This window comes from Gordonia alkaliphila, from assembly GCF_039542465.1.
Classification (GTDB): domain Bacteria; phylum Actinomycetota; class Actinomycetes; order Mycobacteriales; family Mycobacteriaceae; genus Gordonia; species Gordonia alkaliphila.
In genome coordinates this window covers 1-114,344 of the sequence record NZ_BAABIE010000004.1, presented here as the reverse complement: position 1 = coordinate 114,344, position 114,344 = coordinate 1, and the positions used below count along the sequence as shown (strand labels likewise).

Annotated in this window: 109 protein-coding genes and 4 tRNA genes (1 of these 113 running past the window's edge); 86 read left to right on the top strand and 27 right to left on the bottom strand. The window is 69.2% G+C overall.

Annotated elements, in window-relative coordinates; all coding sequences use genetic code 11:
• On the top strand, window positions 1-245 hold the end of the coding sequence (locus ABD989_RS06065) for a response regulator (RefSeq protein WP_345312784.1). The gene continues 445 nt to the left of window position 1, outside the view; the window shows 245 of its 690 coding nt (coding positions 446-690); its start codon lies off the left edge, out of view; the stop codon is at window positions 243-245.
• Between the two features lie 19 nt (window positions 246-264).
• Here ABD989_RS06065 and ABD989_RS06060 read toward each other — a convergent pair whose 3' ends face one another.
• A complete protein-coding gene (locus tag ABD989_RS06060; protein WP_345312783.1) occupies window positions 265-1,137 on the bottom strand; it encodes a DUF3109 family protein in 873 nt (290 codons plus the stop codon).
• 30 nt (window positions 1,138-1,167) lie between these two features.
• Between ABD989_RS06060 and ABD989_RS06055 the strand changes: the two genes are divergently transcribed.
• From ABD989_RS06055 to ABD989_RS06015, 9 genes are all read left to right on the top strand, one after another.
• Window positions 1,168-2,118 (top strand): Ppx/GppA family phosphatase, encoded by a 951-nt coding sequence (locus ABD989_RS06055; RefSeq protein ID WP_345312782.1) that lies wholly within the window; start codon window positions 1,168-1,170, stop codon window positions 2,116-2,118.
• Window positions 2,119-2,157: 39 nt separating this feature from the next.
• Window positions 2,158-3,051: a hypothetical protein gene (locus tag ABD989_RS06050; RefSeq protein ID WP_345312781.1), complete on the top strand. Its 894-nt coding sequence runs from the start codon at window positions 2,158-2,160 to the stop codon at window positions 3,049-3,051.
• Window positions 3,052-3,053: 2 nt separating this feature from the next.
• On the top strand, window positions 3,054-3,950 hold the full coding sequence (locus ABD989_RS06045; protein ID WP_246992315.1) for a sugar phosphate isomerase/epimerase family protein: 897 nt from the start codon (window positions 3,054-3,056) through the stop codon (window positions 3,948-3,950).
• The gene (locus tag ABD989_RS06040; protein ID WP_345312780.1) at window positions 3,931-4,800 is read left to right on the top strand and encodes a thioesterase family protein; all 870 of its coding nucleotides are present in this window, start codon (window positions 3,931-3,933) and stop codon (window positions 4,798-4,800) included. The genes ABD989_RS06045 and ABD989_RS06040 overlap by 20 nt, the downstream gene beginning before the upstream one ends.
• Window positions 4,801-4,848: 48 nt before the next feature.
• The gene (gene proC, locus ABD989_RS06035; RefSeq protein ID WP_345312779.1) at window positions 4,849-5,727 is read left to right on the top strand and encodes a pyrroline-5-carboxylate reductase; all 879 of its coding nucleotides are present in this window, start codon (window positions 4,849-4,851) and stop codon (window positions 5,725-5,727) included.
• A gap of 183 nt (window positions 5,728-5,910) precedes the next feature.
• The gene (locus ABD989_RS06030) at window positions 5,911-6,114 is read left to right on the top strand and encodes a helix-turn-helix domain-containing protein (RefSeq protein WP_246992309.1); all 204 of its coding nucleotides are present in this window, start codon (window positions 5,911-5,913) and stop codon (window positions 6,112-6,114) included.
• Between the two features lie 152 nt (window positions 6,115-6,266).
• Entirely contained in the window at window positions 6,267-6,368 is a 102-nt protein-coding gene (locus ABD989_RS06025) for a 30S ribosomal protein bS22 (protein WP_003402602.1), read from the top strand.
• A 71-nt stretch (window positions 6,369-6,439) separates the two neighbouring features.
• The gene (locus ABD989_RS06020; protein WP_345312778.1) at window positions 6,440-7,495 is read left to right on the top strand and encodes an NAD-dependent epimerase/dehydratase family protein; all 1,056 of its coding nucleotides are present in this window, start codon (window positions 6,440-6,442) and stop codon (window positions 7,493-7,495) included.
• A 66-nt stretch (window positions 7,496-7,561) separates the two neighbouring features.
• Window positions 7,562-8,626: a lysophospholipid acyltransferase family protein gene (locus tag ABD989_RS06015; protein ID WP_246992305.1), complete on the top strand. Its 1,065-nt coding sequence runs from the start codon at window positions 7,562-7,564 to the stop codon at window positions 8,624-8,626.
• On the opposite strand, the gene ABD989_RS06010 is transcribed toward ABD989_RS06015, so the two are convergent.
• On the bottom strand, window positions 8,614-9,798 hold the full coding sequence (locus ABD989_RS06010) for an HAD family hydrolase (protein WP_425556486.1): 1,185 nt from the start codon (window positions 9,796-9,798) through the stop codon (window positions 8,614-8,616). The two genes, ABD989_RS06015 and ABD989_RS06010, sit on opposite strands and share 13 nt — an antisense overlap.
• Window positions 9,799-9,897: 99 nt before the next feature.
• Here ABD989_RS06010 and ABD989_RS06005 point away from each other — a divergent pair, with 99 nt between their 5' ends.
• From ABD989_RS06005 to ABD989_RS05930, 16 genes are all read left to right on the top strand, one after another.
• Entirely contained in the window at window positions 9,898-10,203 is a 306-nt protein-coding gene (locus tag ABD989_RS06005) for a glutaredoxin family protein (RefSeq protein ID WP_345312777.1), read from the top strand.
• A 4-nt stretch (window positions 10,204-10,207) separates the two neighbouring features.
• Window positions 10,208-11,533 (top strand): glutamyl-tRNA reductase, encoded by a 1,326-nt coding sequence (locus ABD989_RS06000; protein ID WP_246992301.1) that lies wholly within the window; start codon window positions 10,208-10,210, stop codon window positions 11,531-11,533.
• A 44-nt stretch (window positions 11,534-11,577) separates the two neighbouring features.
• The gene (gene hemC, locus ABD989_RS05995) at window positions 11,578-12,531 is read left to right on the top strand and encodes a hydroxymethylbilane synthase (protein WP_345312776.1); all 954 of its coding nucleotides are present in this window, start codon (window positions 11,578-11,580) and stop codon (window positions 12,529-12,531) included.
• A 55-nt stretch (window positions 12,532-12,586) separates the two neighbouring features.
• Window positions 12,587-14,209, top strand: coding sequence for a bifunctional uroporphyrinogen-III C-methyltransferase/uroporphyrinogen-III synthase (locus tag ABD989_RS05990; RefSeq protein ID WP_345312775.1), 1,623 nt, complete (start codon window positions 12,587-12,589; stop codon window positions 14,207-14,209).
• Between the two features lie 10 nt (window positions 14,210-14,219).
• Entirely contained in the window at window positions 14,220-15,209 is a 990-nt protein-coding gene (gene hemB / locus ABD989_RS05985) for a porphobilinogen synthase (protein ID WP_345312774.1), read from the top strand.
• Window positions 15,206-15,760 carry a hypothetical protein gene (locus ABD989_RS05980; protein ID WP_246992293.1) on the top strand — a complete coding sequence of 185 codons (555 nt, stop codon included), beginning with the start codon at window positions 15,206-15,208 and terminating at the stop codon, window positions 15,758-15,760. The genes hemB and ABD989_RS05980 overlap by 4 nt, the downstream gene beginning before the upstream one ends.
• Window positions 15,757-16,221 (top strand): hypothetical protein, encoded by a 465-nt coding sequence (locus tag ABD989_RS05975; RefSeq protein WP_246992291.1) that lies wholly within the window; start codon window positions 15,757-15,759, stop codon window positions 16,219-16,221. The genes ABD989_RS05980 and ABD989_RS05975 overlap by 4 nt, the downstream gene beginning before the upstream one ends.
• Window positions 16,218-16,754 (top strand): hypothetical protein, encoded by a 537-nt coding sequence (locus tag ABD989_RS05970; RefSeq protein WP_246992290.1) that lies wholly within the window; start codon window positions 16,218-16,220, stop codon window positions 16,752-16,754. Before ABD989_RS05975 ends, ABD989_RS05970 begins: the two co-directional genes overlap by 4 nt.
• Entirely contained in the window at window positions 16,751-17,593 is an 843-nt protein-coding gene (locus ABD989_RS05965) for an SGNH/GDSL hydrolase family protein (RefSeq protein ID WP_345312773.1), read from the top strand. Before ABD989_RS05970 ends, ABD989_RS05965 begins: the two co-directional genes overlap by 4 nt.
• A 109-nt stretch (window positions 17,594-17,702) precedes the next feature.
• Window positions 17,703-19,040: a glutamate-1-semialdehyde 2,1-aminomutase gene (hemL, locus tag ABD989_RS05960; RefSeq protein ID WP_246992286.1), complete on the top strand. Its 1,338-nt coding sequence runs from the start codon at window positions 17,703-17,705 to the stop codon at window positions 19,038-19,040.
• A 1-nt stretch (window position 19,041) separates the two neighbouring features.
• Complete coding sequence (locus ABD989_RS05955) at window positions 19,042-19,668, top strand: histidine phosphatase family protein (protein WP_246992284.1); 627 nt, start codon at window positions 19,042-19,044, stop codon at window positions 19,666-19,668.
• An 11-nt stretch (window positions 19,669-19,679) separates the two neighbouring features.
• Window positions 19,680-20,267, top strand: a complete 588-nt coding sequence (locus tag ABD989_RS05950; RefSeq protein WP_345312772.1) for a TlpA family protein disulfide reductase — start codon at window positions 19,680-19,682, stop codon at window positions 20,265-20,267.
• Window positions 20,264-21,067: a cytochrome c biogenesis CcdA family protein gene (locus ABD989_RS05945; protein ID WP_246992282.1), complete on the top strand. Its 804-nt coding sequence runs from the start codon at window positions 20,264-20,266 to the stop codon at window positions 21,065-21,067. Before ABD989_RS05950 ends, ABD989_RS05945 begins: the two co-directional genes overlap by 4 nt.
• Window positions 21,064-22,695, top strand: a complete 1,632-nt coding sequence (gene resB, locus ABD989_RS05940) for a cytochrome c biogenesis protein ResB (RefSeq protein WP_345312771.1) — start codon at window positions 21,064-21,066, stop codon at window positions 22,693-22,695. Before ABD989_RS05945 ends, resB begins: the two co-directional genes overlap by 4 nt.
• A 33-nt stretch (window positions 22,696-22,728) precedes the next feature.
• Window positions 22,729-23,742 (top strand): c-type cytochrome biogenesis protein CcsB, encoded by a 1,014-nt coding sequence (gene ccsB, locus ABD989_RS05935; protein ID WP_246992279.1) that lies wholly within the window; start codon window positions 22,729-22,731, stop codon window positions 23,740-23,742.
• 47 nt (window positions 23,743-23,789) lie between these two features.
• Window positions 23,790-24,638 (top strand): 3-hydroxybutyryl-CoA dehydrogenase, encoded by an 849-nt coding sequence (locus ABD989_RS05930; protein WP_345312770.1) that lies wholly within the window; start codon window positions 23,790-23,792, stop codon window positions 24,636-24,638.
• 43 nt (window positions 24,639-24,681) lie between these two features.
• On the opposite strand, the gene ABD989_RS05925 is transcribed toward ABD989_RS05930, so the two are convergent.
• Together ABD989_RS05925 and ABD989_RS05920 are read right to left on the bottom strand one after the other, a co-directional pair.
• A complete protein-coding gene (locus ABD989_RS05925) occupies window positions 24,682-24,834 on the bottom strand; it encodes a hypothetical protein (protein WP_246992277.1) in 153 nt (50 codons plus the stop codon).
• A gap of 28 nt (window positions 24,835-24,862) precedes the next feature.
• Complete coding sequence (locus tag ABD989_RS05920; RefSeq protein WP_246992275.1) at window positions 24,863-25,066, bottom strand: BldC family transcriptional regulator; 204 nt, start codon at window positions 25,064-25,066, stop codon at window positions 24,863-24,865.
• Between the two features lie 176 nt (window positions 25,067-25,242).
• Between ABD989_RS05920 and ABD989_RS05915 the strand changes: the two genes are divergently transcribed.
• Genes ABD989_RS05915 through ABD989_RS05905 form a run of 3 tightly spaced genes read left to right on the top strand, consistent with a single transcriptional unit; the run spans window position 25,243 to window position 28,779 of the window.
• Window positions 25,243-25,581: a DUF4229 domain-containing protein gene (locus tag ABD989_RS05915; protein ID WP_246992273.1), complete on the top strand. Its 339-nt coding sequence runs from the start codon at window positions 25,243-25,245 to the stop codon at window positions 25,579-25,581.
• Window positions 25,582-25,627: 46 nt separating this feature from the next.
• Window positions 25,628-26,257, top strand: coding sequence for an ABC transporter ATP-binding protein (locus ABD989_RS05910; protein WP_345312865.1), 630 nt, complete (start codon window positions 25,628-25,630; stop codon window positions 26,255-26,257).
• Window positions 26,254-28,779: an ABC transporter permease gene (locus ABD989_RS05905; RefSeq protein WP_345312769.1), complete on the top strand. Its 2,526-nt coding sequence runs from the start codon at window positions 26,254-26,256 to the stop codon at window positions 28,777-28,779. Before ABD989_RS05910 ends, ABD989_RS05905 begins: the two co-directional genes overlap by 4 nt.
• Before the next feature lie 133 nt (window positions 28,780-28,912).
• Here the strand turns inward: ABD989_RS05905 and ABD989_RS05900 are convergent, their stop codons facing one another.
• Window positions 28,913-29,752: a hypothetical protein gene (locus ABD989_RS05900; protein ID WP_345312768.1), complete on the bottom strand. Its 840-nt coding sequence runs from the start codon at window positions 29,750-29,752 to the stop codon at window positions 28,913-28,915.
• A gap of 135 nt (window positions 29,753-29,887) precedes the next feature.
• Window positions 29,888-30,760, bottom strand: coding sequence for a 1,4-dihydroxy-2-naphthoate polyprenyltransferase (locus ABD989_RS05895; RefSeq protein WP_345312767.1), 873 nt, complete (start codon window positions 30,758-30,760; stop codon window positions 29,888-29,890).
• Window positions 30,761-30,880: 120 nt separating this feature from the next.
• Here ABD989_RS05895 and ABD989_RS05890 point away from each other — a divergent pair, with 120 nt between their 5' ends.
• Both ABD989_RS05890 and ABD989_RS05885 read left to right on the top strand, forming a co-directional pair.
• Window positions 30,881-32,161 (top strand): PE-PPE domain-containing protein, encoded by a 1,281-nt coding sequence (locus tag ABD989_RS05890; RefSeq protein WP_345312766.1) that lies wholly within the window; start codon window positions 30,881-30,883, stop codon window positions 32,159-32,161.
• Between the two features lie 34 nt (window positions 32,162-32,195).
• A complete protein-coding gene (locus tag ABD989_RS05885; protein ID WP_345312765.1) occupies window positions 32,196-32,546 on the top strand; it encodes a Fe-S protein in 351 nt (116 codons plus the stop codon).
• Between the two features lie 84 nt (window positions 32,547-32,630).
• On the opposite strand, the gene ABD989_RS05880 is transcribed toward ABD989_RS05885, so the two are convergent.
• The 4 genes from ABD989_RS05880 to ABD989_RS05865 are packed head-to-tail and all read right to left on the bottom strand — an operon-like array spanning window position 32,631 to window position 36,617.
• Window positions 32,631-33,818, bottom strand: coding sequence for an ATP-grasp domain-containing protein (locus tag ABD989_RS05880; RefSeq protein ID WP_345312764.1), 1,188 nt, complete (start codon window positions 33,816-33,818; stop codon window positions 32,631-32,633).
• Between the two features lie 31 nt (window positions 33,819-33,849).
• Window positions 33,850-35,061, bottom strand: a complete 1,212-nt coding sequence (menE, locus tag ABD989_RS05875) for an o-succinylbenzoate--CoA ligase (protein WP_345312763.1) — start codon at window positions 35,059-35,061, stop codon at window positions 33,850-33,852.
• Window positions 35,062-35,065: 4 nt separating this feature from the next.
• On the bottom strand, window positions 35,066-35,350 hold the full coding sequence (locus ABD989_RS05870) for a hypothetical protein (protein WP_246992255.1): 285 nt from the start codon (window positions 35,348-35,350) through the stop codon (window positions 35,066-35,068).
• Between the two features lie 28 nt (window positions 35,351-35,378).
• Window positions 35,379-36,617 carry an inorganic phosphate transporter gene (locus tag ABD989_RS05865; RefSeq protein WP_345312762.1) on the bottom strand — a complete coding sequence of 413 codons (1,239 nt, stop codon included), beginning with the start codon at window positions 36,615-36,617 and terminating at the stop codon, window positions 35,379-35,381.
• A 256-nt stretch (window positions 36,618-36,873) separates the two neighbouring features.
• Here ABD989_RS05865 and ABD989_RS05860 point away from each other — a divergent pair, with 256 nt between their 5' ends.
• Window positions 36,874-37,926, top strand: coding sequence for an LLM class F420-dependent oxidoreductase (locus tag ABD989_RS05860; RefSeq protein WP_372493278.1), 1,053 nt, complete (start codon window positions 36,874-36,876; stop codon window positions 37,924-37,926).
• Window positions 37,927-38,000: 74 nt separating this feature from the next.
• On the opposite strand, the gene ABD989_RS05855 is transcribed toward ABD989_RS05860, so the two are convergent.
• Window positions 38,001-38,492, bottom strand: a complete 492-nt coding sequence (locus ABD989_RS05855; RefSeq protein ID WP_345312761.1) for an SRPBCC family protein — start codon at window positions 38,490-38,492, stop codon at window positions 38,001-38,003.
• 19 nt (window positions 38,493-38,511) lie between these two features.
• Entirely contained in the window at window positions 38,512-39,456 is a 945-nt protein-coding gene (locus tag ABD989_RS05850) for a 1,4-dihydroxy-2-naphthoyl-CoA synthase (protein WP_345312760.1), read from the bottom strand.
• Between the two features lie 64 nt (window positions 39,457-39,520).
• Here ABD989_RS05850 and ABD989_RS05845 point away from each other — a divergent pair, with 64 nt between their 5' ends.
• Window positions 39,521-40,180 carry a PaaI family thioesterase gene (locus tag ABD989_RS05845; RefSeq protein ID WP_345312759.1) on the top strand — a complete coding sequence of 220 codons (660 nt, stop codon included), beginning with the start codon at window positions 39,521-39,523 and terminating at the stop codon, window positions 40,178-40,180.
• 335 nt (window positions 40,181-40,515) lie between these two features.
• On the opposite strand, the gene ABD989_RS05840 is transcribed toward ABD989_RS05845, so the two are convergent.
• The 4 genes from ABD989_RS05840 to ABD989_RS05825 form a co-directional block, all read right to left on the bottom strand.
• A complete protein-coding gene (locus ABD989_RS05840) occupies window positions 40,516-41,664 on the bottom strand; it encodes an HNH endonuclease signature motif containing protein (protein WP_345312758.1) in 1,149 nt (382 codons plus the stop codon).
• A 207-nt stretch (window positions 41,665-41,871) separates the two neighbouring features.
• The gene (locus tag ABD989_RS05835) at window positions 41,872-42,459 is read right to left on the bottom strand and encodes a sugar O-acetyltransferase (RefSeq protein ID WP_345312757.1); all 588 of its coding nucleotides are present in this window, start codon (window positions 42,457-42,459) and stop codon (window positions 41,872-41,874) included.
• 7 nt (window positions 42,460-42,466) lie between these two features.
• Window positions 42,467-43,717, bottom strand: coding sequence for a saccharopine dehydrogenase family protein (locus ABD989_RS05830; protein ID WP_345312756.1), 1,251 nt, complete (start codon window positions 43,715-43,717; stop codon window positions 42,467-42,469).
• A gap of 27 nt (window positions 43,718-43,744) precedes the next feature.
• The gene (locus tag ABD989_RS05825; protein WP_345312755.1) at window positions 43,745-44,365 is read right to left on the bottom strand and encodes a class I SAM-dependent methyltransferase; all 621 of its coding nucleotides are present in this window, start codon (window positions 44,363-44,365) and stop codon (window positions 43,745-43,747) included.
• A gap of 56 nt (window positions 44,366-44,421) precedes the next feature.
• On the opposite strand from ABD989_RS05825, the gene menD reads away from it, so the two are divergent.
• Genes menD through ABD989_RS05810 form a run of 3 tightly spaced genes read left to right on the top strand, consistent with a single transcriptional unit; the run spans window position 44,422 to window position 47,379 of the window.
• Window positions 44,422-46,098, top strand: coding sequence for a 2-succinyl-5-enolpyruvyl-6-hydroxy-3-cyclohexene-1-carboxylic-acid synthase (gene menD, locus ABD989_RS05820; protein WP_246992239.1), 1,677 nt, complete (start codon window positions 44,422-44,424; stop codon window positions 46,096-46,098).
• A 25-nt stretch (window positions 46,099-46,123) separates the two neighbouring features.
• Window positions 46,124-46,678, top strand: a complete 555-nt coding sequence (locus ABD989_RS05815; RefSeq protein WP_345312754.1) for a DUF3592 domain-containing protein — start codon at window positions 46,124-46,126, stop codon at window positions 46,676-46,678.
• Window positions 46,675-47,379, top strand: a complete 705-nt coding sequence (locus ABD989_RS05810; RefSeq protein ID WP_246992235.1) for a demethylmenaquinone methyltransferase — start codon at window positions 46,675-46,677, stop codon at window positions 47,377-47,379. The genes ABD989_RS05815 and ABD989_RS05810 overlap by 4 nt, the downstream gene beginning before the upstream one ends.
• A 35-nt stretch (window positions 47,380-47,414) precedes the next feature.
• Here the strand turns inward: ABD989_RS05810 and ABD989_RS05805 are convergent, their stop codons facing one another.
• Window positions 47,415-48,671: a geranylgeranyl reductase family protein gene (locus ABD989_RS05805; RefSeq protein ID WP_345312753.1), complete on the bottom strand. Its 1,257-nt coding sequence runs from the start codon at window positions 48,669-48,671 to the stop codon at window positions 47,415-47,417.
• 121 nt (window positions 48,672-48,792) lie between these two features.
• On the opposite strand from ABD989_RS05805, the gene ABD989_RS05800 reads away from it, so the two are divergent.
• Both ABD989_RS05800 and htpX read left to right on the top strand, forming a co-directional pair.
• On the top strand, window positions 48,793-49,809 hold the full coding sequence (locus tag ABD989_RS05800) for a polyprenyl synthetase family protein (RefSeq protein ID WP_345312864.1): 1,017 nt from the start codon (window positions 48,793-48,795) through the stop codon (window positions 49,807-49,809).
• 118 nt (window positions 49,810-49,927) lie between these two features.
• Complete coding sequence (gene htpX, locus ABD989_RS05795) at window positions 49,928-50,800, top strand: zinc metalloprotease HtpX (RefSeq protein WP_246992231.1); 873 nt, start codon at window positions 49,928-49,930, stop codon at window positions 50,798-50,800.
• On the opposite strand, the gene ABD989_RS05790 is transcribed toward htpX, so the two are convergent.
• On the bottom strand, window positions 50,788-51,705 hold the full coding sequence (locus tag ABD989_RS05790) for a winged helix-turn-helix transcriptional regulator (RefSeq protein WP_246992229.1): 918 nt from the start codon (window positions 51,703-51,705) through the stop codon (window positions 50,788-50,790). The genes htpX and ABD989_RS05790 overlap by 13 nt on opposite strands.
• Window positions 51,706-51,867: 162 nt before the next feature.
• On the opposite strand from ABD989_RS05790, the gene ABD989_RS05785 reads away from it, so the two are divergent.
• Genes ABD989_RS05785 through ABD989_RS05770 form a run of 4 tightly spaced genes read left to right on the top strand, consistent with a single transcriptional unit; the run spans window position 51,868 to window position 57,350 of the window.
• Window positions 51,868-53,094: an acetyl-CoA acetyltransferase gene (locus ABD989_RS05785; protein ID WP_246992227.1), complete on the top strand. Its 1,227-nt coding sequence runs from the start codon at window positions 51,868-51,870 to the stop codon at window positions 53,092-53,094.
• A gap of 50 nt (window positions 53,095-53,144) precedes the next feature.
• The gene (locus ABD989_RS05780; protein ID WP_246992225.1) at window positions 53,145-54,674 is read left to right on the top strand and encodes a carotenoid oxygenase family protein; all 1,530 of its coding nucleotides are present in this window, start codon (window positions 53,145-53,147) and stop codon (window positions 54,672-54,674) included.
• Window positions 54,674-55,636 carry an NAD(P)H-dependent flavin oxidoreductase gene (locus ABD989_RS05775; protein WP_246992223.1) on the top strand — a complete coding sequence of 321 codons (963 nt, stop codon included), beginning with the start codon at window positions 54,674-54,676 and terminating at the stop codon, window positions 55,634-55,636. The genes ABD989_RS05780 and ABD989_RS05775 overlap by 1 nt, the downstream gene beginning before the upstream one ends.
• Window positions 55,629-57,350: a class I adenylate-forming enzyme family protein gene (locus tag ABD989_RS05770; RefSeq protein ID WP_345312752.1), complete on the top strand. Its 1,722-nt coding sequence runs from the start codon at window positions 55,629-55,631 to the stop codon at window positions 57,348-57,350. The genes ABD989_RS05775 and ABD989_RS05770 overlap by 8 nt, the downstream gene beginning before the upstream one ends.
• Window positions 57,351-57,484: 134 nt before the next feature.
• Here ABD989_RS05770 and ABD989_RS05765 read toward each other — a convergent pair whose 3' ends face one another.
• Window positions 57,485-57,976: a YajQ family cyclic di-GMP-binding protein gene (locus tag ABD989_RS05765; protein ID WP_246992219.1), complete on the bottom strand. Its 492-nt coding sequence runs from the start codon at window positions 57,974-57,976 to the stop codon at window positions 57,485-57,487.
• Window positions 57,977-58,083: 107 nt separating this feature from the next.
• On the opposite strand from ABD989_RS05765, the gene ABD989_RS05760 reads away from it, so the two are divergent.
• From ABD989_RS05760 to ABD989_RS05690, 15 genes are all read left to right on the top strand, one after another.
• Window positions 58,084-58,164: transfer RNA gene (locus tag ABD989_RS05760), tRNA-Tyr, on the top strand.
• 120 nt (window positions 58,165-58,284) lie between these two features.
• A tRNA-Thr gene (locus ABD989_RS05755) sits at window positions 58,285-58,357 on the top strand.
• A 42-nt stretch (window positions 58,358-58,399) separates the two neighbouring features.
• Window positions 58,400-58,473 (top strand) — tRNA-Met (locus ABD989_RS05750).
• 89 nt (window positions 58,474-58,562) lie between these two features.
• On the top strand, window positions 58,563-58,730 hold the full coding sequence (rpmG, locus tag ABD989_RS05745; RefSeq protein ID WP_246992217.1) for a 50S ribosomal protein L33: 168 nt from the start codon (window positions 58,563-58,565) through the stop codon (window positions 58,728-58,730).
• A 128-nt stretch (window positions 58,731-58,858) separates the two neighbouring features.
• Entirely contained in the window at window positions 58,859-59,920 is a 1,062-nt protein-coding gene (locus tag ABD989_RS05740) for a fused (3R)-hydroxyacyl-ACP dehydratase subunits HadA/HadB (RefSeq protein WP_246992214.1), read from the top strand.
• 171 nt (window positions 59,921-60,091) lie between these two features.
• Window positions 60,092-60,164, top strand: a tRNA-Trp gene (locus ABD989_RS05735).
• 80 nt (window positions 60,165-60,244) lie between these two features.
• Window positions 60,245-60,655: a preprotein translocase subunit SecE gene (secE, locus tag ABD989_RS05730; protein WP_246992212.1), complete on the top strand. Its 411-nt coding sequence runs from the start codon at window positions 60,245-60,247 to the stop codon at window positions 60,653-60,655.
• 70 nt (window positions 60,656-60,725) lie between these two features.
• Window positions 60,726-61,535: a transcription termination/antitermination protein NusG gene (gene nusG, locus ABD989_RS05725; RefSeq protein ID WP_246992210.1), complete on the top strand. Its 810-nt coding sequence runs from the start codon at window positions 60,726-60,728 to the stop codon at window positions 61,533-61,535.
• Window positions 61,536-61,613: 78 nt separating this feature from the next.
• The gene (rplK, locus tag ABD989_RS05720) at window positions 61,614-62,048 is read left to right on the top strand and encodes a 50S ribosomal protein L11 (protein WP_246992208.1); all 435 of its coding nucleotides are present in this window, start codon (window positions 61,614-61,616) and stop codon (window positions 62,046-62,048) included.
• Window positions 62,049-62,174: 126 nt separating this feature from the next.
• Window positions 62,175-62,891: a 50S ribosomal protein L1 gene (rplA, locus tag ABD989_RS05715; protein ID WP_246992206.1), complete on the top strand. Its 717-nt coding sequence runs from the start codon at window positions 62,175-62,177 to the stop codon at window positions 62,889-62,891.
• 225 nt (window positions 62,892-63,116) lie between these two features.
• The gene (locus ABD989_RS05710) at window positions 63,117-63,833 is read left to right on the top strand and encodes an AzlC family ABC transporter permease (RefSeq protein ID WP_345312751.1); all 717 of its coding nucleotides are present in this window, start codon (window positions 63,117-63,119) and stop codon (window positions 63,831-63,833) included.
• Window positions 63,833-64,162 carry a branched-chain amino acid transporter permease gene (locus tag ABD989_RS05705; RefSeq protein WP_281499777.1) on the top strand — a complete coding sequence of 110 codons (330 nt, stop codon included), beginning with the start codon at window positions 63,833-63,835 and terminating at the stop codon, window positions 64,160-64,162. The genes ABD989_RS05710 and ABD989_RS05705 overlap by 1 nt, the downstream gene beginning before the upstream one ends.
• A gap of 46 nt (window positions 64,163-64,208) precedes the next feature.
• Window positions 64,209-65,165 carry an L-lactate dehydrogenase gene (locus ABD989_RS05700; RefSeq protein WP_345312750.1) on the top strand — a complete coding sequence of 319 codons (957 nt, stop codon included), beginning with the start codon at window positions 64,209-64,211 and terminating at the stop codon, window positions 65,163-65,165.
• Window positions 65,166-65,253: 88 nt separating this feature from the next.
• Complete coding sequence (locus ABD989_RS05695; RefSeq protein ID WP_345312749.1) at window positions 65,254-66,093, top strand: DUF2786 domain-containing protein; 840 nt, start codon at window positions 65,254-65,256, stop codon at window positions 66,091-66,093.
• On the top strand, window positions 66,090-66,581 hold the full coding sequence (locus ABD989_RS05690; RefSeq protein ID WP_345312748.1) for a TIGR04338 family metallohydrolase: 492 nt from the start codon (window positions 66,090-66,092) through the stop codon (window positions 66,579-66,581). Before ABD989_RS05695 ends, ABD989_RS05690 begins: the two co-directional genes overlap by 4 nt.
• Before the next feature lie 10 nt (window positions 66,582-66,591).
• On the opposite strand, the gene ABD989_RS05685 is transcribed toward ABD989_RS05690, so the two are convergent.
• Window positions 66,592-68,622, bottom strand: a complete 2,031-nt coding sequence (locus ABD989_RS05685; RefSeq protein WP_425556485.1) for a CocE/NonD family hydrolase — start codon at window positions 68,620-68,622, stop codon at window positions 66,592-66,594.
• A 102-nt stretch (window positions 68,623-68,724) separates the two neighbouring features.
• Window positions 68,725-69,948, bottom strand: a complete 1,224-nt coding sequence (locus ABD989_RS05680) for a glycoside hydrolase family 76 protein (protein ID WP_345312747.1) — start codon at window positions 69,946-69,948, stop codon at window positions 68,725-68,727.
• A gap of 295 nt (window positions 69,949-70,243) precedes the next feature.
• Here ABD989_RS05680 and rplJ point away from each other — a divergent pair, with 295 nt between their 5' ends.
• The 16 genes from rplJ to ABD989_RS05600 all read left to right on the top strand — a co-directional run bounded on the left by rplJ (window position 70,244) and on the right by ABD989_RS05600 (window position 92,573).
• Window positions 70,244-70,768, top strand: a complete 525-nt coding sequence (rplJ, locus tag ABD989_RS05675) for a 50S ribosomal protein L10 (RefSeq protein WP_246992194.1) — start codon at window positions 70,244-70,246, stop codon at window positions 70,766-70,768.
• A 99-nt stretch (window positions 70,769-70,867) separates the two neighbouring features.
• The gene (rplL, locus tag ABD989_RS05670) at window positions 70,868-71,257 is read left to right on the top strand and encodes a 50S ribosomal protein L7/L12 (RefSeq protein WP_246992193.1); all 390 of its coding nucleotides are present in this window, start codon (window positions 70,868-70,870) and stop codon (window positions 71,255-71,257) included.
• 433 nt (window positions 71,258-71,690) lie between these two features.
• Window positions 71,691-72,923, top strand: coding sequence for an ABC transporter ATP-binding protein (locus ABD989_RS05665; protein WP_345312746.1), 1,233 nt, complete (start codon window positions 71,691-71,693; stop codon window positions 72,921-72,923).
• Window positions 72,920-73,726, top strand: coding sequence for an MlaE family ABC transporter permease (locus ABD989_RS05660; RefSeq protein WP_345312745.1), 807 nt, complete (start codon window positions 72,920-72,922; stop codon window positions 73,724-73,726). Before ABD989_RS05665 ends, ABD989_RS05660 begins: the two co-directional genes overlap by 4 nt.
• Window positions 73,727-73,728: 2 nt before the next feature.
• Window positions 73,729-74,601 carry an MlaE family ABC transporter permease gene (locus ABD989_RS05655; RefSeq protein WP_246992190.1) on the top strand — a complete coding sequence of 291 codons (873 nt, stop codon included), beginning with the start codon at window positions 73,729-73,731 and terminating at the stop codon, window positions 74,599-74,601.
• Between the two features lie 7 nt (window positions 74,602-74,608).
• Window positions 74,609-75,928 carry an MCE family protein gene (locus ABD989_RS05650; protein ID WP_345312744.1) on the top strand — a complete coding sequence of 440 codons (1,320 nt, stop codon included), beginning with the start codon at window positions 74,609-74,611 and terminating at the stop codon, window positions 75,926-75,928.
• On the top strand, window positions 75,925-77,028 hold the full coding sequence (locus tag ABD989_RS05645; RefSeq protein WP_246992189.1) for an MCE family protein: 1,104 nt from the start codon (window positions 75,925-75,927) through the stop codon (window positions 77,026-77,028). Before ABD989_RS05650 ends, ABD989_RS05645 begins: the two co-directional genes overlap by 4 nt.
• A 2-nt stretch (window positions 77,029-77,030) precedes the next feature.
• Complete coding sequence (locus tag ABD989_RS05640) at window positions 77,031-78,107, top strand: MlaD family protein (RefSeq protein ID WP_246992187.1); 1,077 nt, start codon at window positions 77,031-77,033, stop codon at window positions 78,105-78,107.
• The gene (locus ABD989_RS05635) at window positions 78,107-79,363 is read left to right on the top strand and encodes an MCE family protein (RefSeq protein ID WP_246992178.1); all 1,257 of its coding nucleotides are present in this window, start codon (window positions 78,107-78,109) and stop codon (window positions 79,361-79,363) included. The genes ABD989_RS05640 and ABD989_RS05635 overlap by 1 nt, the downstream gene beginning before the upstream one ends.
• Window positions 79,363-80,712, top strand: a complete 1,350-nt coding sequence (locus tag ABD989_RS05630; protein ID WP_345312743.1) for an MCE family protein — start codon at window positions 79,363-79,365, stop codon at window positions 80,710-80,712. The genes ABD989_RS05635 and ABD989_RS05630 overlap by 1 nt, the downstream gene beginning before the upstream one ends.
• On the top strand, window positions 80,702-81,958 hold the full coding sequence (locus tag ABD989_RS05625; protein ID WP_345312742.1) for an MlaD family protein: 1,257 nt from the start codon (window positions 80,702-80,704) through the stop codon (window positions 81,956-81,958). The genes ABD989_RS05630 and ABD989_RS05625 overlap by 11 nt, the downstream gene beginning before the upstream one ends.
• 61 nt (window positions 81,959-82,019) lie before the next feature.
• Window positions 82,020-82,781, top strand: coding sequence for a hypothetical protein (locus ABD989_RS05620; RefSeq protein WP_246992173.1), 762 nt, complete (start codon window positions 82,020-82,022; stop codon window positions 82,779-82,781).
• Window positions 82,778-83,527, top strand: coding sequence for a hypothetical protein (locus ABD989_RS05615; RefSeq protein ID WP_345312741.1), 750 nt, complete (start codon window positions 82,778-82,780; stop codon window positions 83,525-83,527). The genes ABD989_RS05620 and ABD989_RS05615 overlap by 4 nt, the downstream gene beginning before the upstream one ends.
• Window positions 83,528-83,872: 345 nt before the next feature.
• Window positions 83,873-87,382 (top strand): DNA-directed RNA polymerase subunit beta, encoded by a 3,510-nt coding sequence (gene rpoB / locus ABD989_RS05610; RefSeq protein WP_345312740.1) that lies wholly within the window; start codon window positions 83,873-83,875, stop codon window positions 87,380-87,382.
• 46 nt (window positions 87,383-87,428) lie between these two features.
• On the top strand, window positions 87,429-91,400 hold the full coding sequence (locus tag ABD989_RS05605; protein ID WP_345312739.1) for a DNA-directed RNA polymerase subunit beta': 3,972 nt from the start codon (window positions 87,429-87,431) through the stop codon (window positions 91,398-91,400).
• 237 nt (window positions 91,401-91,637) lie between these two features.
• A complete protein-coding gene (locus ABD989_RS05600; RefSeq protein WP_345312738.1) occupies window positions 91,638-92,573 on the top strand; it encodes a hypothetical protein in 936 nt (311 codons plus the stop codon).
• A 162-nt stretch (window positions 92,574-92,735) separates the two neighbouring features.
• Here the strand turns inward: ABD989_RS05600 and ABD989_RS05595 are convergent, their stop codons facing one another.
• The gene (locus tag ABD989_RS05595) at window positions 92,736-92,996 is read right to left on the bottom strand and encodes a hypothetical protein (protein ID WP_345312737.1); all 261 of its coding nucleotides are present in this window, start codon (window positions 92,994-92,996) and stop codon (window positions 92,736-92,738) included.
• Here ABD989_RS05595 and ABD989_RS05590 point away from each other — a divergent pair.
• Window positions 92,977-98,328, top strand: coding sequence for a PE family protein (locus ABD989_RS05590; protein WP_345312736.1), 5,352 nt, complete (start codon window positions 92,977-92,979; stop codon window positions 98,326-98,328). The genes ABD989_RS05595 and ABD989_RS05590 overlap by 20 nt on opposite strands.
• Before the next feature lie 180 nt (window positions 98,329-98,508).
• On the opposite strand, the gene ABD989_RS05585 is transcribed toward ABD989_RS05590, so the two are convergent.
• From ABD989_RS05585 to ABD989_RS05575, 3 genes are read right to left on the bottom strand one after another with little or no spacing between them, the layout of a single operon-like run.
• Window positions 98,509-99,003: a SixA phosphatase family protein gene (locus tag ABD989_RS05585; protein ID WP_345312735.1), complete on the bottom strand. Its 495-nt coding sequence runs from the start codon at window positions 99,001-99,003 to the stop codon at window positions 98,509-98,511.
• A complete protein-coding gene (locus ABD989_RS05580; protein WP_246992153.1) occupies window positions 99,000-99,275 on the bottom strand; it encodes a hypothetical protein in 276 nt (91 codons plus the stop codon). Before ABD989_RS05580 ends, ABD989_RS05585 begins: the two co-directional genes overlap by 4 nt.
• A gap of 45 nt (window positions 99,276-99,320) precedes the next feature.
• Complete coding sequence (locus ABD989_RS05575; protein ID WP_345312734.1) at window positions 99,321-99,830, bottom strand: nucleoside deaminase; 510 nt, start codon at window positions 99,828-99,830, stop codon at window positions 99,321-99,323.
• Between the two features lie 71 nt (window positions 99,831-99,901).
• On the opposite strand from ABD989_RS05575, the gene ABD989_RS05570 reads away from it, so the two are divergent.
• Window positions 99,902-100,807 carry a DMT family transporter gene (locus ABD989_RS05570; RefSeq protein ID WP_345312733.1) on the top strand — a complete coding sequence of 302 codons (906 nt, stop codon included), beginning with the start codon at window positions 99,902-99,904 and terminating at the stop codon, window positions 100,805-100,807.
• Here the strand turns inward: ABD989_RS05570 and ABD989_RS05565 are convergent.
• Window positions 100,774-101,226, bottom strand: coding sequence for a flavodoxin domain-containing protein (locus tag ABD989_RS05565; protein WP_345312732.1), 453 nt, complete (start codon window positions 101,224-101,226; stop codon window positions 100,774-100,776). The genes ABD989_RS05570 and ABD989_RS05565 overlap by 34 nt on opposite strands.
• 245 nt (window positions 101,227-101,471) lie before the next feature.
• On the opposite strand from ABD989_RS05565, the gene ABD989_RS05560 reads away from it, so the two are divergent.
• The 3 genes from ABD989_RS05560 to ABD989_RS05550 all read left to right on the top strand — a co-directional run bounded on the left by ABD989_RS05560 (window position 101,472) and on the right by ABD989_RS05550 (window position 103,392).
• Complete coding sequence (locus ABD989_RS05560; RefSeq protein WP_345312731.1) at window positions 101,472-101,858, top strand: SHOCT domain-containing protein; 387 nt, start codon at window positions 101,472-101,474, stop codon at window positions 101,856-101,858.
• Between the two features lie 107 nt (window positions 101,859-101,965).
• Entirely contained in the window at window positions 101,966-102,841 is an 876-nt protein-coding gene (locus ABD989_RS05555; RefSeq protein ID WP_345312730.1) for a DUF3558 family protein, read from the top strand.
• Window positions 102,838-103,392: a DUF3558 domain-containing protein gene (locus tag ABD989_RS05550; RefSeq protein WP_345312729.1), complete on the top strand. Its 555-nt coding sequence runs from the start codon at window positions 102,838-102,840 to the stop codon at window positions 103,390-103,392. Before ABD989_RS05555 ends, ABD989_RS05550 begins: the two co-directional genes overlap by 4 nt.
• A 30-nt stretch (window positions 103,393-103,422) precedes the next feature.
• On the opposite strand, the gene ABD989_RS05545 is transcribed toward ABD989_RS05550, so the two are convergent.
• A complete protein-coding gene (locus ABD989_RS05545; protein WP_345312728.1) occupies window positions 103,423-104,262 on the bottom strand; it encodes an acyl-[acyl-carrier-protein] thioesterase in 840 nt (279 codons plus the stop codon).
• 98 nt (window positions 104,263-104,360) lie between these two features.
• On the opposite strand from ABD989_RS05545, the gene ABD989_RS05540 reads away from it, so the two are divergent.
• From ABD989_RS05540 to ABD989_RS05505, 8 genes are all read left to right on the top strand, one after another.
• Window positions 104,361-106,040, top strand: coding sequence for an FAD-dependent oxidoreductase (locus tag ABD989_RS05540; protein ID WP_246992137.1), 1,680 nt, complete (start codon window positions 104,361-104,363; stop codon window positions 106,038-106,040).
• A gap of 14 nt (window positions 106,041-106,054) precedes the next feature.
• Complete coding sequence (locus ABD989_RS05535) at window positions 106,055-107,368, top strand: glycosyltransferase family 4 protein (protein ID WP_345312862.1); 1,314 nt, start codon at window positions 106,055-106,057, stop codon at window positions 107,366-107,368.
• Window positions 107,362-108,075 (top strand): class I SAM-dependent methyltransferase, encoded by a 714-nt coding sequence (locus ABD989_RS05530; RefSeq protein ID WP_345312727.1) that lies wholly within the window; start codon window positions 107,362-107,364, stop codon window positions 108,073-108,075. Before ABD989_RS05535 ends, ABD989_RS05530 begins: the two co-directional genes overlap by 7 nt.
• Complete coding sequence (locus ABD989_RS05525) at window positions 108,076-109,143, top strand: prenyltransferase (protein ID WP_345312726.1); 1,068 nt, start codon at window positions 108,076-108,078, stop codon at window positions 109,141-109,143.
• Between the two features lie 90 nt (window positions 109,144-109,233).
• Entirely contained in the window at window positions 109,234-110,079 is an 846-nt protein-coding gene (locus ABD989_RS05520; RefSeq protein ID WP_345312725.1) for an LLM class F420-dependent oxidoreductase, read from the top strand.
• Window positions 110,076-111,428, top strand: coding sequence for a flavin-containing monooxygenase (locus ABD989_RS05515; RefSeq protein ID WP_345312724.1), 1,353 nt, complete (start codon window positions 110,076-110,078; stop codon window positions 111,426-111,428). The genes ABD989_RS05520 and ABD989_RS05515 overlap by 4 nt, the downstream gene beginning before the upstream one ends.
• On the top strand, window positions 111,425-112,333 hold the full coding sequence (locus ABD989_RS05510) for an alpha/beta hydrolase (RefSeq protein ID WP_345312723.1): 909 nt from the start codon (window positions 111,425-111,427) through the stop codon (window positions 112,331-112,333). Before ABD989_RS05515 ends, ABD989_RS05510 begins: the two co-directional genes overlap by 4 nt.
• 436 nt (window positions 112,334-112,769) lie before the next feature.
• Window positions 112,770-113,288 (top strand): MspA family porin, encoded by a 519-nt coding sequence (locus tag ABD989_RS05505; protein WP_345312722.1) that lies wholly within the window; start codon window positions 112,770-112,772, stop codon window positions 113,286-113,288.
• Window positions 113,289-114,344 lie beyond the last annotated feature (1,056 nt).

Here is a 114,344-nt window from a genome sequence, read left to right as displayed (position 1 = left end):
CGGCCGGCGCCGACGTGACCCTGCCGCTCAAGGAGTTCGACCTCCTCGAATACCTGCTGCGCAACGCGGGGCGCGTGCTGACCCGCAGCCAGCTGATCGACCGGGTGTGGGGCGCGGACTACGTCGGCGACACCAAGACGCTCGACGTCCACGTGAAGCGTCTGCGCTCGAAGATCGAACCGGACCCCAGCCAGCCCCGCCACCTGATCACGCTGCGCGGACTCGGTTACAAGTTCGAGCCCTAGAAGGGCCGGCTCAGCTCGCTCAGAGCTGCTCGTACTTCAGGTCCGTGGTGCGGCGGGTGGTCGCGGCCGCGGTGGCCGGGTGCACGGCGACGATGCCCAGATCGGCCCGCAGTCGGCAGGCCTTGGCCAGTGCCTCGTAGGCCGGGGCGCCGATCAGCTCGGTGAGCTCGGGCGCGTACGAGACGTACACCGGCTCGGCGCCCACGTGGGCGTCGGGGGAGCCGGAGCAGTACCAGTCCAGGTCGTGCCCGCCCTCGCCCCAGCCGCGGCGGTCGTATTCGCCGATGATGGTCTTGAGGATCTCGGTGCCGTCCGGCCGGGTGACCCACTCGTTCTCCCGCCGCACCGGCAGCTGCCAGCACACGTCCGGCTTCACCGTCAGCGGCTCCAGTCCGCGGGCCAGTGCCGCCGCGTGCAGCGCGCAGCCCTGCCCGGCACCGAAGCCGGGCCGGTTCAAGAAGATGCACGCGCCCTTGTGCACGCGCGTCTTCAGCGCGGGCTCGCCGTCGAGGTCGTTCTCCTCCAGGTAGCCGCGCGCGCCGAGCGGATCCTTGCCGGTGCCCTTCTTGTAGAACTCCCAGTTGTCCTCGGTCAGCAGCTCCATGCCCTTGACCAGGCGGGCGCGATCGTCGTCGTCGGTCAGATAGGCGCCGTGCGTGCAGCACCCGTCGTCCGGCCGACTGGCGATGATGCCCTGGCACGCGGGCGTGCCGAAGACGCACGACCACCGCGACAGCAACCAGGTCAGATCGACGCTGATCAAATGCTCGGGGTCGGCGGGGTCGAAGAACTCGTACCACTCGCGCGGGAAGTCGAGCGGCACCTCGGGCGCGGGCTGCGCGCCGCTGCGATCGGTGGCCACAGCGCTCCACGGTAGTCCCAAAGGTCGCATTGATGCCCCCCGCGCAGTAATTTGATGACGGTGAGACTCGGAGTGCTCGATGTGGGCAGCAATACGGTGCACATGCTCGTGGTGGATGCGCAGGCCGGCGGCGCGCCGACGGCGATGAGCTCCACCAAGGCGGTGTTGCGCCTGGCCGAACAGATCGACGACGGCGGCCGGATGACCGATTACGGCGCCGACCTGCTGGTGTCCACCATCGAGGAGTTCACCAAGATCGCCACCGCGTCCGGTTGCGGCGAGATCATGGCCTTCGCCACCTCCGCGGTGCGCGACGCCACCAACACCGACGAGGTGCTCTCCCGGATCAAGAAGACCTCGGAGCTGGACGTGACCGTGCTGTCCGGGGTCGACGAGGCCCGCCTCACCTGCCTGGCGGTGCGCCGCTGGTATGGGTGGCAGGCCGGGCGGATCCTGGCGCTCGACATCGGCGGCGGCTCGCTGGAGATGTCCAACGGCGTCGACGAGGAGCCGGAGATCGCGATCTCGCTGCCGCTGGGCGCGGGCCGTCTGACGCGCGAGTGGATTCAGGACGACCCGCCGGATCGACGACGCATCGCCGTGCTCCGCGACTGGCTCGACGCCGAACTCCGCGCGCCCGCCAAGGAACTGCGCTCGGCGGGCAAACCGCACCTGGCGGTGGGCTCGTCGAAGACCTTCCGCATGCTGGCCCGTCTCACCGGCGCCGCGCCGTCGAGCGCGGGCCCGCACGTGCAGCGCACCGTGACCCAGGACGGCATCCGGCAGCTCATCGCGTTCATCTCGCGGATGACCACCGCCGACCGGGCCGAACTGGAAGGCGTCAGCGCCGACCGGGCCCCGCAGGTGGTGGCCGGCGCCCTCGTGGCCGAGGCGACCATGCGCGCGCTGGGTGTCGATAGACTGGAAATCTGTCCGTGGGCACTGCGGGAAGGCGTCATTCTGCGCCGTCTCGACAGCGAGCCTGCCGGACCGATGACCATCGCCCCCTAGGATTGGGCGCAACCACGACCAGGATGGAGTTGGCCGCCGATGGCACATGAGCCGGATCCGGTTCCGATCACCGTCGAAGAATTGATCGCCCGCACCGCCGAGGACACCGCGTTCCCGCGCGCCGACTCGCTGTCGGTGCGTCGTGCCGAGGCCGAACCGTCGACCACGACCCCCGCGCCGGAGCCGACCGCCACGGCTTCCGGCATGCCCGCGTACACGCCGCCCGAAGCAGCCGCTCCGGCCCCGCCGAAGGCGCGCGTGGTGGGCGCCAGCGGCATGCCTGCGTACACGCCCGCCGCGGTAAAGCCCGGGTCGGTCGCTAAACCCGAATCGGCCAACGTGGTGACCGGCATCATCCCGGTGGTCACCGACACCGGTTCGCTGCGCCGGGTGGAGAGCGACGACCTGATCGGCGAGGACCTGCCGACCGGTGCGAACGCCGCGCTGGTGGTGCGGCCGGCCGCCGAGATCGACCCCACCGTGGTCACCGCGCCGCAGACACCCGTGGCGGACGACGCCGCCGCCGAGGTGGCGACGAAGGCTGCGCCGGAGCCCGACCCGGCCGCCGACGAGGCCAAGGTCGACAAGGCGGACAAGAAGGCCGAGAAGGCGGCGAAGAAGGCCGAGCAGAAGGCCGCGAAGGCGGCGAAGGCCGACGCCGATGCCGCGGAGCACCCGCGTTCGGCGGCTCTGGGCTGGCTCGGTCTGGTCGGCGAGGTGCTGCTGGGCGTGCTGATCGGCGGCGGCCTGTTCTGGGGCTTCACCGTGCTGTGGAAGCAGTACGTGTACTTCGCGCTGATCCTAGCCGTGCTGGTGATCTTCGCGATCGTCACCTTCGCCTACGTGCTGCGTAAGCGGGACCTGCCCACCACGCTGCTGGCGCTGGCGGTGGGGCTGATCGTGACGATCGGCCCGCTGGTGATGCTGGTCTGACGTTGCACCCTCCTGCCCTCCGACCGGAGATTCCGATCGGTCTGTCCACGGCGTCGGTCTACCCGCAGAACACCGAGGCGGCCTTCGCGTACGCCGCCGAGATCGGCTACGACGGCATCGAGCTGATGGTGTGGTCGGATCCGGTGAGCCAGGACGTGGCCCACGTCGCGCACCTGTCGCAGAAGTACCAGGTGCCCGTGCTGTCCGTGCACGCCCCGTGCCTGCTGATCTCCCAGCGCGTCTGGGGCCGCGACCCGTCGGCCAAACTGGTGCGGTCGGTGCAGGCCGCCGAGGATCTGGGCGCGGACACCGTGGTGGTGCACCCGCCGTTCCGCTGGCAGCGCGAATACGTGCGCGGCTTCGACAAGCTGGTCCGGCGTCTCGAAGCCGACAGCGACGTGAAGGTGGCCGTGGAGAACATGTTCCCGATGCGCGCCGACCGCCTCTTCGGCGCGGGCGCCCGGTCCGCCCATCGGATGGCCGAGCGCGGCGGAGCGCCGGGCCTGCACGCGTCGGCCTTCGGCAAATCGATCGACCCCACCGACCACGGCTACGACAACTACACGCTCGACCTGTCGCATGCGGCGACCGCCGGCGTGGACGCGCTGGAGCTGGTCGACCGGATGGGCGCCGGACTGGCGCACCTGCACCTGACCGACGGCACCGGTGCGGCCACCGACGAGCACCTGATCCCCGGCGACGGCTCCCAGCCGTGCGTGGCCGTCTGCAACCACCTCGCCGACGGCGACTTCGCCGGTTCGGTGGTGCTCGAAGTGCACACCGGGTCGGCCAAGAACAAGGCCGAGCGCAGCGCCATGCTGACCCGCTCGCTGGAATTCGCCCAGACCCATCTGGCCCGCAACCCACGACAGGACGAACATGTCGACCGTGCTTGGTGACCTGCTGACCTTCGACGTGATCGGCGACGACGCCGACTCCGTCACCTACCGGGGCTCGGTCTCGCCCGCCTTCACCATCGGACCCAAGGTGCACGGCGGCAGCCTGCAGATGATGGCGGCCTCCGCGGCCCGTGCCGCTCTGTACCGCCTGGGCGGCCCGGATCAGCCCGCGGGCACCACGGCCATCGCGGTGGCCAGCGACTTCCTGGCCGCGCCCGACCCGGCCGAGGTGACCCTCGCCGTCCGCCTGCTCAAGCGGGGCCGCACCGTCTCGCTGGCGCACGTCGACGTGCTGCAGGCCGACCGGGTGATGGTCTCGTCGTCGGTGACGCTGGGCCGGCCCGACGTCGGCGACCCGCACCACAGCGGCGGCACCGTGCTCGACGACCTGCCGCCGGTCCCGACCGCCGATGCGGTGCCGATCGACGACTCGCCGCTCGGCGAGGTGATGCACCTGGCGCCCGCGATGGATCTGGCGCTGGATCCGCACTGGTTCCCGGTGCTGCGCGGTGAGCAGGGCGAGCCGCAGATCCGCGGCTGGACGCGCCCCAAGGACCCGGCGGCACAGCCGGCGAGCATGGCGGCGGACTTCCCGGTGCTGGTGTGCGACGTCTCGCCGCCGGTGGTGATGAACCTCGGCCTGTTCGGCTGGGCGCCCACCGTGCAGCTGACCACGTACCTGCGGCGGGTGCCCGAGACCGGGCCGGACGGTGCCGGGTGGCTGCGGTTCGCCGCGACCAGCACCGAGGTGGGACAGGGCATGTTCGCCGAGGACCATACGGTGGTTGACGAGACCGGCGCCCTGGTGGCGCAGTCGCGGCAGTTGGCGCTCATCCCGAGCGCGCGCTGACCCGGATCGACCAGAGAACGACACGAGCGAGAAGACGAGAGAGACGACATGAGCGAGCGGGTAGCGATCATCGGCGGCGGCAAGATCGGTGAGGCCCTGCTGGCCGGCCTGATCAAGGCGGGCAAGCCCAGCCGCGACCTGGTGGTGGTGGAGAAGCTGCCGGCGCGGGCGACCGAGCTCGCCGAGGACTACGGCGTCCGCGTGACGCAGGACGTGCGGGACGCGGCCGAGAGCGCGCAGGTGGTCTTCCTCGCGGTGAAGCCGGACGCCGTCGAGTCGGTCCTGCGAGAATTGGCGCGGGCCGACGACAGCGGCGAGACCGAGCGCATCACGGTGTCGCTGGTGGCCGGCATCCCGACGGTGCGCTACGAGGCCGCGCTGCCCGCCGGCACCCCGGTGATCCGGGTTATGCCCAATACCCCGATGCTCGTCAACGAGGGCATGAGTGCGGTCTGCGCCGGTCGGCACGCCGACGAGGAGCAGGTCGCGGTCGCGGTCCGGCTGATGGAGACCGTCGGCAAGGTGATGGTGGTCCCGGAGAAGCAGATGGATGCGGTCACCGCGATCTCCGGCTCCGGTCCGGCCTACTTCTTCCTGATGGTGGAGGCGCTCGCCGATGCCGGGGTCGGACTCGGGTTGACGCGCGTGCAGGCCCTCGAACTGGCCGGGCAGACCCTCAAGGGGGCCGGCGAGGTGCTGGTCGAATCCGGGGTCTCCCCGGTGGATCTGCGTGCCGCGGTCACCTCGCCCGGCGGGACCACCGCCGCGGCGCTGCGCGAGTTCGAGCGATACGGGCTGCGGCACGCCACCAGCGAGGCCGCGCGGGCCGCCGCCGAGTACAGCAAGATGGCCGCACGTCGAGCCGACGTTGAGGGTTCGCGCGGCGGCGGCGCAGTGGCCGCCGAATTCGTCGACGACGAGGGCTGAGTCCGCGACCTGCGGTTATGGGACGATTCGGCAAATAACAGCCGAGTAATACATCGCCAACTTGGCCACTCACGTCGCAGATTTCACATCTGCCACGTTAAGCTTCTATCAGCACGTACGTGTCTATGTCCGCCGGAGGGGAAGCCGGTGGCCACGATGCGTGCACCGGAGGTTTGATTATTCATGGCTGCAGTAGATGAGCCCGGTGCAGGGACCCAGTTTCTGACCGTTGCCGAGGTCGCCGCGCTGATGCGCGTTTCGAAGATGACCGTGTACCGCCTGGTGCACAGTGGAGAGCTGCCGGCCGTGCGCGTCGGTCGTTCGTTCCGCGTGCACGCCAAGGCCGTGCACGACTACCTGGAGACCTCGTACTTCGACGCCGGATAGTTCCGCGCGCAGCCCGATTTCGTCTCCGGTTCATCGAATCGGTAAGATGGAGCCTCGGGTCCCGGTCGCGCTGAGCGGGACTGGAGCGCCGTAATCGTCCCAGCTGTCGACCGCGGCCTACGGACCATCAGCAAGATCGTGAGGAGAGCCCCATGGGTTCAGTGATCAAGAAGCGCCGCAAGCGCATGTCGAAGAAGAAGCACCGCAAGCTGCTTCGCCGTACTCGCGTGCAGCGTCGTAAACTCGGCAAGTGAGTCGAGAGACGTAACACCCACGAAACCCGCTCAATCTTGGGCGGGTTTCGTCGTTCGTTAGCCTGGAGAACATGACAGATCTGCCCGCAGGGACCGCGCCGCGTTCGGTGCTGGTCACCGGCGCCTCCACCTTCCTCGGCGGCTACCTGGTGTCGCGCCTCGCGGAGAACCCGGACATCGAGCGGATCGTGGCCGTGGATTCGCGGGTCCCCAGCAAGACGCTGATGCGCCGCATGGGCCGCGCCGACTTCCTGCGCCTGGACATCCGACGACCGGCCATCGCCCGCGCGCTGGCCGGCTACGACGTCGATACGGTGGTGCACGCGGCGCCGTCGATCATGGATGCCGCAGGCCACTCGGCCGCCATCAAAGAGCTCAACGTGGTCGGCTCCATGCAGGTCTACGCCGCCTGCCAGCGCACCCCCAGCGTGAAGCGGGTGATCCTGCGGTCCACCGCGATGATCTACGGCGCCAGCTCCGCCGACCCCGCCTACTTCCGCGAGGGCACCCCCGCGCGCCGCGAACCCAAGCGCGGCTACGGCCGGGACATGCTCGACGTGGAGGGCTACGCCCGCGGACTGGCCCGTCGTCGGCAGGACATCGACGTGACCATCCTGCGCCCGCAGGCCATCCTCGGTCCGCGCATCGCCACCCGGATGAGCAGCTACCTGTCCATGCCGATGGTGCCGGTGGTATTCGGTCACCAGGCACGACTGCAGTTCCTGCACGAGGAGGACGCCCTCGGCGCGCTGGAGTGGGCCACCACCCGCGGCACGCCGGGCACCTTCAACCTCGCCGGCGACGGCGTGGTGACCCTCGCGCAAGCGGTCCACCGAGCCGGACACGTTCAGCTGCCGGTGCCCCCGCAGCTGCTGTCGCCGTTGGTCGGCGTGCTGCGCGACGGTCGGCTGCCGTCGATCCGCGCCGAGCAGGAGGGCTTCCTGTCGTTCGGTCGGGTCCTCGACACCACGCGCATGCGCGAAGAGCTCGGTTTCCACCCGCGGTACACGACGCGGGAGACGCTCGACGACTTCATCGAGCGGGGCAACACCTCGCCGGTGGTCAGCGAGGACGCCTGGCGGCGCCTGCAGCAGCGAGCGGTGTCCGCCGCCACAGCGATCCAATGACCGGCCGGACTACGATGAACGCCGGGCGACGTGACAACGAAGGGGGTGGGTTCACTCGTGCCACCGATGGATAAGCGCAGCGACGCGCGCACCGCGAAGGTGATCTCGCTGTACACCTCCGACCAGCGGGCGCCGTCCGCGCCGCTGGGACATCCGAACACCGACGGTTTCGGGACCGACGGCGCCGAGATCGTCCCGATCAACACCGACATCGTGCTGCCCGACGAACCCGGCCCCCAGCTCGACCAGGTGCGGCAGTCGCCGCTGTTCAGCCTCGGCGGCCTCCGCAACGCGGTCGCCGACTCGCTGATCGCCACGTCCGGCTTCATCCGGGAGCGGATGACCGGCGAATACGCCGTCGACGACTTCGGCTTCGACCCGCACTTCACCGAATCGGTCTGGTTCCCGGCCGTCCGGCAGCTCTACCAGAAGTGGTTCCGGGTGGAAGTGACCGGCATCGAGAACCTGCCGTCCGAAGGCGCCGCGCTGCTGGTGGCCAACCACGCCGGCACCATCCCGATCGACGCCGTGATCTGCTCGCTGGCCGTGCGCGACAACCACCCGGCCGGCCGCTACCTGCGTCCGCTGGCCGCCGACATGGCCTTCGACACCCCCGTGGTCAGCGAGTTCGCCCGCCGCATCGGCGCCACCCTGGCCTGCCACGAGGACGCCGAGGCGCTGCTGCGCCAGGGCGAGCTCACCGCGGTGTGGCCGGAGGGCTTCAAGGGCATCGGCAAGATGTACAAGGACCGGTACAAGCTGCAGCGCTTCGGCCGCGGCGGCTTCGTGACCACGGCGATCCGCACGGGCGCGCCGATCATCCCGGTCTCGATCGTCGGCTCCGAGGAGATCTACCCGATGATCGCCGACCTCAAGCCGCTCGCGCGGGCCCTGGGTCTGCCGTACTTCCCGATCACCCCGCTGTTCCCGTGGCTCGGTCCGCTCGGCATGGTGCCGCTGCCGTCCAAGTGGCACATCCACTTCGGTCGGCCCATCGACACCAGCGGCTACGACACGGCGTCGGCCGACGACCCGATGGTGGTCTTCGACCTCACCGACCACGTGCGCGAGGAGATCCAGCAGACGCTGTTCCGCATGCTGAGTCGTCGCGCCAGCGTCTATTTGGGCTGACGGTCTGCGAACGCGCGCAGCATACGGCCGGTGACGAACGCCCCGCCGGTGGCGGCCCCGAGGACCATCGCCGAACCCGCGCCGTACTTGGCGGCCTTGCGGGCGGTCCGGAAGTCGTACGACTCCCAGCCGCGCACCTTCGCGACGTCGCGCAGATCCGCGTCCGGGTTGATCGCCACGGCCGTGCCGACCAGCGACAGCATCGGCACGTCGTTGTACGAGTCGGAGTAGGCGGTGCAGCGCTTGAGGTTCAGACCCTCCCGCACCGCCAGCGCACGGATGGCGTGCGCCTTGCCGGGGCCGTGCAGGATGTCGCCCACCAGGCGGCCGGTGAACACGCCGTCCTCGCTCTCTGCCACGGTGCCCAGGGCGCCGGTCAGGCCGAGGCGGTGGGCGATGGTCTGCGCCAGCTCCACCGGTGTCGCGGTGACCAGCCACACCTGCTGGCCCGCGGCCAGGTGGCGCTGCGCGAGCGCCTCGGTGCCCGGCCAGATGCGGTCGGCGATGTACTCGTCGTAGATCTCCTCGCCGAGCGCCACCAGTTCCTCGGTGGAGCGTCCGGCGATGAAGCTGAGCGCCTTGTCGCGGCCCTGCGCGACGTCGTCCATGTTCTCGCGGCCGGTCAGCCGGAACTTGGCCTGCTGCCACGCGAACTTCGCGATGTCGTTGTAGGAGAAGTACTTTCGGGCGGCCAGGCCGCGCGCGAACAGTACGATCGACGCGCCGTGCACCAGCGTGTTGTCGACGTCGAAGAAGGCGGCCGCCGTCAGGTCGGTCACCTCGGGCGTCTCCGAATCGGTGACCGACGGCGTACGACGACGCAACGATTCGACGGCGGCGGTGGCCGCCGCCTCACCGGCGAGCACCTGGCGCAGTTCGCCCGCGCTCTGCCGGAAGCGGCCGGCCCGATCGGCCAGCCAGGCCGCGACACGACGGTTCTCCTCTTCCTCGCGCAGCGCGGCCGCGTCGGCCTCGCTCAGCTCGGCGTCCTCGGCGTAGTCGTCGTCGTGCGGGTCCGCGTCGAACTGCTCGGCCGCCAGCTCCTGGCTCTCGTGGACGTGCGAGAGAATCGCCTCGTCCTCCAGCGCCTCGTCCACGAGCGCATCGTCGGCGGTCGCGTCGCCTGCGGCCTCGTCGAAGTCGGTGTCGCGGTCGGGGGAGTTGCGGCTCACGGGCTACCTCCTGGGCATCGGGTGAAGCGTGCGGTTCGGTGCGGTTTCAGCCTAGCGTGAGGGGTGGGGAAGCGCCGTCTGTGATTAGACTCGCCGCTTGTGAGTGCTGAGCAGAAGTCCCTTCCGGTGGTGACCTTGCTGACCCGGGCCGGCTGCCACCTGTGTACGACCGCCCGCGCCCAGCTCGAGACGATCCTGGCCGACTACGCGCTGACGCCGCAGGTAGCCGACGTGGACGAGCTCGCCGCCGCGGGCGATCCGGATCCGCGGGCGGAGTACGGCGACCGGGTGCCGGTGGTCCTGCTCGACGGCGTCGAACACTCCTACTGGGAGGTCGACGAACCGCGGCTGCGCGCCGACCTCGTCGGGGCGATGGAACTCCCACCGGGAAGTGAACTACCCTGACCGGGTGAGTCTTTTGTTGTTCGGGGTCTCCCATCGGAGCGCTCCAGTACCGGTCCTCGAACGACTTGCCGTGTCCGAACACGACCGGCCCAAGCTCGTCTCGTCGGTGTTGCAGTCCCACGCGGTCAGCGAGGCCATGCTGGTCTCCACCTGCAATCGCATCGAGTTGTACGCCGTGGTCGACGCCTTCCACCCGGCGCTGGAGACCGTGGGGCAGGTGTTCGGCGAGCACTCCGGCATGAGCTACGCCGACATGACCGACCACGCCTACGTGCGCTACTCCGAGGCCGCGGTGGAGCACCTGTTCACCGTCGCCGCCGGACTGGACTCGATGGTGGTGGGCGAGCAGCAGATCCTCGGCCAGATCCGCACCGCGTACTCGGTGGCCGACGAGCACAAGACCGCGGGCAGCACCCTGCACGAACTGGCGCAGCAGGCGCTGCGGGTCGGCAAGCGGGTGCACAGCGAAACCGGTATCGACCGCGCCGGCGCCTCCGTGGTGTCGGTGGCGGTGGCCCGCGCCGACGCCGTGCGCGGCACCGGCCAGCCGCCGATGCGGCGCGCCGTGGTGATCGGCGCCGGGGCGATGGGGTCGCTGGCCACCAGCGAACTCGCGCGCCTGGGCATCACCGAGATGTTCGTGGTCAACCGCACCACCGAACGCGCCAACGAACTCGCCGCCCGCGTCACCGAGCGCTACGGCATCCCCACGCGCGGGGCCGGGATCGACGACGTGGCCGAGGTGATGGCCGACGCCGACATCGTGGTGACCGCGACCGGCTCGGTGACGCCGGTGCTGCAGGTGGGCGACGTGCACCAGGCGCTGCTGCGGCGCGCGTCGATGATCCCGCTGATGATCTGCGACCTGGGGCTGCCCCGCAACGTCGACCCGGCCGCGGCCCGCCTGCCCGGCGTGCACGTGATCGACATCGAGAGCCTGCGTGGCGACAGCGGCGCCCGCGCCGCCGCCGACGACACCGCCGCGGCCACCGCCATCGTGGCCGGTGAACTGGCCGGTTACCTGTCGGCGCAGCGGCAGGCCGAGGTGACCCCGACGGTCGCCGCGCTGCGCCAGCGCGCCGCCGACCTGGTCGACGCCGAGATCCTGCGGCTGGAGAGCCGCCTGCCCGACCTCGATGCCGCCCAGCGCGACGAGGTGGCCAAGACCGTGCGCCGCGTCGCCGACAAACTTCTGCACGCGCCGACGGTGCGGGTCAAGCAGCTCGCCTCGTCGGGCAGCACCCACTATGCCGAGGCGCTGCGCGAACTGTTCGAACTCAAGCCGGGGACCGCCGAACAGGTCGCGGCCCCGGATCCGGGCTCGCGCTGAGCCGGTCCCGTAATCGCATCACGGGCACAACGAAAGGACCCGGCGTGTCTGTCGCCCCCATCCGTATCGGTACCCGCGGCTCGCTGCTCGCCACCACGCAGGCGCAGGGCATCGCCGACCGGCTGACCGCCGCCGGCCACCCCGCGGAACTGGTGATCATCAGCACCGACGGCGACACCTCCACCGCCCCGGTCGCGCAGATCGGTGTCGGCGTGTTCACCACCGCGATTCGCATCGCACTGCGCAACGGTGAGTGTGACGCCGCGATTCACTCATACAAGGACCTGCCGACGGCGCCCGAACCGGACCTCGCCATGGCGGCCGTGCCGACCCGCGTGGATCCCCGAGATGCGCTGGTCAGCCGGGATGGACTGGTCCTCGGCCAGCTGCCCCCGGGGTCGCTGGTGGGCACCTCTTCGCCGCGGCGTGCGGCGCAGCTTAGAGCACTGGGTCTCGGTTTGGAAATTCGCCCCCTACGGGGCAACCTTGATTCTCGGTTGGGCAAAGTCGCGAACGGGGAACTGGACGCGGTGGTCGTCGCCCGAGCCGGACTGGTTCGCATCGGTCGTACCGAAGCGGTCACCGAGGCACTCGATCCTGTGGTCATGTTGCCCGCGCCGGCACAGGGGGCTCTCGCCGTCGAATGCCGTGCCGACGATGCCGAACTGGTGAGAATCCTCGCCGAGTTGGACGACCCGTCCACCCGTGCGGCGGTCGACGCCGAACGCGCAGTGCTCGCGACCCTGGAGGCCGGGTGCACCGCGCCGGTCGGCGCCATCGCCGAGGTGGTCGAATCGATCGATGAGGACGGGCGCATCTTTGCCGAACTGTCGCTCCGCGCGGCAGCTGCGGCCGAAGACGGATCCGAAGTGATCCGCGCTTCGACGGTGGGCCCGGTGGAACGGGCCGCTGAACTGGGCAAGGATCTCGCCGCCGAACTGCTGGAGCTCGGTGCTGCCGCACTCGTCAACCCGGATCGCAACCGCGACACCGACTGACGGCTCCCGCAGAGAACGAACTGCAGCCCGCTCGCGGGCAGGAGAGTGCGAACGCATGAGCCGTACCAAGAATGCTAGTCCCGGCCGAATTCTGTTCGTCGGGTCGGGTCCCGGTAATCCGGATCTGCTGACCGTACGTGCCCTCAACGTGCTGGCCGAGGCGACTGTCGCCTTCGTCGACCCCGATGTGGCACCGGCCATCGTCGACCTGATCGGCTCGGCGCACGCCGTCCCCGAGGTCGCGCCGGTGCGCAGTGGACGCAAGGCCGCCGAGGAGGCTCCCGCCCCCGAGCCGGTCGACGACGCCGAACCGGTGGTCCGTCCCGCGCTCGGCGATCCGTCGCAGGTCGCCAAGATCCTGGTGACGCAGGCCCGCACCGGCACCGACGTGGTGCGCGTGGTGGCTGGCGATCCGATGACCACCGACGCGGTGCTCGCCGAGATCACCGCCGTGGCCCGCACCACCGTCGTCTTCGAGGTGCTGCCCGGTCTGCCGCACGCGGCCGCCGTCCCCGGCTTCGCCGGACTGCCACTCGGCTCCGGCCACACCGTCGCCGACGTCCGCGGCGACGTGGACTGGGCCGCCCTGGCCGCCGCCCCCGGCCCGCTGGTGCTGCACGCCACCGACGGCCACCTCGGCGAGGTCGCCAGCGCGCTCACCGAGCAGGGCCTCGCGCCGCAGACGCCCGTCGCCATCACCGTGCACGGCACCACCTGCCAGCAGCGCACCATCGACACCACCCTCGCCTCGCTCACCGAGCACGCCGCCGCCGTCGCCGGCTCGCTGATCCTCACCGTCGGCAAGCTCGTCGGTTCGCGCACCAAGTTCTCCTGGTGGGAGTCGCGCGCCCTGTACGGCTGGACCGTGCTGGTGCCCCGCACCAAGGATCAGGCCGCCGAGATGAGCGACCGCCTGGTGACCCACGGCGCCATCCCGCAGGAAGTCCCGACCATCGCCGTCGAGCCGCCGCGCAGCCCCGCCCAGATGGAGCGCGCGGTCAAGGGTCTGGTCGACGGCCGCTACCAGTGGCTGGTGTTCACCTCCACCAACGCGGTCCGCGCGGTGTGGGAGAAGTTCGCCGAGTTCGGTCTGGACGCCCGCGCTTTCTCCGGCGTCAAGATCGCCTGCGTCGGCGAAGGCACCGCCAACGCCGTGCGCTCGTTCGGTGTGGAACCCGAGCTGGTGCCCAGCGGCGAACAGTCGTCGCTCGGCCTGCTCGACGACTTCCCGCCGTACGACGAGATCTTCGACCCGGTGGACCGCATCCTGCTGCCCCGCGCCGACATCGCCACCGAAACCCTCTCCGAGGGCCTCAGTGCGCGCGGCTGGGAGATCGACGACGTGACCGCCTACCGCACCGTCCGCGCGGCGCCGCCGCCCGCGGCCACCCGCGAGATGATCAAGACCGGCGGTTTCGACGCGGTCTGCTTCACCTCGAGCTCCACGGTGCGCAACCTGGTCGGTATCGCGGGCAAGCCGCACGCCCGCACCATCGTCGCGTGCATCGGCCCGAAGACCGCGGAGACGGCCCTCGAATTCGGTCTGCGCGTGGACGTGCGGCCGGAGGATGCCTCCATCTCGTCGCTGGTCGACGCGCTCGCCGCACACGCCGCCGAACTGCGCGCCGAGGGCACCCTGCCCCCGCCGCGCAAGAAGTCGCGCCGCGCCCGCTCGTAGACTTGCTGCCATGAGCCTGCACCGTCCGCGCCGCCTGCGCACCACGGCCGCCATGCGCGGCCTCGTCGCCGAGACCCGGATGGATCCGGCGCAGCTGGTGCTGCCGATGTTCGTCGCCGACGGCATCGACGCCACGCGGCCGATCAGCTCCATGCCGGGCGTGGTGAACCACACCCTGGAGTCGCTGCGCGTGGCCGCCCGCGAGGCGGTGGACGCCGGGGTCGGGGGCCTGATGCTGTTCGGCGTCCCGCGCCCGGAGGACAAGGACGCGACCGGCTCGTGCGGGCAGCAGCCCGACGGCATCCTCAATCGCGCTCTGCGCCTGCTGGCCGAGGACCTCGGTGACACCACCGTGCTGATGGCCGACACCTGCCTGGACGAGTTCACCGATCACGGGCACTGCGGGGTGCTCGACGACGCCGGGCGCGTCGACAACGACGCCACCCTGGAGCACTACCGGGAACTGGCGCTCGCGCAGGCGCGGGCCGGCGCGCACGTCGTCGCACCGAGCGGCATGATGGACGGCCAGGTGGCCGCCATCCGCGAGGCGCTCGACGCCGAGGGCTTCACCGACGTCGCCGTCCTGGCCTACACCGCCAAGTACGCGTCCGCCTTCTACGGACCCTTCCGGGAGGCCGTCGGCTCGTCGCTCGACGGGGATCGTCGCACCTACCAGCAGGATCCGGCCAACCGGACCGAGTCGGTGCGCGAACTGCTCGCCGACCTCGACGAGGGGGCCGACATGGTGATGGTCAAGCCCGCGATGAGCTACCTGGACATCGTGCGGGAGGTGGCCGACCGGTCCGACCGCCCGGTCGCGGCGTACCAGATCAGCGGCGAGTACGCGATGATCTGCGCCGCCGCCGAACGTGGATGGATCGACCGGGAAGCCGCGCTCGACGAGGCCGTGCTGTCCATCGTGCGCGCCGGTGCGTCGATCGTGCTGACCTACGCGGCCGTCGAGATCGCCCATCGCCTGCGACTCCGGGCCGGCTCGTGACGGTCCCGCTCGCGACGCGCCCGACCGCACCCGAGTCCGTCCGGACCGCCGGGCAGCTGGTGGCGATCGCGCTGGTCTTCGAACTGATCGCGTTCGCCGGCAGCTACTCGACGATCCGCGCGGATGCCTTCACCTACGCGAAGAAGATGGCGGAGGGGCCGAACGGCCCGCAGAACGTGGACCAGATGGCGACGATCGTCGCGGTGCTGTCCATCGTGATCGCGTCGGTGGTCGCGTTGGTGTTCACCGCCGGACTGCTGTGGCTGGTCTGGCGCGGCATCGGGTGGGCGCGGTTCCTGCTGGCCTGGGTCGCGGCGGTGATCGCGGTGATGCTGGTGATCGACGTCCTCGGCCTGCTGCTGGGCTTCTCGCCCGGCGACGGTGCCGCCGACCTACCCACCTGGGCGATGATCCCGCGTATCCTCGGCGGCGTCGCCGCCATGGGGGCAGCAGCGGCCCTGCTGCACCCGGACACCAAGAAGTTCCTCGACGCGAGCGCGGCGTACCGTCGAGAAGGACATGGTCCGCACCAACGAGGGGACAGCAGATGACCGAGCAGGCGGTGGCGTATCACCCTGATCCGGCGACACGACCGACGCAGGTGCGCTGGGCGTTCCGGCTCTGGCTCGGCTCCGGCGTCCTGTTGGTGGCCCTCGGCGTGTACCTGTTGATCGCGTCGCTGTTCGAGACCGCCTGGCACCTGGACCGCCTCGCCGTCGAGGTGCTCGTGATCATCCTCGGCCTGGCCTACATCTCGTTGGCCCGCAAGGCGTGCATGGGCGCCCAGTGGCGCGGCTCGCTTGCCGCGCTGACCAGCGTGGTGGCCGTGATGCTGCTGGTGCTGACCGTCGGCTTCCAGTCCGGGCTGCTGGCGGCCGTGTTCGCCGCCTCGGTGGTCGGGCTGGCCGCCACCATCCTCGCGTACCGTCCGGCCGCCGACGCCTGGTTCACCGGCAAGGCGAAGGACTGCGGGAACGCCGGGGGGAAGACGAAGGGCCGGAACGCCCAGTGAGCGAAGACCCCGTCGCCGACGAGCCCGCAGAGATCGCGGAGGGCGAGATCCTCTTCGACGAAGCCGGCGGCAGCTGGTGGGTGGTGGCGATCGGGCCGGTGATGATCGCGGCCGTGCTGATCATGGAGATCGTCGGCGGCGGAGCGATCCACTGGCCGGTGCTCACCATCTTCGGCGTGATCCTGGTGGGCTTCGCCCTGCTGCAGGTGGCCGCGGCACGACAGCACGTCTCGGTGCGGCTCACCGAGACCACGCTGCGCCAGGGCGCGCAGACCATCGCGCTCGACGAGATCGCCGAGGTGTACCCGGAGAACCGGTCGTCCGAGCACCAGAAGTGGGAGAGCGCCCGCGCGCTCGGCGAACTCCCCGCCGTCCCGCGCCGCCGCAAGGGCGTCGGCGTGAAGCTGACGAACGGCAAACTCGCCCAGGCCTGGGCGCGCGACGTGGACCTGTTCCGCACCGAACTCACGCAGGCCCACCTCGCCGTGAAGCTGGGGTTGGGACCCAAGAAGTCGGGACCGCAGCAGTCGTGACCCGGGCGGTCACGGCACTGGTGGCGACCCTGCTGGCGGCGACCCTGCTGGTGCTGTTCGCCGGCTGCGCAACGCCTGCCGACGAGACCCCCGTGAAACAGGCGCATCTCGGCGACAGCTTCGCCGCCGGTACCGGGGTGCGTCCACTGGTGGCCGACTCGTCGTTCCTGTGCCAGCGCGCGGAGGGCAACTTCGGGCGGCTCGTGGCCGCCGACCGCGGCACCGACCTGACCGACGTCTCCTGCGCGGGCGCCACCACCGCGGACCTGACCGCCGCGCAGTACGAGGGCGTCGGCCCGCAGCTGGACGCCCTCGACGCCGACACCGATCTGGTGACCCTGGCCCTGGGCGGCAACGACGCCGACGTCTTCGCCACCGCCGTGTCCGAGTGCGCGCGGCTGGGTCGCGCCGATCCGGAGGGTGCGCCGTGCCGAGCGGCCCTGGGCAACCGGCTGTTCGCCGCGCTGGACACCGTCACCCGGCCCGCGCTCACCGCGGGACTGCGGGCGATCGCCGAGCGCGCGCCGCACGCGCGGGTGATGATCGTCGGCTATCCGTGGCTGCTGCCGCCCACCGACGGCTGCTTCGCGCAGGTGCCGATCGCCGCGGGCGACGTCGTCTACCTGCATCGCCTGCAGCAGCGACTCAATCAGGTGGTGGCCGACGCCGCTGCCGCGGCCGGTGCGGTCTACGTGGACATGGCGCAGGCGTCGGTCGGACACTCCGCCTGCGCCGACCCGCAGCAGCGGTGGATCGCGCCGCTGGGCGGCGTCGGCTCGCTGCACCCCACGGAACTCGGTCAGCGCACGATGGCCGAGAGCGTGCTCGCACGCCTCTGAGCGCCTGCTTCATGACCTGGATCACCGAATCCGGGGCGAACCTGTGAGGGGCCTGAAATACGGCTACCGCGATTGGGTCCACACGCCAACATTTGGAACACTGGAGTTCATGGTCCCCTCCGTCGACATGTCCGCCGCCACGCCCGTGAGTGCGGAACTGTTCGCACGGGCCGCACGATCCATTCCGGGCGGTGTCAACTCCCCGGTCCGGGCCTTCTCCGCGGTCGGCGGCACCCCGCGGTTCATCGCCGAGGCCGCCGGCTCGCAGCTGGTCGACGTCGACGGCAACCGCTACGTGGACCTCGTCTGCTCGTGGGGCCCGATGATCCTGGGCCACGCCCACCCGGAAGTGGTCGACGCAGTGCGCTCGGCCGCCCTCCACGGCCTCAGCTTCGGCGCCCCGACCGAGGCGGAGATCGCGCTGGCCGAGGCCATCGCCGCGCGCGTCGACCCGGTGCAGCGCGTGCGCCTGGTGAACTCGGGCACCGAGGCCACCATGTCGGCGGTCCGCCTGGCCCGCGGCTTCACCGGCCGCAGCAAGATCATCAAGTTCTCCGGCTGCTACCACGGCCACGTCGACGCGCTGCTCGCCGACGCCGGCTCCGGCGTCGCCACCCTGGGCCTGCCCACCTCGCCCGGCGTCACCGGCGCCGCCGCGCACGACACCCTGGTGCTGCCCTACAACGACCTCGACGCCGTCGCGGCCGCCTTCGAGGCGCACCCCGGCGCGATCGCCGCGGTGATCACCGAGGCCGCCGCGGGCAACATGGGCGCCGTCGCGCCCGTCCCCGGCTTCAACGCCGGGCTGCGCGCGCTGGCCGATCGCCACGGCGCCCTGCTGATCATGGACGAGGTGATGACCGGCTTCCGCGTCAGCGGCTCCGGCTACTACGGGATCGACGGCGTGGCCGGCGACCTGTACACCTTCGGCAAGGTGATGAGCGGCGGCCTGCCCGCCGCGGCGTTCGGCGGTCGCGCCGACGTGATGGATCACCTCGCCCCGGTCGGGCCCGTCTACCAGGCCGGCACCCTCTCCGGGAATCCGGTGGCCGTCGCCGCCGGGCTCGCGACGCTGTCGCTGGCCACCGACGAGGTGTACGCGCAGCTCGACGCCAACGCCGCGCGCGTTCAGCAGCTGCTCACCGAAGCGCTCAGCGCCGCCGGCGTGGCCCACCGCGTGCAGGCCGCGGGCAACCTGTTCAGCGTCTTCTTCACCGACAGCGACCAGCCGATCGTCGACTACGCCGGGGTCAAGGCCACCGACACCTGGCGGTTCGCCCCGTTCTTCCACGCCCTCCTCGCCGGCGGCATCTACCCGCCGCCCAGCGCCTTCGAGGCGTGGTTCGTTTCCACCGCACTGAGCGACGACGACTTCGCGCGCCTCGCCGATGCCCTTCCGGCTGCCGCCGCCGCGGCCGCCGCCGCCGTCGCACCCGGACAGGACTGACATGAAGACGATCGTGCACATGATGCGCCACGGTGAGGTGCACAACCCGGACCAGATCCTGTACGGGCGCCTCCCCGGCTTCCGGCTCGCCGAGAACGGCCAGGCGCAGGCCCGGACCGTGGCCGACGCCCTCGCCGGCCACGACATCGCCGCCGTCTTCGCCTCGCCGCTGCAGCGTGCGCAGGAGACGGCCACGCCGATCGCCGCCGCGCACGGCCTGGAGATCATCACCAACGACGACCTCATCGAGGCCGACAACCAGTTCGAGGGCCTGCGCGTCTCGGTGGGCGACGGCGCGCTGAGCAAGCCGCGGCACTGGAGCAAGCTGCGCGACCCGTTCACCCCGTCGTGGGGCGAGCCGTACCTGCAGATCGCGCACCGCATGCTGTCGGCGGCCGCCCTGGCCCGCAAGACCGCGGCCGGCCACGAAGTGGTGTGCGTGAGCCACCAGCTGCCGGTGTACACGCTGCGCCGCTTCCTGGAGGGTCGTCGCCTCTGGCACGACCCGCGCATCCGCCAGTGCTCGCTCGCCTCGCTGACCAGTCTCGTATACGACGGCGACGAGCTCGTCGACATCGTCTACTCCGAACCGGCCGGCGCCTCGGATCCGCGGATCACCGGAGCGTGACGTTGCGAAGTGTGCGTTCCCTCTCGGTCCTGGCCGCGGCCGTGGTGCTGCTGCTCGCGGTGACCGGCTGCGCCACCGGCGACGACGCCGTGGTCCAGGGCGGCGCCAATCAGATCGTCGCACCGGGCGGCAAGACCGTGATCACCTACGACCCGGCCGACCGCAAGCCGATCGGCGACGTCTCCGGGCCGAACCTGCTCGGCGACGGCACCGTGAACCTGGACTCGTACAAGGGCGAGGTCGTGGTGGTCAACGTGTGGGCGTCGTGGTGCCCGCCGTGCCGCAAGGAGGCCCCGGAGCTGGAGAAGGTGTACCAGCGCGTCAAGGATCAGGGCGCCGCGGTGGTCGGCATCAACTTCCGCGACAACCGCGGTTCGGCGCAGGACTTCGCGCGCGACCGCGGCCTCACCTACCCGTCGATCTACGACTACGGCGGGCAGACGCTGTCCGCGCTGGGCGTGCCGGTCGGCGCCGTGCCGACCACGGTGGTCCTCGACCGTGAGCTGCGCCCGGTGATCGTCTACCTCAAGGCGGTCAGCGAGCAGGAGATCTACGACGAAGTGCAGCGCGTCCTGGCCGAGGACGTCGACCCACGATGACCACACTGCACGTGGCGGGGGTCGCCGAGACCTTCGCCGACACCGTCTCGTCCGGGCCGCTGCTGCTCGGCCTCGGCGTGTGCGTGCTGGTGGGTCTGATCTCGTTCGCGTCGCCGTGCATCGTGCCGCTCGTGCCCGGCTACCTGTCGTACCTGGCGGGCCTGGTCGGCGCCGAGGCGCCGGCCGTGGTGCCCGGGGAGCCGCCCAAGAAGGGCCGCCTGCGGGTGGTGGGCGCGGCCTTCCTCTTCGTCCTCGGCTTCACCGTGGTGTACGTGCTGGCCACGTCGGCCCTGTTCGGCGCCACCACCGCGTTCTACGACCAGTCGCGCATGCTGCTGCTGCAACGCATCGGCGGCGTGGTGACCATCGCGATGGGCCTGGTCTTCATCGGCACCATCAAGATGCAGGACTACCGGATGAACCCCATCCGGGTCTCGCACTGGGTGGGCGCACCGCTGCTCGGCGGCGTCTTCGCGGTCGGCTGGATCCCCTGCAGCAGCGCCACCCTGGGCGCGGTGCTGGTGGTGGCCGCCAACACCGAGGGCATGACGGCCTGGCGCGGCGTCGCCCTGGTCATCGCCTACTGCATCGGCCTGGGCCTGCCGTTCCTGCTGCTGGCCTTCTCTTCGGCGTGGGCGGTGCGCAGCCTCGGCTTCCTGCGCCGCAACGCCCGAACCATCCAGGTGATGGGTGGAGTCCTGATGATCGGCGTCGGTCTGCTGCTGCTGTTCGGCTGGTGGAACGACATCGTCGACTGGATTCGGATCACCATGATCTCTGACGTGGAGCTGCCGATATGACCACCAAGACCTACCGTCCGTCGCCGGTGCAGCGGTTCGTGGTGACCCCGTTGCGCAAGGTGTGGCGCGAGCTCACCGCAATGCGCACCGCGCTGGTGCTGCTGTTCCTGCTGGCGCTGGCCGCGGTGCCGGGCGCCCTGCTGCCGCAGCGCGACCTCAACGAGGGCAAGACCGCGCAGTACATCGCCGACCGCGGCACCCTCGGCGTCTGGATGGACAAGGTCGGCCTGTTCGACGTCTTCGGCTCCGGCTGGTTCACCGCGATCTACCTGCTGCTGTTCATCTCGCTGGTCGGCTGCCTCACGCCGCGGATCTGGGAGCACTTCCAGGCGCTGCGCACCCAGCCGGTGCCCGCCCCGCGCAACCTCACGCGGTTGCCGCGGCATATCACCGAGACGGTCGACGGCGCCCCCGCCGAACTGGCCGAGCGGGTCACCGCCAACCTGCGCGGCTGGCGTCGCACCACGCGGGAGCTGCCGGCGAGCAAGGCCTACCCGGACGGCGCCGTGGAGGTGTCCGCGGAGAAGGGCTACCTGCGTGAGTTCGGCAACCTGACCTTCCACTTCGCGCTGCTCGCGCTGCTGGTGACCATCGCCGCGGGCAAGATGTTCGGCTACGAGGGCACCCGCATCCTGGTGGCCGGCGACGACCAGATGCTGTGCAACACCTCCACCGCGGTGTACGACTCCTTCCGGGCCGGCGCCATGGTCGACGGCACCGACCTCAGCGAGTTCTGCGTGAAGGTGGAGAACTTCGAGGCCAAGTTCCTCGATACCGGCCAGCCCGACATGTACACCTCGCAGGTCCGCTACACCACCGACATCCGGTCGCCGCAGGACACCTGGGAGCAGGGCACCATTCGCGTCAACGAGCCGCTGCGCGTCGCCGGCGACCGTGTCTACGTGCTCGGCAACGGCTACGCGCCCACCTTCACGGTGACCTTCCCGAACGGGGAGACCCGGACCCAGACGGCGCCGTTCCTGCCGCAGGACACGCAGACCATGCTGTCCGAAGGGGCCATGCGCTTCGAGACCCCGGCCGGCATGTTTCCGGACGAGGACGAGCGCCGGAAGAACCAGATCGCCGTCGACGGCCTGTTCGCCCCGGACCCCGCGTTCCACTCCACCCTGCTGCTGTCGCAGTCACCGATCGTCAACGATCCGCAGGTGGCTGTGCGCGTCTACCAGGGCGACGCCGGCCTCGACACCGGTCAGGCGCAGAGCGTCTACGAGCTCGACCGTCGACTGATCGATCAGGGTCGCCTGGTGCGCAAGGCGTCGGTGAACCTGAAGCAGGGGGAGAGCGCCACCCTGCCCGACGGCACCAAGGTCACCTACGACGGCTACCGCCGCTGGGTGTCCATGCAGGTGTCCCACGACCCCGGTCAGACCTCCGTGCTGGTCTCCGCCATCGTGATGATCGCGGGTCTGCTGGTGTCCATGCTGGTGCGGCGTCGTCGCATCTGGATTCGCCTGGTTCCGGCGGTGACCGAGGGTGATCAACGACGTACTGTAGTTGAGGTGGCCGGATTGGCTCGTACCGATCAAGCCGGCTGGGGAGAGGGCTTCGACGAGCAAGCTCGAGCCCTACTGGTCGAAGGCGGACGCCTCCGACCGGGCGGACTGTAGTCCGCACGAGGAAGAAATCGAGGAATCGATCACGTGAACACTGATACGGGCATGTACGTCAACGAGACGCTCGGTCGCCTCTCCGACGAGTTCTACACCGTCGCCCTGGTCGTCTACTTCTTGGCCATGGTGCTGTTCCTGGTCTCGCTGGCCATGGCGGCCAAGACGAAGACCGCGGCGGGCGAGGCCCTCGCCCCGGCCGAGGCCCCCGCCGAGCTGGCCTACGCCGGTGGCGGCGGCGCGGATCGGCCCGCGGGGCCCATCGCCGGCGACCGCACGCCCGGCCGCATCGACGAGGGCCCGAAGAAGCCGCGGCGCAGCCGCTCGGCCACGCTCAGCGCCGCCACCTATCCGGTGGTGTTCGTCGGCCTGATCGCGCACATCGCGTCGATCGTGCTGCGCGGTGTGGCCACCGAGCGCATGCCGTGGGGCAACATGTACGAGTTCATCTCGGTGACCTGCGCCGCAGCCGTCGTCGGCGGCCTGGTGGCGCTGCGCAGCGTCAAGTACCGCCCGATGATGAGCTTCGTGATGCTGCCGATCGTCGTGATGATGTTCTTCGGCGGCACCGCGCTCTACGCCGACGCGGCACCGGTGGTGCCCGCCCTCAAGTCGTACTGGCTGGCCATTCACGTCTCGGTGATCTCGATCGCCTCGGGCATCATGGTGGTCTCCGGTGTGCTGAGCATCCTCTTCCTGGTCAAGGACCGCTGGCCGGCGGCCACCGAGGTGCTGCCGTCCAAGGAAACCCTCGACCGGATGGCCTACAAGTGCGTCGTCGTCGGCTTCCCGCTGCTGGGCATCGGCATCATCCTCGGCGCCATCTGGGCCGAATCCGCGTGGGGCCGGTACTGGGGCTGGGACCCCAAGGAGACCGTCAGCTTCATCTCCTGGGTGATCTACGCCGCGTACCTGCACGCCCGCGCCACCGCCGGCTGGCGCACCGGCGCCGCCTGGATCAACGTCGCCGGCTTCGCGTCGGTGCTGTTCAACCTGTTCGCCATCAACCTGGTGGTCTCGGGTCTGCATTCGTACGCCGGGCTGTGAATCAGCCCGCGCGTCACTATCGATAAGACGATAAAAGAGGAGTAAGTGTGAAGAACGTCGGAGTCATCGGCGGCGGCACCATGGGTGCCGGCATCGCCGAGGTGGTCGCCCGCGCCGGATCGACCGTGCGGGTGCTCGAGCGTGCGGAGGCCGTCGACGCCGCCCGCGAGCGCATCGCCAAGAGCCTGGCCCGCGCCGTCAAGGCCGGCAAGCTGGCCGAGGACGAGTCCACCGCGACCCTCGATCGCATCACCGTCACCACCGACCTGGAGTCGTTCGCCGACTGCGAGCTGGTGGTCGAGGCCATGCCGGAGATCGAGTCGCTGAAGCTGGAGTACTTTCACAAGCTCGACGACATCGTGAGCAAGGACGCGATCCTCGCCACCAACACGTCGTCGATCCCGGTGATCCGGCTGGCCAACGCCACCCGTCACCCGGAGCGTGTCCTGGGCATGCACTTCTTCAACCCGGTGCCGGTGATGGCGCTGGTGGAGATCGTGACCACCCTCAAGGTGGATCCGGCCGTGGTGACCAAGGTGGCCGACTTCGCGCGCGACGGTCTGGGCAAGCGGACCATCGAGTCCAAGGACCAGTCCGGCTTCATCGTGAACGCGCTGCTGGTGCCGTACCTGACCAACGCGATCCGGATGTACGAGAGCGGCTTCGCCAGCGCCGAGGACATCGACGAGGGCATGGTCAGCGGCTGCGGCCACCCGATGGGTCCGCTGCGTCTGAGCGACACCGTCGGTCTGGACATCTGCCTGGCCGTCGCCGAATCGCTGTACGCCGAGTTCGGCCAGGCGCACTACGCGCCGCCGGTGCTGCTGCGCCGCATGGTCGACGCCGGCTACCTCGGCCGCAAGACCGGGCGCGGCTTCTACGATTACTCGAAGTAGTCGACCCTCGAAGTAGTCAGACCCTCGATGATCTGACGACGATTCAGAGCTTCCGCAGGAACTCCGGGTCGTCGTCCGGGCCTCGAGGGGCCTCGCGCCGGGACGCTGTTCCGGCCGGGCCCTTCGGGGCCTGCGACATTTTCCACAGCACGTAGCCGACCGCGGCGACGACGATCAGTAGGTACATGTAGAGCATGCCCCCGAGGGTACCTGTCCCGGCGGGGTCAGCGGTTGAGCAACTCCACCACGTCGGCTTCGCGGAAGCGGCGGTGACCGCCGGGCGTCCGAATGGACGGCAGCAGGCCGGTGCTGGCCCAGCGGGCCACGGTCTTCGGATTCACATTGAACATCTCGGCCACTTGACCCGGAGTCAAGGTGTGCTGGCGGGCCATGCTCGGCGTGATGATGGGATGTTCCGCGATACTCATCTCGATCCTCCCCTTTTCGTTCTCGGTGCGAGTGATTTCGTCCGGTAGGGACACCTCCAGAAGTACACCCATAAGTGCCAGGTGCTCGAATGGTCAGGAAACAGTAAAGAGTCGGTAATGTCCGACTGGCCGGGTTCCGGTTCGGCCTCGGCGGCGGCACCACGTACGCTGGGGTCATGACGAACGACCAGGCACGATCGACCACCGGAGCGGATACGACGGCACCGGAGGCCAGCATCGGATCCCTGGTCGGCTGGGTGGCTCTGTACACGCTGGTGCGCTTCGGTCTGGTGGCCGTGGTCGCGGCGATCGTCTGGGGGATCGGCTGGCTCGTGGGTATCACGGTGCCGGTGCTGGTGGCGGCCGTGTTCGGCGTCCTGATCGCCCTGCCGATCGGCATGGTCGCGTTCAAGACGATCCGGCTGAAGGTCAATGCGCAGATCGCGGCGGTCGACGCCGACCGTGCGGCGCGGCGTTCCGACCTGCACGCCCAGCTGCGCGGCGACAACGACTGACCCGGTGGCACTCGTCGAAGCCACCGATCTGGTGCGCGAGTACCGGATGGGCGACGAACGGGTGCGCGCCCTCGACGGCGCCAGCCTGAGCCTGGACGGCGGTCAGTTCGTCTCGGTGATCGGTCCGTCCGGTGCGGGCAAGTCGACGCTGCTGCACATCCTCGGCGCCCTCGACACTCCCACCTCGGGTTCCATCGTCGTCGACGGCGTCGATCTCGCCACGCTCGACGACGACGCCGCCTCCGCCTTCCGCCGCCATCGCGTCGGCTTCATCTTCCAGTTCTTCAACCTGGTGCCCACACTGTCGGCGTGGGAGAACGTGGCCCTGCCCAAGCTGCTCGACTCCACGTCGTTGGCGTCGGCCAAGCCGCGCGCCGTGGAACTGATGGAACGCGTCGGGTTGGGCGATCGGATCAACCACCGGCCGGCGGAGCTGTCCGGCGGCCAGATGCAGCGCGTGGCCATCGCGCGGTCGCTGATCATGGATCCGACCATCCTGCTGGCCGACGAGCCCACCGGCAACCTCGACTCCAAGACCGGCGCCGACGTGCTGGCGCTCCTGGCGGAAGTGGCGCACGACGACCCGAATCGGCTGGTCCTGATGGTGACGCACGCCGACAACGCCGCCGAGTTCAGCGACCGAGTGATCACCGTCCGCGACGGCAAGGTGACGTGAGCGCATTCGGGGCGGCACTCACCCGCGTGCGAGTGCTGAACCTGCGCGAACTGGCCGGGCACCGACTGCGGGTGTTCACCTCGATGATCGTCGTGGTGGTGGCCTCCGGGCTGCTCATCGCCGTCCTCGGCGCCTACGGCTCGATGACCGACAGCGTCCGCAAGTTCAACGCCGCCCTCGCCGGCGCGGCCACCGTGGAGGTCGCGGCGATCGCCGACACCGGCGTCGACGCCGCGCTGGCCGGGCAGATCCGCAGCGCGGTGCCCGACGCCAAGTCGGTGGTGCCGCTGATCCGCGGGACGGTGCTGATCGACGGCGTTCCCACCACTCTGCTCGGCTCGGACCTGCGCGTCACCGCGCTGTCGCCGCAGCTGCGCTCGGCCTTCGCCGACTCCGGTCAGTCCGTCGACACCGCCGAACTCGCCGACGGCGTGGTGGTCGGATCGGGCACCGGGCTGCGGCAGGGCCAGACCGTCGACATCGGCGACACCGCGGTGCGGGTGTTGCAGGTGGTCGACGACCCGCAGACCAAGGTCCTCAACGGCGGCCGGTTCGTGTTCGCGTACCTCCCGCTGGCGCAGCGCCTGGCCGGACTGGACGGGGCCGTCGACTCGATCATGATCGTGCCGAAGGACGGCGTCGACCAGTCGTCCCTGACAAGGCAGGTCGACGCGGTGGTCGACGGCCGGGCCAGCGTCGTCGATCCGGATTTCCGGGTCAAGCAGTCCGAGGTGGCCAGCGCCGTGACCCGCGACTCGACGCTGCTGGTGTCGCTCGTGTCGCTGATCATCGCCGGGTTCCTGGTGTTCAACACGATGAACATGGCGGTGGCCTCGCGGCGGCAGTCGCTTGCGATGATTCGGGCGCTCGGCGCGCGTCGTCGCCACCTGGTGACCGACCTGCTCGCCGAGTCGGCGATCTTCGGCCTGGTCGGTGGCCTGCTCGGCGTTCCGGTCGGCTGGTTGGCCGGCCGCTGGGCGGTGGGGCGGCTGCCCAGTTCGGTGGGCTCGGCCTCGCTGGAAGTGTCCTACTCGCTGCCCGGCTACGCGGTCCCGCTCACCGTGGCCGCCTGCGTGCTGGCCTGCGTGGCGGCCACCGCGCTGGCCGCGCGGTCGGTGTTCGCGGTGGCCCCGGTGGAGGCCATGGTGCCGGGTGCGGCCGCCGACGCGACCCCACCCGCCCGGAAACTGCTGTGGGCCACCGGGCTGCTCGGTGCGGCGCTGGTGGCCGGTGCCTTCGTGATGACGCTGACCGTGGAGGGTCGGCCCGCGCTGCTGGCCGGCGCGGTGTACGCGGTGGGCGCGCTGCTGATCTTCTTCGGTCTCACCGAGCCGCTGGTGCGCGCCGTGGTCGCCGTCTCCCAGCGCTTCTCCGGACCCGGTCGACTGGCGGCGATCAACAGTGAACGCGCGCCCCGACGGGTGTGGGCCACGGTGATGACCGTCGGCGTCGCCATCGCCGTGGGTGTGGGCATCTCCGGGGCGCTCAGCAACATGGTCGGGTCCATCGGCAACTCGCTGCAGGGCTTGAGCGACCCGGACCTCTACGTCTCCTCCCGCGCGTCCAGCGACATCCCGGTGGGCCCGGTACTGAACCCGGCGATCGCCGAGCAGGCCGCGCAACTGCCCGGCGTGGAGCGCATCGCCGGCGGCCAGTGGGCCGCGGTCAACATCGGCTCGGCGCGGGCCATGCTGCAGGGCCTGGAGCCGGGTGCGGCCGCACCGTTCCTACACAAGGCCACCCCCGAAGCAGTGCAACAGACGCTCGACGGCGACGGCATCCTGATCTCCCGCGTGCTGGCCCGCACCCTCGACGTGCAGGTGGGCGACACGCTGCGGCTCGCCACCCCCACCGGCTACCACGAGCTGGTGGTGCGGGACACGGTGAACTACGTGACCATCGACTCCGGCACCGCGGGTATCTCGCAGACGCTGCTGGCCCAGTGGTTCCAGCGGCCCGGCGACACCTACCTGCAGATCTTCACCGAACCGGGCGCCGACCGCGCGCAGCTCCAACGGGAGCTGACGCGCATCGTCGCCGACTATCCCGGTGCCGGGAATCGGCCGGTGCACGTCTACACCGGCGCCGAAGCGCTACAGGCCACCCAGGCCACCGTGGAGCAGGCGGGTGCGTTCACCGTCGCGATCCAGTGGATCGTCGCCGCCGCGGCCGCCATCGCCCTGCTCAACACCCTGCTGCTGTCGGTGCTGGAACGACGCCGCGAGATCGGCGTGCTGCGCGCGATGGGCGCCTCCCGGCGGTTCGTGATCCGCATGGTGCTGGCCGAAGCCGGGTCGGTGGCGATCGTCGGCGCGGCCGTCGGCCTGGTGATGGGCTCGGGGCTGCACGTGGTGGCCGACCGGATTCTCACCGAGACCACGTCGATCGACATCGTCTACCAGCCGCTGTGGTCCACGGTGGGTTATGTTGCAGCTGCGGCCGCGCTCTGTCTGCTCGGAGCCGTCGTGCCCGCGGCCCGTGCGTCGCGCATGAACATCACCGAATCGATCCTCTCCGAGTAGCTCGGCGCCCCAGGTGGGAGCTCCGCCATGCCGCACACCGAGCTCGCCGGCATGCGTGGGTGAAGGAGGAGTGCTCGAAGCGGACGGCGATCGGGACGAACTCGGGGTCGACGAGGAACCGCAGCAGGTACGTCTACTTCGCTGCTCGCTGATAGGTGGAGCGGAGTCGATCCAGGAGGCTGGACCGGGTCGCCTGGATGGCGAACATCTCGTTGAGATCGGCGAGGTTGTCGGCGACGCACCGACCGGCTTCGGGGCTGGTCAGCGGGCCGGCGATCTGTGCCTCGGCGGCTTCGGCGGTGGTGACCACGGAGACGGTGCCGATCTCCTTGCGTTGATCGTCGTCGTGCACCAGCACCAGTTTCACCGCCATCACCATCGGCGCGGTGGCGTAGGCGGGCTGCAGGTCGGGGCCGAGGGTGAGGACCATGCGGTCGGCGGCGTCGGGCTTCACTTCGAAACGGATCTCAGTGGTGATCGACTTCTCGGCGAGCGTGGTGTCGTGCAGTGGGACCTTCAGCTGATAGTCGGCGGCGGCCCGGCCGGGTGCGGGCGTGGTACCGGTGCAGTCCTGCAGCTGTCGGAAGTAGACGACGGTGGCGTCGATCCGGGTGATCAGCGACGGTTCGCCGCCCTTGTTCTGCAGCGTGATATCGATCGGCGTCACCTCCACGGAGGTCTGCACGGGATCCGGGCCGCCGGACTCGGTCACCTCGGCGCCCACGCTCTGTCGGCCGTCCAGCGTGACGGACGCGACCTCCAACTCGACGGGCGGGGTCTTGAGCGCCTCGTAGATCTGGAAACCCGAGATCACCAGGCCCACGATGCCCACGATCGCGCCGAGCGTGGTCCACAGCGGATTCTCGATCGCGGCGCGGGTCGCCCGACCCCACCCACCGGTGCGCTTGCCCTTCCCAGCGGGCTCCGGCGGAGGTGCGTCGTCGGGCACCAACCACTGCCAGCCCGGCGGCATGGGCCCCACTCTGCCGGGGGTTGCCAGCCGGGCGGAGGCATCCAGCCCGGCGGCACCGGCGGCCAGTCGGGCGGGGGATTCAGGCGCATGCCGCGAATCGTAGCCGGGGCGATTCGCGCGGATCCGGAAGTGGGGTCAGCTCAGGCCGAGAGCCACGCCGGTGGCGACGGCCCACACCAGCATGGCCATGCCGGTGACGGCCAGGGCCGGGATCAGGGCGCGGCCCTGGGCGCCGGCGGTGATCGGGCGCAGCGCCACCACCGCGAGCGGTAGGGCGAGCAGACCGAACAGGGCCCACCAGTCGGTGAACGCGCCCGCCCACATGGTGATGAGGAACGGCACGAAGATCAAGATCACGAACAGCGTGCGGGTGCGTTGATCCCCGAGCCGGACGGCCAGGGTCACCTTGCCGGACTCGGTGTCGGTGGGGATATCGCGCAGGTTGTTGGCCACCAGCACCGCGCTGGAGAAGCAGCCGATGGCGATCGCGCACATCAGGCCGGCCACGTCCACCTCTCCGGCTACCACGAACTGGGTGCCGAGGACCGCGACGAGACCGAAGAAGACGAAGACCGCCACCTCGCCGAACCCGGCGTAGCCGTACGGGCGGCTGCCGCCGGTGTAGTACCAGGCGCCCAGGATGCATATCGCGCCCACGGCCAGCAGCCACCAGGCGGTGGTCACCGCCACCGCGATACCGGCGACGGCGGCGATGCCGAAACAGGTGAACGCGGCCGCCTTCACCGCGCCCGGACTGGCGAGGCCGGAGCCCACCAGCCGCAGCGGGCCGACTCGGTCGTCGTCGGTGCCGCGGATGCCGTCGGAGTAGTCGTTGGCGAAGTTCACGCCGATGATCAGCGCCAAGGCGACCACCAGCGCCAGCGCCGCCTTCCACCAGCTCACCTCGCCGACGTAGGCGGCCGCGCCGGTGCCGACCACCACCGGGGCGATCGCGTTGGGAAGGGTGCGGGGCCGGGCGCCCTCGATCCACTGAGTCACTGTTGCCACCCGTCGATCTTCCCATCGACCCGACAGCCTCCGGATCGTCGGGTCCGCCGGTGCGACGGTCTGTGAAATTCATCCGAATGGGCGCTATTCCTCCCACGCAAAGACTGTTGAGATGGTTAAATGTCGCATTCCTCCCGTACTGCCGTCCGCCGCCGCTCCGCCGTGGCGGCGGTGTCGTGCGCACTCTGCCTGGGCGTCGCTGCGCCGATGGCCCTGGCCACGACCCCCGCGCCGACCGCTGCGCAGTCGAGCCTGGAAACGTTGATCGCCGACGGGACCGTCACCTGGGAGCCGGGCGGAACCGACACCGCTCCGTCGGCCAAGCTGGAGAACTTGATCAAGGCCGGTTCCGCGCCCACCGTGGTCGTCGTGACGCCGGGTACCGACGACACCGGCCTGCATCCGCGGGTCGACGGCCTCGTCGGGCCGAACGACGCCGCCTACGTGAACTACCCGGAGTCCTTCGGGCCGATCATCACTGGTAAGGCCGACACCGCGCTGGGTCTGCCGCTGCTGGCACCCGGCTACCAGTCGTCGGCCGACGTCGCGACCGCGGGCAACCTCGCCGTGATGGCGGCGCTGCAGAACTACGGCGGGACCGTGGTCTACACCGGCTACTCGCAGGGCTCGGAAGCGCTCGGCAACGCCGCCGAGCAGGCCGCTGAGCAGGGGAAGCTCGGGGAGAACTCGGTGATCGTGCTGGTCTCCGACCCGCGCGGCCCGTGGGGCCTCAAGGGCTGGGCCGGCGACCTGCCGCTCGGCAACGTGTGGCTCACGCCGATCCTCGGCGTCCTCGACATCGACAACAACGGCGCCCGCGACCCGGGCAAGACCGGCGACGCCCAGGTGGTCGCGGTGATCGTCGCCGGCGACCCGGTCGCCGACTGGCAGTTCCGGTGGTACCGCCCCGCGTCGTCGCTGCTGGTCAACGCGGCGGGCTTCCTCGCCATCCACTCGCAGGCGGACGGTCAGTACGCCAACCTCGACGAGCTCGGCGAACCGACGGTGATGTACAGCGCCGACGGCAACACCACCTACCTCGTGTACGACACCGAGCATCCGCTGGCCCTGGTCAACGCGCAGCTCTACGACGCGCTCGGCATCGACTACGACGCCGACGACCTCGCGCGCTGGGATCGTCAGGCGGAGCTGTTCTACAAGCTGGACACCCCGGGCACCGAGAACACGCGCGGCGGCGTGCAGGTGACGCAGGACGACCCGAGGCCGGCGGAGCCGGTACCGGTCGCCGAGATTTCCACGGAGCTCTACCACGGCAAGCATCGCCTCGAGGATCAGTCGCCGGAGACTCCGCCGGAGACTCCGGAGACTCCGGCTGCCCCGGTGTTGTCCGAATCGGCGAATTCCCAGGTCGTCGAGCAGCCGGGGGCCGAGCTCGAATAGGCGTCCGCCCCCGACCTGGCACTATGCTGTGGGCATGGATGTACTACGCCACGTAATCGTTGTTATTCACCTGATCGGTTTCGCGATGACGCTCGGTGCGCTGCTGGAGGCCGCCTACCGCAAGCGCTTCGAGTTCAACGTCCCGATGAACATCGGTCTGGCGGTGTCGCTGGTCACCGGCGTGATCCTGTCGGCGCCGTTCGGTGACTTCGAGCCGAACTACCCGAAGATCGTCACCAAGGTGGTCCTGCTGGTGGTGCTCGGCGCCATCCTCGGCATGGGCATGGCCAAGCAGCGCAAGTCCGGCGAGCCGGTCGGCCCGCCGCTGTTCTGGACCGCAGTGCTAGTCTCGGTGGCGGCGACGTCGGTCGCAGTCCTCTGGTGACTCGCTGACACAGTCGGCAACTGATTCGGCTCCCGCTCCGGTGCGAACACCGGGGCGGGAGCCGAATTCTTCAGTACCGAAGGCTTAGCTCAGGGGCGAACCGTCGTACAGGATGTCGAAGAACTGCGCGGCCACCAACTGCTCCTTGTTGCGCTCGATACCCAGCGCCTTGCGGTAGGCGAGCACGTGGCGCAGGCTCAGCGCCGAATAGATCAGCGGCATGTGGTCCTTGCGCTGGTCGTACACGCCCTTGGCGCCCTTGGCGGCGGCGAAGTCGCCCTTGGCGCGGGACGGGTGCAGCAGTGCGTCCCGGAGGACGGCGGCCTTGATCATCTTCTTGCGGCCGGCCGGCACCACGACGAGTCCGTCCGGCCGGAACAGTGCGGTGTCGAGCTCTTCGGCGGTCGCGATGGTGCAGCCGGCGGTGGGGCGCGGGTTGCATTCGACCATGTAGTGCGTGCCGTCCTCGGTCACCAGGTAGTCCATGCTGATCTGCCCGGTCCAGTTGAGCTCCTTGGCGATCTTCTGGGTGGCCGCCAACGACTCCGGGGAATCGACGGACGCGAAGACGATGCCGCCGCGGTCGTCGATCGCCAGCGGATGCTCGTAGGTCGCGTGCAGCACCACTTCGCCTTCGTGGACGATGCTCCAGCTACAGCGGTCGGTGCCGACCAGGAACTCCTGCACCAGCCACGGATCCTGCTCGGTGGGCTTGATGTCCTCGACGGCGGTCTCACCGGCCAGCGGACCGGTGTTGGTGATCACGTCCAGGCCGCCGCGGCCGAAGGTGGCGCGGCCGAACCAGTGCTCCCAGCGCTGCGTCGCGGCGACGAACTCCTCCGGCGTGGTGCAGACGATGGTCTCGGCCAGCGGCAGCTCCAGGCGCTTGCACAGCTCGGCGAACGTGGACTTGTCGTTCACCTCGAGCAGGGCGTCGAGCTCGGGGTAGAACAGGGTCACGTCGCGGTCGCCCTGGACCTTCGTGCGATTGGCGGCGAGGTAGAAGACCTCTTCGAACATCGGGAGGACCCAGTCCACCTTGTGCTCGTCGATGATCGCGATGACGTCCTCGACGAAGCCGTCCGGATCCTGGGTCGGCGGCCGGGTCACGATGGCCTGGTCGGCGCCCTTGGAGTGCATGCCGGGGGACTGCTTGAAGGTGTCGGTGGCGATGACCGAGTGGCCGATCTCCTCGCCGAGCTTGTGGATCTCGTCGACCGCGAAAGGCATGCGAGCGCTGGTCACCAGGATTCGGGGGGTGTCTGCTGCCATGGCACCAACCTAACAGTCAGGGTCGGCCTACTTAACGTCGGAGATCGATTACGCGGCCGGTGTGGCGCAAGCCCGTGGCGGTCACGTCACGATATCGGCGCTGCAGGTCGCGACGATCCAGCTTTCCGGGACCGCGCACGGGGAGTTCGTCGACCAGCAGCACGTGTCGGGGCGCCGCGTATCGGTCGAGGCGTTCGGCCACCGCCGCGGTCAGTGCGTCGACGTCCGGCCCGTCGCCGTCGGGCACTACGGCGACGGCCACCGCCTGACCCAGGCGTTCGTCGGGCACCCCGAAGACCGCGCACGCGGCGACGCCGTCGAGGGTTTCGATCACCGCTTCGACCACCTGGGGGACCACGGTGAGCGCGCCGGTGGAGACGGCCTCGTCGGCGCGGCCGACGAGGGCGAGCACACCGTCGGTGAGCGTCCCCAGGTCGTCGGTGCGGAACCAGCCGGGTGCGGCGAAGGCCGGGTGGTCGGGTAGGTCGCGGTAGCCGAGGGCCACCGTCGGGCCGCCCAGCTCGACGCGGCCGATCGCGGTGTGCGGATCGACGTCGCGCAGGCGCACCTGCACACCGGGCAGCGGAATCCCGTCGTACACGCAGCCGCCCGCGGTCTCGCTCATCCCGTAGGTGGTGGTGATCGCCAAGCCTGCGTCGCGGGCGGCGGCGGCCAGCGCGGGCGGGGTGCCGGCGCCGCCGACCAGAATCGCGTCCAGCTCGGCGAGCGCGCGGATGGCGGCGGGGTCGGCGAGGGCCTTGCGCAGCTGCAGCGGCACCAGGGACGTGTAGCGGCGCGGACCGGTCATCGCGGCGACGGCCGCCGGGAGCGTCGACGGATCGAAGCCGTCGGAGACGTCGAGCACCACGGGGTCGTACCCGGCTGCCAACGACCGCAGCAGCACCTGCAGGCCCGCGATGTGGTGCGGCGGCAGCGCCAGCAGCCAGCCGCCCGGTCCGCCGAGCGCCTGCGCGGTGGCCTCCGCCGAGGCCCGCAGGGTGGCGGCGGAGTGCAGCGCGCCCTTGGGGGTGCCGGTGGTGCCCGACGTCGACACCACCAGGGCGCAGCGTTCGTCGATCGGCCTACCGACGCGCAGGCTGGTCGCCAACGCGTCGGCGGCGTCGGGTGCGTCGGCGGGCAGCGGCAGGAACGCGGCCGCGCCGTCGAGCAGCGCGAGCAGTTCCGGGCGGGCGTCGAGGACGGCCGGTCCGGCCGGCAGCGGCAGGGGTTGCAGCAGTCGCATACCGCTACTTGTACGCGAAGGCCGGGAAGATCTTGATGTCGAAGTAGTAGAGGAGCGTCTGGCGCGCGATCCACAGGATGCTCACCAGAATGATCGCGCCGACCACGGCGTAGATCAGGTAGCCGAGGTAACGCAGGGCGGCGTTGCCGCCGGTCAGGGTGCCGTCGGGGGCGGGGTCGGCGCTGCCCATGCCGACCAGACGCATGCCGACGCCGAAGAGGGCGGGCAGTCCGGCGCCGAGCAGCAGGCCCACCGCGAGGACGCGGAGGATGGAGGTCACGAAGTCCATGTCAGGTTTCCTTGTCGCGTCGGCCGGTTCATGCCTGCGCCGCCGGGGCGGTCGGGGAGGTGGCGGGCTCGTCGCCCAGTTCGAGGTCGATGGGTGTCTCGGCGATCTCGTCGTCCCACTCGGTGTTGACGTTGTTGGCGTCGATCTTCTCGTGCTGCGCGCGCCAGTACATGAACGCCGAGAGCACCACGAGGATCGCGAAGATGGTGATGGCGCCGGCGACATCGCCGATACCGTGGGCCAGCCAGAAGCAGAGCGCGCCGACGAGTCCGGCGGCGGGCAGGGTGGTGACCCAGGCCAGGACCATGCGGCCGGCCACCGACCAGCGGACGTTGGAGCCCTTGCGGCCCAATCCGGCGCCGATGATCGAACCGGTCGCCACGTGCGTGGTCGACAGGGCCATACCGGCCACCGACGAGGTGAGGATGATGGCGGCCGACGACGACTGCGCGGCCATGCCCTGCGGCGGGCTGATGTCGATCAGGCCCTTGCCGAGTGCGCGGATGATGCGCCAGCCGCCGAGGTAGGTGCCCAGGGCGATGGCGGCGGCGCAGCTGAAGACCACCCAGAACGGTAGGCCGTGCTGCACGGAATCGGCGTCGAGGTGGTTGGTGGCGATCAGCGCCATGGCGATCACGCCCATCGTCTTCTGCGCGTCGCCGGTGCCGTGCGCCAGCGAGACCAGGGAGGCGGTGGTGATCTGGCCGATCTTGAAGCCCTGCTCCTGGTGGCGGGCGGAGATGGCCTTGGTGATGCCGTAGATGAGCACGGTGCCGACGGTGGCGACCAGCGCGGCGATGACCGGGGCGAAGAGCGCGGGCAGGATGATCTTGGCGAAGACGCCGGACCAGTTGACGCCCGCGGTGCCGAGGGCGGCGAGGCCGGCGCCGACGAGGCCGCCGAAGAGTGCGTGCGAGGAACTCGACGGCAGGCCGAACAGCCAGGTCGCGAGATTCCACAGGATGGCGCCGATGAGGCCGGCGAAGATGATGATGAGGGCGGCGTTCACGTCGAGCCCGGAGACGAACTGGCCGTCGGGCTGCTGAATCTTCAGCACGTCCTTGGTGATGGTCGCCGCCACCTGCACCGACAGGAAGGCGCCGATCAGGTTCAGGATCGCCGAGATCGACACCGCCGTCTTGGGCTTCAGGGCGCCGGTCGCGATCGACGTCGCCATGGCGTTGCCGGTGTCGTGAAAGCCGTTGGTGAAGTCGAATCCGAGTGCTGTCACGATCAACAGCACAAGAATCAGCATCTCTCCGCTCATGGAGACCACTATGGGGCCTGCGCCGACGATTTCGGTAATTACCGAGAAACTCGGGACTATGGTCTTGACCAGCGCGTTTGCTTTCAATTCGCACTAATTTACCGAGTGTTAACCCTGCCGTGGCCGAGCCTTCGCCGAGTTCGTGGGGATTGTCTCCCCGCCGCCTGAACTGACGGTGAACACGCGGTGTATCCCAGGTCGCGGGGAGCGCGCGAAACGGGGTCGACGGCGCGGTGGCACAATGCCAGCCATGACGATGACACTCGGGATGCCCATCAATTACGCGGGAGACTTCCGCGAGACGATCGAGAACCTCGCCGACTTCGAGGGCGTCGGAGTGCAGCGCGTGATGGTGCCCGAAGCGTACAGCTTCGACGCCGTGTCGCAGCTCGGCTACATCGCCGCGCGCACCACCACCATGGAGCTGCAGACCGGCATCCTGCCGATGTATTCGCGCACGCCCACCAACCTGGCGATGACCGCGGCCGGCCTGGATTATGTCAGCGGTGGCCGCTTCATCCTCGGCATCGGCGCGTCCGGCCCCCAGGTGATCGAGGGCTTCCACGGCGTCAAGTACGACTACCCGCTCGGCCGCGCCCGCGAGACCGCGGAGATCTGCCGCATGGTGTGGCGTCGCGACCGCCTCGAGTACGACGGCAAGCACTACCACCTGCCGCTCACGCCCGAGCACGGCGGCAGCGGGCTGGGCAAGGCGCTCAAGATCATCAATCACCCGGTGCGGGAGCGCATCCCGATGCTGCTGGCCGCGATCGGCCCGAAGAACGTCGAACTGGCCGCCGAGCTCTACGACGAACTGCAGCCGTTCCTGGTGCATCCCGACTTCGTCGACGCCGCGTTCGGTCCGGCGCTGGCGGCAGGCAACGCCAAGCGTGATCCGTCCCTGGCGCCCCTGAAGCTGGTGGTGCAGAGCGCCGCCCTCGTCACCGACGACGTCGAGCTGGCCGAGCAGGCGCTGATGGGCGTGCGGCACCACATGGCGCTGTACATCGGCGGCATGGGTGCGCGCGGCAAGAACTTCTACAACTCGCTGGTGCAGCGGTACGGCTACGTCGACGAGGCCAAGCTGATTCAGGACCTGTACCTCGACGGCCGCAAGCAGGAGGCCGCCGCGGCCGTGCCCGACGAGTTGGTGCGCGCGATGAGCCTGATCGGCCCCAAGAGTCACGTCGCTGAGCGCGTGGAGGCCTTCCGCAGCGCCGGGGTGGGCGTGATGCTGGGCTCGCCGGTGGCCCACACCCACGCCGAGCGGGTCGAGACGATGGCCGCGCTCGCGGAGATGATGGCCTGACCGACCCGACCGACGACGACGCCGCTCCCTCGATCGGGGGAGCGGCGTCGTCGTTTTCGCTGAGACGGTTCGGGTCAGTCCAGGGCGGCGGCCAGGGCCGCCAGGTTGGCTTCCATGCCGGCCTGCCACACGGCCATCCGGCCGGCGATGATGCGGGCCTCCTTCTCCGGCTGCGCCGCGATCATGCCGCGCAGCGGCGAGTCGCCGGGACCGAAGCGGCCCCACTGGCGCACCACGACGCCCTCGCGCGCCGGGTCCACCTCGAATCCCCAGAGGGCCCAGGGCTCGGCGTCGTCGGTGCCCACCGACCACACCCAGCGTCGGCCGTCCTCCACCTCGGTGACCACCGACGTGGTGGTCCATTCGCCGAGGACCTCGTTGCGGTTGTGGCCGGCGAAGCGGGCGCCCACCGCCACGGCGTCGGCGTCGTCGAGCCATTCGACGCCCACCAGTTCGCCGTCGGCCCGGGTGGGCAGGGCGATGTCGGTGACCAGGGCCCACGCCTGCTCCGGCGTGCAGTCGAGCTTGCGGCTCACTTCGATGATCGGGTTGTCGCGCAGTCGCACGGTGATGGTTTTCCTTCGGTCAGTAGTAGTACGGGTGGTCGGACCAGTCGGGGTCGCGCTTCTCGAGGAAGGAGTCGCGGCCCTCGACGGCCTCGTCGGTCATGTAGGCCAGGCGGGTGGCCTCGCCGGCGAAGACCTGCTGGCCCATCAGGCCGTCGTCGGTCAGGTTGAAGGCGAACTTGAGCATGCGCTGCGCGGTGGGCGACTTGCCATTGATGGTGCGGCCCCACTCGATGGCGGTCTTCTCCAGGTCGGCGTGGTCGACGACGCGGTTCACCGCGCCCATCCGGTGCATGGTCTCGGCGTCGTAGGCCTCGCCGAGGAAGAAGATCTCGCGGGCGAACTTCTGCCCCACCTGCTTGGCGAGGTAGGCGCTGCCGTAGCCGCCGTCGAACGAGCCCACGTCGGCGTCGGTCTGCTTGAACCGGGCGTGCTCGCGCGAGGCCAGGGTCAGGTCGCAGACCGAGTGCAGCGAGTGGCCGCCGCCGGCCGCCCAGCCGTTGACCACGGCGATGACCACCTTGGGCATGGTGCGGATCAGGCGCTGCACCTCGAGGATGTGCAGGCGGCCGCCCTCGGCCTTGACGCGGTTGGCATCCACCGAGTCGACGGTGGCCGCGGCGACGTCGGAGTCGTGCGAGGTGGCGTACTGGTAGCCGCTGCGTCCGCGGATGCGCTGGTCGCCGCCGCTGCAGAAGGCCCAGCCGCCGTCCTTGGGGCTGGGGCCGTTGCCGGTCAGCAGCACGGTGCCGACGTCGGGGGAGCGGCGCGCGTGATCGAGTGCGCGGTAGAGCTCGTCGACGGTGTGCGGGCGGAAGGCGTTGCGGACCTCCGGGCGGTCGAAGGCGATACGGACGATGCCGTTGGCCCGGCCCTCGCCGACGTGGCGGTGGTAGGTGATGTCGGTCAGGTCGGAGAAGCCGTCGACGGCCTTCCACTGGGTGGGATCGAATGGCGAAGTCATGCGCCCGAGCCTATCGCCACCACCCCGAGCGGGCGCTCGGCGCGTCAGCGGATACCTTGAGACGATGAAGGGTGCACCGGTGGACCAGAAGTGGAACGTTCCCGCGACGCAGGAGTCTCCGCTCGAGGGCGGCTTCCGGGCGGAGTTCGAGGTGACCACCGAGCGCGGCGGCCCGCGGTACGGCGAGCTGATCGAGCAGGTGCGCACCTTCATGGACAAGATGCGCTACGCCAGCCCCACCCCGGACCTGACCGACGAGATCATCGACGACCTCAAGGCGTTCAACGCCAAGCTCGACACCCTGCTGGTGGACGAGTGGCACAGCCCGTCCGGCACCCGCGTCGATCTGCCCTCGCGCGGCAACATCACGCTGCCCCCGTACGAGGTGATCGACGGCGGTGAAGACGGCGTCGAGGCCAAGGTCGAGTTCCGTCGCTTCCACCTCGGCGGTAACGGCGTGGCGCACGGCGGGCACGTCGCGGTGGTGTTCGACGACCTCGGCGGCATGGCCGCAGCGCTGCACATCCACGGGATCGCGCGCACCGGCTACCTGACGGTGAACTACCGGTCGCTGACGCCGCTGGAGACGCCGCTGACTCTGAAGACCTGGGTGGACCGCCTCGAGGGCCGCAAGGTCTTCGTCAAGGGCACCCTGCACGACGGCGACCGCCTCTGCGCCGACATGGAAGCACTGTTCATCCAGCTCCGCCCCGGCCAGGCGTAGCTCACCTCGGCGCGGGCGCGCCGTCGCCGCACAGAGTATGAGGTTGTGGTCATCAGAGCACCACAACCTCACACTCTGCGGGCAGCGGGACCGCAATCAGGGTCGGCATCGCACGGCGGAGCCCGGGCGGGCCTCCGTGGTAGATACGGCCACGGAGGCTCGCCCTTGAGCCCGACTCAGTATGGAATTCTCAAACAACACATCGCGCCGGGAACCGCTCCCGGCACTGTATTCAGATACGTTCTAGATCTCGTTTGAGGCGAGAGTTGTTGGTGGACAGCGCTTATGCGGCGGCTGGGACTTCAGATCGTGAAACACGCGTCGCCGGTTCAGCGTCAGGCTGCGCCGGGTAACAAGGTCAGCGTGCGCCGGGCGTTGGATGGGACCGGTTCGCGGAAGCGCTGCGGGTGGTCCGGATCGGCCGGTGGCACGAACCAGGGGTGGCGGTCGTGCCCGATGAACACTTTCCATCCACTCTGGTGGATCAGCATGTGGTGGCGTCGGCAGAGCAGAACACCGTTGTCGAGGCAGGTCTCGCCGCCGTGCTCCCAGTGGTCGACGTGGTGGCCGTCGCACCAGGACGGCGGCGCACCGCAGCCGGGGAACGCACATCCGCGGTCGCGGAGCACGAGCGCTTTGCGGATGGCGGGCGTGAACAGGCGCTTCTCGCGGCCGACGTTGAGCGGGACACCGTTGTCGTCGAGCAGCGCGATCGCGACCGACGCCTCGCACATCGCGTCCGCGCGGCGACGCTTGGCGGAGCGCTTGTCGTGCGAGCCGTCCGGCTCCGGAACGGGACGCGTCAACGGATCCAGGGCCGCGAACAACTCCTCTGCCGCAACCGTGTCCAGGTCGATGGTGACCGCGACGCGGCCATCGTCGGTCCGATCCATCGTCATTTCGTTCAGATCGTCACGCTCGGCCACCGGCACCTGTCCGTCCGCGGGCTCGGCCGGTGCGAGTTTGATCGCCCACGCGCGGGCCTTCTCCTTCACCCGCGCCGGGGTGGTCTGCACCATCAGCGAGTGCACGACTCGGGCACTCTCCTCCTCGGAGAGATCCACGACGCGGCCGTCCACGTGGCCGATGCCGGTCACGACGGCGTCGCCCTTCTCCGCCGACACCGCACCGTCACGAATCCCGCTGGTCACCGGCCGGAGGCCCTCATCCGCGATCGCCCAACCTATGCGGACCGCGCGGTGCGCCACCGCCGGTGCTGCACCGAGTTCGGTCACGATCGCCGCCGCGGACCGCACATGCTTGCGGGCAGGCAGGCCGCTCCGCTCGATCGCCGCACACGCGGCGGAGAGGGAGTAGTCGACCACGTTGCGCAGCCGCAGCAGCGCCGCGCTCACGGCGAGGAGTTCGCGGTCGGCGTCCACCGCGCGAACACGCGCGAGGAAGCGTGCGAGATTGTCGACGGCGTCGTCGTTGACGTCGTCGGCCAGGAAATCGGCGAGTTCAGTCAGGCCTGCTGCGTCCACGAGGGGCACCTCCGGTGGGAGAAGAGCTACAGCGGCGAACCGGTCGAGCTGTCCGACGGTCGGCCAGACAGCCACTCGATTCGGTAGACGAGCAGAGGTATCCGCATCGTCTAACTCCAAGCTACGCCTCATACTCAGTTAGCACAACAGTTCGAGATAACTTTTTCGAAAAACTTTCTCAGGGCTGCTACCTGAGGAAATGGCGCGTCAGGCTGGAGCTTCTTCGAGCGGCAGGTGCCGAATCACCTTCGCGGGGCTCCCGACGGCCACCACGTGGTCGGGAAGGTCGCGGACCACCACGCTGCCCGCGCCGACCACGGTGTTGCGGCCGATGGCGACCCCGGCACCGACGGTGACGTTCGACCCGAGCCAGCAGTTGTCGCCGATGACGATCGGGGCGGTCCGTTCGGCGCCCGCGCGACGCAGTCCGTGATCGTCGATCGGGTGCAATGCGGTGGCCAGGACCGCGCCCGGGCCGATCCGGACGTCGTCGCCGAGGGTGATCGGGCCGTCGTCCATCAGGAACGCGTCGGCGTTGACATAGACGTTGCGGCCCACGGTGATGTTGAAGCCGTAGGAGCAGCGGAACCGCGGGACCACCTCCACCGAAGCGCCGCACGAGCCGAACAGACTGTGCAGCAAAGCCTCGCGCTCGGCGAGCGCCTCGGCGGGGAGGGCGGTGAACTCGTCCAGCAGTCGGCCGGCGGCCACCCGCAGCGCACGGAGCTCGGCGGTGTCGAAGTACCAGTCGCCGCTGAGGAGTCCCTCGGTGCCGGGCGGCGGCTGCGGGGTCATCGGCGGGTCAGGAGGCGGGGAGTTCGTGGACCTCGATGACGAAGCCGGCGCGGCGGAGGCGCTCGATCAGGGCATCGCCCATGGCGGCGGCCGGAGTGAGGGCGCCGAAGCGGCGGGGGAGGGCGTCGCGGTCCAGGGCCAGCGCCAGGGCGCTCTCGCCGAGCATCACGGCGGTGGCCTTGTATCCGGGGTCGCCGTGGGCCCGCATCTGCGAGCGGAAACGGCGGCCGGAGCTGGTGGTGGTGTAGGTCTGCGTCACGAAATGCCCTGCCTCGCGCGACTTCTCGCTCGGGCCCTCGCCCGGCTTGGGTAGCACCCGGTCGAGCAGGCTGCGGGTGGGACGGAAGCTCATCGCGGCCAGGCCGAGACCGGTGCCCACCGAGACCGCGCCGGCCAGCAGCGTCGACAGCACCGGAACGCCGCCGACGGACATCGTCTCCTGGTAGCGGAAGTCGGGGCCGTAGCCGTCGAGCAGCGCGCTCGACCGGCGCACCACGCGCGTGTTGTACGACGCCATGAAGAACGGCGCCAGCGTGCCGGACAGCGACGGGTCCACCTTCTTGGCATCCACCGGGGAGATGTCGCTGGGCTCGTCGCTCGGTCCGGCGTGCTCCACGTCGCCCGGTCCACCGGACAGCGCGCGCGGGTTCAGCAGCAGTCGCCGCATCTCCGGATCCTTGGCCTGCTCGGCGATCACCCGCATCGAGTCGACGGTGCCGCCGGACGCGCCGCCGCGCATCGACGCCAGCACCAGCGTGGTCTCGCCGAGCGTGCCCGCCTGCTCCTCGGTCGCCTTGCGGTGCAACAGATATGCGCCCAGATCGGAGGGGATGGAGTCGAAGCCGCACGAGTTCACGATGCGCGCGCCGGTGCCCTGCGCGATGTCGTCGGCCTTGTCGATGGTGAACCGGGTGAACGGCACCTCGCCGGTGAGGTCGACGTAGTCGGTGCCGGCGCTGGCCGCGGCGATCACCAGGTTCTCGCCGTACCGCAGGTACGGGCCGACGGTGGTGCAGACCACCTGGGTGCGCGCGCACATGGCGTCGAGCGCGGCGGGGGAGTCGGCGTCGGCCACCACCAGCGGCCACGACGCGGCGCGCTCGCCGAGGCGCCGTCGGACCGCCGCGAGCTTGGTCTCGCTGCGCCCGCCGAGGGCGATCTTGGTGCCCTCGGGGGCGTGGTCGGCCAGGTAGCGAGCGGTCAGCTCACCGACGAAACCCGTGGCACCGTAAACGACGACGTCGAATTCGCGACTCATGCGCTCGACTGTATGGCATCCGCAGCGCTAGGCGGGGTTCACCGCACAGCCCAGCGAGAAGGCACCCCACGGCTTGGGCGTCACCCGCGCGTAGAACTGGTCGAGCTCGTCGATCTCGAAGCCCGCGGCGCGCAGATCCTCCGGGATCGTTCGGGTGAGTCCGCAGCCGCCGGCCACGGCGCGTTCGATCGGATCGAGCAGACGCTGGAAGCGCTGCACGCCGCGGTCGGGAGCCAGTCCGTGTTCGAGGAACGCGAGGCGGGCGCCGGGCTTGAGCACGCGCCGCAACTCAGCGAGCGCGGCGGCCGCGTCGGGGATGGTGCACAGGGTGAACGTCGACAGCGCGCCGTCGAAAGTGTTGTCCGGGAAGGGAAGTCGTTGCCCGTCGAGGCCACCGCGGGTGATCGGGATCGGGCTCCGCGCCACCCGTTCCTGCGCCCGTTCCCACCCCAGGTCGGCGGGTTCGACGGCGGTCACCGCGGTCACCGCGGGCGGATACAGTCCCACGTTCAGGCCGGAACCGAAGCCCACCTCGATGATCGCGCCGGACAGCGGGGCGGCCGCGCGCCGTCGCAGCTTGTCCAGTCCGGGCATGCTGCAGGCGCTCTCCACCAGGCGCCGCAGGATCTTGTCGTCGTAGAAGCCCACCCGCCCACCGTACGTCCGCGAACTCGCGGCGCGGGCCGACCACTAGTGTTTCGAGCATGAATCCGTCCACCCTGCAGGCCCGCGTGATCGTCGACGAACTGATTCGCGGCGGGGTACGTGAAGCGGTGCTCTGCCCGGGCTCGCGGAACGCGCCGCTGGCCTTCGCGCTGCACGCCGCCGACCGCGCGGGACGGCTGCGCCTGCACGTGCGGATCGACGAGCGGTCCGCCGGCTACCTGGCGCTCGGTCTCGCGGTGGCCTCGCGCACGCCCGTCCCCATCGTGATGACCTCCGGCACCGCGGTGGCCAACATGAGCCCGGCGGTCTTCGAAGCCAACTACGCGCGCGTGCCGCTGGTGGTGATCAGTGCCAACCGCCCCTACGAACTGCTCGGCTCCGGTGCCAACCAGACCATCGAGCAGTTCGGCATCTTCGGCACCCAGGTCCGCGCCGCCATCAGCCTCGGCCTGGCCGAGGAGGACCTGGACACCAACTCGCAGTGGCGCTCGGCGGTGGGCCGCGTGCTGGCCGCCGCGCGCGGGGCCCGCACCGGCAACGCGGGTCCGGTCCAGTTCGACATCCCGCTGCGCGAACCGCTGGTGCCCGGGGCCGACGACACCCCCGACGCCGACCTCGACCACGTGCACGACGGCAGGTTCGCCGGACGCCCGGACGGTCTCGCCTGGACACAGGCCGCGGTGGGCCACCTGGACGTGCCCATCGAGATCGACCTGTCGGCGCCCACCGTCGTGGTGTCCGGGCACGGCGCCGGGGAGCACCCGGAACTGGCCGGCATCCCGACGGTCGCCGAACCCACCGCGCCGCTGCCGGCGACACCGCTGCACCCGCTGGCGCTCGGCGCGCTGGCGCCCACGCAGGCGATCATCTGCGGTCGGCCGACGCTGCACCGCTCGGTGGCCCGCCTGCTGGCCGACCCGCGGGTCCGTGTTTACGCCCTCACCACCGGCCCCCGTTGGCCGGACGTGTCCGGCAACGTCTACGCCACCGGCACCCGCGCGGTCGGTGTCGGCGCGCCCGCCGCGGACTGGCTCGCGGAGGCCGCCGCGGCCGACGCCGCGGTGCGCGCCGCCGTCGCCGCCGAACTCGCCGACGGCCCGGACACCACCGGACTGCACGTGGCACGCACGGTGGCGGCGGCGATGACCGCCGGCGATCAACTGGTGGTGGGACCGTCGAACCCGATCCGCGACATCGCCCTGGCCGGGACCCTGGTCCCGGGCGTGCGGGTGCTGTCGAACCGGGGCGTCGCCGGCATCGACGGCATCAATTCCACCGCCATCGGCGCGGCGCTGGCCGCGGACCGGGACACCTCGACCGGCCAGACCGTCGCTCTCCTCGGCGACCTCACCTTCATCCACGACGCCACCGGCCTGCTCATCGGACCGCAGGAGCCGCGGCCGCGCGCCCTGCGCATCGTGGTGGCCAACGACGACGGCGGCGGCATCTTCGGGCTCCTGGAACAGGGGGATCGACGATTCACCGACGCCGCCTACGACGGCGCCTACGAACGCATCTTCGGCACCCCGCACCGCACCGACCTGGCCGCGCTGTGCGCCGGGTTCCACGTGCCGCTGCGCCGCGTGACGCTCGAGGACCTGCCCGCCGCGCTGGCCGCGCCGGTGCCCGACGGCGGCATCGAGGTCCTCGAAGTGGCCACCGTCCGCGAACCGCTGCGGGCCCTGCACGAGCGCATCGCCGCGCGGCTGCGCTGAGCCGCACCGGTTATCCTGACCTCTTATGAACCCGGTGATTCAGCGGCGCGTGCAGCTCGGCTTCCTTGCGGTCGGCGTCCTCGCGACCCTGATCGGCGCCGTGATCATCCTGGGGGCCTACCGCAACGACGCCAAGATCGACTCCAATCGAGCGACCGCCGTGGCCGAGGTGATCTCCGCCGACCGCCTGCACGCGGCGGTGAACTTCGTGACGCCCGACGGTGTGCTGCGCAACCCGAAGTTCGGCCTGCTGTACCCGACCGAACTGGAGGCCGGGCAGCGCATCCTCGTCGACTACGACGCCACCGACCCGGACAACCTCGCCCGACCGGCCGGGCGCAACGCCCAGCTGGCGGTGATCCCGGGGGTGTCGATCATCGTGGCGGGCTGGGTGGTCGCGATCGCCGCGATGCTGATCGTCGCCGAAGTGAGTCGCCGGATGCGGCGGCGCACGGAGGTCGAGGCGGACGCGGTCGAGGGTGATGCGGCCGAGGGTGATGCGGCCGCGAGCGCGGCGCCCGAGGATCGGAGCCCGGAGGACAAGGCCGCGGAAGGCGAACCCCTAGACTCGAGCGCATGACTCCGCCCGCTGATTCCGGTTCCCGCGCCAGCCTGGACAAGGAGCCGTCCGAAGTCGCTGAGATGTTCGACGGTGTCGCCAAGCGCTATGACGTGACCAACACGGTGCTGTCGTTCGCGCAGGACCGCCGCTGGCGCACCGCCACCCGCAAGGCCCTGGCCCTGCGTCCGCGCGACGTGGTGCTGGACCTGGCCGCGGGCACCGCGGTCTCCACCGACGAGCTGGCCACCTCCGGCGCCACCGTGATCGCGGCCGACTTCTCCCGCGGCATGCTCCGGGCCGGTGCCAAGCGCAACGTGCCGAAGGTCGCCGCCGACGCGCTGCACCTGCCGTTCGCCGACGACAGCTTCGACGCCGCCACCATCTCGTTCGGCCTGCGCAACGTGAACGACGTGCCGCTGGCGCTGCGCGAACTGCGCCGCGTGCTCAAGCCGGGCGGCCGCCTCGCGATCTGCGAGTTCTCCACCCCGACGCTCGCGCCGTTCCGCACCGTCTACATGGAGTACCTGATGAAGGCGCTGCCCGCGGTGGCCTCGCGCGTCTCCAGCAACCCGGACGCCTACGTCTACCTCGCCGAATCGATCCGCGCGTGGCCCGATCAGGCCGGGCTGGCCGCGCAGATCCGCGAGGCCGGGTTCGACGACGTGGCCTGGCAGAACCTCACCGGCGGCATCGCGGCCATCCACACCGGCCGCGCCTGACCGGCAGACCCCGCAGGCCGGCAGCACCTCCCCGATCAGGTGAAGGGCGGCCGGTCCTCGAACCGGCTGAACGCCGCCCCGGACCCGCGCCAGGCGCGCGCGATCAGGTCGGTGTCCTCGGGCGTCAGCAGATTGCCCATCACCCGGACCACCGTGCTCATCAGCGCGGCCGACCGGATTCCCGGCCGGCCCAGCACCGGCACGGTCTTGGGCATGGTGAGCAGACCGGCGGCACGACGGGCCGCGGCGAACGCCGTCCCGTACTCGGCCCGCAGCAGCGCCGGCCACGCCTGCGTGTGATCGCGGCTGTCGGCCAGCAGTTCGACGGCCATCCGGCCGGTCTCCAGTGCGTAGTCGATGCCCTCGCCGTTGAGCGGATTCACGCAGGCCGCGGCGTCGCCGATCAGCATCCAGTTGCGTCCGGCCACCCCGGACACCGCACCGCCCATCGGCAGCAGCGCCGACGCGATGCGTTCGGGCCCGGAGGTGAAGCGCCAGTCGTCGCCGACCATGCGGACGTAGTGCTCCAGCACCGGTCGCAGTTGCACGGCCGCCGGTCGTTTCGCGGTGGCCAGGGCGCCGACGCCCACGTTCACCGTGCCGTCGCCCAGCGGGAACACCCAGCCGTAGCCGGGCAGCAGCCCGCCGTCGGGGTCGCGCAGTTCCAGGTGCGAGCCCATCCACTCGTCGTCGGCACGCTCGGAGGCCACATAGCTGCGGCCGGCCACGCCGTAGGCGGTGTCCCGGTGCCACTGCCGACCGAGCACCTTCCCGAGCGTGGACCGCACGCCGTCGGCGACGATCACCTGGTTCACCCGCACCGCGGTGCGCTCGGCGCCGTGGGCGACGATCACCGACGCGATGCGGTCGCCGTCGCGCTCGGTGTCGACGGCCTTGCCGGTGGCCATGCGGGCCCCGCGGTCGACCGCGAAGCGGCGGACGTCGTCGTCAAACTCGGTACGGGCCACGGCGCTGCCGAACGGACCGAACCGCGACGCCGGCCACGGCACCCGCTGCTGAGCACCCCAGCCGTTCAGTTCCAGGCCGCGGATCCGCGGCCGACCGGCGAGGTAGTCGGTCATGCCCAGGTTCTCCAGGGCCCGTACCGCGCGCGGGGTGAGGCCGTCGCCGCACGTCTTGTCGCGCGGGAAGGTCGCGGCGTCGAGCAGCAGTACGTCGGCCCCGCCCGCGGCGGCATGAGCGGCCGCGGCGGCACCCGCCGGACCTGCGCCGACGACGAGAATGTCGGCGGATGTCGCGATTGCGGCGGCGTCGTCGGTTGCACTGGTCACCCGTCGATTATGTCGCCGACCGATTCCGGTTAGGCTTCTGGTGTCGTCCGAGCGCGCCAACGCCGCGCTGACGGCAGCCGGACGCCGGTGGGCGGACGGCGCAGACGAGGGGACCCGACACGTGAAGTCGACATTCGCCGGACTCGACCTTGGCACGGGGGAATTCGCCGAGGGAGTAGCGCAGGCGCTGGTCCGCGTGGAGGACCTGCTGCTCGCCGAACTGTCGTCCGGCGACGAGATCCTCACCGAGGCGGCCACGCACCTGGCGAAGGCCGGGGGCAAGCGGTTCCGTCCGATGTTCGCCGTGCTCGCCTCGCACTTCGGCCCCGAGCCCGAGGGCCACGACGTCATCACCGCCGCCACCGTGGTGGAGATGATCCACCTGGCCACGCTGTACCACGACGATGTGATGGACGACGCCCCGCTGCGCCGCGGTGCGATGAGCGCCAACGCGCGGTGGAACAACTCGATCGCGATCCTGGCCGGCGACTTCCTGTTCGCCCGCGCCTCCCGCCTGGTGTCGACGCTGGGCCCGAACTCGGTGCGCATCATCGCCGAGACCTTCGCCGAACTGGTCACCGGCCAGATGCGCGAGACCGTCGGCGCCCGCGGCGGTGACCCGGTGGAGCACTACCTCAAGGTGGTGTGGGAGAAGACCGGCTCGCTGATCGCCGCCTCCGGCCGCTTCGGCGCGATGACCTCCGGGGCCGACGCCGACCGCGTCGAGGCGCTCTCGCGCATCGGCGACATCGTCGGTGTGGCCTTCCAGGTCTCCGACGACATCATCGACATCGCCTCGGTGACCGACGACAGCGGCAAGACCCCGGGCACCGACCTGCGCGAAGGCGTGCACACCCTGCCCGTGCTGTACGCGCTCGACGGCGACGGGGCCGACTCGGTGCGCCTGCGCGAACTGCTCATCGACGCGACCACCGGCGAGGCCCGCCCGCTGACCGACGACGCCGAGGTCGACGAGGCGCTGGCGCTGCTGGTGGCCTCCGAGGGCATGGACCGCGCCCGCCGCCGCCTCGCGCAGATGGCCGACGACGCCCACGCCGAACTCGCGCAGCTGCCCGCGGGCCCGGCGCGCGATGCCTTCACGTCGCTGGTGAACTACACCGTCGACCGCGTCGGCTGAGGTGTAGCCGAGGTCGCCGCGCCGTGCCACGTGGTGGCGAACACTCCTGCTTGCGGGAACTTTTCGTCGTCGCACGTGCGTTGACCGAGTAGTCACAGATTTCGTCCCGAGGGGTCACATGCACTCGTTCAACGGTCTTAAGACCGCCGCCCTGATGGGCTTGATGTCGGCGATCATCGTCGGCATCGGCGCGGCCTTCCAGAACACCACTATCCTCATCATCTCGGTGTTCCTCGCGATCGCGACCAACGCGTACGCCTACTTCAACAGCGCCAAGCTGTCGCTGAAGGCCATGCACGCGCAGCCGGTCACCGAGGTGCAGGCGCCGCAGCTGTACGCGATGGTGCGCGAGCTCGCGACCCGCGCCAACCAGCCGATGCCCGCGCTGTACATCAGCCCCACCGAGTCCCCGAACGCCTTCGCCACCGGCCGCAACCCGAAGAACGCCGCGGTGTGCTGCACTACCGGCATCATGGAGCTGCTCGACGAACGCGAACTGCGCGCGGTGATCGGCCACGAACTCAGCCACGTCTACAACCGCGACATCCTGATCAGCTCGGTGGCCGGCGCGATGGCCGCGGTGATCAGCGGTCTGGCCAACTTCGCGATGTTCGCGGGCATGTTCGGCGGCAACCGCGAGGGCGGCGTGAACCCGCTCGCGATGATGCTGATCGCCATCCTCGGCCCGATCTCGGCCATGCTGATTCAGATGTCGGTGTCCCGCTCCCGCGAGTACCAGGCGGACGCCTCCGGCGCCGAACTCAGCGGCGACCCGCTGGGCCTGGCGTCGGCCCTGAACAAGATCTCCGGCGGTATCGCGATGGCGCCGCTGCCGCCCACGCCCGAGCTGACCACGCAGTCGCACATGATGATCGAGAGCCCGTTCCGCGCCGGCGAGAAGATGAGCAAGCTCTTCTCCACGCACCCGCCGACCGAGGACCGCATCGCCCGCCTGCACGAGATGGCGCGCGAGGGCGGTCAGACCTTCTGATCCGAGGTCTCCAAGACCTCGATCTGCGCGGCCTGCAACGGCCGGTGGCACTGGTCGCAGTCCAGCCGGGGGACCAGCGGATGATCGCCGTGCTGCCAACTGATCGCCGGTCCCTCAGGTAGCGCGAACCAGCGTTCGGCCCAGCTCAGCGTGGTCGCGACGATCGGGAAGAAGGCTCGCCCCTTCTCGGTCAGGTGGTATTCGCGACGTCCCTGCTCGGTGACGTCGACCCGCAGCAGCCCGTACTCCACGAGGATGCGCAGACGCTCGGACAGGATGTTCGACGGGATGCCCAGCAGCGACTCGAACTCCGAATAGCGCCGGATCCCCTGGAAGACCGCGCCGATCACCACCGCCGACCAGCGGTTGCCGAACACCGCCATGGTCTCCGGGAACTCACCGGCCGTGCGCGAGGCCCGGGTGCGACGCCGCGTCGCGGTGTCCGGGATCGACCGGTCCCAGCCCCCGGTCGGTCCCCAGGCGGCCGTGACGTCGCGGCGACCGGCGGCCACCCCGCACGTGGCGCAGACCAGTTCGGGGTGGAACGACTGCCCGCACTCGGCGTGCCGGCGGTCCGGGAGTTCACCGGCCGGATGGTCGGCCCAGCGGTCCTCCCAGTCCCAGATCGCGAGCAGGATCGGCCAGGTGCCGCGCCCCTGCGGGGTCAGCAGGTACTCGGCGCGAATCGGATTCTGCTGGTAGACGCGGCGGATGAACAGCCCCTCGTCGGCCAGCAGGGCGAGGCGGGCCGCCAGGCTGGCCGCCGAGATCGGTAGTTCCTCCTGGAAGCGACCGAATCGCGTCGCACCCGAGTGGGCCGCGCGCAGCAACTGCAGGCACCACTCGTCGCCCAGGACGCCCAGTCCTCGGGCGATGGCGTTGGGACTGCTTTCCGGTGGTGGCACCGAGACGACCCCCCTGGTCAGCGGATGACTTCTTGCACGGTCAGCGTAGCGCCAGCCCGCCGGTATCCCGCCTTGGGATTAATTGACAGAGTGACTTCACTAGCTATAGTGACATACATCATCACCGCGGATGCCACAGGATCAGAAGGAGCGCCACCGACGATGACTTCCCCCACCACGACGTCGATTTGGATGATGGGCGGCTACCAGACCGACTTCGCCCGGAACTGGAATCGCGAGGGCTTCGACTTCGCCGACCTCACCACCGAAGCGGTCACCGAGACCTGCGCCGCCGCGGGCATCGGCCCCGAGGCGATCGAGGTGATCCACGTCGGCAACGCCTTCGGTCAGCTGTTCACCGGACAGGGCCACCTGGGCGCCATGCCGGCGACGGTCATCCCGGAACTGTGGGGCGTCCCGGCCACCCGCCACGAAGCCGCCTGCGCCTCCGGCGGCACCGCGCTGCTCGCGGCGATGGCCGACCTGAAGGCCGGCCTGTACGACGTCGCGCTGGTCCTCGGCGTGGAACTGGAGAAGACCGTGCCCGGCGACCAGGCCGCGCAGTACCTCGGTGCGGCGGCGTGGGCCGGCCACGAGGGCGAGCAGGCCAAGTTCATGTGGCCGTACATGTTCGCCGAGATGGCCGAGGAGTACGACCGCCGCTACGGCCTGGATTTCGCGCACCTGCGCCGCATCGGTGAGCTCAACTTCGCGAACGCCCGCTCCAACCCGAAGGCGCAGACCCGCGGCTGGACCGACCTGGACTTCTCCGACGACGACGCTCGTAATCCTCTGGTCGAGGGTCGCCTGCGTCGCCTGGACTGCAGCCAGATCACCGACGGCGCCGCCGGCGTGATCCTGGTGAGCGATCGTTACCGGCAGGCCCACCCGCAGGCGCAGCCGTGGTCGCAGGTCACCGGCTGGGGTCACACCACCGCGGGCCTGTCGTTGGAGAGCAAGCTCGGCCGCCGCGACGACTCCCCGTACGTGCTGCCGCACCTGCGCAAGGCGATCACCGACGCCCTCGGCCGCGCCCGCGTCGACATCGACGACCTGGACGGCTTGGAGATCCACGACTGCTTCTCGATGAGCGAATACCTCACCATCGACCACCTCGGCCTCACCGAGCCGGGCCGCTCGTTCGAGGCGATCGACAACGGCGACATCGAGATGGGCGGCCGCCTGCCCATCAATCCCAGCGGCGGCCTGCTCGGCGGCGGCCATCCGGTGGGCGCCAGCGGTATCCGCATGCTGCTCGACGCCTCCGCGCAGGTCTCCGACCGTGCCGGCGACCAGCAGATCGAAGGCGCGGACACCTTCGGCACGGTCAACTTCGGCGGCAGCACCGCCACCTGCGTGACCTTCGTGGCCACCAGCGCCGCGAACTGACCTGTCGCCGCACGACCTCCCGACTTCACACGAACAGTAAGGACAAGACCATGGTGACCAGTGTGGACCTGGTGGAACGGATGATCACCACCATCCCCGCCGACGACGACCACCCCTACCGCTCGGGTGCGTGGCGCCCGCAGCAGGCCGAATGGAACGCCGACGACCTGACCGTCGTCGAGGGCCAGATCCCCGCCGACCTCGACGGCGTGTACCTGCGCAACACCGAGAATCCGCTGCACATGCCGATCCACCAGTACCACCCGTTCGACGGTGACGGCATGGTGCACATGGTCGGCTTCCGCGACGGTAAGGCGTTCTACCGCAACCGCTTCGTCCGCACCGACGGCCTGGCCGCCGAGCAGGAAGCCGGACGTTCGCTGTGGGCCGGTATCGCCGAGTCGCCGTCGATCTCCGACCGCACCGACGGCGTCGGTGCGCGCGGATTCCTCAAGGACTCCTCGAGCACCGACGTGACGGTGTTCCGCGGCGAGGCGCTGACCAGCTTCTACCAGTGCGGCGACCTGTACCGCCTGGACCCGCTGACCGGTGACGCCCTCGGCCGCGCCGACTTCAACGGCGCTTTCCCCACCGCGCTCGGCGTCTCCGCGCACCCGAAGAACGACGACCGCACCGGCGAGCTGCTCTTCTTCAACTACGGCAAGGACGCGCCGTACATGCACTACGGCGTCGTCGACGCGAACAACGAGCTGGCGCACTACGTGCCGATCGAGCTGCCCGGCGCCCGCCTGCCGCACGACATGGCGTTCACCGAGAACTACGCGATCTTCAACGACTTCCCGCTGTTCTGGGACGCGGAACTGCTCAAGGCCGGCCACCACGTGCCCAAGCTGCACGACCTGCCGTCGCGCTTCGGCATCCTGCCGCGCCGCGGTGACCCGTCGCAGATCCGCTGGTTCGAGGCCGACCCCACCTACGTCCTGCACTTCACCAACGCCTTCGAAGACGGCGACGAAGTGGTCCTCGACGGCTTCTTCCAGCACGACCCCGACCCCAGCGCCGAGGAGTCCGCGCACCTGCCCAAGGCGCTGCGCCCGTTCCGCTTCCTCGCGCTCAACCGGATGAAGACCCGCCTGCACCGCTGGCGCTTCAACATGGTGACCGGCGCGGTCCGCGAGGAATCGCTCACCGACACCATCAGCGAGTTCGGCATGATGAACAACGACTACCTGACCACCGACTACCGGTACGCCTACGCGGCCACCGGCAAGCCGGACTGGTTCCTGTTCGACGGCCTGGTCCGCCACGACCTGCACACCGGCGCCGAGGAGCACTACTCCTTCGGCGACGGCGTCTTCGCCAGCGAGACCAGCGTCGCGCCCAAGGTCGGCTCCGCCGCCGAGGACGAGGCCTACCTGGTCACCATCACCACCGACCTGAACGACGACGCCTCGTACGCCGTGGTCATGGACGCCGCCCGCCTCGCCGACGGTCCGGTCTGCCGCGTCCGCCTGCCCGAGCGCGTGTCGTCGGGCACCCACTCCACCTGGGCCCCCGGCTCGGAGCTGCGCCGCTGGCGCACCGCGGAGAACGCCGGCGACGCGGTGGAGGTCGGCTGATGCGCGACATTCTGAACGAACTGTCCCTGCCGGTGATGGCCGCGCCGATGTTCCTGGTGTCCGGCCCGGAGATGGTCATCGCCGCGGGCCGCGCCGGGATCCTCGGCGCCTTCCCGACGCAGAACTGCCGCACCGTCGAGGACCTCGAGCAGTGGCTGATCGCCATCACCGAGGGCCTCGCCACCGCGGACGGCCGCACCCTCCCGTGGGCGGTGAACCTGGTGACGCACCGCACCAACGCGCGCCTCGCCGAGGACCTCGCGCTGGTCGCGAAGTACCAGCCGCCCGTGGTGGTCACCGCGCTCGGCTCGCCCAAGCCGGTGATGGAGGCCGTGCACGCCTACGGCGGCGCGGTGATCGCCGACGTCGCCGACCTGAAGATGGCCCGCAAGGCCGCCGAAGCCGGTGTCGACGGGCTGGCCTGCATCTCGGCCGGTGCGGGCGGCCACACCGGCATGCTGAGCCCGTTCGCGTTCACCGCGGCGGTCCGCGAGTTCTTCGACGGTCTGCTCATCATCGGCGGCGGCATCTCCGACGGCTACGGCGTCGCCGGAGCGGTCGCCGCGGGCGCCGACCTGGTCTACATGGGGACGTCGTTCCTGGCCTCGGAGGAGAGCCTGGCCGTGGCCGACTACAAGCGCATGGTGGTCGACTCCGACATCGAGGACCTCATCGTCAGCGCCGGCATCACCGGCACCCCGGCGTCGTGGCTGCGCCCGAGCCTCATCGCGCACGGCATCGACCCGGACACGCTGAACAGCGTTCAGCCCGACCGTAATTACCAGGCCGGCGGCGACGCGGTGCGTCGCTGGAAGGACCTGTGGGCCGCCGGACAAGGCGTCGGCTCCGTCACCGCAATCGCACCCGTCGGCGACATCGTCGACCAACTGGCCGAGCAATACCAGCAGGCCGCCACCCGACTCACCCCGTACCGCTCCCTGGAAGGAAGCGCACATGCTTGATTTCGCCGCCGGCCTCTACTCGCCGGAGAAGATCGAACGGTTCCGCGCCATGGGCGCCTGGACCGACGAGACCGCCGACCAGCTCTTCCGCGACCGCGTCGCCGAGACCCCGGACAAGATCGCGCTCGTCGATCCGGCCAACAACCAATACCTCGTCGGCCTCCCGGCCCGTCGCCTCACCTGGGCGCAGGTCGACGACGAGGTCACCGCGCTGGCGGCCCGCCTGCTCGAGGCAGGCGTGGCCACCGGCGACGTGATCGGCGTCCAGATGCCCAACGGCGTGGAACTGGTGGAGCTGTACCTGGCGGCCTGGCGCATCGGCGCCGTCGTCTCGCCGCTGGCCATGCAGTACCGCGAGCACGAACTGGTCGGCATGGGCACCGCCGCCGGCTTCAGCGCGCTCGTCACCGTGCCCGAGTTCGCGGGCCGCCCGACGGCCGCCGAGACCGCCGCGTTCGCCGATCGCCTGCCCACCCTGCGCACCATCGCCACGCTGACCTCGGCACCGGTGGGCGAACCGGTCGACGGCGTGCTCGCCCTGGTGTCGGCCGAAGCCACCGACGCCGACCGCGCCGCGGTCGCCGCGCACGGCTACGCCGCCGATCCCAACCACCCGATGACCATCTGCTGGACGTCGGGCACCGAGAGCGCACCCAAGGGTGTGCCGCGCGCGCACTACGACTGGCTGTCGTTCACCTGGGCCGGCGTTGACGCACCGCGCCTGACCGGCGACGACGTGCTGCTCAACCCGTTCCCGATGATCAACATGGCGGCCTTCGTCGGCAAGCTCCTGCCGTGGCTGCGCACCGGCGCCCGCCTGGTGCAGCACCACCCGTTCGACGCCCCGACCTTCTTCGGCCAGATCGCCACCGAACGCGTCACCTACACGGTCGCGCCGCCCGCGCTGCTGCTGATGCTGCTGCGCAACGAGGCCCTCCGCGGCCAGATCGACCTGTCCAGCCTCACCCGCGTCGGCTCCGGCTCGGCCCCGCTGCAGCCGGTCACCGTCCGCGGCTGGCAGGAGGACATGGGCATCTCGGTGATCAACTTCTTCGGCTCCAACGAAGGCATCGGTCTGCTGTCGAGCCCGGAGGACTTCCCGGACCCGGTCAATCGCGCCATGTACTTCCCGCGCTACGGCACCCCCGGCGTCGAGTGGGCGTCCCGGGTGAGCACCTGGATCTCCCTCAAGCTGATCGACGAGGAGACCGGCGAGGTCATCACCGAGCCGGGCCGCCCGGGCGAGCTGTACATCGACGGACCGATGGTCTTCGCCGGGTACCTCAACGGCGAGACGCTGGCCAACCCGTTCGACGACGAGGGCTACCTGCGCACCGGGGAGATCTTCCAGATCGCCGGCGACAAGGACCAGTACCTGCACTACGTCGACCGGGCCAAGGACCTGATCGTGCGCGGCGGCATGAACATCGCCCCCGCCGAGATCGAGGGCATGCTGGGCGATCACCCCGCGGTGGTCGAGGCCGCCGTGATCGGCCGCCCCTGCGAGGTGATGGGGGAGCGGGTGCACGTGGTGCTCGCGCTGGCCCCGGACGCCGAGGTGACGCTGGAGGAGATCACCGACTTCCTCCGCGATCGCCACATCGCGTCGTACAAGCTTCCCGAGAGCATGGAGGTGCTGCCCGAGCTGCCCCGCAACCCGGTCGGCAAGCTCCTCAAGCGCGACCTGCGCACCGCCCTGGCCGACATGGCCTGACCCGGGCGCCGTCGTCCCCCACGACGCCCCCCGCTCCCGCGAGAGCTTCCCGCTCCCGCGAGAGGACTCCGTTCCCGCGGGCCGCTATCAGGCCCGCGGGAACGCAGTCGTCTCTCGGGAACGGGGAGTTCGGACTAGCGGTAGTTCACGAACTGCAGCGCGATGCCGAAGTCCTCGCCCTTGAGGAGCGAGATGACGGCCTGCAGGTCGTCGCGCTTCTTCGACGAGACACGCAGCTCGTCGCCCTGGATCTGCGCCTTGACGCCCTTGGGGCCCTCGTCGCGGATCTTCTTGGAGATCTTCTTGGCGTGCTCGGAATCGATGCCCTGCACGATCTCGCCGGTGATCTTGAAGACCTTGCCGGAGCCGACCGGGTCGCCGGCCTCGAAGGCCTTCAGCGAGATGTCGCGCCGGATCAACTTCTCCCGGAACACCTCGAGGCCGGCCAGGGCGCGCTCCTCGGCGTCGGAGGAGATCACGATCTTCTCCTCGCCCGACCAGTCGATGCCGGTGTTGGTGCCGCGGAAGTCGTAGCGCTGCGACAACTCCTTGGCGGCCATGTTGAGGGCGTTGTCGACCTCCTGGCGGTCGACCTTGCTCACCACGTCAAATGAAGAATCAGCCATGGCACCAGGGTAGGGCATGGGGGTCGGGAGCGGGACGCTGACCTGCCGGTTTGCGTAGACCACCCGATCCCGTTGTATTCTAATTCCCGTTGCCTTCACGGTGACACGGCAGATTGCCCGAGCGGCCAATGGGAGCGGATTGTAAATCCGTCGCGAAAGCTACGTAGGTTCGAATCCTACATCTGCCACTACGAGAATATGAACACGGAATTAGGTTCTGACCAGCGGTTTTGGTCTTCCGAAGGCGGTGTGTGTAATCTCGTGAAGGCTTCTGCGCCACTCCGGGAAACCGGAGCGGAGCGGAAAACGCCCCCTTAGCTCAGTCGGCAGAGCGTTTCCATGGTAAGGAAAAGGTCGACGGTTCGATTCCGTCAGGGGGCTCGCTTGGTGAGGACGACCCGCACGGGTGGTTCGATCTGACAGGGCGGTGTAGCTCAGCTGGTTAGAGCGCACGACTCATAATCGTGAGGTCGGGGGATCGAGTCCCCCCACCGCTACACAACTCGGCCGCTCACCGCGAGCCCGCCCGCGGCGGGAACGCCAGGCGCCGAAGACGATACGTAAGACGCGAAAGAAGGCTAAGGACATGGCTTCCTCAACTGACGTGCGGCCGAAGATCACCTTGGCCTGCGAGGTGTGCAAGCACCGCAACTACATCACCAAGAAGAACCGGCGCAACGACCCCGATCGCCTGGAGCTCAAGAAGTTCTGCCCCAACTGCGGAACCCACCAGGCTCACAAGGAATCGCGCTAAGCGGTCGAAAAAGCTTCAAACGAGCGGGCCACCTCACAGTGTGAGGTGGCCCGCTCGATTTGGTTGGTCTGCGCGGATCGGCGCAGAATCGGCCGAAGATTCGCCGCCGCGCGCGGAGGGAGAAAACCATGATGATGCAGCAGAACGACAAGCCCGACCTGACCGTCGAGCAGATCGCCGAGCACACGGCGTCGGTCGTCGGCCACCACTACACCGTCGACGACTACTACGAGGTCGGTCGCGAAGAGGTGCGCAAGCACGCCCGCGCCGTGCAGGACGCCCATCCGACGCACTGGAGCGAAGCCGGCGCCGCGGAGTACGGCCACGACGGCCTCGTCGCGCACCCCACCTTCGTCTCGGTGCTCGGCATCACCGCGCAGGCCAAGCTGTTCGACGAAGTGGTCACCGGCTACGACCTGTGGCAGATCATGCAGACCGATCAGCGTCTGGTGTACCACCAGCCGATGAAGGTCGGCGACCAGCTGATCTGCGACGTCTCCCTGGAGTCGTTCCGGCACATCAGCAGCCCCGAAGCCATCGACCTGCTGGTCACCAAGAACATCATCTGGAACCAGCACGACGAGCCGGTGATGACCACCTACACGTCGATCGCGGCCCGGCCCGGCATGAAGGTGCCCGAGGAGCTCGCCGACTCGCTCGACCACGTGATGATGAAGGTCGACGCCGTCGGCGACCCGGGCAAGACGGTGCACCGCGAGGCGCAGCAGAACCAGGCCGACCCGACCGAGCGTCCCGGCGCCTACGCCGCCGTCGACTTCGACACCCTGACCGTCGGCCAGGAACTGCCGCCGAAGACCTTCGAACTCACCCGCGGCAACCTGAGCAACTACGCCGGCGTCGCGGGCGACCCGAACCCCATCCACTTCTCCGACCACGTCATCGCCGCGGCCGACGGGATGGACGGGGTGGTGGCGCACGGCATGCAGACCATGGGCCTGGGCGCCACGTACGTCTCGGAGTTCGTCGGCGACCCGGCGGCCTTCTGCGAGTACAACGTGCGCTTCACCAGCCCGGTCTACGTGCCGGCCGACGCCAGCGCCAAGGTCGACTTCACCGGTAAAGTGAAGTCGCTGGACCCGCAGACGCGGCGCGGCACCATCGCGCTGACCGCCAAGCAGGACGGTCGCAAGATCTTCGGTCGTGCCAACGTCGTCGTGCAGTTCAACTGAATACAGCGCGACGAGAGAGCAGTGTCGGCGCGGACACCCACCGGTTTGGGCTGTCAGGGTCGCGTGCTCTACACTAGGAAAGTCGAAGGTTTACTTCAGACTTGCGCGCTACCCGAAGGGTGGCGCGTTGGTGTTGTAAGGCTCGATCAGAGTCGGTCTCGGCCGACTCAAAGGGGCGTAGCTCAACTGGCAGAGCAGCGGTCTCCAAAACCGCAGGTTGCAGGTTCAAGTCCTGTCGCCCCTGCACCCGACGTCCCGGAACGTCAGCGTTCCGGGACCGTTCCCCGGCCGGGGGATGAGGTAGACGAAGGGATCGGTGGATAGGTGGCCAAGCGCGACCGTAAGGCTCCGAATGATGATTCGGAGCTGACGACCGGCGACGACGCCGACACCGGTATCGACGTCGACGTCATCGAGGCCGACGAGATGCGGCCGCAGGGCAAGCGTCGTGCGCGCGAGCGTCGGACGGCGTCCGGCGACTCGAAGCCGGGCACGGTCGGCGTCGTCGACCCGACCGACGAAGAGGGCGCCAACGCGGCCAGCCGCAATCCGTTCGTGCGGATCTGGGTCTTCCTGCGCCAGGTCGTGACCGAGATGAAGAAGGTCATCTGGCCCACGCGGCGCGAGATGATCGTCTACTCCATCGGCGTGCTGGTCTTCGTGGCGGCAGTGACCGCCGCGATCTTCGGCATGGACATCGGGTTCGCGAAGCTGACGCTGTTGGTCTTCGGCTGACGGAACGGGCCGGTCGTGAGGCCGGCCGACGAGAAGTAACACATCGGGCAATGAAGGAGCGTGGGCGCGAATGAGCACCCCGGAGAACGAGATCGAATCGCCGGAGACCGGCGACGCGGCGGTGGAGGCTACGGCCGAGGCCGCAGAGTCGGCGTCGATCGACGCCGCCGCTCCCGAGGCCCCCGCCGACGAAGCCGTTGCCGATGAGGCCGTCACCGACGAGGCTGTCGCCGACGAGGTCGAAGAGGACCCGATCGAGGCCAAGAAGCGCGAGCTGCGTCGTCAGCCCGGCGACTGGTACGTGATCCACTCCTACGCCGGCTACGAGAACAAGGTGAAGGCCAACCTCGAGACGCGCGTGCAGAACCTCGATGTGGGCGACTACATCTTCGAGGTCGTCGTGCCGTCCGAAGAGGTCACCGAGATCAAGAACGGCCAGCAGAAGAAGGTCAACCGCAAGGTGCTGCCGGGCTACATCCTGGTGCGCATGGAACTCAACGACGCGGCGTGGGGCGCAGTGCGCAACACCCCCGGCGTGACGGGCTTCCTGAGCATGAACAACACCACGCCGACTTCCCTGTCGATCAAGGAAGTGCTGCAGTTCCTGGTGCCGCGCGCCGAGGTCCGCAAGGCTGCTGCCGCCAAGGCCGCCGCCGCCGTGGGCGAGAGCGTGGAAGCCGCTGCTGCCGCCGCGTCGAACCTCGTCGAGGTCGACTTCGAGGTCGGCGAATCGGTCACCGTCATGGACGGCCCGTTCGCGACGCTGCCCGCGTCGATCAGCGAGGTCAACACCGAGCAGCGCAAGGTCAAGGTGCTGGTCTCGATCTTCGGTCGCGAGACCCCGGTCGAGCTCGGCTTCAACCAGGTGGAGAAGCTGTAGCCCCCGGGCCGCCCCACCCATAGAGACTTCCGCGTATCCAGCGTGCGCGGAGAGTGAAGATACAAAGGACAAACTGAGATGCCTCCCAAGAAGAAGAAGATCGCCGGGATCATCAAGCTCCAGATCCAGGCGGGCCAGGCCAACCCGGCGCCGCCCGTGGGTCCCGCGCTTGGTCAGCACGGCGTGAACATCATGGAGTTCTGCAAGGCCTACAACGCGGCGACCGAGTCGCAGCGTGGCAATGTGATTCCGGTCGAGATCTTCGTGTACGAAGACCGCTCGTTCGATTTCAAGCTGAAGACTCCTCCCGCCGCGAAGCTGCTGCTGAAGGCCGCAGGCCTGCAGAAGGGCTCCGGCGAGCCGCATATCAACAAGGTCGGCAAGGTCAGCATGGACCAGGTCAAGGAAATCGCCAAGACCAAGGCCGAGGACCTGAACGCCAACGACATCGACGCCGCCGCGAAGATCATCGCCGGCACCGCGCGCTCGATGGGCATCACCGTCGAAGGCTGATTCAGCCCGGAGACGGTGAGCTCGATCGTTCGAGCTTGTCGAAAACCACCCGTGGGAGGGCCGCGCTCGGCCCACTAACCACTCACTTGAGATCCGACAGCGGATCTTGAAGAAGGAACAGAGCACATGAGCAAGAAGAGCAAGGCCTACCGGGCCGCCGCCGAGAAGGTCGATCGCGACAACCTGTACAGCCCGCTGGAGGCCGTCGGGTTGGCGAAGGAGACCTCCTCGAAGAACACCGACTCGACCATCGAGGTGGCCGTCCGCCTGGGCGTCGACCCCCGTAAGGCCGATCAGATGGTGCGCGGCACCGTCAACCTGCCCAACGGCACCGGCAAGACCGCGCGTGTCATCGTCTTCGCCGCAGGCGACAAGGCCACTGAGGCCGCTGCCGCCGGTGCCGACGAAGTGGGCGCCGAGGACCTGATCGAGAAGATCCAGGGCGGCTGGCTCGATTTCGACGCCGCGATCGCCACCCCGGATCAGATGGCCAAGGTCGGCCGTATCGCGCGTGTCCTCGGACCGCGCGGCCTGATGCCGAACCCGAAGACGGGCACCGTCACCACCGACGTGACCAAGGCCGTCAACGACATCAAGGGCGGCAAGATCAACTTCCGCGTCGACAAGGCAGCCAACCTGCACTTCGTCATCGGCAAGGCGTCGTTCAGCGCCGAGCAGCTGGCCGAGAACTACGGCGCCGCGTACGACGAGATCATGCGTGCGAAGCCGTCCGCTGCCAAGGGTCGTTACATCAAGAAGGTGACGATCTCGAGCAACACCGGCCCGGGCATCCAGGTCGACTCGTCGGTCTCGCGCAACTTCACCGAAGCGCCGCAGGCCTGATCTAGTACCAGCCGAACGGCCCCGCCACTGCGAAGTGGCGGGGCCGTTTCGCATCCCCGCCCCCGCCGCCCCTCCCTGGTCGGGCGTGTCGCGACCCTATTCGCGCCTCGCTTCCGGTGCTCCGCGCGCGAGGCGTAACCAGAGTCGCGGCACGGCCGGGGGCGGGGGAGCGGAGGGGGAGCGGTGGGTTCGTTCGACGGGGGCTGTTCGTGTGATCATCGGAGGGTGAACGACGGCGGGCGGATCGAGAAGGACGACGGAGCCGCCTCCGCTGACGTGTTGACCGGCCTGCGTCTGTCGCTGCCTGCCGGGCTCGGCATGGTCCCGCTCGGCATGGCCTTCGGGCTGCTCGTGGTGCAGGAGGGCTTCGCGTGGTGGCTGGCCCCGGCACTGTCGTTCCTGGCGTACGCCGGGTCGCTGGAACTGCTGCTGGTGGGTCTGATCGCGGCGACGACGCCGATCGCCACCATCGCGGTGACCACCTTCTTCGTGAACTTCCGGCACGTCTTCTACGCCTTCTCCTTCCCGCTGCACGTGGTCCGCGGCTGGTGGGCGCGATTGTACTCGATGTACGCGCTCACCGACGAGGCCTTCGCCATCACCGCCGCGCATCCGGGCACGTGGACGCACCGTCGACTCCTCGCCGCGCAGGTGGCCCTGCAGGTCTACTGGGTCGGCGGCGGCCTTCTCGGGGTGGCCGTGGGCTCGCTGCTGCCCGGACCCATCGAGGGCCTCGAGTTCGCCCTCTGCGCCCTGTTCATCACCCTGACCCTGGACGCGTGTCGCACCCGCCCCCAGGTGCCGGTGCTGCTGCTGGCCGCGCTCTCCTTCGCGCTCGCCATGGTCCTGACCCCGGGCGCGCTGCTGTTCACCGCGCTGCTGGTCTTCGTCGGGCTGCTGATAGCGCGCTACGCCTGGCAGCGGAAGGGCGCCGATACCTGATGTCGATGCCCGATCCCGGCTATCTCGTCGCGGTGCTGATCACCGTCTTCGCGATCACCTTCGCCCTCCGGGCCCTGCCATTCGCCGCGCTGCGGCCGCTGCGGCAGTCGCGGTTCGTCCTCACCATGGCGGCGTCGCTGCCCGCCGGCATCCTGGCGATTCTGGCCGGCGCCACCCTGCGCTCCTCGATCGACGCCGACGGCCGCGTCCTGCCCGTACTGATCGCGGTGGCGGTGACCGTCGCGGTGCACCTGACCTGTGGTCGACGAACCCTGCTCAGCGTGGGCCTGGGCACGCTGACCTACGTGGGCCTGCTGTACCTGTTCTGAGCGGCGACCCTGCGCGCGGGCCGCGGGGTCGCTACCGTCTGCAGGCATGGAACCTGTCGGCGCCAAGATCGCGATCGTCGGAGCGGGTGCCGTCGGCACCTCCATCGCCTACGCGGCCCTGATCCGCGGCGTCGCCCGGACAGTGGCGCTTATGGACGTCAACGAGCGCAAAGTGGCCGCCGAAGTCCTTGATCTGCAGCACGGCCTCGAATACGTACCGCGGGCCACCGTGCTCGGCTCGGCGGACCCGCAGGTCTGCGCGGACGCCGACGTCGTCGTCTTCACCGCCGGGGCCAAGCAGAAGCCCGGCCAATCCCGGCTGGAACTGGCCGAAGCCACCATCGAGCTCACCCGCACGGCGCTACCGCCGATCGTCGACGCGGCACCGCACGCCCGGTACGTGATGGTCACCAACCCGGTGGACGTGGTGACCTACGCGGCGCTCCGGTTCACCGGGCTGCCCCGGCGTCAGCTGTTCGGCTCGGGCACCGTGCTCGACTCCTCGCGGCTGCGCTTCCTCCTGTCGGAGCACTGCGGCGTGGCCGTGCAGAATGTGCACGCCTACATCGCCGGCGAACACGGCGACACCGAGATCCCGCTCTGGACGTCGGCCACGATCGGCGGCGTGCCGCTGCTGGACTGGAGCCCGCTGCCCGGCCGCCCGGCGCTCGATGCCGCCGCACGCGACCGGATCCGCGACGACGTGGTCGGCTCGGCGTATCGCATCATCGAGGGCAAGGGCGCCACCAACTACGCCATCGGGCTGGCCGCGGTGCGCATCGTGGAGGCGCTGCTCGACGACGAACACCGCGTCCTGCCGGTGTCCTCGCTGATCGACGACGACGCGGTCGGACTGAGCGATGTCTGCCTGTCGCTGCCCACGGTGGTCGACGCGGCCGGTGCCGGGCGCCGACTCCCGATCACCCTGTCCGACGACGAGCGCGCCGGCCTGCGCGCCTCGGCGCAGACCCTAGCGCGGATGCAACGCCGATTCGGGTTGTGAGTGCGGTCTGTGGACAGCTCCGCTCGCGGACGCAGGGCTGTGGACAGCGGGAACGGGTGGTGTCGCGGGCGGTGACTACCCTTGCCTCATGCGCGACGACAAGCTCCTGACCCGGATCGGCGGGCTGCTCCGGCAGGCCGAGGGCACCGACAACGAGCACGAGGCGCAGGCCTTCCTCGCCGCGGCGCAACGGTTGGCCACGGCGTCGTCGATCGACCTGGCGGTGGCCCGCGACCACGACCCGGCCCTGCGGAAACGGCAGACCCCGCTGAGTCGGCAGATCGTCATCGGCACCGCGGGCAAGCGTGGCCTGCGCACCTACGTGCAGCTGTTCGTCCACATCGGCCGCGCCAACGATCTGACCTGCGACGTGGCGTCGAACTCGACCTACGTGATCGCCTACGGCTACGAGGCCGACATCGACGCCGTGGAGACCCTGTACGCCTCCCTGGTGGTGCAGATGGTGGCCGCCAGCGACGCCTACCTGAAGTCGGGCGCCTACAAGCAGGAGACCGCGCAGCAGGTGGTGACCCGCGACTACGGGCCGTGGCGACGCCGCGTGGTGGAGGAGAAGGCGCTCTCGCCGATCACGGCGCGCCTGAACTTCCAGTCGGCCTTCGCCGACCGCATCGGCGCCCGCCTGCTCGAGGCGCGCGATCAGCAGCGCGACGAGGCCGTGCGCGCCGAAGCGGACGCGGGCAGCGCCGGTTCGACGCCGCCGTCCACCGCCGTCGCGCTGCGCAACAAGGAGCTGGAGGTGACCGACTTCCACCGCCGCGAATCCACCGCCCGCGGCAGTTGGCGGCCGAGCCGTGCCAGCGCGGGCTATTCGTCGGCGGCCCGGCGGGCCGGGGACCACGCCGGCCGTCGTGCCAAGATCGGCGCCGACCGGGAGTTCGGGGCGCCGCGCGGCGCACTGGAGCCATGACCCGCGACAGCCGTCGCGCCCGCTTCTACGAGACCGAACGCCTGATCTTCGCGCTCGTAGACCGGCCGGGCGGCCGCGCGCACACCGTGCAGGTGGCCGGCGCCACCCTGACCTTGCGCGCCGAAGCCCGCTTCGGTTCGGTGGCCGCGGTGCAGCGGTACGTCGACGACGTCCTGGCCCTGCCCGCGGTCCGCGAACGCTTCGCCGGCGCCCGTCACCCGATCCGGGTGCGCAGCCGCAAAGGCGCCGGGGCCGCGCACTACGAGTTCGCCAGCGCCGAGATCGCGATCCCGGAGGGGCCCGACGGTCGATGGGCGCTGCGTGAGCTGGTGGTGCTGCACGAGTGCGCGCACCACCTCGCCGATCCGTGGGCAGCGGCGCACGGCCCGGAGTTCGCGCACACCCTGATCGACCTCGTCGGCCTCGTCATGGGACCCGAGTTCGCGCTGGTCTACCGGGTCCTGCTCGGCGACGCGGGTCTCACGTAGGGGTCAGGACTCAGTCGACGGCCGACAGCGTGCTCATCGGGTGCAGCTGCGAGGCGGTCGGCACCGGGTCCACCCCGAGGTCGCCGTCGGTGAGGAAGGTCAGGTAGCTCGGTTTGTTCGGGTCGAGCACCAGCTGCTGGCGGCGGCCGCGCGCCTTGATCAGGTCGGGCACGATCGTCAGGTAGCGCGGCATGCTGGCCGCGTATACATCGATGCGGAGACGATGTCCGGTCTTCAGGACCGCGTCGGTGGGCACCAGGTCCACGTCGATGCGCACCGGCTCGTCCGGCGGCACCGGCAGGCGGCGGTCGCGGGACAGGTAGTGCACGGCGTCGACCAGGGTGCCGCCGTCGGCGTAGGTGGAGCGGGACGGATCCAGCGCCCGGTTCGACGCGGTCAGGGCGCCGTTGCTCAGCACCGTGGAGGTGCCGTCGGGGGCGACGTCGTTCACGGTGACCGCCCAGATGCCTTCATGCGCGGTGGTCGAGACGTTCAGGCGCAGATTCATCTGGCCGGAGATCTGCGTGGGCGCGGTGACCGGGGCGCTGGTGAAGCTCAGGGCGCCCTGCTCCTGGTAGGAGGCGTCCTCGGTGAACTTGCGGCCGAACACGATCGGCAGGCCCGCGAAGACCTGTGCGGCGTCGCGGGAGGCCATGCCGCGCAGGTCGGGTGTGATCCGCAGCGAACGACGGCGCGAGGCCGGCGCGGTGTGCAGCCGACCGTCGTGCCGGGCGTGCGGAGCGGTGCCGGACGGCTCCTCGGTGAGGAACAGGCGCTGCGCCCGCACCTCGGCGCGGGGGAACGACGTGCCGCACGACCAGTCGCCGCCCTGCTGCTCCAGGGTCACCGGACCGTAGTCGTCGACGCCGTTGGAGATGCCCTTGAGCCAGCGGTCGAACCAGGCGCGTTCGAGGACGTCGAGCTGCGGCGGCTGGTGGGGACGGCCGTGGTCGCAGCCGGGGTCGAGGTGGTAGCCGTTGGCCACCAGCATCTGCTTGCGTCCGGGCTCCATGTTGAGCTGCTGGTACAGCCGACTGGCGCTGCGGCCGAACAGGTCGTGCCAGCCGCCGACGGTGAAGGTGGCGGCCTCGATGTTGCCGATGTCCGGGGAGCGCTCGTCGAAGTAGGGGTGATCGAAGATGCGGTGATCGCGCGCGGTGAGGAAACCCCACAGCAGCGATGGTATCTCCGTGGCCGGGCTGGCGAGGCGGTCGCGCAGCCACTTGTACTGCTGGCCGCGCAGGGTGTCGGCGAGCATGGTGGCCGGGTTGGGCAGCCACTTCATGCCGTTGACCAGGGCCAACCACAGCGGAATGAAGGCCGACGGCATGCCGCCGGTGATGTAGATGTCGCGCACCAGATCGTCGGTGCCCTCGATGGCGAAGATCGCCTTCAGGGCCGGTGGGCGCAGCGCGGCGGCCTGCAGGGAGTTGATCGCCGAGTAGCTCCAGCCGGCCATGCCGACGGCGCCGTCGCACCACGACTGCTCCGCGATCCACTCGATCACCTCGACCGAGTCCTGCTGTTCGCGGGCGCTGAGGATCTCCCAACGTCCGTGCGAGGCGCCGGTGCCGCGCACATCGACCAGGATCTGCACGTAGCCGGACTGCACCAGATTGCGGTTGACGCCGAAGACGTCGAACAGTCCGCGATCGAAGGTGCGGGTCATCCGGGCCAGGCCCACCAGCGGGCCTTCCTCGTGCGTCATCTTGCTCGCGGCGGCCTTCACCGTGCGCCCGATCACCGGGCCGTGCAGCAGATGGTCGAAGCCGTCGAGCAGTGCCCGGTTGTACGGATTCACGTTGAGGACCGCGGGGAACGGGGTCTTGGTGGGCTGGCCGAGGCGGTTGGCCGGCCGGATTACGGTGGCACGCAGTTGCACGCCGTCGGTCATGGTGATGGTGACGTCACGAGTGATGTGCACGCGCGGATACGGCTTGCGGCCGTACACCGACTCGTGCCAGGCGGCGGCCTGGTGTCCGCCGTCGGCATTTCGGTAGCGGGGCACCTCGTCGACGCCGTAATCGAGCTGCACGCTCACTAGTCCATCCCTTCTCACCGCGCGCGGTGAAGCCGGAGTGCGGGACAATCGGTGTGATCCATCCCACTGATCACTTAACAACAATTAAGCATGAACGTGTTCCTAACTGCCATTCGGGGTCACTGAACCGGTGTGCTCGGGTGACCGCAGCGTGACCGAAGCAGCGGCCGTCAGTGCCATGGCGGCGGCGAGTTGGACGGAAAGGTCCTGTTCCGGGGTCGACGACGAGCGGACCGCCCCGGCGACGAACGACGCGCCGGATCCGGAGCCGTCGGGCACGACGGCGGGTGTGGACCAGTCGGGGCCGAACAGCGGCAGGCCGGCCACCTCGGCGCGGTGGGCCCAGGCGGCGTCCGCGCTGGCGAGCACGATCCTCCCGGCGCGGGAGCGCAGCGCGGCGGCCGCCCGGGAGGCGCCGGGCAGGTCGGTCGCGACCAGCGCCAGGTAGCGCGCGGCGATGCCGCTGAACAGGCCGCCGTCGCCTCCGCCGTGTCCGATCAGCACCCCGTCGCGGGTCATCTCCCGTTCTACTGCGTCGACCAGTGCCTCGAGTCGCTGGAAGTGGCGCGCCCCGCCGGTGCGGCGGAAGCACTCCAGTTCCAGGCCCAGGGTCACGCCCTGGCAGTAGGTGAACGCGGTGTCGACGGTGCGGCGGCCGCCGTCGGCCTCCACCCAGAAGCCGTCGGCGATCAGCCCGTTGGGCAGTGTGAACTCGCGGTGGATCCAGTCCGCCGTCGCCACCGCGCGCGCCACGTGGTCGCGGCGGGCCAACACGATGCCGGCCGGACCGTTGGCGGGGACGTTGAAGAACAGGTCCGTGGTGCGCCACGGGATGCCGCCGCCGTGCGCGGGATCCCACGCGTCGTAGAGGACGTCGGTGAGCGTGGTCAGTCCGCCGCGCAGACAGTCCGGGCCGACCGGCCGCGGGAGACGGCGTCGGGCCCGTTCGAGGGCGATCGCCAGCCACGCCATGTCGTCGTAGTAGGCGTTGCGCCAGCGGCCGATGTTCCGGACCCGCAGGCCGCGGATCACCGCTCGTGCCTCGCGCGGGGCGGCGGGGTCGCCGAGCGCCGCGGCGTCGATCAGCACGTCCACCAGGTGCGCCTGCCACCAGTAGTTCCACGACGCGGTGAGTCGTTCCGTGGACCACGGGCGCCCGGGTCGCGGCCACGAGGCGACGCCGATCCGGGTGCCCGGCAGGACGCCGGCGATGGGCCGGAGGTGCCGAGCGCGGAGTGCGGCGACGGCGGCGCGCACGCGCGCGGCGGCCTCGGCGGCGGCATCGTCGGAGGGGGCCACCTCGGTGGATTCGACATCTCTGGCCATGACCGTTAGCCTAGAGGCCGGTTCATCGGAGTTCGCTTCGGTGCATCCAGTTCAACCAGAGACCGTTGGTTGTCGGGAGGGATCCCGATCGAAGGCCCGAGTTCACTCGGCGGCCCACGCAGGATGAACGAGGAGACTTCGCCCCGCGGCCCGCCGTGGAGCAATTTCGCCCCGTGCTTCCTGCACGGGGCGTTCGTGTTTCTCCGGTGTCGAACGATCGCCGCCCGCCGCGGACGGCTTCTGGGTCGCGACACCGTAGCCGGTGTCAACGAAAAGACACGAGAGGAGGCGAAGTATGTCCACGCAGGAAAAGGTCGCAGCAGTTGCTGAGATCACTGAGCAGTTCAAGGGTTCCACTGCAGCGGTCATCACGGAATACCGTGGTCTGACCGTGCCGCAGATCGGTGAACTCCGCCGCTCGCTCGGTGACGGCGCAACGTACTCCGTCGCCAAGAACACCCTCGTCAAGCGTGCTGCCGCAGAGGCAGGCGTGGAGGGGCTCGACGAGCTGTTCGTCGGTCCGACCGCGATCGCCTTCATCGAAGGTGAGCCGGTTGTGGCTGCGAAGGCCATCAAGACCTTCGCTAAGGACAACAAGGCCCTGGTCATCAAGGGCGGTTACATGGACGGCCGTGCGCTGTCTGTGGCCGAAGTTGAGGCCATTGCCGACCTGGAGACCCGTGAGGTCCTCCTGGCCAAGCTCGCCGGTGCCATGAAGGGCAACTTGGCTAAGGCCGCCGGGCTGTTCAACCAGCCCGCCTCGCAGGTCGCGCGTCTCGCCGCGGCTCTGCAGGAGAAGAAGGAGGGCGAGGCCGCCTAGGCCTCACCTCTCCCCATTGCGGCCGGACAACCAGCCGCATCATCGACCCGGCCTGCACCGCAGGCCTCCCGTACTGGGATTTATAGGAAGGACGCCATCATGGCGAAGCTCACCGCTGACGAGCTCATCGAGCAGTTCAAGGAACTGACCCTGCTGGAGCTCAGCGATTTCGTGAAGAAGTTCGAAGAGGTCTTCGAGGTCACCGCTGCCGCTCCGGTCGCCGTCGCTGCTGCCGGTGCCCCGGCTGCCGGTGGCGCCGAGGCTGCTGCCGAGCAGGACGAGTTCGACGTCGTGCTCGAGAGCGCCGGCGACAAGAAGATCCAGGTCATCAAGGTCGTCCGCGAGGTCGTCGCGGGCCTGGGCCTGAAGGAAGCCAAGGACCTCGTCGAGAGCGCTCCGAAGGCTCTCCTGGAGAAGGTCAGCAAGGACGACGCCGAGGCTGCCAAGGCCAAGCTCGAAGAGGCCGGCGCCACCATCTCGCTCAAGTGAGATAGGTCGCCTCAGGGCGACGTCCAGCCTTCACGGCTGCCTGACAACGAGGCCCGCAGGGATTTCCCTGCGGGCCTCGTTTGCATCGGCACCTACTTCTGCGGTGGCCGTGCCGGGTATGAGGACCTTGTCCGAACCGGGACCAAAGTCCCAGTGGGCCGCGTCACCTGGCGGGATGCCGGTCGGCCGGCTCGCACTTTGTTTGAGACGGTTTCTATGGGTATTCTCAGCCCACTGGAAAGTTATCGCTTGGTAAGAACGGTGTTTTCCGATCGCAGCGTCAGCGCCATCGCGTGAAGAGGCTCGGTCGGATGTGGGTTACAGTGACCGCAGCCACAAGTGGCGGCATCGCGTGGGGTCGGACTCCACGGTGGTCGGGGGCAATGACCGCGACGACTTCTTCCGGTGCCAGTGAAACGTCTGGAGGGACGCTGTGGGAGTAGAGGTAGCCGTCGAGGGCTTGACCAAGTCATTCGGCTCGCAGAACATCTGGCGCGATGTATCGCTCACCCTGCCGGCCGGCGAGGTCAACGCGCTGCTCGGCCCGTCGGGCACCGGTAAGTCGGTCTTCCTGAAGACGCTGATCGGCCTGCTGCACCCGGAACAGGGTTCGGTGATCATCGACGGCACCGACATCACCCAGTGCTCGGCCAAGGAGCTCTACGAGATCCGGAAGCTGTTCGGCGTCCTGTTCCAGGACGGCGCGCTGTTCGGCTCGATGAGCCTGTACGACAACATCGCCTTCCCGCTTCGTGAGCACACGAAGAAGAAGGAAGACGAGATCCGTCGCATCGTGATGGACAAGGTGGAGCTGGTCGGTCTGGCCGGCGCCGAGGACAAGCTGCCCGGTGAGATCTCCGGCGGTATGCGTAAGCGCGCCGGCCTGGCCCGCGCCCTGGTCCTCGATCCCGAGATCATCCTGTGCGACGAGCCGGACTCCGGTCTGGACCCGGTGCGTACCGCGTACATCTCGCAGCTGCTGATCGACATCAACGCCGAGATCGACGCCACGATCCTGATCGTCACGCACAACATCAACATCGCCCGGACCATCCCGGACAACATCGGCATGCTCTTCCGCAAGGAACTGGTCATGTTCGGCCCGCGCGAGGTGCTGCTGACCTCCGAGCAGCCGGTCGTGAAGCAGTTCCTGGCCGGCGACCGCTTCGGTCCGATCGGCATGTCCGAGGAGAAGGACGAGGCCGTGGCCGCCGCCGAGGCCGCCATGCAGGCCGCGGGCATCTCCGGCGGCGGTACCAAGGACGACTTCAGCGAGATCATTCCGCAGGTTCAGCCGAACCCGGACATGCCGGTTCGCCAGGCGTCGATCCGCCACCGCCAGAACGTCCTGAACATCATCAACGACCTGCCGCCGAACGCGCAGGCCGCCATTCGCGCCTCGATCGCCGAAGAGGATCGTCGTGCGATGGAGAGCCCGGAGACCTCGGCGACCCTCGTCGCCATGGCCAACCACCAGTTCGACTACCCGGCGGGCCACGGCTTCCAGGCGTACGACGGGGCCACCGAGCAGATCTCCACCGCCGGCATGGCCACCGCGGTGATCGACGCACCGACCCAGGTGGTCGAGACGCCCACCGAGGAGATCGTCGTCACCGAGGAGATCACCGCCGTGACCGATGAGGGGCAGGCGAGCTCCCGAGAATGACCAGTGTCGCTCAGCGGGGCGCAGCGAAGATCGCGAAGGCCGGCGACGGGGCACTGACCCAGACCGGCAACATCGTTCAACTCTTCGTCGACGTCGCCCGCCAGCTTTTCGTGCGCCCGTTTCAGGTGCGCGAGTTCATTCAGCAGGCCTGGTTCATCGCCAGCGTCACGATTCTGCCGACGGCGCTCATCGCGATTCCGTTCGGCGCCATCGTGTCGCTGCAGACCGGTTCGCTGATCAAACAGCTGGGCGCTGAGTCGTACACCGGTGCGGCGAGCGTGCTCGTCGTCGTTCAGCAGGGTTCACCACTGGTGACGTCCCTGCTCGTGGCCGGCGCCGCCGGGTCGGCGGTCGCCGCCGACCTGGGGTCGCGGACTATTCGCGAAGAGATCGACGCCATGGAAGTGCTCGGTATCAACCCGGTGCAACGCCTGGTGGTGCCGCGAGTGCTGGCCATGGTGCTGGTCGCCATGCTGCTCAACGGCCTGGTCGCCGTCGTCGGCATCGCGGGCGGCTACTTCTTCAACGTGATCGTGCAGGGCGGTACCCCCGGCGCCTACCTGGCTTCATTCGGCGCGCTCGCGCAGCTGCCCGACCTCTACATCTCCACGTTCAAGGCGGCGATCTTCGGCATCATCGCCGGCGTCATCGCGGCCTACAAGGGGCTGAACCCGAAGGGCGGTCCCAAGGGCGTGGGTGAGGCGGTGAACCAGTCGGTGGTGGTGACCTTCCTGCTGCTGTTCTTCGCGAACCTGATCATCACTGCGGTGTTCCTGCAGATCGTCCCGCCGAAGGTAGGTTAGCCGTGACTCGTGGCGTGACGATTGCCAAGAGCCGTCCGGAGTACCTGCGGTACGAGGCCAAGAAGCAGCTGGCCAAGCCGCTGGGTCTGCTCGACGGCGCGGGCGAGCAGATGTCCTTCTACGGACGGACGCTGGCCTGGATCCCGAAGACCTTCGTGCACTACCGGCGTGAAGTGCTGCGCATTCTGGCCGAGGTGGCCTTCGGTGCGGGCGGCATGGCCGTGATCGCCGGCACCGTCGGCGTGATGATCCTGATGTCCGGTTTCACCGGCGTCGTGGTCGGCATGCAGGGCTATGCCGCGCTCAGCCAGATCGGTGCGGAGGCGCTCTCCGGCTTCCTGTCGGCGTACGTCAACACGCGTGAGGTGGCGCCCCTTGTGGCCGGCCTCGCGCTCAGCGCGACCGTGGGCTGCGGCTTCACCGCGCAGTTGGGCGCCATGCGGATCTCCGAGGAGATCGACGCCCTCGAGGTGATGGCCGTGCCGTCGATCCCGTTCCTGGTGTCCACGCGCGTCATCGCCGGCTTCGTCGCGGTGATTCCGCTGTACGTGCTCGGTCTGATGGCCGCCTACCTGGCGTCGAGAACCATCAACACCGTCTTCAACGGACAGTCGACCGGTTCGTACGACCACTACTTCAACTTGTTCCTGCCCCCCGAAGACGTCTTGTGGTCGTTCGTGAAGGTCATGGTCTTCGCGTTCGTGATCATCCTGGTGCACTGCTACTACGGCTACTACGCCTCGGGCGGTCCGGCCGGCGTCGGCGTGGCGGTGGGCCACGCGGTGCGCAGCGCGCTCGTGTTGATCGCGGTCCTCGACTTCTTCCTCGGCCTCGCCATCTGGGGCACCAGCACGTCGATCCGGGTCGGAGGGTAGCGACACAGTGGGTGCAACTATCAAACGCCGGCTTCTGGGCCTGGTGTTCTACATCGTCGTGTTCGGGCTGCTGGCCACGTCGATCCTGATCTTCCAGGGTGTGTTCGAATCCAAGACGCGCGTCACGCTGAAGGCCGACGACGTGGGCAACGCCCTCGCCGCGCACGCCGACGTGAAAGCGCGCGGCGTGGTGGTCGGCAGCGTGAAGTCGGTGGACGTCGGTGCCGACGGCAAGGTCGACGTGCAACTGGACCTGAACCCCGACCTGGCCGGTGACCTGCCCGCCAACAGCACCGCGCAGGTGCTCCCCAAGACCCTGTTCGGTGAGCGCTACGTCGCGATCCAGATTCCCGAGCAGCCCGAGGGCGGCACCCTCGCGTCGGGCGGCACCATCTTCATCGACTCCAAGGGCAACGCCCCCGAGGTCGAGGACCTGTTCGACGCGCTGCTGCCGATCCTCGAGGCGGTTCCGCCGGAGGATCTGAACGCCACGCTGACCTCGGTGAATGCGGCCCTGGCGAACCGTGGCGGTCAGCTCAAGACCACCATCTCCCAGCTCAACGACATCTTCGGCGAACTGAACGCGAACATGCCGGAACTGCAGGGCACGCTGGAGGGCCTGGCGTCGTTCGCCGACACCTACTCCGAGGCGCTGCCCGTGGTGATCGACGCGCTGGACACCTTCCGCGTCACCAACAAGACCGTCGTGGAGCGTCAGGGCGACCTGCGCACGGTGATCTCGACGCTCGGTGTGGCCGCGGTGGACACCACCGAGTTCCTCAACACCAACCGCAAGGATCTGATCAACCTGTTCGTCGACTCGGAGACCATGCTGGTGCAGCTGGCCCGCCAGTCGCCGGTGTTCGCGTGCACGTTCAACAACTTCGCCACGATCGTCCCCAAGGTGGGCCCGATCGTCGGTAAGGGCACCAAGAACCCGGGCGTGCGCGTGAACCTGCAGTTCGTGAACCCGCGCGGTCGCTACCTGCCCAACCAGGACGAGCCGCGGATGTGGTGGACCGATCCGCCCGCCCGCTGCTACGACCCGCCCACCAACGGCCGGCCGTTCCCGCAGTACCCGGGCGGCAGCGTGCCCGACGGCTCGTACCAGCCGCCGAGCCGTAACGCCGGACCGAAGACCTGGCCCAACCTCCCGCAGCCGCAGTTCGGCACCGCGCCGTCGGGCACCGGGATGGTGGAAGACCAGAAGGACCAGCGAAAGATGATCTACGGCGCCGCCAGCGGGAAGGACCCCGCCGACGTTCCGACGTGGGTCACGTACATGGGCGCGGGTGCGCTGCAGCAAGCGGAGGTGACGATCAAGTGAGAGGTGTGTGGGCTCCGCTCATCAAGCTGATCGTCTTCGCCGTCGTCACGGTGCTGGCCACCACGGTCCTGGCGCTGCTGATCGCGAACGCGGGTGCATCCGGCAAGTCGAGCTACCGGGCCGTCTTCTCCGACGCCGCCATGCTGAACCCGGGCGACGACGTCCGGATCGCCGGCGTGCGCGTGGGCCAGGTGGAGTCGGTGGAGATCGTCGACCGCAACATGGCCGAGGTCTCGTTCAATGTGAACCGCGCTGCGCTGCCCAAGAGCACGCAGATCTACATCCGCTACCGGAACCTCGCGGGTCTGCGCTACGTGGCCCTGGAGAAGGGCCCCGGCGACGCGACCGACATGGCCGGACCGGGCCACACCTTCGCCTACGACCCCGACCGCAGTAAGTCCAACACGCATCCGGCGGTGAACCTCACTGAACTGTTCAACGGCTTCAAGCCGCTGTTCAAGCAGATCACCCCGGAGGACATGAACGAGTTGGCCGAGACGGTCATCAACGTCTTCCAGAACGGCGACGGCGTCGACATGGGCGCCACCATCGGCTCCCTCATCCAGCAGACCGCCGACCTGACCAACACGATCGCCGACAAGGACCAGGTGATCGGCGACATGATCACCAACCTCACCAAGGTCCTCGACACGGTGAACAAGAACGACGAGCAGTTCACGTCGTTGCTGACCAACACCGAGAAGCTGGTCACCGGCCTGGCCGCGCAGCGCGGTTCGGTGGGTTCGGCGATCACGTCGGTCGCCAACCTGACGTCGTTGACCGGGTCCGTCCTGAGCCAGACGCGCCCGTCCATCCAGTCCTCGCTCGCGGGCCTCAAGCAGGTCTCCGACACGATCAACGCGCGGGAGAAGGATGTGAGCAAGGCGCTGACCAATCTGCCGGTGAAGCTGGAGAAGCTCGGTCGGTCGGCGACCTTCGGTTCGTGGTTCCAGTTCTATCTCTGCGGCATCGACGTGGTGGCAGGTAACGGCAAGTCCACGCTGCTGACCCAGCCGCTGGTGCCGCTGCCCGACATCAACCACGTCCTCTACACCAGCGCCGCGACCCGGTGCTGGGCCGACGGCAAGGTCGGTGGGTGATCATGAGCGACGAACAGAACACTCCTGACGACATCGACGTCACCAAGCTGCCGCCGAAGAAGTCGCGGCGCTTCGCCGGACAGCGCAGTGCGCGCAGTATCGGCATCCTGGGCCTGGTGGTCCTGGTGATGGTGAGCCTGTCGACCTTCTACCTGAAGGATCTGCCGCTGCTGGGCGCCGCCCCGCAGTACACGGTGCAGTTCGACGAGGCCGCCGGTGTGCAGGCCGGCAACGAGGTGCGCGTGGCCGGCGTGCGCGTCGGCGAAGTGACCGAGGTGAAGCTCAACGGCGATCACGTGCTGATGAAGCTGCGGGTGGCCGACACCTGGATCGGCGACCGCACGCAGGCGACCATCCAGATCAAGACGGTGCTCGGCCAGAAGTACATCGCGCTCAACCCGTTGGGCACCGAGAAGGCCGATCCGCGCGTGGTGCTCACCGACACGATCGCACCGTACGACGTGATCGAGGCGTTCTCCGACGCGACCGATCAGATCGAGAACGTCGACACCGACCAGGTGGCCAAGGCGCTCGGCGAACTGTCCGACGTCTTCACCGCCACGGCCGACGACATCGGACCGTCGCTGGAAGGCATCGCACGCCTGTCCAAGACCATCGCCAGCCGCGACGACGAGGTGCGTCGTCTGCTCAAGGCCACCCGCGACTCGTCGCAGATCCTGGCCGACCGCAATGAGGAGTTCACCCGCCTGATCGCCGGTGCAGGCATCCTGCTGAAGGAGCTGAACAACCGGCAGCAGTCGATCTCGGCACTGCTGGCCAGCACCGAGAGCCTGAGCCTGGCGTTGACCGGCATCGTCAAGGACAACGAGAAGCAGATCGGCCCGGTGCTCGATTCGCTCCGCGGGGTCACCGACCTGCTGACGGCGCAGAACAAGAACATTCGCAGCACCATCCAGAACATGGCGCCCTTCTACCGCCTGTACGCGAACGTGCTCGGCAACGGCCGCTGGTTCGAGGCCGTGGTCACCAACCTCTTGCCGCCGGCCCTGCCCGCGCAGAACACGACGAGGCTGCCGAACATGCAGAAGAACCTCACTAGCGGCGGGACGGGCGGCTGATGACGACCTCGGATTCGACGGTGGACAACACGTTCTTCACCGCCAAGAACAAGATGATCGCCGCCCTCGTGGTGATCCTCGCGCTGATCGCCGGCATCATCGGCTGGTGGTCGTGGAACCTGCTCAACTCGACCACGATCAAGGCGACCTTCTCCAGTGCCGTCGGCATCTACGAGGGCTCCAACGTGCGGATCCTCGGCGTCGACGTCGGCAAGGTCACCAAGGTGACCCCGCAGGGCGAGACCGCCGTGGTGGAGATGCGCGTCGACAACGGCGTGCAGCTGCCCGCCGATGTGCAGGCCGTGCAGATCATTCCCTCGCTGGTCGCCGACCGCTACGTGCAGCTGATCCCGGCCTACTCCGGCGGCCCCACCGCGGGCAACGACATCACGCTCGACGAGAAGCGCACCGCGGTGCCGGTGGAGATCGACGCGATCTACGGCAACCTGCAGAAGCTGTCCAAGTCGCTCGGACCGGGTGAGGACGGTGTCAACCAGAAGGGCGCGCTGAGCGACTTCGTGACCGCGGGTGCCGACGCACTCGAGGGCAACGGCGAGAAGCTGGGCGCGGCCATCACGAACCTGTCGAAGGCGGCGAGCACCCTCGCCGATTCGCGCGGCGACATCGTCGACACCGTGAAGAACCTCGACGTATTCGTGGGCGCGCTCAAGGAGAACGACCAGCAGGTGCGGCTGTTCAACAGTCAGATGGCCTCGTTCAACACCTTCCTGGCCGGCGAGCGATCGCAGCTGGGTAAGGCGTTGAACACGCTGTCGTTCGCGCTGGGCGACGTCGCGCGTTTCCTCGCCGACAACGAAGCCAAGCTGGGCCAGACCATCCGCGACCTGCAGCCGACCGGTCAGGCGCTGCTCGACAACCGGGAGGATCTGCTCGAGATCTTCACCGTTCTACCGGTGACGATCAGCAACCTGATCAACGCCTACGACGCCGAGTCGGGCACCGTCGCGATGCGCGTGAACATCCCCGACCTGCAGGATCCGGCCGGCGCGATGTGCAAGATGCTCGACCTCGGCAAGCTCCTGCCGGGCAATCCGCAGGCCAAGGCCTTCTCCAACCAGATGCAGCCGCTGATTCAGCACTGCCTGGACCTGGGCGAGCAGATTCAGGACGACGTCCTGGAACCGATGCTGCCGATCCTGCCGTTCGGCCTGATGAGCAACAAGAAGCTGCAGCGCATGCCGACACCGGGCGCCGTCCCGGGCAATCCCGATCCTGCTCTCCCGGGAGGAAACTGATGACGTTCGGTAAGCCCTCCCGGATCAAGGCCGCGGGTGTGGCCGTCGCCATGACCGCGGTCATGGTCGGCGCCACCGGCTGCTCGGTCAACGTGCAGCAGATGCCGCTGCCCGGTGGCGTGGACGTCGGCGACAACCCGCGCGAATACCGGATCGCCTTCGAGAACATTCTCGACCTGGTGCCGCAGACCGTCGTCAAGAAGGACGGTATGCCGGTCGGCCGGGTCACCAAGATCGAGGTGCCCCAGGATTCCTGGGATGCGCTCGTCACCGTGTCGGTGAAGAACTCGGTGGACCTGTCCGACGAGTCGCGCGCCGCGGTGCAGCAGACCAACCTGCTGGGCGAGAAGTTCGTCGCGCTGTCCGAACCCCAGGGCTCGGCCGACGCGCCGCGACAGAATCCGTCGGAGCCGATCCCGGTGTCCCGCACGTCCACCACCACCGACATCGAGGAACTCCTCGGCGCACTGTCGTTGCTGCTCAACGGCGGCGGGATCAACCAGCTCGAGCCGATCATCACCGCGCTCAACGAGTCGATGGGCGGTGAAGAGGGCAGCAGCGAGATGCGCGAACTGCTGGTCAGCGCCGAGAAGTTGATCCGCGGCCTCAACGAGCAGCGGGACAACATCATCAAGGCGGTCGACGGTGTGGGTGCGCTCTCCGAGCGTGCCGCGAACCAGACCCAGCAGATCGAACGGATCCTCGACGAACTGCCGGCGGGCATCGCCGTCCTGGAGGAGCAGCGGCCGCAGTTCGTGGACCTGCTCGGCAAGCTCGACGAGCTGGGCCAGGCCGGCACCGCGGTGCTCGGCAAGGCCCACACGGCGATGATCAACGACCTCAAGGCGCTGAGCCCGATCATGACGCAGTTGGCCAAGTCGGCCGACGACGCCATCACCGCGGTCCCGCTGATGTTGACCCACCCGTTCCCCGACGACCTGCTGCCGGCCGTGCACGGCGACTCCACGAACCTGTTCATGACCCTCGACCTGCGGCTGCGCAATCAGCTGGAGGCGCTGGGCGTGGGCCAGGGCACGCCGCGCTATCAGGCGCCGAGCGTGAAGCCGCCGAAGGTGGACCCGCGCAACCCCTACGTCAACGGCAACGGACCGCGCTGGGGGTGGCCGACGATCTCGCTGCTGCCGCCGCCGCCGAACTCGCGGCCCGGCCCCAACACCCCGCCGTCCGGAGGCACCTACCCGATGAATCCGGCACCCAAGAAGACCACGCCGAAGAAGCCCGCGAAGTCGACGACGTCGAACCAGTACGCCGTGACGCCGGGGGCACACGAGTACGACAGCTTCCTCGACGGCCCGATCGCGCTCCTGGGAGGCACCGATGCTTACTAGGTTCGTCAAGATCCAGCTGATCGTCTTCGCCATCGTCGGCGCCTTGGCGATCGTCTACGTGGGCGCCAACTATGCGCGCATGGACAAGCTCGTCGGCCTCGGCCAGTACTCGGTGATCGTCCGCATGGGCGAGAGCAGCGGCGGCATCTTCTCCAACGCGCAGGTCACGTACCGCGGCGTTCCGGTGGGCCGGGTGGGGAACATGACGCTGACCCAGAAGGGCGTCGACGTCGAACTGCTCCTCGATACGAGTGCGCCCGACGTGCCGAAGTCGGCGGTGGCGGTGATCGCCAATCGCTCGGCGATCGGTGAGCAGTTCATCGACCTCCAGCCGCCCACCAACGACGGCCCGTACCTGGTCGACGGCTCGGTGATCGACGAGTACATCCTGCCGCCGGTGCTGCAGGACGTCATGACCGACACCATCGCGCTCACCGAATCGGTGCCGGTGGAAGACCTGACCACGGTGGTCAGCGAGCTGGGCAAGGCCTTCGACGGCCAGTCCGACAACATGAACCGGCTCGTCGATGCGCTGATCAAGCTGGCGCAGTCCGGCCACGACAACCTCGGTGAGACCATCTCGCTGATCCAGAACGCCGACGTGGTGCTGGGGACGCAGGCCGACCAGTCCGACGAGATCCTCGCCTGGTCCCGGGGCCTGGAATTGATCACCGCGCAGCTGGCGTCGTCGGACCCGGATGTGCGTCGTCTGCTCACCAACGCGCCGATGACGGCGACCGAGTTGTCGTCGTTCCTGCAGGCCCACGGTGGCGACGCGACCACGCTGATCCATCAGCTGGGTGTCACCGTCGACACGATCGAGCCGGCGTCCTTCGCCACCGGAGCGACCGTGGCCATGCTGTCGGCGCTGTCGGCGGGCAGCCACAGTCCGGCGCCCGGCGACGGACAGATCCACTTCGGCATCGTGCTCGAGACCAACAACCCGCCGACCTGTACGCGCGGCTACGAGAGCACCAAGGCGATCATCGCGAAGATGAAGAAGAAGGACCCGACCTTCGACGTCAGCTACGACGACTTCCCGTTCAACCGGGACGCCAGCTGTGAGGTGCCGGTGGGCAATCCGACGGCGGTGCGCGGCGCGAACCGTGCGGCGCTGGCGAACCCCGACTACCCGCAGCCGTGGGACAACACGCCGAAGAAGGATCCGGACAAGCTCAACCTGAACCCGCTGGCCATGCAGTTGGCGTGGCTCACGGGAGTGCACCCGACCAAGTACAAGAACTGATCGGGCAAGAGGCAGGCCGTGTTTTGAGTGAACCGGCCGGGAGTGGATACAGTGGCGCGCGATGAGTTCTGAGCAGCACGACAACGAGGCCGCGGCGCAGGAGGAGACGCCGACGTCGGCTCCGGGCGCGGGCGACGAGACCGCCGGGGCGACGGCTCCGGAGACGGATGACTCGACCGACGACGTCGCTGGCAAGCCCGTGAAGAAGAAGCGGTTCGGGAAGGCGACGAAGGCCGAGACGGCGCCGCGCGACGGTGCCGATCGACACTGGGCGTCGTCGCTGGCACTGGCCTCCGGCAGCGTTGCGCTCGTCGGCGCCGTCGCCTGCCTCGGCTACTTCGGGTACACCGGGATCTCGGCGTACATCGATGCGGCCAACAAGACCTCGCAGTTGCGCGATGAGTCGGTCGACGCCGCCGAACAAGCGATCCTCAACGCCATCAACGTCGACGCGAACGACATCGACGGCTGGGACAAGCGACTGCAGTCGACTCTCACCGGTGAGGCACTGAAGCAGACGCAAGACGGCGCCTTGGACGATCTGCGGAACCGGGTCGACAGCACGCAACCCGGGCAGAACTCGCAGATCGTCGGCACCGTCAGGCGCGCCGCGGCGACCGAGGTGAATGTCGACGAGAATCGAGCGACCGTCCTGGTGTTCTCCACCGCCACCGCGCAGGGGCCCGACGGCAAGGCCGTGGAGACGCTACCGATGGAGTTCCTGGTGACCGTCGTTGAGGCGGACGGACTCCGCAAGGCCAGCAACATAGTCCCGCTCACCGTGGTGCCGTACGTCGCCGAAGATCAGGAAGGCGGACGATGAGCGACGAACCTCGCAAGATCATCGAGACCAAGCTCGATCTGACTCCGCCGGCGCCGAAGCTCGACGCCGCCGAGGCCACCGAGAAGATTCGCGCCGCCCGCGGCCAGACGCCCCGCAGCCGTCCCCGGGAGGAGAGCGTCGACCTGAGCGGCGTGCGCGCGGCCGTCGTGGACAAGAAGGCCGGCGACGCCCATGCCTCGGACGACGACTCGGCCGCGCCGCCGGTCGAGTTCGGCGGCGGCCGTCGGGATGCGAAGGCCACCGTGTCGTTGGCCGTCACGCTCTGGCTGGTGGCCGCGATCGTCGGTGGCATCGCCGCGATCTTCGCCTGGCATCCGGGCGCGTCGGGCACCCAGAACGAGGCATTCGCCAACGCCGGCGCGACGAGCGAAGTGAAGGCGCAGCTGGAGGCCAAGGTCTGCCTGCCGTTCCAGTACGAGTGGAACAAGCTGCCCGAGTCGGTGGAGCGTGTCCGAGGGGCGTTCACCGGCTCCGCTCGCAAGGCGTTCGACGACCTGATGGAGACCAACCGCCAGATCATCGAGCAGGCTCGTGCGGACTCGGAATGCCGCGTCGACTCCATCGCGGTGTCGTCGCTGACCGACGATAGGGCCGAGCTGCTCTCGATCCTGGTGATCACGACCAGTATCGGTGGCGAGCCGGTGGAGCAGGTGGCGCCGCGCATGCAGGTCACGATGGTCAAGGACGACGGGCAGTGGCTGATCTCGGACGTGGCCGACGTGTGATCGGGTGATGGATCGACGTCGAACCGCGCGTTCTGCTTGACGATCGGCCGTCGGCAGTACAGTCTGTTCCCAGCGAGGGTGCGACGGTCGCAGTACTGCCGGAGCCCCGCTCATCGCCCCGGGGCGCTCTGCCCCTTGACAGGGTTGGCAAACCCTGCCCATTTTCTGATACAGTAGGACGTTGCGCTGCCCGCGCCCTGTCCACTGATCGGATCTTCCACACGAGCACGTCTGTGCCCGGCCTGGAAAACCGCTGGTCAGCGTAGGTAAGCGGACCACGCAAGCGGCCCCAAGGCCAAAGGCTAGACGCCACATAGTGAACACCTCGTGTTGGAAGGACGCATCTTGGCACTCGACCGCCAGTCCACCTCAACCACCTCGACCGGCAGCATCCCTGGAGCTCCCCGCCGTGTCTCTTTCGCCAAGATCGACGAGCCGCTGGAAGTTCCGGGTCTCCTGGATCTGCAGCTGGATTCGTTCCAGTGGCTGATCGGGACGCCGGAGTGGCATGCCACGGCGATCGCTCGAGGTGAGGACAATCCGGTCGGCGGACTCGAGGAAGTCCTCCGCGAGCTCTCGCCCATCGAGGACTTCTCGTCTTCGATGTCTCTCTCGTTCTCGGAACCGCACTTCGACGAGGTCAAGGCCTCGATCGACGAGTGCAAAGACAAGGACATGACCTACTCGGCGCCGCTGTTCGTCACCGCCGAGTTCATCAACAACAACACCGGTGAGATCAAGTCTCAGACGGTCTTCATGGGCGAGTTCCCGATGATGACCGACAAGGGCAGCTTCATCATCAACGGCACCGAGCGTGTCGTGGTGAGCCAGCTGGTCCGTAGCCCGGGCGTGTACTTCGACAAGGACATCGACAAGGCCACCGAGAAGACCCTGCACGCGGTCAAGGTGATCCCGAGCCGCGGTGCCTGGCTCGAGTTCGATATCGACAAGCGCGACACCGTCGGCGTCCGCATCGACCGCAAGCGCCGCCAGCCGGTCACCGTGCTGCTGCAGGCCTTGGGCGTCTCCCGCGAGGAGATCGCCGAGCGCTTCGGCTTCTCCGAGATCATGATGTCGACCCTGGAGAAGGATCACACCAACAACCAGGACGAGGCGCTGCTCGAGGTCTACCGCAAGCTGCGTCCGGGCGAGCCGCCCACCAAGGAGTCCGCCGAGAGCCTCCTGGAGAACATGTTCTTCAAGGAGAAGCGCTACGACCTGGCGCGCGTCGGCCGCTACAAGATCAACAAGAAGCTCGGTCTCACCGACAACCCGATGAACGGCGAGTCGGTCCTGACCCGCGAGGACATCGTCACCACCGTCGAGTACCTGGTGCGTCTGCACGAGGCCGATCCGAACGCGGCCACCGTGCCGCTGATGACCGGTCCCGGCGGCGTCGAGGTGCCCGTCGAGGTCGACGACATCGACCACTTCGGCAACCGTCGTCTGCGCACCGTGGGCGAGCTCATCCAGAACCAGATCCGCCTGGGTCTGTCCCGGATGGAGCGCGTCGTCCGCGAGCGGATGACCACGCAGGACGCCGAGGCGATCACCCCGCAGACCCTGATCAACATCCGTCCCGTGGTGGCCGCGATCAAGGAGTTCTTCGGCACCAGCCAGCTGTCGCAGTTCATGGACCAGAACAACCCGCTGTCGGGTCTGACCCACAAGCGCCGCCTGTCGGCGCTGGGCCCGGGCGGTCTGAGCCGTGAGCGCGCCGGCCTCGAGGTGCGCGACGTGCACCCGTCGCACTACGGCCGCATGTGCCCCATCGAGACCCCGGAAGGCCCGAACATCGGCCTGATCGGTTCGCTCTCGGTGTACGCGCGGGTCAACCCGTTCGGCTTCATCGAGACGCCGTACCGCAAGGTCGTCGACGGTGTGGTCACCGAAGAGATCAAGTACATGACCGCCGACGAGGAGGATCGCTTCCTCATCGGTCAGGCCAACACCTCCTACGACGCGCAGGGCAACATCACCGACGACCGCGTCCTGGTCCGTATCAAGGGCGCCGAGGTGGAGTTCGTTCCGGCCTCGCAGGTCGAGTACCTCGACGTCTCGCCGCGCCAGATGGTGTCGGTCGCGACCGCGATGATTCCGTTCCTCGAGCACGACGACGCCAACCGTGCGCTCATGGGCGCCAACATGCAGCGTCAGGCCGTGCCGCTGGTCCGCAGCGAGTCCCCGCTGGTCGGTACCGGCATGGAGCTGCGCGCCGCGGTCGACGCCGGCGACGTGATCGTCAACTCGGACACCGGTGTGGTCGAGGAGGTCTCCGCGGACTTCATCACCGTGATGGCCGACGACGGCACCCGCCAGAGCTACCGCCTGCGCAAGTTCGAGCGCAGCAACCACGGCACGTGTGCCAACCAGGTGCCGATCGTCGACGAGGGTCAGCGGGTCGAGTCCGGCCAGGTCCTGGCCGACGGTCCGTGCACCGACCAGGGTGAGATGGCGCTGGGCAAGAACCTGCTCGTCGCGATCATGCCGTGGGAAGGCCACAACTACGAGGACGCGATCATCCTGAGCCAGCGGCTCGTGGAGGAGGACACCCTCACCTCGATTCACATCGAGGAGTACGAGATCGACGCTCGTGACACCAAGCTGGGCGCCGAGGAGATCACCCGGGACATCCCGAACGTCTCCGACGAGGTCCTCGCCGATCTCGACGAGCGCGGCATCGTGCGCATCGGCGCCGAGGTCCGCGACGGCGACGTGCTGGTCGGCAAGGTCACCCCGAAGGGCGAGACCGAGCTGACCCCGGAGGAGCGTCTGCTCCGTGCGATCTTCGGTGAGAAGGCGCGCGAAGTGCGCGACACCTCGCTGAAGGTGCCTCACGGCGAGACCGGCAAGGTCATCGGCGTCCGCGTCTTCAGCCGCGACGACGACGACGATCTGGCCCCGGGCGTCAACGAGCTGGTGCGCGTCTACGTCGCGCAGAAGCGCAAGATCCAGGACGGCGACAAGCTGGCCGGTCGCCACGGCAACAAGGGCGTCATCGGCAAGATCCTCCCGCAGGAGGACATGCCGTTCCTGCCCGACGGCACCCCGGTCGACATCATCCTGAACACCCACGGTGTGCCGCGTCGTATGAACATCGGCCAGATCCTCGAAACCCACCTCGGTTGGGTCGCGAAGGCCGGCTGGAACATCGACGTCGCCGCGGGCGTGCCCGACTGGGCCGAGCGTCTGCCCGAAGAGCTGTACTCGGTGGAGCCCGACACCAACACCGCCACGCCGGTGTTCGACGGTGCCCGCGACGACGAGCTCGCCGGTCTGCTCGGCTCCACTCGCCCCAACCGTGACGGTGACGTCATGGTGAACAGCGACGGCAAGGCCATCCTGTTCGACGGGCGCTCGGGCGAGCCGTTCCCGTACCCGGTGTCGGTCGGCTACATGTACATCATCAAGCTGCACCACCTGGTCGACGACAAGATCCACGCGCGTTCGACCGGTCCGTACTCGATGATCACGCAGCAGCCGCTCGGTGGTAAGGCGCAGTTCGGTGGACAGCGTTTCGGCGAGATGGAGTGCTGGGCCATGCAGGCCTACGGCGCCGCCTACACGCTGCAGGAGCTGTTGACCATCAAGTCCGACGACGTGGTGGGTCGCGTGAAGGTCTACGAGGCCATCGTCAAGGGCGAGAACATTCCGGAGCCCGGCATTCCGGAGTCGTTCAAGGTGCTCCTGAAGGAACTCCAGTCGCTCTGCCTGAACGTGGAGGTGCTGTCGTCCGACGGCGCCGCCATCGAGATGGCCGACACCGACGACGAGGACCTCGAGCGCGCCGCGGCGAACCTGGGCATCAACCTCTCGCGCAACGAAAGCGCGACGGTCGACGACCTCGCCAACTAGCCCGACCAGCCATCTCCACGATTGAAGAGTCACTGAAAGGCAACTAGTGCTCGACGTCAACTTTTTCGACGAACTGAAGATCGGCCTTGCGACGGCCGATGACATTCACAACTGGTCCTACGGCGAGGTCAAGAAGCCGGAGACCATCAACTACCGCACGCTCAAGCCCGAGAAGGACGGCCTGTTCTGCGAGAAGATCTTCGGACCGACTCGCGACTGGGAGTGCTACTGCGGCAAGTACAAGCGCGTGCGCTTCAAGGGCATCATCTGTGAACGCTGCGGCGTCGAGGTGACCAAGGCCAAGGTGCGCCGCGAGCGCATGGGCCACATCGAGCTGGCCGCCCCGGTCACGCACATCTGGTACTTCAAGGGTGTGCCGAGCCGACTGGGCTACCTGCTCGACCTGGCGCCGAAGGATCTGGAAAAGATCATCTACTTCGCCGCCTGGGTCATCACCTCGGTCGACGACGAGCTGCGCCACGCCGAGCTCTCCACCCGTGAGGCGGAGATCGTCGTGGAGCGCAAGGCGATCATGGACGACCTGGAGTCGGACCTGGCCGCTCGCCAGTCCAAGCTCGAAGCCGATCTGGCCGAGTTGGAGGCCGAGGGCGCCAAGGCCGACGTTAAGCGCAAGATCCGCGACGCCGCCGAGCGCGAGCTCAAGAAGATGCGCGATGCGGCCGGCCGCGAGGTCGACTGGCTCGACGAGATCTGGGACAAGTTCGTCAAGCTCACCCCGGGTGAGCTGATCATCGACGAGCGCCTGTACCGCGAGCTCGAGGACCGCTTCGGCGAGTACTTCGCCGGCGCCATGGGTGCCGAGGCGATCAAGAAGCTCCTGGAGAACTTCGACATCGACGCCGAGGCCGAGCTGCTGCGCGAGACCATCCGCACCGGCAAGGGCCAGAAGAAGCTGCGCGCGCTCAAGCGCCTCAAGGTCGTCGCCGCGTTCCAGCAGTCCGGCAACTCGCCCAAGGCGATGGTGCTCGACGCTGTGCCGGTGATCCCGCCGGAGCTGCGTCCGATGGTTCAGCTCGACGGTGGCCGTTTCGCCACGTCGGACCTGAACGATCTGTACCGCCGCGTCATCAACCGCAACAACCGCCTCAAGCGACTGATCGATCTGGGTGCGCCCGAGATCATCGTCAACAACGAGAAGCGGATGCTGCAGGAGTCGGTCGACGCCCTGTTCGACAACGGTCGTCGTGGACGTCCGGTCAACGGTCCGGGCAACCGGCCGCTGAAGTCGCTGAGCGATCTGCTCAAGGGCAAGCAGGGTCGTTTCCGTCAGAACCTGCTGGGCAAGCGTGTGGACTACTCGGGCCGTTCGGTCATCGTGGTGGGCCCGCAGCTGCAGCTGCACCAGTGCGGCCTGCCGAAGCTGATGGCGCTCGAGCTGTTCAAGCCGTTCGTGATGAAGCGTCTGGTCGACCTGAACCAGGCGCAGAACATCAAGTCGGCCAAGCGCATGGTGGAGCGTCAGCGTCCGCAGGTGTGGGACGTCCTCGAAGAGGTCATCGCCGAGCACCCGGTGCTGCTGAACCGTGCACCGACGCTGCACCGCTTGGGCATCCAGGCGTTCGAGCCGCAGCTGGTCGAAGGCAAGGCCATTCAGCTCCACCCGCTGGTGTGTGAGGCCTTCAACGCCGACTTCGACGGTGACCAGATGGCCGTGCACCTCCCGCTGAGTGCGGAGGCGCAGGCCGAGGCTCGCATCCTGATGCTGTCGAGCAACAACATCCTGTCGCCGGCCTCGGGTCGTCCGCTGGCCATGCCGCGTCTGGACATGGTGACCGGTCTGTACTACCTGACCACCGAGAAGGACGACGCCGCCGGTGCCTACACCGCGGCGACCTCCGACGACGTGGAGCGCGGCGTCTACTCGAGCCCGGCCGAGGCCATCATGGCCGTCGACCGCGGCACGCTGAGCGTGCAGGCCCCGATCAAGGTGCGCCTGACCGATCTGCGTCCGCCGGCCGACATCGAGGCCGCCGAGTTCGACGGCAAGTGGCGCAAGGGTCAGGCCTGGGAGCAGGAGACGACCCTGGGTCGCGTGCTCTTCAACGAGCTGCTGCCGCCGGACTACCCGTTCGTCAACGAGCAGATGCCGAAGAAGCGTCAGGCCGTGATCATCAACGATCTGGCCGAGCGCTACCCGATGATCGTCGTCGCGCAGACCGTCGACAAGCTCAAGGACGTGGGCTTCTACTGGGCCACCCGTTCGGGTGTCACGGTGGCCATGTCCGACGTGCTGGTGCCGCCGGCCAAGAAGGAGATCCTCGACCGCTACGAGGCGCAGGCCGATCAGCTGGAGCGCAAGTACCAGCACGGTGGTCTGACCAAGGACGAGCGTCGCGACGCTCTGGTCGAGCTCTGGAAGGAAGCCACCGAAGAAGTCGGTAAGGCGCTGGAGGAGTACTACCCGGACGACAACCCGATCACGATGATCCCGAAGTCGGGTGCGACGGGCAATATGACCCAGGTCCGCAACCTGTCGGGCATGAAGGGTCTGGTGACGAACCCGAAGGGTGAGTTCATCCCGCGTCCGATCAAGTCCTCGTTCCGTGAGGGCCTGACCGTCGCCGAGTACTTCATCAACACGCACGGTGCTCGTAAGGGTCTGGCCGATACCGCTCTGCGTACCGCCGACTCGGGTTACCTGACCCGTCGTCTGGTGGACGTCAGCCAGGACGTCATCGTGCGCGAGACGGACTGTGGTGTGGACCGCGGCATCGTCGTGCCGATCGCGGCATGGCACGAGAACCCGGCCACCGGTACCCGCGATCTGGTCCGCGACCAGCACGTGGAGACCTCCGCTTACGCGCGGACCCTGGCTGCGGACGCGGTCGATGCCGACGGCAACGTCGTCGTCGAGCGTGGCCACGACCTGGGTGACCCGGCCATCGAGAAGCTGCTGGCGGCGGGCATCACCGACGTCAAGGTCCGTTCGGTCCTGACCTGTGGCACCGGCACCGGCGTCTGCGCCATGTGCTACGGCCGCAGCATGGCCACCGGCAAGCTGGTCGACATCGGCGAGGCCGTGGGCATCATCGCCGCACAGTCGATCGGTGAGCCCGGCACGCAGCTGACCATGCGTACCTTCCACCAGGGTGGCGTCGGCGACGACATCACCGGTGGTCTGCCCCGCGTCACCGAGCTCTTCGAAGCTCGCGTGCCCAAGGGCAAGGCGCCCATCGCCGAGGTGTCCGGTCGTATCCGTCTCGAGGACGGCGAGCGCTTCTACAAGATCACGATCATCCCCGATGACGGATCCGAGGAGCAGGTCTACGACAAGCTGTCCAAGCGTCAGCGTCTGGCACCCGTGGTGCAGGCCGACGGCAGCGAGCGTCCGCTGGCCGACGGCGACCACGTCAACGTCGGTGAGCAGCTCATGGTCGGCCCCGCCGATCCGCACGAGGTGCTCCGCGTGATGGGCCCGCGTCAGGTGCAGATCCACCTGGTCAACGAGGTGCAGGAGGTCTACCGCCGTCAGGGTGTGTCGATCCACGACAAGCACATCGAGACCATCGTGCGTCAGATGCTCCGTCGCGTGACCATCATCGACTCCGGTGCCACCGAGTTCCTGCCCGGTTCGCTCACCGAGCGCGCCGAGTTCGAGGCGGCCAACCGTCAGGTGGTCACCGAGGGCGGCGAGCCGGCTTCGGGTCGTCCGGTGCTCATGGGTATCACCAAGGCCTCGCTGGCCACCGAGTCGTGGCTGTCGGCGGCGTCGTTCCAGGAGACCACGCGTGTCCTGACCGACGCGGCGATCAACAGCCGTAGCGACAAGCTGGTGGGCCTCAAGGAGAACGTGATCATCGGTAAGCTGATCCCGGCCGGTACGGGTATCAACCGTTACCGGAACATCCAGGTGGCGCCGACCGAGGAAGCTCGCGCGGCTGCCTACGCTCTGCCGTCGTACGACGACACCTACTACAGCCCGGACGGCGCCTTCGGCACCTCCTCCGGCGCTGCGGTGCCGCTCGACGACTTCGACTACGGCGACTACCGCCGCTGAGTCTGAGCTCGAGCGAAGCCCCCACTCCCTCGCGGAGTGGGGGCTTCGTCGTTCCCGCCCTGGCCGCACCCGCGCCCCTGAAGGCGGCACTCGGCACCGAAGGCGGCAGTCGCCACCGAAGGCGACAGCCGGGGCGGCCGCCTCTGGTGGCGACTGCCGCCTTTGTGGTCGACTGCCGCGACACGCCCGACGACGCGGCCGGGGAACCGCGGCCGGGGTGCGGAGCGTCGAAAGAGTATGTGGCTTCCCGACGAGCACGGGCTTCTGCGCCGGCACGACGTCCTCGACTCCGGCGTGACCCAGCGCGAGCTGGAGGCGGCGATCACGTCCGGCGAACTGGTCCTGGTGAGCCGCGGGGTGTACCTGCAGGAATCTCGGATCAGCGAGTCGTCGCGCTATCGCGGCGACGTCCTCTACCGGGCGAAGTGCCTGGCCGTGGGATCGGCGAAACAGGGGGCGCGGCCGGCACTGCTCAGCCACGATTCGGCGGCCGTCATCCATGGGCTCCCGGTGCTGTTGCCCACGCGCACGCGTGTGCACCGCTTCGCGGAGCGGCCGCACGGCGGTAATGCGAAGGAGCGCAAGACCGTCTTCCATACCGGGACCGTGCCCGACGAGGACATCGTCGAGGTCGACGGGGTGCGGGTCACCGGGCTCGCGCGGACCGTCGTCGATCTGGCCGTGACCGGTCCGTTCCACCGGGCCCTCGCCGCGTTCGACGCCGGGCTGGCGCGCGGACTGGACCGCGACGAGTTGGCCGAGCGACTCGGGGTGCGGCGCAAAGGCGTGGGGACGGCGCGCTTCGCGCTCCGACACGCGAGTCCGTTGGCCGACAATCCCGGAGAGTCGTGGTGTCGTGCCCAGGTCATCGAGGCCGGGCTTCCGATTCCGGCGTTACAGGTGCGCTACGACCTGCGGGACGGGAGCATCGCCTACGTCGATCTCGACTTCGACGGCCAGGTGGTGGTGGAGTTCGACGGCCTGACCAAGTATCGGCAGGCGACGATCGGCTCGAAGCGAAGCCCGGAGGAGGTGGTCATCGAGGAGAAGCTGCGCGAGGACAAGCTCCGCGAGCTGGGGCTCGACATGGTGCGGACCGTCTGGCAGGAACTGCGCGACGCCGCCTTCATCCCGGTGCTCACCGACCACCTGGGCAGGCGCGGCCTCTGCTGACGGCCCCCACACAAAGGCGGCAGGCCCACACAAAGGCGGCAGGCCCACACAAAGGCGGCAGGCCCACGCAAAGGCGTCAGCCGACCCCGGAGGCGGCGGCCCCGGGTGCCGCCTCCGGGGCGCACTGACGCCTTTGGGGGGAGGTGTCGCCTTGAGGTGTGGTCAAGCGCCGATGGCGCGGGCGATCATCGGCCAGGACAGCCGCATGTCGGCGGAGAACAGGCCCCAGCTGTGGCTGCCGTCGGGGCGGGCGTTGAAGCGGTGGGGGATACCGAGCGAGCGCAGCTTGTTCGACATGTTGGCGGTGCAGCTGCGGGCGATGGCTTCGAGGACGTTGCCGCCGAACAGGCCGCCGATCGGCCAGGGCGGCACCGGCGGCACCGGCGCCGCGGGCGTCGACGGCGTGACCGGTGGTGCGGGCACCGCGCCCGGCTCCAATGGGTCCGACGGCGGGAACGGTACCGCGGGCGGCCGTGGCGGCCAGGGCGGCAACGGCGGCTTCCTGTTCAGTGTCGGCGGCAACGGTGGCGCGGGTGGTCAGGGCGGCCGCGGCGGTGACGGTGGAGCGGGTGCGCCCGGCGCGGTGCCCGGCGGCATGGGCGGTACCGGCGGTGCGGGCGGTGAAGGCGGCGCCTCGGGTGCCGGCGGCAACGGCGGCAAGGGCAGCCTGCTGGGCCGTTCCGGTTCTGCGGGATCGGGTTCGGTGGCGGGTGTCGGCGGCAACGGTGGGGTCGGCGGTGTCGGCGGCACGGGTCGGGCCGGCGACGGCACCGTGGTGGACGGTGGCACGGGCGGTGTCGGTGGCACCGGCGGTGCGGCCGGCCTCGGCGGCCTGAATCTGGACGAAAGCCGCGCGGCGAACGGCCATGCCGGTGACGGCGGCGTCGGTGGTACCGGCGGCGCCGGGTACAGCGGCGGCATCGGTGTCACCGCAGGCAACGGCGGTACGGGCGGTGTCGGCGGCGCGGGCGGCGTCGGGATCGGCGACGACCGCGGCGGTAACGGTGGTCAAGGCGGCATCGGCGGTGCGGGCGGCGACGGTACCGGCCAGGTTGTGCTCGCGAACGGCTCCGTTCCGCAGTCCGGCGGCACCGGCGGTACGGGCGGCAGCGGCGGCCTGGGTACCAATGGCGGCGCGAACGGCAACGGTGGTTCCGGCGGCACCGGTGGCACCGGTTACGCGTACAGCGCGACGGCCGGCACCGGCGGCGTCGGCGGCGCCGGCAGCCAGGGCACCACAGCTGCACCCGGACTCGGCGGCGGCGGTGGCGGCGGTGGTGGCGGCGCGATCGTGCACGCGGTCACCGGCGGGCAGGCCTCCGGCACGGCGATCGGCGGCGACGGCGGTCGCGGCGGCGATGCGACCGCGGCGTTGACCGGCGGTCAGGGCGGTACCGGTGGTAGCGCGAGCGTCTATGCCGAGGGGGCCGGCAGCTCTGCCGGTGGCACCGCGGTCGGTGGACGGGGCGGCGACGCACTCGGCGCGGGTACCGGCGGCGACGGCGGCGTCGGGGATATCCTCGGACTGGGTGCCGGTTCGGCGGCATCGGGGACGGCGACCGGCGGTGCCGGTGGCAGCGGCACCGGCGCCGGCAGCATCGGCGGCGCGGGTGGCGACGCCTGGGTGCAGGCCAGTGCCGGGAACACGGCCGATGGCAATGCCGTCGGCGGCGACGGTGGGGCGGCGTCGAACGGGGGTGACGGCGGCGACGGCGGCTACGGCCTGGTGCTGGCGGTCGGCAGCGGCGGATCGTCGTCGGGCACCGCGACCGGCGGTAACGGCGGCGCGGCGAGTGCTGCCGGCGCGACCGGCGGCGACGGCGGTACCGCACAGGTCACCGGCATGAACGGCGTCACGACGAACGGCACGGCGACCGGCGGCGACGGCGGCGCGGGCCTCGGCGGTGACGGCGGAGACGGCAAGCAGGGCTGGGTCGGCGTCTACGACTACACCGGAACTTTCGGATCGACGGTGAACGGCGCGGTCGCCCACGGCGGCGACGGTGGTGACGGCGGCCTGAACGCCGCCGACGGAACTAGGGGCGGCAACGGCGGCGAGGGCGGTCAGGCTCTGGTCCTGGCCGACTTCGGTGGTACCGCGACAGGTACGTCGACCGGCGGCGAGGGTGGTGTCGGCGGCAACGCTGTCAACGGCAGTGCAGGCGGCAACGCCGGCAGCGCCTCGATGCACGCCAAGGAAGCAGGCAGCCAGGTGTCGGGCACCGCGACCGGCGGTGCCGGTGGTGCCGCGATCGGTACCGGTACGGGCGGCAGCGGCGGACAGGGCTACGTGGTGGCCACCGGCGGCGGCAACGCGCAGGCGACCGGTACCGGTGCGGTCGGTGGTGCCGGCGGCACCGGGAACCCGGGCAGTGTCGGCGGCAACGGCGCCATGGGTTCCGTGGAGGCTCTGAACGGCGGGACCGCGACCTCGACCGGCTCCGGTGCGGTCGGCGGTGCCGGCGGCAGCGGGTCCGCAGGTGGTGTCGGCGGCAACGGCGGCAAGGGCCTGGTGCTCGGCGGCGGTGCGGGCACCCTGTCGTCCGGTGCGGCGACGGGCGGTGTCGGCGGCGCCGCCACCGGCTCGGGCAGTGTGGGCGGCAACGGCGGTGCCGGTGAGGTGTTCGGTCGGGTGCCCGGGACCCAGGTCTCGGGGACGGCGACCGGTGGTGCCGGTGGCGCGGCCGTCGACGCAGGCAAGGGCGGCCATGGCGGCGCGGGTTCCGTGCGGGCCGAGAACACCGGGACCGCGACCGCGACCGGCGTCGGTGCGGTCGGCGGTGCCGGCGGCAGCGGGACCGCGGGCGGTGTCGGCGGTAACGGCGGCGCGGGCACGATTCAGGCCATCGGTGCGACCGTGCAGTCGACCGGTGCGGCGGGTGGTGTCGGCGGCGCCGCCACCGGCGCGGGCAGCGTGGCCGGCCACGGCGGTGCCGGCGAGGTGATGGGTCGGGGCATCGAGAGCAAGGTCTCGGGTACGGCGACCGGTGGTGCCGGCGGCGCGGCCCTCGACGCCGGTAAGGGCGGCAACGGCGGCAAGGGTTCCGTGCTGGCGGAGTCCAGCGGGACCGCGACCACGACCGGCGCCGGTGCGGTCGGCGGTGCCGGCGGTCGCGGCACCGCGGGCGGCGTCGGCGGTGCCGGAGCCCTCGGGCAGATCTACGCCAGCGGGAACGTCGCACAGTCGTCCGGTGCGGCGACCGGCGGTGCCGGCGGTAACGCCGACGGCGCAGGCAGCAAGGGCGGCGGAGGTGGCAACGCCTGGGTCCAGTCGAGCAACGGTGCCGGATTGGCCACGGGCGCCGCATCCGGCGGTACCGGTGGTGCGGCGTCCAACGGCGGCGTCGGCGGCAACGGTGCGTTCGGCATCGTGCTCGCGGACGGGGTCGGCGGGGCGTCGTCGGGCAGTGCGTCCGGCGGCAACGGCGGTGCCGCCAGCGCAGCCGGTGCTACCGGCGGCAACGGCGGTACGGCACAGGTCACTGGCCTGCGCGGCGTCACGACCAACGGCACGGCGACCGGCGGCGACGGCGGCGCGGGCCTCGGTGGCAACGGTGGGCACGGCCAGCAGGGCTGGGTCGGCGTCTACGACTACACCGGAACTTTCGGTTCGACGGTGACCGACGCGGTCGCCCACGGCGGCGACGGTGGCAACGGTGGCTTGAACGCTGCCGACGGAACTCGGGGCGGTAACGGCGGCGCCGGCGGACAGGCTCTGGTCATGGCCGACTTCGGAGGTACCGCCACCGGAACTGCGACCGGCGAAGACGGCAGTGCCGGCGGCGACGCTGTCGCAGGCAGCCCCGGTGGCACGGGCGGCAACGGCGGCAGCGCCTCCATGCACGCCCAGGGGCCGGGCAGCCAGGTGTCGGGCACGGCGACCGGCGGTGCTGCCGGTGCGGCCAACGGCACCGGCTCGGGCGGCAGCGGCGGTCTGGGTTACGTCGTGGCTACGGGCGGCGGGATCGCGCAGGCGACCGGCATTGGTGCGGTCGGCGGCGCCGGCGGCAGCGGCACCGCGGGAGGCCTGGGCGGCAACGGCGGCGACGGTACGGTGCGAGCCGGCAACAGCGGTGTCACGGTGACCGGCACCAGTCTCGGTGGCGCCGGTGGCGCCGCGATCGGCGCCGGAACCACCGGCGGCCGGGGCGGCAATGCCACGACCACGGTGTCCGGCAGTTCGACCGGTGGTGCCGGCGGCAGCGCCGGGACGTCCGGCGTGGGAGCACAAGCGGTGACGGCGGTCGGCGGGGCCGGCGGTCACGGACTCAACGGCGCCGGTGGCGCCGGCGGTGCGGCGACTTCAGTGGCCGACGGCGCGGGCAGCTCTGCGGCGGGGACGGCTACCGGCGGTGCCGGTGGTGACGGTCGCAACGGCGGCATCGGCGGTGCCGGCGGCGGAGCGGAGATCACCGCCAGCGGCGCGGACAGCAGTGCCGACGGCTCCGCGACCGGAGGGCTGGGCGGTTCGGCGGTCGGCGCGGGAAGCGTCGGTGGTGGTGGCGGCGGCCGGATTCTCGCCGCCGGCGATGGGTCGAGCGCCGCGGGCACGGGACTAGGCGGCTACGGCGGATTCGCTCAGAACGGCGGCCAGGGCGGAAGCGGTGCCAACGGCACCCTCTACGCGAGGACCCAAGACAGTGAAGTCACCGGCGAGGGCAACGGCGGAAGCGGTGGAAACGCCGACGGCGCCGGTAGCCGCGGCGGCAACGGCGCCAACGGAACCATCCAGGTCGGCTACGCGGAGAAGGTGGGTCAGCCGCTCGGCGGTATCGGGGGAGCGGCGCACGGGACGGCGATCGGCGGCAATGGCGGCTCTGCCACCGCAGGCAGTGTCGGCGGCGTGGGTGGACAAGGAAACCTCATCGTCGGTGCGTATCTCCCGGACCCGGTGACGCCGGAGAACCCGACCCCGGGCGGCACCCAGACGACGGGTGGCATCGCGACCGGTACGGGGTTGGGCGGCGACGGCGGAACGGGAGTGAACGGCGGTACCGGCGGGGCCGGCGGCATGGGTCAGATCTATGCGGGCGGCTCGAACACCGGGGCCGACGGTCGAGGCACCGGTGGCGACGGGGGCATCGGCGATGGTGCCACCGGCGGCGCGGGTGGCATCGGCGCGGTCTGGACCGATCCCACGCTGACCTCCGGTTCGATCACCAGTAGTGCTGCGATGGGTGGCGCCGGAGGCGCGGGTGTTTCCGGTGTCAACGGCAAGAACGGCGGCGAAGGTCGCGTTCGGATCCGGAAGGATCAGACCGTCGTCGCGGGCGGTCAGGTCCACAACAGTGTCGCGACCGGGAGTAGCGCCGCCGGGAACATCGCTGGCTTGCACGGGTACGTCGATTCCTACGGCGGCACGATCAGCAACAGTAATGCTGCGGCCGGAGTGAGCAGTGCCAGCGCGGTCGGGGGCGGCGCTACGATCCGCGCCAACAACGGTGCCACCGTGGCGGATAGCCAAGCCGCCGGCGGAAACGCCGGTCAAGGCAGTGACGATGGAAAGGGCGGGCGCGGCGGAAGTGCCGCCATCACCGTCACGGGAGCGGGAGCGCAAGCGACCACTGTCAAGGCGACGGGCGGCGCGGGCGGTAACGGCGACGACACGGGTATCGGCGGCGCCGGCGGCGCCGCGTCGATCAGCGTGAGATCGGCCCAGACCTCCGGCAACACCGCGACCGCGGGTGCAGGCGGAGATCGGAGCGGCCCGGGCACGGGTACCACCGGCGCGGCCTCGACGGTGAACGTGACCTGACCCGGTTCCGTCCAACGACGCAGGGGCGTGGCTGTCTTCGGACAGTCGCGCCCTTGCGGTATCTGGGGGAAGCTCGGGGCGTGGTCCGCCAGAATTCTCCCGTTCACCGACACCGGCGGGGTCACCGTGGTCAATATGTCCACGGTGACCCCGCCGGTGGCAGCGAACTTTCGAGAACTCTTACGCGCGGGGGATCTGCAGCGAGGTCAAGCGAGCCGCTGGGTCCACATCGAGGCCAAGGCGGTCCCACGGCACTCCGATCGACAGGACCGCGTACGCCGAGGTGGGGAAGCGGTCGATGTCGGCGTCGCCGTCCAGGGTCAGCGCAGTGCCCGGCAGTCCGGGGAAGTGGCCCACCACCAGCAGGACGGCTGCGTCTGCCGGCGCGTACGTGCGGATCGCTTCGAGGATGTCCTCGGGTGAGTTCTCGTAGATGTCCGCGGTGAACTGCGTCGGAGCGTCGATCCCGGTCCGCTCCAGGGTCTGCCGGGTGCGCTCGGCGGTGGAACAGATCACCGCATCGACCTGCAGGCCGTCGCGCTCCATCCATTCGCCGGCCAAGGCCGCTTCGCGACGGCCGCGGTCGGCGAGGGGACGGTCGTGGTCGGGCACGCCGGCCGGATAGCCGGATTTGCCGTGCCGCAGCAGAATCAGGGTGCGTGCACCAGCGGTCATGCCGACTCGGCCGCGCGGACGGCCGCGGTACGCTCCGCGCGCATCTCGTTGAGGACCCGCGCGGTGTCCCGCCAGGCGGCGGCTTCCTGCATGTAGTACTCGCGGGTCTCCGGAGTCGTATCGGTCAGCGCTTCCTCAGCGAGCTCGCGCAACTCCAGGTACTCGTCGTAGCACTGCGTCAGCAGCGCGTTGAGGCCCTCGCCGGCGCAGGCACGAGTGATCGCGTTCATCGACAGAGTGGTGAGGCTTTCCAGCTGCGTCCGGTAGTCCATGATTCCCACGGTAGAGCCTGCCGCCGACAAATCGGGGGAGGCACGTCAGTGCGACGGACCGGGTGCGGTCTCCGCGCCGGCGCTCTGGGCGTGCAGGGCGCGGACCTCGTCGACCAGTTCCGGCGCGGGGCCGGCCACCTCCACACCGGGCGCCACCGCGTTGATGGGCAACGGGGCGACCGGTGGCTCCGGAAGGTCCCACTCGCGACGCCATTGGAGCAGTTGAATGCTGCCGACCGCGTACACGATGCGGCCCAGTCCGACCCATGCGTGCGCGGCCGAGCACATCGGGCAGTGTTCCCCGGACGTGTAGACCACCGCGGCGCCGCGCTGTTCGGGCGTCAGATTCTCGGCGGCCCAGCGTGCGATCGCGAACTCGGGATGGCGGGTGTGGTCGCCGCCGGAGACGTGATTGCGGTCCTCGAAGAGGATGTCGTCGCCCAGACGCAAGAGTGAGCCGAAGGGCTCGTCGCCGACCTCGACGGCGTGCCGGGCCAGAGTCACGCACCTGCGCAGGAACGGAAGGTCGTCGGGCACGGGGTTGCGGAGGATCACACCTGCAACGTAGCGCCTGGGACGTGCGTCGGGGAGCGGAGCGCGGATCCGACCGATAATCTGAAACCACGATGCACACTTGGGTTCCGGCGCTCTTCGCCGTCTTGTCGGCCGCGTTGATCGCGACCGGAACGGTGCTGCGTCAGCGCGCCTCCTCACGGAACGGTGCGATCACCGCGGGCTGGTGGATCGGTGCGATCATCGCCATCGTCGGCTTCGCGTTCCAAGCGTGGGCGCTGGGGCTGGGCTCGATTCTGCTGGTGCAGCCGCTGGTGGTGCTGGCGGTGCTCTTCGCGTTGCCGCTGGAAGCGCGGATCGACAAACGCCGTCCCTCGCGGGCGGACTGGATCTGGGGCGCGGTGCTGGTCGGTTCCGTCGTCGCGTTCCTGGTGATCGCGCGCCCGGTGTCCAGCGAACGGCGGGCGGCGCCGGTCCTGTTCGCGGCCACCGTGACCGTCGTGGTCATCGCGCTGCTGGTGCTGGTGGTGCTGGCCGAGCGGTGCCGCAACGCGCACTACCGCTCGCTGCTCTACGGCATCGCGGCCGGCGCACTGTTCGGTGTGGCGGCGCTGCTCATCAAATCGGTGGCCATGCACTTCATGGAGGATCCGGTGACCTTCATGGCCCACCCGGACATCTACCTGTTGGCGATCGTGCTGGCCTTGGCCGTGGTCGCGCAGCAGCGCTCGTTCGGTTGCGGCGACATCCAGACGTCGTTCCCCGCGATGAACGTGGTGGAGCCCGCGGTGTCGATGGGCCTCGCGGTGGTCCTGCTCGGCGAGAACCTGCGCGTGGGCGTGGGTACGTCGATCCTGTTGTTGCTGATCCTGCTGGTGGCCGCCGTCGCCGTCGTCAAACTGGCGCAGCACTCGGCCATTCGGGGAGAAGCACAACCGCGCGACGATGCAGATCGTCGCGCGGTCGAGGAGGTCGTCGCCCTGGGTCAGTCGTCGGCGATGACCGACTTGAGGCCCTGAGCCCACTCGGCGGCCGCGACGGTCGGCTTGATCGTCGACGACGCGTCGTGCCGGAAGTGCTCGCCGACCTGCGCGGCGCCGCGCTTGGTCAGCATCTCGGCCATGATCTCGCCGCCGCGATTGAAGGTGTCGTCGTAGACGCTGTCGCCCATGCCGAACACGGCGAAGTGCATGCCGCTCAGGTCGGGGTCGACGTCGTCGAGCTCGTCGGCGAAGGGCAGCGCGCCCGACGGCAGTTCGCCCTCGCCATAGGTGGAGCAGATCACCACGAGGAAGTCGTCGGCGTTCAGATCTTCCGCGGCGAACTCGGCCATGTCGTAGATCGACGGGTCGAAGTCGGCGGCCAACACGTCGGCGATGGCGTCGGCGACCAGTTCCGCGGTACCGGTCTCGGTGCCGTAAAGAATGACAGTGGCCATGTTCGGACCTTCTCCTACATCGGGAAACAACCCGTCGACGGTAGCGTAGGCGGCCGCAGATAGTCGAATCGTGGCCAGGGACTTTCGGCCCAAAAGTGCAGGTCGGGCGGCCGGGAAGTGGGGCAAGTCGCTGGTCGGCGCGCCCCGATTCGGGGGGCGCTATTGTGCACCAGTCCACCCCTGTGCTTCGCTTGCTTTTGCACCCGGTCCGACCGGAGGGGTGATTCTCTACGTAAGGAGTCGGTATGGACTGGGGCAACGTCTGGAACGTCGTCTGGTACACGATCCTGATCTTCGCGTTCATCGCGTACCTGATCGTGCTGTTCATGGTCCTGACGGACCTGTTCCGCGACCACAAGCTGTCGGCGGGCTGGAAGGTTGTCTGGATCATCTTCCTGGTGATACTCCCGTACATCACTGCATTCGCCTACCTGCTGTTCCGCGGCCGAGGCATGGCCCAGCGTTCGGCACAGGCACAATCGGCCGCCGACGCTCAGGCCCGCGAGTACATCCGCGACGCCGCAGGGACGTCGACGCCGGCCGATCAGATCGCGACCGCTAAGACGCTGCTCGACGCCGGGACCATTAACCAGGCCGAGTTCGAGGCCATCAAGGCCAAGGCGCTCGCCTGACCTGACCTATCTGCGGCGCCCGACGACACCTCGTCGTCGGGCGCCGTGGTGTATCACCGGTCCGCTGTAATACTTAGGGGAACGACGGGCGAGAGGGGAGTTGACACATGGCGACGCGTGTCGACAGTTGGATCTGGGGAATTCGGCTCACCAAGACCCGCTCGGCCGCGGGCGCCGCCTGCCGCGCCGGTCACGTACAGGTCAACGGTGTCACCGCGAAGCCGGCCACGCCGGTGGCCGTGGGCGACGAAGTGCGCGTACGATTGCACGGCCGCGACCGCATCGTCGAGGTGGTCAAGCTCATCAGTAAGCGGGCCTCGGCCCCGGTCGCCGCCGAGTGCTACATCGACAACAGTCCGCCGCCACCGCCGCGCGAGATCGTCGCCGCGGTGCCGCGGCGCGATCCCGGCGCCGGTCGACCGACCAAGCGCGACCGACGGCAGATGGACCGGCTGCGCGGCGGCACCCTGCTGATTCTCGCCGCGGTGGCCGCGATGACGCTGAGCGCCTGCGGTTCGGACGACGACGGCGTCTCGTCGAAGACCACCACGCCGAAGGCGGGCACCGGACCGGCCTTCGAACGGTGCGGCGGACTCACCGCCGAAGAGGTGTCGGCGGCCACCACCTTCGCCGCGCTGAAGCTCTACAACGACAACCCCTCCGTCTGCGAGTGGCGTTCCGACGCCCACCGGGACGGCCCGGTGGTCTCGTTCAACTGGTACCGCGGCTCGCCGATCGGGCGCGAACGCGGTCACGAGCAGCTGAGCCGGGAGAACCCGACGGTGGACATCGAGATCGCCGGCTACCCGGGCTTCCTCGCTCGCCACAATCCGATCTGTGAGGTGGGCGTGCAGTTCGAGAACGACTTCATCGAGATCTCGGTGGCCGACCGCCAGTCGTTCGGCGCCGAGACGGTGCCGCTGGAGACCTTGTGCGATGCGGCCAAGAGCCTGGCGGCCACGTCGATTGAGCGTGCCTCGTGAGCCGGCCGGGCAGGCTGCGGCGCGCTGTCGCGGCGACGGCCGCTTTCGTCGTCCTCGGCACGACGGCAGCCTGCACCACCGTGGTCGACGGCGACGCCCAGCGTGTCGGTGCCGACGCGGCGCAGAAGGGTCAGGTCGACACCAGCGATTTCGAGGGTCTGCTGACCGAGTGCCAGATCCTGCCGGCCGCCGACATCGCCGAGGCCGTCGGTGGCGGATCGGCCGAGCGGGGCTTCAACGGGGCGATCTGCCGCTGGGTGGTGGTCGGCGGCGGCGTCACCGATGTGACCCTCGCCTGGTACGAGTGGGGCGATTTCAACCTGGAGAAGCAGACCGCGCAGCGTCTGGGCTTCACCACCGAGAACATTCAGGTGAACAGCCTCGCGGGCTTCACGCAGCGCGATCCCGCCCGACCGCAGGTGTGCGGGGTGACGGCCAAGTCGCCGGGTCGCGGCACGCTCACCTGGTGGGTGGAGCCGCACGCGGCCGGCTCGGACGCGTGCGCGTCGGCGATCGCGCTGATGGAACTGGTGCTGAACCGCGCGAACTGAGTCGGGCGGAACCGGGTCAGACGAACCGGGTCAGGCGGCGGGGATCAGCGACACCGAGACGGTGGCCGCCGAGACCAGGCCGTCGTCGGACGGAATCAGCATCCAGACGAACAGGCAGTCGTCGATCCGCTTGCGACGGATGGCGATCTCGATCCCGGGCGTCACCGGCCGGAGGTATTCGATCACCAGGCGGTGCGGTGCATCCAGCAGATCCGGGTGATCCACCAGCTCGTCCTCGACGGCTTCGAGGTAGGCGGCGTTGTTGAGGTGCTTGAACGGGTCGAAGTCGGTGGACCGCAGCACGTGCTCGCGGTCGGGCTGCGAGCACTCGGCCTCCGGCGGGGCCGGTTCCGGGTTCATCGAATGCCAGCGGAGCCGATGGTGGTCGTTCATCTGCGCGAGCACCTCGAACGTCGAATCGGAGATGCGCGAGGGCATGCCCTGATCGTTGACGTTGATCCAGAACGCCTCGGTCTCGATCCGTCCGTCCGGACGCGGCTCCGGGTTGAACCGGTTGGTCTCGCTCGTCGCTGTGAGGCTCACCCGCATGTCCGTCCAGCGCGTCGACAAGGCGCCGCACCAGCGCTCCACCTGGAAGTCCGACGGCCAGGTGATCGGCTCGAGGACGTCGATGATGGTGCGCCGCACGATCCAGAACGGTTCGGTGTCGCCGAAGTCGGTCGCCGCGATGTTGTCGTTCGCGGCATCCTGCAGGTAGCGCGCCACCGCATCCAGGCGCACCCGCATCTGCTGATCGATGTCTCCGGTGCGCACCCGATAGTCTTCGGCAAAGAATCGGGCTTCTGCCTTGCGGGCGTCCAGCGGACGGTAGATCGGCGACGCGGACGACGTCGGTTTGGGAGCGGGCACGGCGAGCCTTTCGTCGGTGGCCGATAACCAGTTGATTACGATACGCTCGACACAAAACTAGAACATGTTCCTGTAGGTACGAGTCGAGGGAATCGAACATGGCACACGTCATCACCAGGCCCTGCTGCAACGACGCGAGTTGCGTCGAGGTCTGTCCGGTGAACTGCATCCACCCCACTCCGGACGAGCCGGAGTTCCTCACGGCGGAGATGCTGTACATCGACCCGGAGGCCTGCATCGACTGCGGCGCCTGCATCGACGAGTGCCCGGTCAGTGCGATCTTCCCGGATGATCAGCTCGAGGCCAAGGACGAGCCCTACCTGCAGATCAACGCCGACTACTTCAAGGATCACGATCCCGACGGCGGTCTGGTGAAGCCGACGCGGCCGCCGGTGATGCCCGAGGGCAAGGAACTGCACGTGGCCGTGGTGGGCGCCGGACCGGCCGCCTTCTACGCCGCAGGTGAGCTGGTCAAGCGTGGCCAGGTGAAGGTCGACATGTTCGACCGGCTGCCCACCCCGTACGGTCTGGTCCGCGCCGGCGTCTCGCCGGACCACGCGAAGACCAAGGGTGTGGAGAACACGTTCGCCGCCACCGAGAAGAAGGCGAACTTCACCTATCACCTCAACGTCGACGTCGGTACGCACATCACGCACGACGAGCTGAACGCCCGCTACGGCGCGATCCTCTACGCCGTCGGCGCGCCGCACGATCGTCGTCTCAACATCCCCGGCGAGGACCTGACCGGCTCGTTCGCGGCCACCGAGTTCGTCGCCTGGTACAACGGCCATCCCGCCTACGCGGACCGGACCTTCGACCTCAGCGGCGAGCGCGCCGTGGTGATCGGCAACGGCAACGTGGCTCTCGACGTCGCGCGCATCCTGCTCACCGACGACGCCGTGCTGGGCGCCACCGACATCGCCGACTACGCGCTGGACGCGCTCAAGGCGTCGTCGATCACCGAGGTGGTGGTGCTCGGACGCCGCGGCATCGAGCACGCCGCCTTCACCAACGCCGAGTTCCTGTCGCTGGGCGACCTCGACGGCATCGACATCGTCATCGAGGAGCCCGACCTCGCGTTGTCGGAGGGCACCGAGGCGGCCCTGGCCGACGACACGCTCGACTCCACCATCGCCACCAAGATCCGCCTGGCGCGCGAGTTCGCCGCGCGGCCGCGGACCGAGGGCAACAAGCGGATCGTCTTCCGCTTCCTCTCTTCGCCGCTGGAGGTCCTCGGCGACGACCGCGTCACGGGCCTGCACTGCATGCAGAACTCGTACGCGGCCAGCGGTGCGGCGACGCCGACCTCGGAGACCTTCGACCTGGACGCGTCCATCGTGGTCCGGTCCGTCGGCTACCGCGGCCAGCCGATCCCCGGACTGCCCTTCGACCGGGACCGCAACGTGGTGCCGAGCGACGACGCGCGCGTCACCGACGGACCGGACGGCCCGGTGCTGCCCGGCCTGTACGTGGCCGGCTGGATCCGCCGTGGACCGACCGGCGGCATCGGCCGCAACCGCTTCTGCGGTGAGGAGGCCGCCGCGTCGATCCTGGCCGACTTCGCCGCCGGTTCCCTCCCGGAACCGGAGCGGTCGGTCGACGACGTCCCCGAGCTGGTCGCCTCGCGCGGTGCCGAACGCGTCGACCTCGACGGCTGGCGCCGGATCGACGCCGCCGAACGGGCCGCGGGCAAGACCGAGGGTCGTCGTCGCGTGAAGCTCGTGACCGTGGACGAACTGGTGGCCACCGCGCGCGCGACCGAAGAGGCCGTTGGATGAGTGCACAGCCGCCGCTGCGGATCGCCCTTCTGTCGTATCGCAGTAAGCCGCACTGCGGCGGGCAGGGCGTGTACGTGCGGCACCTGTCGCGCGAGCTGGCGCTGCTCGGCCACCAGGTGGAGGTGTTCTCGGGACAGCCCTATCCGGTGCTCGACCAGGCCGCGCTCGACGCTGGCGTCACCCTCACCGAGGTGCCGAGCCTGGACCTCTACGGGGAGCCCGAGCCGTTCCGGACGCCGAAGCTCGGCGAGTACCGCGACCTGCTCGACGTCCTCGAAGTGGCCATGATGTGGACCGCCGCGTTCGGCGAGCCGCTGACCTTCAGCATGCGGGCCGCCCGCCTGCTGAAGAGTCGTCGCGCCGACTTCGACGTGGTGCACGACAACCAGTGCCTGGGCTACGGCCTGCTCGACATCAAGCGCCGCGGGTTCCCGCTGGTGGCGACCATTCACCACCCGATCACCCGGGACCGGTCGCTCGCCGTGCGCGCGGCCAAGGGCCTGTCCAAGATCACCGCCTGGCGATGGCATTCGTTCCTGGCGATGCAGGGCCGTGTGGCCCGGCGCATCCCGTCGTTGCTGACGGTGTCCAAGACCAGCGAGGACGACATCCGGGACGCCTTCGGTGTGCGCGACGGCGCCCTCGCGACCATCCCGCTCGGGGTGGACGTCGACCTGTTCGCCCCGCGCGGCGAGCGGGTGCCCGGCCGGATCGTGTGCGTGGCCAGCGCTGATGCGCCGCTCAAGGGCGTTGCCTACCTGCTGGAGGCGTTCGCCAAGGTGGCCGCCGATCATCCGGTGAGCCTGACCCTGGTGTCCAAGCTGGATCCGGAGGGGCCGTCGGCCCGGCTGATCGAGCAGTTGTCCATCGGCGACAAGGTCTCGGTGGTCTCCGGACTCGACGACGACGAGCTGGCCGCGCTGCTGGCCAGCGCCGAGATCGCCTGCGTTCCGTCGCTCTACGAGGGCTTCTCACTGCCGGCCGTGGAGGCGATGAGCTGCGGCACGCCGCTGGTCGCCACCCGCGCCGGTGCGATCCCCGAGGTGGTCGGCGACGCCGCGGTGCTCGTCGATCCGCGGGACGCCGAAGGCCTGGCCGCGGCGCTGCGCGAACTGCTCGACGATCCCGACCTCGCCGCCGAGTTCGGCGCCGCGGGCCGGGCCCGCGTCACCGAGAACTACAGCTGGGCGGCCGTCGCCGCCGCCACGGCCGAGCGCTACCGCGCGGCCATCGCGGCGACCCGCGGGGCCCGCCTGCCGCTCGAGAATCCCCCAGTTCCGAGCACCCCCGAAGTCCCGACCACTCCCAAGGAGAACGCCGCATGCTGACCGTCGACTTCGATCGCCTCGGCGTGGGACCGGGCGTCCGCGCCATCGACATCGGTGCCGGCCAGGGCCGCCACTCGTACGAGATGCTGCGTCGCGGCGCGGATGTCACGGCCTTCGACCAGAACACCCAGGACATGGCCGACGTCGCCGAGATGTTCGGTGCGCTCGCGGTGGCCGGTGAGGCACCCGAGTACGCCGTCGGTCGCACCGAGGTCGGCGACGCGCTGCGCCTGCCGTACGAGGACGACAGCTTCGACGTGGTGCTGATGTCGGAGATCCTGGAGCACATCCCCGACGACGAGGCCGCGATCGCCGAGATGGTGCGGATCCTGCGTCCGGGCGGCATGGCCGCGGTGACGGTGCCGCGCTACTGGCCGGAGAAGATCTGCTGGGCGCTGTCGGACGAGTACCACGAGGTGGAGGGCGGCCACGTCCGCATCTACCGGGCCTCCGATCTGGCGACCAAGCTCGAAGCGGCCGGCCTGGAAGTGACCGGCTCCGATCACGCCCACGCGCTGCACGCGCCGTACTGGTGGCTCAAGTGCGCCGTCGGCGTGGAGAACGACAAGAATCCGCTGGTCCGCGGCTACCACAAGATGCTGGTCTGGGACATGATGAGCAAGCCGTGGGTCACCCGGGTGGGGGAGCAGGTCCTCAACCCGCTGGTCGGCAAGTCGGTGGCGCTGTACCTGAGGAAGCCTGCCTGAATGACCATCTCGGCGGCGGTACCTGATTCGGCGAGCGGGGAGCGCGGCGGCGGCCGCCCGCATGTGCCCGGGGTCCTCGCCGCCGTGTCGATCAACGCGACCGGCGAAGCCGTGGCGCGCATGCAGGAGTCCTCCGGTGCCATGCCCTGGTTCCCGGGCGGGCAGACCGATCCGTGGGATCACGTCGAGTCGGCCATGGCGCTCAGCGCCACCGGCTTCCTCGCCGAGGCCGAAGCCGCCTACGAGTGGTCGCGGCGCACGCAGCGCGAGGACGGCTCGTGGCCGATCCGCACCGACGTCGGCGTGGTCACGGTGCCGGGCATCGACTCCAACTTCTGCGCGTACATCGCCGTCGGCGTGTGGCATCACTTCCTGATCACCGGCGACGGTGCCTTCCTGCAGCGGATGTGGCCCACCGTGTGGTCGGCGATCAATCTGGTGTGCCGATTCCAGCGGAACGACGGCGCCTTCCGCTGGGGTGCCGACCACGTGACCTACGCGATGTTCGACGAAGCGCTGGTCACCGGCAACGCGAGCATCTATCAGGCGCTCGACTGCGCCGTCCGCATCGCCGACGAGATCGGTGCACCCGAACCGGACTGGGAGGCGGCACTGGCGGCCCTCGGACTCGCGTTCCGCGAGCGGCCGGAGGTCTTCGAGCCGCCGAGCGATCACTCCATGGACTGGTACTACCCGATGCTCGGCGGCGCGATCCGCGGGCGCGAGGGGCAGGAACGCATCGCGCAGCGGTGGGACGAGTTCGTCGTCGACGGCCTCGGCATCCGCTGCGTCGACCACCGTCCCTGGGTCACCGGGGCCGAGACCAGCGAACTCGCGCTGGCGCTGGAGGCGCTCGGCGACACCGAGGCCGCCATCGCGCTGATCGCGTCGATCGGGCACCTGCGGGATCCGGACGGTTCGTACTGGACCGGCCTGGTCTACGACGACGGCAAGCGGTGGCCGGTGGAGAAGAGTTGCTGGACGTCGGCCGCGGTGGTGCTCGCCGCGGACGCGATCAGTCGGGCGACCCCCGGCAACGGGATCTTCCGCGACGTCCGCCGCTTCTGAAACGACCCGCTTGCAGAATTTCCGGACAGGTGTCCAGATGTCTGTCTAAAATTGTGCATCAGTCACGTTCATCGCATCCCAGGAGGTTCCGTGGAGTTCGGAATCGTGCAGTTCACCAGCGACCGCGGTCTGCTGCCGCAGATCCTCGCGCCGCTCATCGAGCAGGCCGGCTTCGCGTCGTACTACGTGCCCGAACACGGCCACATCCCCACCAAGCGGGAAGCCGCGCACCCGGGGACCGGTGACTCGTCGCTGCCCGACGACCGCTACCTGCGCACCCTCGATCCGTGGACCACGCTCGCGGCGGCCGCCGCGGTGACCGAACGCATCCGCTTGGCCACCGCGGTGGCGCTGCCGGTGCAGTCGGACCCGATCACGCTGGCCAAGACCATCGCCACGCTCGACCACCTCTCCGGCGGGCGCGTCACGCTCGGCGTCGGCTTCGGCTGGAACCTCGACGAGATGGCCGATCACGGCGTGCCGCCCGGTCGTCGTCGCACCATGCTGCGCGAGTACCTGGAGGCCATGCGGGCACTGTGGACGCAGGAGGAGGCCGAGTACCACGGCGAGTTCGTGGAGTTCGGTCCCAGCTGGGCCTGGCCCAAGCCGAAGTCCACCGTGCCGGTGCTGGTCGGGGCCGCGGGCACCGAGAAGAACTTCAAGTGGATCGCCCGCAGCGCGGACGGCTGGATCACCACCCCGCGCGAAGAGGACATCGAGGGCTCGGTGCAGCTGTGCCAGCAGATCTGGCGCGACGCCGGGCGCGAGGGCGAGCCGCGGATCGTCGTGCTCGATTTCAAGCCCATTCCCGAACGCCTCGACAAGTGGCGGGAACTCGGCGTCACCGAAGTCCTGTACGGACTACCCGACGACAGCGTGGAACGCGCCTCGGGATACCTCGCCAAACTGGCCGGAAAGTTGGAGCTCGACGCATGACGGCAACACCTTCGGTCGCCATCATCGGTGCCGGCATCAGCGGACTCACCACCGGTAAGCAGCTTGCCGACTACGGCGTGGCGTACACCTGCTTCGAGAGCTCGGATCGGATCGGCGGCAACTGGGCCTTCGGCAATCCGAACGGCCACTCGTCGGCGTATCGCTCGCTGCACATCGATACCTCGCGGCACCAGCTCAGCTTCCGCGACTTCCCGATGCCCGAGCACTACCCGGACTTCCCACACCACTCGCAGATCAAGCAGTACCTGGAGGACTACGTCGACGCCTTCGGTCTGCGTGACGCCATCGAGTTCGAGAACGGCGTGACCCATGCCCGACGCCTCGACGGCGGCGGCTGGGAACTGACCACCCAGCGCGGCGAAAAGCGTCGATTCGACCTGCTCGTGGTGGCCAACGGGCACCACTGGGATCCGCGCTGGCCGGACTTCCCCGGCGAGTTCAGCGGCACCGAGATCCACTCGCACCAGTACATCGATCCGCGTGACCCGCTCGACTTCGCGGGCAAGCGCATCCTCATCGTCGGCCTCGGCAACAGCGCGGCCGATATCGCCGTCGAGCTGTCGTCGAAGGCGCTCGAGACCCAGGTGACGCTGTCCACCCGGTCCAGCGCGTGGATCGTGCCGAAGTATTTCGCCGGTCAGCCGGCCGACAAGTATTACAAGACCAGCCCGCACATCCCGTTCGCCTGGCAGCGCAAGTTCGCCCAGGTGATGCAGCCGTTCACCGCGGGTCGGCCCGAGCAGTACGGTCTGCCCACGCCGAACCACAAGTTCTTCGAGGCGCACCCGACGCAGTCGGTGGAACTGCCGCTGCGCCTGGGTTCGGGCGACGTGGCGGCCAAGGGCGACATCGACCGGCTCGACGGCGACACCGTCCACTTCGCCGACGGAACCAGCGACGAGTTCGACATCATCGTCTACGCCACCGGCTACAACATCACCTTCCCGTTCTTCGACGAGGACGTGATCAGCGCGCCGGACAACCAGATCGACTTGTACAAGCGGATCTTCTACCCGGGCATGGACGACGTGGTGTTCGCCGGCTTCGCGCAGGCCACCCCGACGCTGTTCCCGTTCGTGGAGGCGCAGACGCGGATCATCGGCGCCTACGCGGTCGGCAAGTACGTGCCGCCGCCGGTGCCGACCATGCACGAGGTGATCGCTTCCGACACCGAGTTCTACACCGGCCACATGCTGCACCGTCCGCGGCACACGCAGCAGCTGGACCACTTCTTGTACGAGCACGACCTGCGCACCAAGGAACTGCCGGCCGGGTACGCCCGCGCCCAGCAGACCGGTGCGCCCGAATGGGCAGGAGTCGACGCATGAGCCGTCGATCAGTGGATTTCGTTTCCGGCGGCACGCGGTGCGCGGCCTGGTTCTTCTCCGCGGCCGCTGATTCGCCGTTCGCGAACGACGACGGCGCCGTCCCCGTGGTGGTGATGGCGCACGGCTTCGGCGGCACCAAGGACTCCGGCCTGGAGCCGTTCGCGGAGCGCCTCGCGGCGGCCGGTCTGGCCGTGTTCGCCTTCGACTACCGCCACTACGGCGACTCCGACGGCGAGCCCCGCCAACAAATCTCGCTCACCGGGCAGGCCGACGACTATCGCGCCGCGATGGCCGCGGCGGCGGCGCAGCCGGGCGTGGACCGCTCCCGCGTGATCCTCTGGGGTGTCTCGCTGGCCGGCGGACTGGTCCTTGAAGTGGCGTCCGGCCGCGACGACCTGGCCGCGGTGATCGCGATGGTGCCGCTGGTCAGCGGGCTGGCCGCCGGCATCCACCACTACCCGCAGTTGGGCGTGGCCGGGGTCGCGAAGTCGACGTCGCGCGCGGTCGGCAGTGCGGTCAAGTCCCGCTTGGGTCGCGCACCCACCATGATGACCGTGGTCGGTCCGCCCGGCTCCGGTGCCGCGCTGTCCGGTCCGGGCTACCTGGAGAACTACCTCGCGGTGGCCGGTCCCACCTGGCGCAACGAGGTGGACGCCGCCATCGGCTTGGAGCTGGGCAGCTTCCGCGCCGACAAGTCGGCCCACAAGATCAGTGCACCGACGCTGGTGCAGATCGCCGACTTCGACCAGGCCGCACCGCCGCACGCCGCAGCCAAGGCCGCCTTCTCCGCCCGCGCGCAGGTGCGCCACTACCCGTGCGACCACTTCGACATCTTCGAGGGCTTCGACTGGTTCGAGCAGGCGGTGACCCACCAGATCGACTTCCTCACCCACCACCTCGCCTGACTGCGCGGTGCGCTCGCGTGTACCGGCTGTTGATGGGCCAACAACTGGCATCAACTTCTTTCGACGAATCTGGCCGGGGAGGGGATTTCGGACGGAGGCCATGGGCACCTTAGCCATACGAGGTCGCTGAGTGGGCGGTAGGGGTTTGAGAAAGCCGAAAATACAATGTGATAGCGTCCTCGATGGGTCGCTTCGGGGCCCAATCTATGCCGACAAGGCCGGGGGGCTTGCCACAGTGTTTGCTGATAGTCCGCGCCGGAGGGCATCTCTTCGAATCAAAGCGGAAAGTGGAACATGAAGGCGAAAAATCGAATGCGGGCAGCGGTGGCTGGCGTGGCTTCGGCGACGGCGCTCTTGAGTGGGGCTAGTTCCCTGACGGGTGCTGCCGAGGCTACTCCGACGCCGCTTTCAATGAAGCAGGATAAGCTGACCACCGATGACGACTGGACCATTAGGCTCGAGTCGACTGAGATGGTTGTCAACCCGATGCAACCTGGCGAACGCGCCGACTTCCCGTGAAGGTTGGATTTCGTCGAAGGTCACCGGCTTCGTCGAGGGTCGCGGGGTGAATCCGGTGCAAACGGCCATTGTGGAGCACTTTTTGGTCATTGGGTGCCAGGTGGACGTTTCAAACGGTGCCACGGTAGGGCTGTCGGCTTCGGTGGGCCCGAACGTGGGTGTCACGATCAGTGGTATCCCTAGCGCAAATCTTGGAATGTCGGCAAGTGTCAGCCCCCAAATTTCAGCCAACATCAAACCGGGACGCATTTCAGAAATTTCTCTCGGGAAGAAGCAGTTTCAGGGCGATCGCGCATCGATTCGTGTCAAGCGTGCGCGTGTAAGTGTTGACGGGTGTTGGGGTAAGGTATCGACGCGGATCATCGGTCGCCTTTCGGTCTCGACGAAGACCGCCGATGACACGATCAACATCCTCTCCGCCAGGACCTGGCTTTAGTGGCTGATCGGGGGACAGGGTCGCGGGCTCGAATGCGACGAACTATACGGCTAATACTTGCGGCTTCAGTCGGAGTGGTAATACTTCTGGCGAGCCTCCAGTTGCCTATGGTTAGTGCTGAAACTCCTGCGGAGCGGTGTGCGCGCGAAACAGCGGCGTATAATGAGGCCTCGGCGCAGGCGTGGGCGCAAAGTACCGGGCGTCCGGCCTCGGAGGCTCCGCCTCCACTGGTGCCATATATTTGTCAAGATCCCACGACGCAGACGCAGACGCCGACGACGCCGTCGCCGACGCTGACCGCGCCCGCAGTGCCGACGACTACTGCGACAACCACCGCTGGAGCGGTGCCAAATGTCCACGCGCCGACGGATATTCCGGCGCCGGCCGCTGAAACTTCTGGAGCTCCCGAAAATGAGCGATCGCGGGTGGCGCCGTCCGTCGAACGCGAACTTCCGACTGAAGGTCCGGCAGCTCTTCCATATGGCCTGACCGGATACTGTGGCACGTTCATCACTGACTTGTTTCCGGATGATAGTGGGCTGGATGCGGAAGGCGTCGCAAAAGAGGCAAGAAGAATTCGTGGGCATACCTCGTTCAGGGATAGGTCTAAAGCAATTGTGAGCGAAGTCAATGCTGGGAAGTGGGCTGGCTATGAGGATTTAAGGCGGGAGGAATGGCAGGTTGATCATATTGTGGCGGCTAGCAGGATGGTCAAGCTTCCGGGGTTCATGGAGCTTGATCCAGTAACCAGGGCTCGCATTGCGAATATGAATGAGAACACGCGGCCGTTGCATCAACCTTGGAATTCTTCGAAGCAAGACCTTTCGTATGCGCAATGGCCTACCAGGAGTCCGACGGGAAGCCGGGACGCGCCCACGCGGGCGGAGTGGGAACAGTTGTGCGAGGAAGAACGTAGGGCGACTATTGCAGGCTCTTCGTATTTCAGAGTGCGTTGACTCGTTCGGTGAGCTGACCCGAGTGCAGTAGGGACCGCAAGATGTAGTGGTCGAGGTTGCGGAAGCCTTGCGCGATGCCGCGGAGGTGTTCGAGGCGTCC

Bases quoted from the DNA above. Each gene is read 5' to 3' on its own strand.
- ABD989_RS06060 (WP_345312783.1), bottom strand. From the start codon at position 1,137: ATGCGACCTTTGGGACTACCGTGGAGCGCTGTGGCCACCGATCGCAGC.
- ABD989_RS06050 (WP_345312781.1), top strand. From the start codon at position 2,158: ATGGCACATGAGCCGGATCCGGTTCCGATCACCGTCGAAGAATTGATC.
- ABD989_RS06040 (WP_345312780.1), top strand. From the start codon at position 3,931: ATGTCGACCGTGCTTGGTGACCTGCTGACCTTCGACGTGATCGGCGAC.
- proC (WP_345312779.1), top strand. From the start codon at position 4,849: ATGAGCGAGCGGGTAGCGATCATCGGCGGCGGCAAGATCGGTGAGGCC.
- ABD989_RS06030 (WP_246992309.1), top strand. From the start codon at position 5,911: ATGGCTGCAGTAGATGAGCCCGGTGCAGGGACCCAGTTTCTGACCGTT.
- ABD989_RS06025 (WP_003402602.1), top strand. From the start codon at position 6,267: ATGGGTTCAGTGATCAAGAAGCGCCGCAAGCGCATGTCGAAGAAGAAG.
- ABD989_RS06020 (WP_345312778.1), top strand. From the start codon at position 6,440: ATGACAGATCTGCCCGCAGGGACCGCGCCGCGTTCGGTGCTGGTCACC.
- ABD989_RS06015 (WP_246992305.1), top strand. From the start codon at position 7,562: ATGGATAAGCGCAGCGACGCGCGCACCGCGAAGGTGATCTCGCTGTAC.
- ABD989_RS05990 (WP_345312775.1), top strand. From the start codon at position 12,587: ATGAGCCGTACCAAGAATGCTAGTCCCGGCCGAATTCTGTTCGTCGGG.
- hemB (WP_345312774.1), top strand. From the start codon at position 14,220: ATGAGCCTGCACCGTCCGCGCCGCCTGCGCACCACGGCCGCCATGCGC.
- ABD989_RS05975 (WP_246992291.1), top strand. From the start codon at position 15,757: ATGACCGAGCAGGCGGTGGCGTATCACCCTGATCCGGCGACACGACCG.
- hemL (WP_246992286.1), top strand. From the start codon at position 17,703: ATGGTCCCCTCCGTCGACATGTCCGCCGCCACGCCCGTGAGTGCGGAA.
- ABD989_RS05955 (WP_246992284.1), top strand. From the start codon at position 19,042: ATGAAGACGATCGTGCACATGATGCGCCACGGTGAGGTGCACAACCCG.
- ABD989_RS05945 (WP_246992282.1), top strand. From the start codon at position 20,264: ATGACCACACTGCACGTGGCGGGGGTCGCCGAGACCTTCGCCGACACC.
- resB (WP_345312771.1), top strand. From the start codon at position 21,064: ATGACCACCAAGACCTACCGTCCGTCGCCGGTGCAGCGGTTCGTGGTG.
- ABD989_RS05925 (WP_246992277.1), bottom strand. From the start codon at position 24,834: ATGCTCTACATGTACCTACTGATCGTCGTCGCCGCGGTCGGCTACGTG.
- ABD989_RS05920 (WP_246992275.1), bottom strand. From the start codon at position 25,066: ATGAGTATCGCGGAACATCCCATCATCACGCCGAGCATGGCCCGCCAG.
- ABD989_RS05915 (WP_246992273.1), top strand. From the start codon at position 25,243: ATGACGAACGACCAGGCACGATCGACCACCGGAGCGGATACGACGGCA.
- ABD989_RS05910 (WP_345312865.1), top strand. From the start codon at position 25,628: ATGGGCGACGAACGGGTGCGCGCCCTCGACGGCGCCAGCCTGAGCCTG.
- ABD989_RS05900 (WP_345312768.1), bottom strand. From the start codon at position 29,752: ATGCCGCCGGGCTGGCAGTGGTTGGTGCCCGACGACGCACCTCCGCCG.
- ABD989_RS05890 (WP_345312766.1), top strand. From the start codon at position 30,881: ATGTCGCATTCCTCCCGTACTGCCGTCCGCCGCCGCTCCGCCGTGGCG.
- ABD989_RS05885 (WP_345312765.1), top strand. From the start codon at position 32,196: ATGGATGTACTACGCCACGTAATCGTTGTTATTCACCTGATCGGTTTC.
- ABD989_RS05880 (WP_345312764.1), bottom strand. From the start codon at position 33,818: ATGGCAGCAGACACCCCCCGAATCCTGGTGACCAGCGCTCGCATGCCT.
- menE (WP_345312763.1), bottom strand. From the start codon at position 35,061: ATGCGACTGCTGCAACCCCTGCCGCTGCCGGCCGGACCGGCCGTCCTC.
- ABD989_RS05870 (WP_246992255.1), bottom strand. From the start codon at position 35,350: ATGGACTTCGTGACCTCCATCCTCCGCGTCCTCGCGGTGGGCCTGCTG.
- ABD989_RS05865 (WP_345312762.1), bottom strand. From the start codon at position 36,617: ATGAGCGGAGAGATGCTGATTCTTGTGCTGTTGATCGTGACAGCACTC.
- ABD989_RS05860 (WP_372493278.1), top strand. From the start codon at position 36,874: ATGACACTCGGGATGCCCATCAATTACGCGGGAGACTTCCGCGAGACG.
- ABD989_RS05850 (WP_345312760.1), bottom strand. From the start codon at position 39,456: ATGACTTCGCCATTCGATCCCACCCAGTGGAAGGCCGTCGACGGCTTC.
- ABD989_RS05845 (WP_345312759.1), top strand. From the start codon at position 39,521: ATGAAGGGTGCACCGGTGGACCAGAAGTGGAACGTTCCCGCGACGCAG.
- ABD989_RS05835 (WP_345312757.1), bottom strand. From the start codon at position 42,459: ATGACCCCGCAGCCGCCGCCCGGCACCGAGGGACTCCTCAGCGGCGAC.
- ABD989_RS05830 (WP_345312756.1), bottom strand. From the start codon at position 43,717: ATGAGTCGCGAATTCGACGTCGTCGTTTACGGTGCCACGGGTTTCGTC.
- menD (WP_246992239.1), top strand. From the start codon at position 44,422: ATGAATCCGTCCACCCTGCAGGCCCGCGTGATCGTCGACGAACTGATT.
- ABD989_RS05815 (WP_345312754.1), top strand. From the start codon at position 46,124: ATGAACCCGGTGATTCAGCGGCGCGTGCAGCTCGGCTTCCTTGCGGTC.
- ABD989_RS05810 (WP_246992235.1), top strand. From the start codon at position 46,675: ATGACTCCGCCCGCTGATTCCGGTTCCCGCGCCAGCCTGGACAAGGAG.
- htpX (WP_246992231.1), top strand. From the start codon at position 49,928: ATGCACTCGTTCAACGGTCTTAAGACCGCCGCCCTGATGGGCTTGATG.
- ABD989_RS05785 (WP_246992227.1), top strand. From the start codon at position 51,868: ATGACTTCCCCCACCACGACGTCGATTTGGATGATGGGCGGCTACCAG.
- ABD989_RS05780 (WP_246992225.1), top strand. From the start codon at position 53,145: ATGGTGACCAGTGTGGACCTGGTGGAACGGATGATCACCACCATCCCC.
- ABD989_RS05775 (WP_246992223.1), top strand. From the start codon at position 54,674: ATGCGCGACATTCTGAACGAACTGTCCCTGCCGGTGATGGCCGCGCCG.
- ABD989_RS05770 (WP_345312752.1), top strand. From the start codon at position 55,629: ATGCTTGATTTCGCCGCCGGCCTCTACTCGCCGGAGAAGATCGAACGG.
- ABD989_RS05765 (WP_246992219.1), bottom strand. From the start codon at position 57,976: ATGGCTGATTCTTCATTTGACGTGGTGAGCAAGGTCGACCGCCAGGAG.
- rpmG (WP_246992217.1), top strand. From the start codon at position 58,563: ATGGCTTCCTCAACTGACGTGCGGCCGAAGATCACCTTGGCCTGCGAG.
- ABD989_RS05740 (WP_246992214.1), top strand. From the start codon at position 58,859: ATGATGATGCAGCAGAACGACAAGCCCGACCTGACCGTCGAGCAGATC.
- nusG (WP_246992210.1), top strand. From the start codon at position 60,726: ATGAGCACCCCGGAGAACGAGATCGAATCGCCGGAGACCGGCGACGCG.
- rplK (WP_246992208.1), top strand. From the start codon at position 61,614: ATGCCTCCCAAGAAGAAGAAGATCGCCGGGATCATCAAGCTCCAGATC.
- rplA (WP_246992206.1), top strand. From the start codon at position 62,175: ATGAGCAAGAAGAGCAAGGCCTACCGGGCCGCCGCCGAGAAGGTCGAT.
- ABD989_RS05705 (WP_281499777.1), top strand. From the start codon at position 63,833: ATGTCGATGCCCGATCCCGGCTATCTCGTCGCGGTGCTGATCACCGTC.
- ABD989_RS05700 (WP_345312750.1), top strand. From the start codon at position 64,209: ATGGAACCTGTCGGCGCCAAGATCGCGATCGTCGGAGCGGGTGCCGTC.
- ABD989_RS05695 (WP_345312749.1), top strand. From the start codon at position 65,254: ATGCGCGACGACAAGCTCCTGACCCGGATCGGCGGGCTGCTCCGGCAG.
- ABD989_RS05690 (WP_345312748.1), top strand. From the start codon at position 66,090: ATGACCCGCGACAGCCGTCGCGCCCGCTTCTACGAGACCGAACGCCTG.
- ABD989_RS05680 (WP_345312747.1), bottom strand. From the start codon at position 69,948: ATGGCCAGAGATGTCGAATCCACCGAGGTGGCCCCCTCCGACGATGCC.
- rplJ (WP_246992194.1), top strand. From the start codon at position 70,244: ATGTCCACGCAGGAAAAGGTCGCAGCAGTTGCTGAGATCACTGAGCAG.
- rplL (WP_246992193.1), top strand. From the start codon at position 70,868: ATGGCGAAGCTCACCGCTGACGAGCTCATCGAGCAGTTCAAGGAACTG.
- ABD989_RS05660 (WP_345312745.1), top strand. From the start codon at position 72,920: ATGACCAGTGTCGCTCAGCGGGGCGCAGCGAAGATCGCGAAGGCCGGC.
- ABD989_RS05640 (WP_246992187.1), top strand. From the start codon at position 77,031: ATGAGCGACGAACAGAACACTCCTGACGACATCGACGTCACCAAGCTG.
- ABD989_RS05635 (WP_246992178.1), top strand. From the start codon at position 78,107: ATGACGACCTCGGATTCGACGGTGGACAACACGTTCTTCACCGCCAAG.
- ABD989_RS05630 (WP_345312743.1), top strand. From the start codon at position 79,363: ATGACGTTCGGTAAGCCCTCCCGGATCAAGGCCGCGGGTGTGGCCGTC.
- ABD989_RS05625 (WP_345312742.1), top strand. From the start codon at position 80,702: ATGCTTACTAGGTTCGTCAAGATCCAGCTGATCGTCTTCGCCATCGTC.
- ABD989_RS05620 (WP_246992173.1), top strand. From the start codon at position 82,020: ATGAGTTCTGAGCAGCACGACAACGAGGCCGCGGCGCAGGAGGAGACG.
- ABD989_RS05615 (WP_345312741.1), top strand. From the start codon at position 82,778: ATGAGCGACGAACCTCGCAAGATCATCGAGACCAAGCTCGATCTGACT.
- ABD989_RS05600 (WP_345312738.1), top strand. From the start codon at position 91,638: ATGTGGCTTCCCGACGAGCACGGGCTTCTGCGCCGGCACGACGTCCTC.
- ABD989_RS05585 (WP_345312735.1), bottom strand. From the start codon at position 99,003: ATGACCGCTGGTGCACGCACCCTGATTCTGCTGCGGCACGGCAAATCC.
- ABD989_RS05580 (WP_246992153.1), bottom strand. From the start codon at position 99,275: ATGGACTACCGGACGCAGCTGGAAAGCCTCACCACTCTGTCGATGAAC.
- ABD989_RS05570 (WP_345312733.1), top strand. From the start codon at position 99,902: ATGCACACTTGGGTTCCGGCGCTCTTCGCCGTCTTGTCGGCCGCGTTG.
- ABD989_RS05565 (WP_345312732.1), bottom strand. From the start codon at position 101,226: ATGGCCACTGTCATTCTTTACGGCACCGAGACCGGTACCGCGGAACTG.
- ABD989_RS05560 (WP_345312731.1), top strand. From the start codon at position 101,472: ATGGACTGGGGCAACGTCTGGAACGTCGTCTGGTACACGATCCTGATC.
- ABD989_RS05555 (WP_345312730.1), top strand. From the start codon at position 101,966: ATGGCGACGCGTGTCGACAGTTGGATCTGGGGAATTCGGCTCACCAAG.
- ABD989_RS05540 (WP_246992137.1), top strand. From the start codon at position 104,361: ATGGCACACGTCATCACCAGGCCCTGCTGCAACGACGCGAGTTGCGTC.
- ABD989_RS05530 (WP_345312727.1), top strand. From the start codon at position 107,362: ATGCTGACCGTCGACTTCGATCGCCTCGGCGTGGGACCGGGCGTCCGC.
- ABD989_RS05525 (WP_345312726.1), top strand. From the start codon at position 108,076: ATGACCATCTCGGCGGCGGTACCTGATTCGGCGAGCGGGGAGCGCGGC.
- ABD989_RS05515 (WP_345312724.1), top strand. From the start codon at position 110,076: ATGACGGCAACACCTTCGGTCGCCATCATCGGTGCCGGCATCAGCGGA.
- ABD989_RS05510 (WP_345312723.1), top strand. From the start codon at position 111,425: ATGAGCCGTCGATCAGTGGATTTCGTTTCCGGCGGCACGCGGTGCGCG.
- ABD989_RS05505 (WP_345312722.1), top strand. From the start codon at position 112,770: ATGACGACTGGACCATTAGGCTCGAGTCGACTGAGATGGTTGTCAACC.